This window comes from Bordetella sp. 15P40C-2, from assembly GCF_009763235.1.
GTDB lineage: Bacteria > Pseudomonadota > Gammaproteobacteria > Burkholderiales > Burkholderiaceae_B > Bordetella_A.
The window spans coordinates 1-112,411 of the sequence record NZ_WSJA01000012.1 but is presented as its reverse complement, the minus strand read 5'-3'; the positions used below and the strand labels follow the sequence as shown (position 1 = coordinate 112,411).

The 112,411-nt window shown below is 61.5% G+C and carries 111 protein-coding genes and 6 tRNA genes (1 of these 117 cut by a window edge); 62 read left to right on the top strand and 55 right to left on the bottom strand.

Translation table 11 applies throughout. From position 1 onward, the window contains the following. Positions 1 to 169, bottom strand: the 5' portion of a protein-coding gene (sodC, locus tag GOQ25_RS05155; protein ID WP_160349369.1) for a superoxide dismutase family protein. The gene continues 359 nt to the left of window position 1, outside the view; the window shows 169 of its 528 coding nt (coding positions 1-169); its start codon is at positions 167 to 169; its stop codon lies off the left edge, out of view. Between the two features lie 300 nt (positions 170 to 469). Here sodC and GOQ25_RS05150 point away from each other — a divergent pair, with 300 nt between their 5' ends. The 7 genes from GOQ25_RS05150 (at position 470) to GOQ25_RS05120 (ending at position 6,792) form a co-directional block, all read left to right on the top strand. Beyond that, positions 470 to 1,399 (top strand): ankyrin repeat domain-containing protein, encoded by a 930-nt coding sequence (locus GOQ25_RS05150; RefSeq protein WP_160349368.1) that lies wholly within the window; start codon positions 470 to 472, stop codon positions 1,397 to 1,399. A 60-nt stretch (positions 1,400 to 1,459) separates the two neighbouring features. Beyond that, positions 1,460 to 2,125: a thiopurine S-methyltransferase gene (locus GOQ25_RS05145; protein ID WP_160349367.1), complete on the top strand. Its 666-nt coding sequence runs from the start codon at positions 1,460 to 1,462 to the stop codon at positions 2,123 to 2,125. Positions 2,126 to 2,288: 163 nt separating this feature from the next. Next, positions 2,289 to 3,047 carry a GntR family transcriptional regulator gene (locus tag GOQ25_RS05140; RefSeq protein WP_160349366.1) on the top strand — a complete coding sequence of 253 codons (759 nt, stop codon included), beginning with the start codon at positions 2,289 to 2,291 and terminating at the stop codon, positions 3,045 to 3,047. A gap of 153 nt (positions 3,048 to 3,200) precedes the next feature. After that, complete coding sequence (locus tag GOQ25_RS05135) at positions 3,201 to 4,124, top strand: NAD(P)-dependent oxidoreductase (protein WP_160349365.1); 924 nt, start codon at positions 3,201 to 3,203, stop codon at positions 4,122 to 4,124. Beyond that, positions 4,121 to 4,474 (top strand): RidA family protein, encoded by a 354-nt coding sequence (locus GOQ25_RS05130; RefSeq protein WP_160349364.1) that lies wholly within the window; start codon positions 4,121 to 4,123, stop codon positions 4,472 to 4,474. Before GOQ25_RS05135 ends, GOQ25_RS05130 begins: the two co-directional genes overlap by 4 nt. 62 nt (positions 4,475 to 4,536) lie before the next feature. Further along, positions 4,537 to 5,757 carry a pyridoxal phosphate-dependent aminotransferase gene (locus tag GOQ25_RS05125; protein ID WP_160349363.1) on the top strand — a complete coding sequence of 407 codons (1,221 nt, stop codon included), beginning with the start codon at positions 4,537 to 4,539 and terminating at the stop codon, positions 5,755 to 5,757. A 42-nt stretch (positions 5,758 to 5,799) separates the two neighbouring features. Continuing rightward, positions 5,800 to 6,792 (top strand): tripartite tricarboxylate transporter substrate binding protein, encoded by a 993-nt coding sequence (locus tag GOQ25_RS05120; RefSeq protein WP_160349362.1) that lies wholly within the window; start codon positions 5,800 to 5,802, stop codon positions 6,790 to 6,792. A 64-nt stretch (positions 6,793 to 6,856) separates the two neighbouring features. On the opposite strand, the gene GOQ25_RS05115 is transcribed toward GOQ25_RS05120, so the two are convergent. After that, on the bottom strand, positions 6,857 to 7,324 hold the full coding sequence (locus tag GOQ25_RS05115) for a CopD family protein (protein ID WP_160349361.1): 468 nt from the start codon (positions 7,322 to 7,324) through the stop codon (positions 6,857 to 6,859). 153 nt (positions 7,325 to 7,477) lie between these two features. Between GOQ25_RS05115 and GOQ25_RS05110 the strand changes: the two genes are divergently transcribed. Then, complete coding sequence (locus tag GOQ25_RS05110) at positions 7,478 to 7,960, top strand: YajQ family cyclic di-GMP-binding protein (RefSeq protein WP_160349360.1); 483 nt, start codon at positions 7,478 to 7,480, stop codon at positions 7,958 to 7,960. Between the two features lie 44 nt (positions 7,961 to 8,004). Here the strand turns inward: GOQ25_RS05110 and rhtA are convergent, their stop codons facing one another. Next, complete coding sequence (gene rhtA / locus GOQ25_RS05105; RefSeq protein WP_160349359.1) at positions 8,005 to 8,907, bottom strand: threonine/homoserine exporter RhtA; 903 nt, start codon at positions 8,905 to 8,907, stop codon at positions 8,005 to 8,007. A gap of 245 nt (positions 8,908 to 9,152) precedes the next feature. Between rhtA and GOQ25_RS05100 the strand changes: the two genes are divergently transcribed. Both GOQ25_RS05100 and GOQ25_RS05095 read left to right on the top strand, forming a co-directional pair. Continuing rightward, the gene (locus tag GOQ25_RS05100; RefSeq protein ID WP_160349358.1) at positions 9,153 to 9,728 is read left to right on the top strand and encodes a chromate transporter; all 576 of its coding nucleotides are present in this window, start codon (positions 9,153 to 9,155) and stop codon (positions 9,726 to 9,728) included. After that, a complete protein-coding gene (locus tag GOQ25_RS05095) occupies positions 9,725 to 10,255 on the top strand; it encodes a chromate transporter (RefSeq protein WP_160349357.1) in 531 nt (176 codons plus the stop codon). Before GOQ25_RS05100 ends, GOQ25_RS05095 begins: the two co-directional genes overlap by 4 nt. Before the next feature lie 79 nt (positions 10,256 to 10,334). On the opposite strand, the gene GOQ25_RS05090 is transcribed toward GOQ25_RS05095, so the two are convergent. Further along, positions 10,335 to 10,688: a hypothetical protein gene (locus GOQ25_RS05090; protein ID WP_336603768.1), complete on the bottom strand. Its 354-nt coding sequence runs from the start codon at positions 10,686 to 10,688 to the stop codon at positions 10,335 to 10,337. A 204-nt stretch (positions 10,689 to 10,892) separates the two neighbouring features. On the opposite strand from GOQ25_RS05090, the gene GOQ25_RS05085 reads away from it, so the two are divergent. After that, positions 10,893 to 12,017, top strand: coding sequence for a class I SAM-dependent methyltransferase (locus GOQ25_RS05085; protein ID WP_160349356.1), 1,125 nt, complete (start codon positions 10,893 to 10,895; stop codon positions 12,015 to 12,017). 28 nt (positions 12,018 to 12,045) lie between these two features. Here the strand turns inward: GOQ25_RS05085 and GOQ25_RS05080 are convergent, their stop codons facing one another. From GOQ25_RS05080 to GOQ25_RS05060, 5 genes are read right to left on the bottom strand one after another with little or no spacing between them, the layout of a single operon-like run. After that, on the bottom strand, positions 12,046 to 12,300 hold the full coding sequence (locus GOQ25_RS05080) for a formate dehydrogenase subunit delta (RefSeq protein WP_160349355.1): 255 nt from the start codon (positions 12,298 to 12,300) through the stop codon (positions 12,046 to 12,048). Positions 12,301 to 12,306: 6 nt separating this feature from the next. Beyond that, a complete protein-coding gene (fdhD, locus tag GOQ25_RS05075; RefSeq protein ID WP_160349354.1) occupies positions 12,307 to 13,137 on the bottom strand; it encodes a formate dehydrogenase accessory sulfurtransferase FdhD in 831 nt (276 codons plus the stop codon). A 20-nt stretch (positions 13,138 to 13,157) separates the two neighbouring features. Then, a complete protein-coding gene (gene fdhF / locus GOQ25_RS05070; protein ID WP_160349353.1) occupies positions 13,158 to 16,043 on the bottom strand; it encodes a formate dehydrogenase subunit alpha in 2,886 nt (961 codons plus the stop codon). Between the two features lie 17 nt (positions 16,044 to 16,060). Further along, a complete protein-coding gene (locus GOQ25_RS05065; protein ID WP_160349352.1) occupies positions 16,061 to 17,683 on the bottom strand; it encodes an NADH-quinone oxidoreductase subunit NuoF in 1,623 nt (540 codons plus the stop codon). Next, positions 17,680 to 18,249 carry a formate dehydrogenase subunit gamma gene (locus GOQ25_RS05060; protein WP_160349351.1) on the bottom strand — a complete coding sequence of 190 codons (570 nt, stop codon included), beginning with the start codon at positions 18,247 to 18,249 and terminating at the stop codon, positions 17,680 to 17,682. Before GOQ25_RS05060 ends, GOQ25_RS05065 begins: the two co-directional genes overlap by 4 nt. A 147-nt stretch (positions 18,250 to 18,396) precedes the next feature. On the opposite strand from GOQ25_RS05060, the gene GOQ25_RS05055 reads away from it, so the two are divergent. Next, complete coding sequence (locus GOQ25_RS05055) at positions 18,397 to 19,479, top strand: substrate-binding domain-containing protein (RefSeq protein ID WP_160349350.1); 1,083 nt, start codon at positions 18,397 to 18,399, stop codon at positions 19,477 to 19,479. 34 nt (positions 19,480 to 19,513) lie between these two features. After that, positions 19,514 to 20,626: a GTP 3',8-cyclase MoaA gene (gene moaA, locus GOQ25_RS05050; RefSeq protein WP_160349349.1), complete on the top strand. Its 1,113-nt coding sequence runs from the start codon at positions 19,514 to 19,516 to the stop codon at positions 20,624 to 20,626. 84 nt (positions 20,627 to 20,710) lie between these two features. Here moaA and glp read toward each other — a convergent pair whose 3' ends face one another. The 4 genes from glp to moaC are packed head-to-tail and all read right to left on the bottom strand — an operon-like array spanning position 20,711 to position 23,154. Next, positions 20,711 to 21,916, bottom strand: coding sequence for a gephyrin-like molybdotransferase Glp (glp, locus tag GOQ25_RS05045; protein WP_160349419.1), 1,206 nt, complete (start codon positions 21,914 to 21,916; stop codon positions 20,711 to 20,713). Between the two features lie 32 nt (positions 21,917 to 21,948). Next, positions 21,949 to 22,431 carry a molybdenum cofactor biosynthesis protein MoaE gene (locus GOQ25_RS05040; RefSeq protein WP_160349348.1) on the bottom strand — a complete coding sequence of 161 codons (483 nt, stop codon included), beginning with the start codon at positions 22,429 to 22,431 and terminating at the stop codon, positions 21,949 to 21,951. A gap of 2 nt (positions 22,432 to 22,433) precedes the next feature. Beyond that, a complete protein-coding gene (locus GOQ25_RS05035) occupies positions 22,434 to 22,685 on the bottom strand; it encodes a MoaD/ThiS family protein (protein ID WP_160349347.1) in 252 nt (83 codons plus the stop codon). Further along, a complete protein-coding gene (gene moaC, locus GOQ25_RS05030; RefSeq protein WP_160349346.1) occupies positions 22,666 to 23,154 on the bottom strand; it encodes a cyclic pyranopterin monophosphate synthase MoaC in 489 nt (162 codons plus the stop codon). The genes GOQ25_RS05035 and moaC overlap by 20 nt, the downstream gene beginning before the upstream one ends. Before the next feature lie 276 nt (positions 23,155 to 23,430). On the opposite strand from moaC, the gene GOQ25_RS05025 reads away from it, so the two are divergent. Beyond that, the gene (locus GOQ25_RS05025; protein WP_160349345.1) at positions 23,431 to 23,934 is read left to right on the top strand and encodes a peroxiredoxin; all 504 of its coding nucleotides are present in this window, start codon (positions 23,431 to 23,433) and stop codon (positions 23,932 to 23,934) included. A gap of 62 nt (positions 23,935 to 23,996) precedes the next feature. Continuing rightward, positions 23,997 to 25,400 (top strand): MFS transporter, encoded by a 1,404-nt coding sequence (locus tag GOQ25_RS05020; RefSeq protein WP_160349344.1) that lies wholly within the window; start codon positions 23,997 to 23,999, stop codon positions 25,398 to 25,400. A gap of 13 nt (positions 25,401 to 25,413) precedes the next feature. Here the strand turns inward: GOQ25_RS05020 and GOQ25_RS05015 are convergent, their stop codons facing one another. The 3 genes from GOQ25_RS05015 to GOQ25_RS05005 form a co-directional block, all read right to left on the bottom strand. Further along, complete coding sequence (locus tag GOQ25_RS05015; RefSeq protein WP_160349343.1) at positions 25,414 to 26,289, bottom strand: CoA ester lyase; 876 nt, start codon at positions 26,287 to 26,289, stop codon at positions 25,414 to 25,416. 99 nt (positions 26,290 to 26,388) lie between these two features. Beyond that, a complete protein-coding gene (locus GOQ25_RS05010; RefSeq protein WP_160349342.1) occupies positions 26,389 to 27,576 on the bottom strand; it encodes a CaiB/BaiF CoA-transferase family protein in 1,188 nt (395 codons plus the stop codon). Positions 27,577 to 27,677: 101 nt separating this feature from the next. Continuing rightward, positions 27,678 to 28,649, bottom strand: a complete 972-nt coding sequence (locus GOQ25_RS05005) for a tripartite tricarboxylate transporter substrate binding protein (RefSeq protein WP_160349341.1) — start codon at positions 28,647 to 28,649, stop codon at positions 27,678 to 27,680. 118 nt (positions 28,650 to 28,767) lie between these two features. Here GOQ25_RS05005 and GOQ25_RS05000 point away from each other — a divergent pair, with 118 nt between their 5' ends. The 4 genes from GOQ25_RS05000 (at position 28,768) to GOQ25_RS04985 (ending at position 31,904) form a co-directional block, all read left to right on the top strand. Continuing rightward, positions 28,768 to 29,658, top strand: coding sequence for a LysR family transcriptional regulator (locus GOQ25_RS05000; RefSeq protein WP_160349340.1), 891 nt, complete (start codon positions 28,768 to 28,770; stop codon positions 29,656 to 29,658). Between the two features lie 106 nt (positions 29,659 to 29,764). Next, positions 29,765 to 30,127, top strand: a complete 363-nt coding sequence (locus GOQ25_RS04995) for a cupin domain-containing protein (RefSeq protein WP_160349339.1) — start codon at positions 29,765 to 29,767, stop codon at positions 30,125 to 30,127. 153 nt (positions 30,128 to 30,280) lie between these two features. Beyond that, positions 30,281 to 31,282 (top strand): tripartite tricarboxylate transporter substrate binding protein BugE, encoded by a 1,002-nt coding sequence (locus GOQ25_RS04990; protein ID WP_160349338.1) that lies wholly within the window; start codon positions 30,281 to 30,283, stop codon positions 31,280 to 31,282. A 19-nt stretch (positions 31,283 to 31,301) separates the two neighbouring features. Then, positions 31,302 to 31,904: a cupin domain-containing protein gene (locus GOQ25_RS04985; protein WP_160349337.1), complete on the top strand. Its 603-nt coding sequence runs from the start codon at positions 31,302 to 31,304 to the stop codon at positions 31,902 to 31,904. An 88-nt stretch (positions 31,905 to 31,992) separates the two neighbouring features. Here the strand turns inward: GOQ25_RS04985 and GOQ25_RS04980 are convergent, their stop codons facing one another. The 12 genes from GOQ25_RS04980 to miaB all read right to left on the bottom strand — a co-directional run bounded on the left by GOQ25_RS04980 (position 31,993) and on the right by miaB (position 39,558). Next, positions 31,993 to 32,952, bottom strand: a complete 960-nt coding sequence (locus tag GOQ25_RS04980) for an alpha/beta hydrolase (RefSeq protein ID WP_160349336.1) — start codon at positions 32,950 to 32,952, stop codon at positions 31,993 to 31,995. Positions 32,953 to 33,110: 158 nt separating this feature from the next. Beyond that, positions 33,111 to 33,187: transfer RNA gene (locus tag GOQ25_RS04975), tRNA-Asp, on the bottom strand. 36 nt (positions 33,188 to 33,223) lie between these two features. Beyond that, a tRNA-Glu gene (locus GOQ25_RS04970) sits at positions 33,224 to 33,299 on the bottom strand. A gap of 14 nt (positions 33,300 to 33,313) precedes the next feature. After that, positions 33,314 to 33,389: transfer RNA gene (locus tag GOQ25_RS04965), tRNA-Ala, on the bottom strand. Positions 33,390 to 33,443: 54 nt separating this feature from the next. Further along, positions 33,444 to 33,520: transfer RNA gene (locus GOQ25_RS04960), tRNA-Asp, on the bottom strand. 37 nt (positions 33,521 to 33,557) lie between these two features. Then, positions 33,558 to 33,633: transfer RNA gene (locus GOQ25_RS04955), tRNA-Glu, on the bottom strand. Positions 33,634 to 33,666: 33 nt separating this feature from the next. Further along, positions 33,667 to 33,742 (bottom strand) — tRNA-Ala (locus tag GOQ25_RS04950). A gap of 129 nt (positions 33,743 to 33,871) precedes the next feature. After that, positions 33,872 to 35,509 carry an apolipoprotein N-acyltransferase gene (gene lnt, locus GOQ25_RS04945; RefSeq protein ID WP_370519890.1) on the bottom strand — a complete coding sequence of 546 codons (1,638 nt, stop codon included), beginning with the start codon at positions 35,507 to 35,509 and terminating at the stop codon, positions 33,872 to 33,874. Between the two features lie 37 nt (positions 35,510 to 35,546). Next, positions 35,547 to 36,449, bottom strand: coding sequence for an HlyC/CorC family transporter (locus tag GOQ25_RS04940; protein ID WP_160349334.1), 903 nt, complete (start codon positions 36,447 to 36,449; stop codon positions 35,547 to 35,549). A 69-nt stretch (positions 36,450 to 36,518) separates the two neighbouring features. Further along, positions 36,519 to 37,001, bottom strand: coding sequence for an rRNA maturation RNase YbeY (gene ybeY, locus GOQ25_RS04935; RefSeq protein WP_160349333.1), 483 nt, complete (start codon positions 36,999 to 37,001; stop codon positions 36,519 to 36,521). A 41-nt stretch (positions 37,002 to 37,042) separates the two neighbouring features. Beyond that, the gene (locus tag GOQ25_RS04930; protein WP_160349332.1) at positions 37,043 to 38,062 is read right to left on the bottom strand and encodes a PhoH family protein; all 1,020 of its coding nucleotides are present in this window, start codon (positions 38,060 to 38,062) and stop codon (positions 37,043 to 37,045) included. Next, entirely contained in the window at positions 38,059 to 39,558 is a 1,500-nt protein-coding gene (gene miaB / locus GOQ25_RS04925; RefSeq protein ID WP_160349331.1) for a tRNA (N6-isopentenyl adenosine(37)-C2)-methylthiotransferase MiaB, read from the bottom strand. The genes GOQ25_RS04930 and miaB overlap by 4 nt, the downstream gene beginning before the upstream one ends. Positions 39,559 to 39,708: 150 nt before the next feature. Here miaB and GOQ25_RS04920 point away from each other — a divergent pair, with 150 nt between their 5' ends. Next, complete coding sequence (locus GOQ25_RS04920; protein ID WP_160349330.1) at positions 39,709 to 40,485, top strand: phosphatase PAP2 family protein; 777 nt, start codon at positions 39,709 to 39,711, stop codon at positions 40,483 to 40,485. Between the two features lie 146 nt (positions 40,486 to 40,631). Continuing rightward, a complete protein-coding gene (locus GOQ25_RS04915; RefSeq protein WP_160349329.1) occupies positions 40,632 to 42,788 on the top strand; it encodes a hypothetical protein in 2,157 nt (718 codons plus the stop codon). A 74-nt stretch (positions 42,789 to 42,862) separates the two neighbouring features. Here the strand turns inward: GOQ25_RS04915 and secF are convergent, their stop codons facing one another. The 5 genes from secF to queA all read right to left on the bottom strand — a co-directional run bounded on the left by secF (position 42,863) and on the right by queA (position 48,448). Next, positions 42,863 to 43,795: a protein translocase subunit SecF gene (gene secF / locus GOQ25_RS04910; RefSeq protein WP_160349328.1), complete on the bottom strand. Its 933-nt coding sequence runs from the start codon at positions 43,793 to 43,795 to the stop codon at positions 42,863 to 42,865. A gap of 51 nt (positions 43,796 to 43,846) precedes the next feature. After that, positions 43,847 to 45,730 (bottom strand): protein translocase subunit SecD, encoded by a 1,884-nt coding sequence (secD, locus tag GOQ25_RS04905; RefSeq protein ID WP_160349327.1) that lies wholly within the window; start codon positions 45,728 to 45,730, stop codon positions 43,847 to 43,849. Positions 45,731 to 45,796: 66 nt separating this feature from the next. After that, a complete protein-coding gene (gene yajC / locus GOQ25_RS04900) occupies positions 45,797 to 46,141 on the bottom strand; it encodes a preprotein translocase subunit YajC (protein ID WP_160349326.1) in 345 nt (114 codons plus the stop codon). Positions 46,142 to 46,254: 113 nt separating this feature from the next. Then, positions 46,255 to 47,391, bottom strand: coding sequence for a tRNA guanosine(34) transglycosylase Tgt (tgt, locus tag GOQ25_RS04895; RefSeq protein ID WP_160349325.1), 1,137 nt, complete (start codon positions 47,389 to 47,391; stop codon positions 46,255 to 46,257). 4 nt (positions 47,392 to 47,395) lie between these two features. Next, entirely contained in the window at positions 47,396 to 48,448 is a 1,053-nt protein-coding gene (gene queA, locus GOQ25_RS04890; protein ID WP_160349324.1) for a tRNA preQ1(34) S-adenosylmethionine ribosyltransferase-isomerase QueA, read from the bottom strand. Between the two features lie 250 nt (positions 48,449 to 48,698). Here queA and dacB point away from each other — a divergent pair, with 250 nt between their 5' ends. Together dacB and upp are read left to right on the top strand one after the other, a co-directional pair. Then, a complete protein-coding gene (dacB, locus tag GOQ25_RS04885) occupies positions 48,699 to 50,045 on the top strand; it encodes a D-alanyl-D-alanine carboxypeptidase/D-alanyl-D-alanine-endopeptidase (protein WP_236844489.1) in 1,347 nt (448 codons plus the stop codon). 140 nt (positions 50,046 to 50,185) lie between these two features. Continuing rightward, a complete protein-coding gene (gene upp, locus GOQ25_RS04880; protein ID WP_160349323.1) occupies positions 50,186 to 50,824 on the top strand; it encodes a uracil phosphoribosyltransferase in 639 nt (212 codons plus the stop codon). A 27-nt stretch (positions 50,825 to 50,851) separates the two neighbouring features. On the opposite strand, the gene cysG is transcribed toward upp, so the two are convergent. Next, positions 50,852 to 52,267, bottom strand: a complete 1,416-nt coding sequence (gene cysG, locus GOQ25_RS04875; RefSeq protein ID WP_160349322.1) for a siroheme synthase CysG — start codon at positions 52,265 to 52,267, stop codon at positions 50,852 to 50,854. A 339-nt stretch (positions 52,268 to 52,606) separates the two neighbouring features. Between cysG and GOQ25_RS04870 the strand changes: the two genes are divergently transcribed. The 4 genes from GOQ25_RS04870 (at position 52,607) to GOQ25_RS04855 (ending at position 54,592) form a co-directional block, all read left to right on the top strand. Next, positions 52,607 to 53,272: a hypothetical protein gene (locus GOQ25_RS04870; RefSeq protein WP_160349417.1), complete on the top strand. Its 666-nt coding sequence runs from the start codon at positions 52,607 to 52,609 to the stop codon at positions 53,270 to 53,272. A 120-nt stretch (positions 53,273 to 53,392) separates the two neighbouring features. After that, positions 53,393 to 53,710, top strand: coding sequence for a YqjD family protein (locus tag GOQ25_RS04865; RefSeq protein ID WP_160349321.1), 318 nt, complete (start codon positions 53,393 to 53,395; stop codon positions 53,708 to 53,710). A gap of 39 nt (positions 53,711 to 53,749) precedes the next feature. After that, the gene (locus GOQ25_RS04860) at positions 53,750 to 54,232 is read left to right on the top strand and encodes a phage holin family protein (RefSeq protein WP_160349320.1); all 483 of its coding nucleotides are present in this window, start codon (positions 53,750 to 53,752) and stop codon (positions 54,230 to 54,232) included. Positions 54,233 to 54,235: 3 nt separating this feature from the next. Next, positions 54,236 to 54,592 carry a hypothetical protein gene (locus tag GOQ25_RS04855; RefSeq protein WP_160349319.1) on the top strand — a complete coding sequence of 119 codons (357 nt, stop codon included), beginning with the start codon at positions 54,236 to 54,238 and terminating at the stop codon, positions 54,590 to 54,592. A gap of 136 nt (positions 54,593 to 54,728) precedes the next feature. Here the strand turns inward: GOQ25_RS04855 and ubiD are convergent, their stop codons facing one another. Beyond that, positions 54,729 to 56,273 carry a 4-hydroxy-3-polyprenylbenzoate decarboxylase gene (gene ubiD, locus GOQ25_RS04850; protein WP_160349318.1) on the bottom strand — a complete coding sequence of 515 codons (1,545 nt, stop codon included), beginning with the start codon at positions 56,271 to 56,273 and terminating at the stop codon, positions 54,729 to 54,731. A gap of 89 nt (positions 56,274 to 56,362) precedes the next feature. Between ubiD and GOQ25_RS04845 the strand changes: the two genes are divergently transcribed. Further along, entirely contained in the window at positions 56,363 to 57,193 is an 831-nt protein-coding gene (locus GOQ25_RS04845; protein WP_160349317.1) for a transglycosylase SLT domain-containing protein, read from the top strand. A gap of 70 nt (positions 57,194 to 57,263) precedes the next feature. On the opposite strand, the gene GOQ25_RS04840 is transcribed toward GOQ25_RS04845, so the two are convergent. Next, positions 57,264 to 58,418, bottom strand: coding sequence for a pyridoxal phosphate-dependent aminotransferase (locus GOQ25_RS04840; RefSeq protein WP_160349316.1), 1,155 nt, complete (start codon positions 58,416 to 58,418; stop codon positions 57,264 to 57,266). A 31-nt stretch (positions 58,419 to 58,449) separates the two neighbouring features. Between GOQ25_RS04840 and GOQ25_RS04835 the strand changes: the two genes are divergently transcribed. The 4 genes from GOQ25_RS04835 (at position 58,450) to GOQ25_RS04820 (ending at position 63,577) form a co-directional block, all read left to right on the top strand. Then, positions 58,450 to 59,457, top strand: coding sequence for a hypothetical protein (locus GOQ25_RS04835; protein WP_160349315.1), 1,008 nt, complete (start codon positions 58,450 to 58,452; stop codon positions 59,455 to 59,457). A 160-nt stretch (positions 59,458 to 59,617) separates the two neighbouring features. After that, entirely contained in the window at positions 59,618 to 61,906 is a 2,289-nt protein-coding gene (locus GOQ25_RS04830; protein WP_160349314.1) for an NADP-dependent malic enzyme, read from the top strand. 46 nt (positions 61,907 to 61,952) lie between these two features. Further along, positions 61,953 to 63,116, top strand: coding sequence for a patatin-like phospholipase family protein (locus GOQ25_RS04825; RefSeq protein ID WP_160349416.1), 1,164 nt, complete (start codon positions 61,953 to 61,955; stop codon positions 63,114 to 63,116). Then, positions 63,113 to 63,577, top strand: coding sequence for a barstar family protein (locus tag GOQ25_RS04820; RefSeq protein ID WP_160349313.1), 465 nt, complete (start codon positions 63,113 to 63,115; stop codon positions 63,575 to 63,577). The genes GOQ25_RS04825 and GOQ25_RS04820 overlap by 4 nt, the downstream gene beginning before the upstream one ends. Before the next feature lie 217 nt (positions 63,578 to 63,794). Here the strand turns inward: GOQ25_RS04820 and GOQ25_RS04815 are convergent, their stop codons facing one another. The 7 genes from GOQ25_RS04815 to GOQ25_RS04785 all read right to left on the bottom strand — a co-directional run bounded on the left by GOQ25_RS04815 (position 63,795) and on the right by GOQ25_RS04785 (position 71,915). Further along, positions 63,795 to 64,025, bottom strand: coding sequence for a hypothetical protein (locus tag GOQ25_RS04815; RefSeq protein ID WP_160349312.1), 231 nt, complete (start codon positions 64,023 to 64,025; stop codon positions 63,795 to 63,797). Between the two features lie 10 nt (positions 64,026 to 64,035). Beyond that, on the bottom strand, positions 64,036 to 65,169 hold the full coding sequence (cydB, locus tag GOQ25_RS04810; protein ID WP_160349311.1) for a cytochrome d ubiquinol oxidase subunit II: 1,134 nt from the start codon (positions 65,167 to 65,169) through the stop codon (positions 64,036 to 64,038). Between the two features lie 4 nt (positions 65,170 to 65,173). Further along, positions 65,174 to 66,760, bottom strand: coding sequence for a cytochrome ubiquinol oxidase subunit I (locus GOQ25_RS04805; RefSeq protein WP_160349310.1), 1,587 nt, complete (start codon positions 66,758 to 66,760; stop codon positions 65,174 to 65,176). A gap of 106 nt (positions 66,761 to 66,866) precedes the next feature. Next, a complete protein-coding gene (locus tag GOQ25_RS04800; RefSeq protein ID WP_160349309.1) occupies positions 66,867 to 67,052 on the bottom strand; it encodes a hypothetical protein in 186 nt (61 codons plus the stop codon). An 80-nt stretch (positions 67,053 to 67,132) separates the two neighbouring features. Beyond that, positions 67,133 to 68,431 (bottom strand): cytochrome c, encoded by a 1,299-nt coding sequence (locus GOQ25_RS04795; protein ID WP_236844316.1) that lies wholly within the window; start codon positions 68,429 to 68,431, stop codon positions 67,133 to 67,135. Positions 68,432 to 68,439: 8 nt separating this feature from the next. After that, positions 68,440 to 68,985 carry a (2Fe-2S)-binding protein gene (locus GOQ25_RS04790; RefSeq protein ID WP_160349308.1) on the bottom strand — a complete coding sequence of 182 codons (546 nt, stop codon included), beginning with the start codon at positions 68,983 to 68,985 and terminating at the stop codon, positions 68,440 to 68,442. After that, a complete protein-coding gene (locus GOQ25_RS04785) occupies positions 68,982 to 71,915 on the bottom strand; it encodes a xanthine dehydrogenase family protein molybdopterin-binding subunit (RefSeq protein ID WP_160349307.1) in 2,934 nt (977 codons plus the stop codon). The genes GOQ25_RS04790 and GOQ25_RS04785 overlap by 4 nt, the downstream gene beginning before the upstream one ends. A 308-nt stretch (positions 71,916 to 72,223) precedes the next feature. On the opposite strand from GOQ25_RS04785, the gene GOQ25_RS04780 reads away from it, so the two are divergent. After that, positions 72,224 to 72,523: a hypothetical protein gene (locus tag GOQ25_RS04780; RefSeq protein ID WP_160349306.1), complete on the top strand. Its 300-nt coding sequence runs from the start codon at positions 72,224 to 72,226 to the stop codon at positions 72,521 to 72,523. A gap of 31 nt (positions 72,524 to 72,554) precedes the next feature. Here GOQ25_RS04780 and GOQ25_RS04775 read toward each other — a convergent pair whose 3' ends face one another. Next, positions 72,555 to 73,295, bottom strand: a complete 741-nt coding sequence (locus tag GOQ25_RS04775; protein WP_160349305.1) for a 16S rRNA (uracil(1498)-N(3))-methyltransferase — start codon at positions 73,293 to 73,295, stop codon at positions 72,555 to 72,557. Positions 73,296 to 73,562: 267 nt separating this feature from the next. Here GOQ25_RS04775 and tkt point away from each other — a divergent pair, with 267 nt between their 5' ends. The 3 genes from tkt to GOQ25_RS04760 are packed head-to-tail and all read left to right on the top strand — an operon-like array spanning position 73,563 to position 77,824. Continuing rightward, positions 73,563 to 75,599 carry a transketolase gene (gene tkt / locus GOQ25_RS04770; RefSeq protein ID WP_160349304.1) on the top strand — a complete coding sequence of 679 codons (2,037 nt, stop codon included), beginning with the start codon at positions 73,563 to 73,565 and terminating at the stop codon, positions 75,597 to 75,599. A gap of 14 nt (positions 75,600 to 75,613) precedes the next feature. Then, positions 75,614 to 76,624 carry a type I glyceraldehyde-3-phosphate dehydrogenase gene (gap, locus tag GOQ25_RS04765; RefSeq protein WP_160349303.1) on the top strand — a complete coding sequence of 337 codons (1,011 nt, stop codon included), beginning with the start codon at positions 75,614 to 75,616 and terminating at the stop codon, positions 76,622 to 76,624. A gap of 6 nt (positions 76,625 to 76,630) precedes the next feature. Further along, complete coding sequence (locus tag GOQ25_RS04760; protein ID WP_160349302.1) at positions 76,631 to 77,824, top strand: phosphoglycerate kinase; 1,194 nt, start codon at positions 76,631 to 76,633, stop codon at positions 77,822 to 77,824. An 81-nt stretch (positions 77,825 to 77,905) separates the two neighbouring features. Here the strand turns inward: GOQ25_RS04760 and GOQ25_RS04755 are convergent, their stop codons facing one another. From GOQ25_RS04755 to GOQ25_RS04740, 4 genes are all read right to left on the bottom strand, one after another. Further along, positions 77,906 to 80,296, bottom strand: coding sequence for a DUF3141 domain-containing protein (locus GOQ25_RS04755; RefSeq protein WP_160349301.1), 2,391 nt, complete (start codon positions 80,294 to 80,296; stop codon positions 77,906 to 77,908). A 211-nt stretch (positions 80,297 to 80,507) separates the two neighbouring features. Next, positions 80,508 to 81,146, bottom strand: coding sequence for a glutathione transferase (yfcF, locus tag GOQ25_RS04750; RefSeq protein WP_160349414.1), 639 nt, complete (start codon positions 81,144 to 81,146; stop codon positions 80,508 to 80,510). Positions 81,147 to 81,251: 105 nt separating this feature from the next. Then, on the bottom strand, positions 81,252 to 81,581 hold the full coding sequence (locus GOQ25_RS04745) for a DHCW motif cupin fold protein (protein ID WP_160349300.1): 330 nt from the start codon (positions 81,579 to 81,581) through the stop codon (positions 81,252 to 81,254). A 15-nt stretch (positions 81,582 to 81,596) separates the two neighbouring features. Beyond that, on the bottom strand, positions 81,597 to 82,082 hold the full coding sequence (locus GOQ25_RS04740) for a GNAT family N-acetyltransferase (RefSeq protein WP_202109330.1): 486 nt from the start codon (positions 82,080 to 82,082) through the stop codon (positions 81,597 to 81,599). Between the two features lie 249 nt (positions 82,083 to 82,331). On the opposite strand from GOQ25_RS04740, the gene GOQ25_RS04735 reads away from it, so the two are divergent. Continuing rightward, positions 82,332 to 83,051 (top strand): AzlC family ABC transporter permease, encoded by a 720-nt coding sequence (locus GOQ25_RS04735; RefSeq protein WP_160349299.1) that lies wholly within the window; start codon positions 82,332 to 82,334, stop codon positions 83,049 to 83,051. Further along, positions 83,051 to 83,392 carry an AzlD domain-containing protein gene (locus GOQ25_RS04730; protein ID WP_160349412.1) on the top strand — a complete coding sequence of 114 codons (342 nt, stop codon included), beginning with the start codon at positions 83,051 to 83,053 and terminating at the stop codon, positions 83,390 to 83,392. The genes GOQ25_RS04735 and GOQ25_RS04730 overlap by 1 nt, the downstream gene beginning before the upstream one ends. Positions 83,393 to 83,444: 52 nt before the next feature. On the opposite strand, the gene GOQ25_RS04725 is transcribed toward GOQ25_RS04730, so the two are convergent. Continuing rightward, positions 83,445 to 84,923 carry an inorganic phosphate transporter gene (locus tag GOQ25_RS04725; protein ID WP_160349298.1) on the bottom strand — a complete coding sequence of 493 codons (1,479 nt, stop codon included), beginning with the start codon at positions 84,921 to 84,923 and terminating at the stop codon, positions 83,445 to 83,447. A 147-nt stretch (positions 84,924 to 85,070) separates the two neighbouring features. On the opposite strand from GOQ25_RS04725, the gene mog reads away from it, so the two are divergent. From mog to GOQ25_RS04710, 3 genes are all read left to right on the top strand, one after another. Next, positions 85,071 to 85,706 (top strand): molybdopterin adenylyltransferase, encoded by a 636-nt coding sequence (gene mog / locus GOQ25_RS04720; protein WP_160349411.1) that lies wholly within the window; start codon positions 85,071 to 85,073, stop codon positions 85,704 to 85,706. Between the two features lie 113 nt (positions 85,707 to 85,819). Continuing rightward, entirely contained in the window at positions 85,820 to 86,158 is a 339-nt protein-coding gene (locus GOQ25_RS04715) for a hypothetical protein (protein WP_160349297.1), read from the top strand. 5 nt (positions 86,159 to 86,163) lie between these two features. Further along, a complete protein-coding gene (locus tag GOQ25_RS04710; RefSeq protein ID WP_160349410.1) occupies positions 86,164 to 87,033 on the top strand; it encodes a peptidoglycan DD-metalloendopeptidase family protein in 870 nt (289 codons plus the stop codon). Between the two features lie 71 nt (positions 87,034 to 87,104). On the opposite strand, the gene infA is transcribed toward GOQ25_RS04710, so the two are convergent. Beyond that, positions 87,105 to 87,374 (bottom strand): translation initiation factor IF-1, encoded by a 270-nt coding sequence (gene infA, locus GOQ25_RS04705; protein ID WP_160349296.1) that lies wholly within the window; start codon positions 87,372 to 87,374, stop codon positions 87,105 to 87,107. A gap of 525 nt (positions 87,375 to 87,899) precedes the next feature. Here infA and phnC point away from each other — a divergent pair. The 3 genes from phnC to phnE are packed head-to-tail and all read left to right on the top strand — an operon-like array spanning position 87,900 to position 90,584. Then, on the top strand, positions 87,900 to 88,742 hold the full coding sequence (phnC, locus tag GOQ25_RS04700) for a phosphonate ABC transporter ATP-binding protein (protein ID WP_160349409.1): 843 nt from the start codon (positions 87,900 to 87,902) through the stop codon (positions 88,740 to 88,742). A gap of 27 nt (positions 88,743 to 88,769) precedes the next feature. After that, on the top strand, positions 88,770 to 89,747 hold the full coding sequence (phnD, locus tag GOQ25_RS04695) for a phosphonate ABC transporter substrate-binding protein (RefSeq protein WP_160349295.1): 978 nt from the start codon (positions 88,770 to 88,772) through the stop codon (positions 89,745 to 89,747). A 42-nt stretch (positions 89,748 to 89,789) separates the two neighbouring features. Beyond that, positions 89,790 to 90,584, top strand: a complete 795-nt coding sequence (gene phnE / locus GOQ25_RS04690; protein WP_160349294.1) for a phosphonate ABC transporter, permease protein PhnE — start codon at positions 89,790 to 89,792, stop codon at positions 90,582 to 90,584. Between the two features lie 49 nt (positions 90,585 to 90,633). Here phnE and phnN read toward each other — a convergent pair whose 3' ends face one another. Then, entirely contained in the window at positions 90,634 to 91,245 is a 612-nt protein-coding gene (gene phnN / locus GOQ25_RS04685; RefSeq protein WP_160349293.1) for a phosphonate metabolism protein/1,5-bisphosphokinase (PRPP-forming) PhnN, read from the bottom strand. 2 nt (positions 91,246 to 91,247) lie between these two features. Further along, positions 91,248 to 91,985 (bottom strand): DUF1045 domain-containing protein, encoded by a 738-nt coding sequence (locus tag GOQ25_RS04680; RefSeq protein WP_160349292.1) that lies wholly within the window; start codon positions 91,983 to 91,985, stop codon positions 91,248 to 91,250. A 194-nt stretch (positions 91,986 to 92,179) separates the two neighbouring features. Between GOQ25_RS04680 and phnG the strand changes: the two genes are divergently transcribed. From phnG to GOQ25_RS04600, 16 genes are all read left to right on the top strand, one after another. Further along, on the top strand, positions 92,180 to 92,659 hold the full coding sequence (gene phnG, locus GOQ25_RS04675; protein WP_160349408.1) for a phosphonate C-P lyase system protein PhnG: 480 nt from the start codon (positions 92,180 to 92,182) through the stop codon (positions 92,657 to 92,659). A gap of 1 nt (position 92,660) precedes the next feature. Beyond that, on the top strand, positions 92,661 to 93,275 hold the full coding sequence (gene phnH, locus GOQ25_RS04670; protein ID WP_160349291.1) for a phosphonate C-P lyase system protein PhnH: 615 nt from the start codon (positions 92,661 to 92,663) through the stop codon (positions 93,273 to 93,275). Position 93,276: 1 nt separating this feature from the next. Next, the gene (locus GOQ25_RS04665) at positions 93,277 to 94,404 is read left to right on the top strand and encodes a carbon-phosphorus lyase complex subunit PhnI (protein ID WP_160349290.1); all 1,128 of its coding nucleotides are present in this window, start codon (positions 93,277 to 93,279) and stop codon (positions 94,402 to 94,404) included. Beyond that, positions 94,401 to 95,294: an alpha-D-ribose 1-methylphosphonate 5-phosphate C-P-lyase PhnJ gene (locus GOQ25_RS04660; RefSeq protein WP_160349289.1), complete on the top strand. Its 894-nt coding sequence runs from the start codon at positions 94,401 to 94,403 to the stop codon at positions 95,292 to 95,294. Before GOQ25_RS04665 ends, GOQ25_RS04660 begins: the two co-directional genes overlap by 4 nt. Next, a complete protein-coding gene (gene phnK / locus GOQ25_RS04655) occupies positions 95,291 to 96,067 on the top strand; it encodes a phosphonate C-P lyase system protein PhnK (protein WP_160349288.1) in 777 nt (258 codons plus the stop codon). The genes GOQ25_RS04660 and phnK overlap by 4 nt, the downstream gene beginning before the upstream one ends. Before the next feature lie 84 nt (positions 96,068 to 96,151). Further along, a complete protein-coding gene (phnL, locus tag GOQ25_RS04650; RefSeq protein WP_160349407.1) occupies positions 96,152 to 96,868 on the top strand; it encodes a phosphonate C-P lyase system protein PhnL in 717 nt (238 codons plus the stop codon). 3 nt (positions 96,869 to 96,871) lie between these two features. Beyond that, entirely contained in the window at positions 96,872 to 98,059 is a 1,188-nt protein-coding gene (locus tag GOQ25_RS04645) for an alpha-D-ribose 1-methylphosphonate 5-triphosphate diphosphatase (protein ID WP_160349287.1), read from the top strand. Positions 98,060 to 98,179: 120 nt separating this feature from the next. Beyond that, positions 98,180 to 99,244 (top strand): class II fructose-bisphosphate aldolase, encoded by a 1,065-nt coding sequence (gene fba, locus GOQ25_RS04640; protein WP_160349286.1) that lies wholly within the window; start codon positions 98,180 to 98,182, stop codon positions 99,242 to 99,244. A gap of 88 nt (positions 99,245 to 99,332) precedes the next feature. Further along, positions 99,333 to 100,214: a phosphoribosylaminoimidazolesuccinocarboxamide synthase gene (locus GOQ25_RS04635; protein WP_160349285.1), complete on the top strand. Its 882-nt coding sequence runs from the start codon at positions 99,333 to 99,335 to the stop codon at positions 100,212 to 100,214. Between the two features lie 264 nt (positions 100,215 to 100,478). Then, positions 100,479 to 101,000 (top strand): 5-(carboxyamino)imidazole ribonucleotide mutase, encoded by a 522-nt coding sequence (gene purE / locus GOQ25_RS04630; RefSeq protein ID WP_160349284.1) that lies wholly within the window; start codon positions 100,479 to 100,481, stop codon positions 100,998 to 101,000. A 35-nt stretch (positions 101,001 to 101,035) separates the two neighbouring features. Beyond that, the gene (locus tag GOQ25_RS04625; protein WP_160349283.1) at positions 101,036 to 102,229 is read left to right on the top strand and encodes a 5-(carboxyamino)imidazole ribonucleotide synthase; all 1,194 of its coding nucleotides are present in this window, start codon (positions 101,036 to 101,038) and stop codon (positions 102,227 to 102,229) included. Between the two features lie 5 nt (positions 102,230 to 102,234). Continuing rightward, positions 102,235 to 103,296 carry an L-threonylcarbamoyladenylate synthase gene (locus tag GOQ25_RS04620; RefSeq protein WP_160349282.1) on the top strand — a complete coding sequence of 354 codons (1,062 nt, stop codon included), beginning with the start codon at positions 102,235 to 102,237 and terminating at the stop codon, positions 103,294 to 103,296. Positions 103,297 to 103,339: 43 nt separating this feature from the next. Beyond that, positions 103,340 to 104,248 (top strand): LysR family transcriptional regulator, encoded by a 909-nt coding sequence (locus tag GOQ25_RS04615; protein WP_160349281.1) that lies wholly within the window; start codon positions 103,340 to 103,342, stop codon positions 104,246 to 104,248. A gap of 131 nt (positions 104,249 to 104,379) precedes the next feature. Continuing rightward, positions 104,380 to 105,486, top strand: coding sequence for an isocitrate/isopropylmalate dehydrogenase family protein (locus GOQ25_RS04610; RefSeq protein ID WP_160349280.1), 1,107 nt, complete (start codon positions 104,380 to 104,382; stop codon positions 105,484 to 105,486). Then, entirely contained in the window at positions 105,479 to 106,408 is a 930-nt protein-coding gene (locus GOQ25_RS04605; RefSeq protein ID WP_160349279.1) for a ketopantoate reductase family protein, read from the top strand. Before GOQ25_RS04610 ends, GOQ25_RS04605 begins: the two co-directional genes overlap by 8 nt. A 63-nt stretch (positions 106,409 to 106,471) precedes the next feature. Beyond that, entirely contained in the window at positions 106,472 to 107,449 is a 978-nt protein-coding gene (locus tag GOQ25_RS04600) for a tripartite tricarboxylate transporter substrate binding protein (protein WP_160349278.1), read from the top strand. A 206-nt stretch (positions 107,450 to 107,655) separates the two neighbouring features. Here GOQ25_RS04600 and GOQ25_RS04595 read toward each other — a convergent pair whose 3' ends face one another. After that, positions 107,656 to 108,150: a hypothetical protein gene (locus tag GOQ25_RS04595; protein ID WP_160349406.1), complete on the bottom strand. Its 495-nt coding sequence runs from the start codon at positions 108,148 to 108,150 to the stop codon at positions 107,656 to 107,658. Positions 108,151 to 108,399: 249 nt separating this feature from the next. Here GOQ25_RS04595 and GOQ25_RS04590 point away from each other — a divergent pair, with 249 nt between their 5' ends. Next, positions 108,400 to 108,846 (top strand): MaoC family dehydratase, encoded by a 447-nt coding sequence (locus GOQ25_RS04590; protein WP_160349277.1) that lies wholly within the window; start codon positions 108,400 to 108,402, stop codon positions 108,844 to 108,846. A 130-nt stretch (positions 108,847 to 108,976) separates the two neighbouring features. Then, complete coding sequence (locus GOQ25_RS04585; RefSeq protein ID WP_160349276.1) at positions 108,977 to 110,059, top strand: ankyrin repeat domain-containing protein; 1,083 nt, start codon at positions 108,977 to 108,979, stop codon at positions 110,057 to 110,059. A 124-nt stretch (positions 110,060 to 110,183) separates the two neighbouring features. Here the strand turns inward: GOQ25_RS04585 and GOQ25_RS04580 are convergent, their stop codons facing one another. Beyond that, on the bottom strand, positions 110,184 to 111,377 hold the full coding sequence (locus GOQ25_RS04580) for an acyl-CoA dehydrogenase (RefSeq protein ID WP_160349275.1): 1,194 nt from the start codon (positions 111,375 to 111,377) through the stop codon (positions 110,184 to 110,186). 70 nt (positions 111,378 to 111,447) lie between these two features. Then, the coding region (locus GOQ25_RS04575; protein ID WP_236844488.1) for a thiamine pyrophosphate-dependent enzyme at positions 111,448 to 112,411 on the bottom strand (964 nt) is incomplete at its 5' end.

Below are 112,411 nucleotides of genomic sequence, written 5' to 3'. Positions count from 1 at the left end.
GATCGGGCGTGACCACCAGCCCATACTTGCTATCGGCCAACGTGACCGAGCCAATCTGCGGGCCGACACCGTCAGCCGATACCGCGTGCACGGGAACACTCACGTCGGCGTGAGCATATGCGCTGACCGCGAGCAGCCCTGTGAACAGAGTGATGCGCAAACCTTGCATGACTGTCTCCTATGAGTTCTGTGGAGCCCTGACATCGCCGGCCGCGATGCTGGGCTGGCTATACCGGGTCGTGAATGACCAGCGTACACGCGGATGGCATGACACGACAAGCTGTCGTGCACCCGTCGAGCGGATAAGTCGGGCTACCGACCCGCATGGGTGAAATCTATGGTTTCAGCTGAAAAATTCCTTGAGACATAGCGGGAACGGTCGCACAGGCGAGCGTTACTCAGAGGGCGCTCATTTGGCTGAGCTCGTCCTCCGAGGACGCATACCAACTCTACATTCAGGATTTCACCCATGGAAATTAGAAATCGACTTAGTCCCGCTCTTGCCGGCTTGGTGCAAGATATCCATGAGCCGTCGGACCGGCTCGTTAACCACGTGCGCTCGGCGATTCTCGATTTGAATGTACAGTCACTCGAGTACTGGTTGTCGCGTTGTACTGAGGACGTACTAAAAGCACTGGCCGCGGACGACCGCATCCGCACGTGCAGAGCGTTCAACGTAGTGGGTGCGAAGCAGCGGCAGGAAGAGGTGTGGGAGGTGGCGTACTACTATATGCCCGCGCTGTTGGAATCTCGAACCGAGGGATTGACACCTCTCATGCACGCAGCGCGGGCGGACACCGTGGAGTCGGCGAACTTCCTGCTCGGCGCTGGCGCCGATCCCACTGCGACCGACGAAAACGGCTGGACTGCGCTGTTCTGGGCGGTATGGTCGCGATCGGTGGAAATGGTGAAATCCCTTTTGCATGCCTTGGGCCTGACGGCAACGTCGCCTTCCGACACGTTGGAGTCCCGCGACCATCTCGGAAATACACCGTTGTTGATCGCTGCGGCGGAAGGTTCGCTGGATGTCGTAAAGGAATTGATCAGGCAAGGCGCCGACGTCAATGCGAAGAACAATTCGGGACGAACCGCATTGTCCTATGCGTCTGAAAGAAAATACGTGGATTTGGTGACCGTGCTGCTGGCCAACGGGGCTCGCACCGATGAACGCGACAACGAAGGGCTTACGCCCCTTCTGCATGCGATACAAGCACAGTCTTTAGAGATTATCGACGCACTGATCGACGCGGGTGCTGATCCCGACCTTAAAGATCGCAATGGACGTTCTGCGCGTTCTTATCGTAGCTACGATGATTTTGGGTACGAATTGGGCCAGCTATTATCGAGAGCACGCTCACAAAGCTCCGGCTTTCGGTCACAAACCCAGGCAGCCGACTGATCGGCATGGTAGCGCCATTCTGTACTATTCCTGCTATCGACCGCGAACAGGAAAACAAGGATGGACGCAGAATTCTGGCTGGAACGGTGGCGCGATGGGCGCACCCATTTTCATCAAACGCGGGTGACACCCCCGCTGACGAAGTATTGGCCCACGCTTGAGTTGCCCGCGCACAGCAAGGTACTGGTGCCGCTTTGCGGGAAAACGCTCGACATGCTGTGGCTCGCCGAACAGGGGCATCAGGTGTTGGGCGCCGAACTGTCATCGTTGGCGGTAGAGCAGTTCTACGAGGAAAATGGCCTGACCCCGACCATACGCGAGGCGGACGGCGGGCGCTACTACGCCGCAGGACAAATCGAGATTTACTGCGGCGATATTTTCAACATGCCGACAGAGGTGTTGGGCGCATGCACCGGCGTGTTTGACCGTGCCGCCCTCGTCGCCCTGCCGCAATCCATGCGTGCGCAATACGCCGCCACGGTATATGGGCGACTTGCCCCGGACTACCGGGGCCTGTCGATCACCTTGGATTACGAGCAATCCCAAATGGAAGGGCCGCCGTTCAGCGTTTCCGCCGATGAAGTCCAGCGCCTTTACTCGGCGCATTCGATGGCGACCTTGATCGACCGGCGCGACATCCTCGACAAAGAGCCTAAATTCAAAACACGCGGGGTCGCTCAGTTGGACTCATTGGTGTTCAGGCTCCAGGGCGCCAGGGCAGCGTAGCAGGCCTACATACATCCGCGCTTCATGGGCTCGTCGATCCGACGGGTCGCGCGGGATCGCGCCCAAAAACAAAGTGTATACAAAAAATTATTCAGATGGTGTAGACAACTTGGTGTGCACTCGGGCAAGATAGTGGCTATCCACTTTTCTACGTGCGTAAGCCATGGAAGTTGTCTCCGAACCACACGTTGTGACGAGTCCTCACGGCGCCGTCTATGACCGTATCAAGGCCATGGCCACGACGTTCCGGCTTCGGCCCGGGGAAAAGGTCAACGAACTGGAATTGGCGCGCCAACTGGGCGTCAGCCGCACTCCCGTGCGCGAGGCGCTCAATCGCATCGCGGCTGAGGGCTTCCTGATCGCGACGCCAAACCGTGGCTATTCCGTGCGTCCGCTTGACGCCAAACAGCTCATGGCGCTGTACGAATACCGCGCCACCGTAGAGCTGGGTGTCGTGCGGCTGGTCTGCGAGCGCGCGACTGACGAGGAACTGGCCGATCTGGCCCGAATGGTCGAAGGCAGCCGCGACGAGGTAGAAAGCGACGCGCAGGCGCTACGCCTGTTATCGCTGGACGAAGCCTTTCACGAGCGTCTCGCCGCGCTGGCGGGCAATCCCGAATTCCTGCGTTCGGTGCGGTCCATTAATGAACGCTTGCGCTTTCCGCGCTGGATCGATTTGAAAGTGCGGCGGTCGCAGACGCGTAACGATCACCCCGATATCGTTCGCGCGCTGCAAGCGCGCGATCAGGCTACGGTGCAGGCGCTGATGAGCCAGCACATCGAAAAGCATTTGGATCAAGTTATCGAATTGACGCGCGCGGGTTATGCCGAGATCTATACCGGCAACGCCTTGGCCGACTATGCGGAATCGCGATTTGTCGAAGGCGCGAAAGAGCTGGCCTCCGCGGAGCAGGGAGGGTAAGCCGGGTCACTTACTTTCCTACCGGAACCGCCGGACGCGAGCGTTCATCCATCGCCGCTTTGTTTCGGCTTTTTCATAACCCATCTCCGCAAAAACGCACCGACATTCATCTGCCGTTTTGTTTTCCGAAGCACTCTTACCGAGGAAGATTTCATGAAAGCTGTTTTCATTGACGCCAACCCCACTTTGGCGGCCGTTGCAGAGCGCCTGCATCGCCCCGATGATCTGGAGTTGATCATCAATCGCCAACCGGACATTACGTCCGAGCAAGTGCCGGCCGCGCTGGGCGATGCCGAGATTGTCATCATCGACCATACGCATCTGCCGACCGACATCGCGCGTCAATGCCAGAACTTGAAGCACGTCGTCTTCCTCGGCACGGGCCCGCGTTCCTACATGAACCCGGAAGAGCTCGCCGAAATCGGCATCGAAGTGCACATCATCAAGGGCTATGGCGATACGGCCGTGGCCGAATGCGCGTTTGCCTTGATGTGGGCCTCGGCCAAGAACTTCGGCCGTATGGACCGTGAAATGCGCGCTGGCAACTGGCTGCGCAGCGACGCGGTGCAACTGACGGGCAAGACGCTCGGCTTGGTCGGCTTTGGCGGTATCGCCGCTGAACTCGCGCGCCTGGCCACGGGCGCGGGCATGAAAGTTATCGCCTGGAACCGCAGCCCCAAAACGCACCCCGGCGTGACCTTCGTCGAACTGGACGAACTGCTGGCCACGAGCGATGTCGTGTCCCTGCACCTGCTCTTGACCGACGAAACGCGCGGCATGATCACGCGCGAGCGCATTCAATCCATGCGCGACGGCGCGATCCTGATCAACACCGCGCGCGGCGCGCTGGTCGACGAGGACGCGATGATCGAGGCGTTGAAGTCCGGCAAGCTCCTGCATGCCGGTCTGGATGTGTTCGTGACGGAACCGATGCCCAAGGATCATCCGTTGACCAAGCTGGAAAATGTGACCTTGTCCGCGCACTCGGCCTTCCGTACGCCCGAGGCCAGCGACAACCTGTTCCAGGCCGCGCTGAACCACTGCCGCCGTATCTCGGGCCAAGGAGTTCAACAATGAGCGCGCCCATCACCCGTCTGGATCAGAATACCCGCCGTTCGCGCGCCGTGATTCATAACGGCACGGTTTATCTCGCCGGCCATACCGCCGATGACCGCAGCCTGGATGCCGCTGGTCAAACCCGTCAGGTGCTGGCCAAGATCGACGAGATGCTGGCCGCCGCGGGCACGGATAAATCCAAGCTGCTCAACGTCACGATCTGGCTGCAGCACATGAGCGACTTCAACGCCATGAATGAAGTCTACGACGCTTGGATCGTGCAAGGGCAAGCGCCTGCGCGCTGCTGCGGCTCGGTGGAGTTGGCCGCGCCCGATATCCTGGTCGAAATCATGGTGACCGCCGCGTTGTAAGAGGCGTTTTTTACCCAGCTGCGCCGCGGTCGGCGCAGCTTTGCAGAGTGATAGGTTAAGCAATGTCTATGGATTCCCCCGCGTTTCGCCGTGCCAGCCGCATCTCCAAGATTGCGGTATCCGAGATCCTGCGCATTGGCGCGCGCGCCGCGCAGCTCAAGCGCGAAGGGCGTGACGTGATTGTCTTGGGTGCGGGCGAGCCCGATTTCGACACTCCCGACAATGTCAAAGAAGCCGCTATCCGTGCGATTCATGCCGGTGAAACCAAATACACGCTGCTCGATGGTACGCTGGCTTTGAAAGCCGCGATCGCCCGCAAGTTCGAGCGCGAAAATGGCCTGACCTACGGGCTGGACGAAATCAATGTCGGCGCCGGTGCCAAGCAAGTGCTGCACAACGCCTTGATGGCGACGCTGGACGAAGGCGATGAAGTCATCGTGGGCGTGCCGTATTGGACGTCCTATGCCGACATGATCGCGATCGCGGGCGGCAAGACTGTCGAAGTCGCTTGCCGCGAAGAAAACGGCTTTCGCATGCAGCCCCAGGACCTCGAGCGCGCCATCACGCCGCGCACGCGCTGGGTCATGCTGAACTCGCCGTCGAACCCGACAGGCGCCGCCTATGGCGAAGCCGATCTGCGCGCGTTGGCGGACGTGTTGTTGCGCCACCCGCATGTGTGGATTCTGGCCGACGATATTTACGAACATCTGATTTACGGCGACTTTGCGTTCAAGACCATGGCGCAGGTCGAGCCGCGCCTGAAGTCGCGCACCCTGACGGTAAACGGCCTGTCCAAGGCCTATGCCATGACGGGCTGGCGCTTGGGTTACGCGGGCGGGCCCAAGGAACTCATCGCCGCCATGGCCGTGGTGCAAAGTCAGAGCACGTCGAACCCGTGCTCGATCAGTCAGGCCGCCGCCATCGAGGCGCTGGATGGTCCACAGGAGGTGCTGGCCGAACGCCGTGCGTCTTTCCAGAAACGTCGTGACTTGGTGGTCGATGGCTTGAACGCGATCGAGGGTCTCAGTTGTCGCCGCCCCGAGGGCGCCTTCTACACCTACGCAAGCTGCGCGGGCGTACTGGGCCGTGTCACACCCAAGGGCAAACGTCTGGAGACCGATGCCGACTTCTGCGAATACCTGTTGTTGGATCACGATGTGGCCGTCGTGCCCGGCACGATCTTTGGCTTGGCGCCGTATTTCCGTATCAGCTACGCCACCTCGGAGGCGCAGTTGAAGACGGCCTTGCAACGCATCGCGCAGGCCGTCAAGCAGTTGACCTAAACCATGTAGTCAGTAGTAAGCACATCACCAAGGGGAACTACTATGTTGCGTCGATTCAAATTAGCCGCTGTCGCGGCTCTCACGCTGGCCTCGCTCGCGCCCGCCATGGCGCAGGACACCAAGTGGCCCACTCGTCCTATCACCATCGTTGGCGGGTTTCCCGTAGGTGCCGGTACGGACCTGTACACGCGTAAACTCGGCCAAGGATTATCGGAAAAACTCGGCGTGCCCATCGTGGCCGAGAGCCGCACCGGCGCGGGTGGCAACGTTGCTTCTGACGTCGTGGCGCGTTCGGCGCCCGATGGCTATACGTTCCTGTTCGGCACGGCCGGGACGCACGCGATCAACGCGTCGCTGTACAAGACGCTGCCGTTCGATGTGTGGAACGACTTCACCCATATCGCGTTGTTGGGCGATGTGCCCAACGTGCTGCTCGTGAATCCGCAGAAACATCCCGATATCAAGACCTGCAAGGACTTGATCGAGCTGGCACGCAAGAATCCCGGCAAGATGAACTACGCCTCGACCGGCAACGGCGCTTCGGGCCATCTGGCTGGCGCATTGTTTACCAAGATGGCCGATGTGGATATCGTGCATGTGCCGTATCGGGGCCAAGGTCCCGCGATGACGGCGCTGCTATCGGGCGAGGTAGATTTCTTCTTTAACCAGAGCGCGGCGTCCATCGCCGCGGTGAAATCTGGCCAGGCGCGCGCGTTGGGTGTGACCGTTTCCAAACCCATGGAGGCGTTGCCGGATGTGCCCACCGTGGCCGAAGGTTGTGGCTTGCCGGGCTATGAAAGCAGCACTTGGTATGGTCTGTTCGGGCCGGCCAAGTTGTCCGCCGACATTCAGAAGCGCATGAGCGAAGCCGTGATCGAAGAGATCAGCAAGCCTGAGTTTCAGCGTTGGCTGATCGAAACCCAAGGCATTACGCCGCCGTCGGATCCGAGCCAGGCCGCGTTCGAGAAAGTGCACAAAGCAGATATCGAGCGCTGGGCTGAAATCGTGAAGATGTCGGGTGCGACCGTGGATTGATTCTGACTCGCCTGTCGCGCGGCCCGCTTGGATGATTCCGGCGGGCCGCGTCACTACCGGCGCGTCAACCGAGCATGATGACCGCAATGGTCAACACGCCCAGCGCCAGGTTCACGGTGACCCATTTCCGGATCGCGGCCATGGCGTTCGCGCCGTCGGACCATTGCGCGGCCTGTACCGCACGATCCAGGCGCGGATAGAGCGCAAAACGAATATGGCCAAAGATTGCCGCCATGACCACGCCCAGAATCGCCATCGTGATCCAGGCATGCGGCATCTGAAAGCTGCCACCCGTTTCCGCGACCTGACGCGCCGTGCGTCCTATCATCCAGGCGCCGCTGGCCAGCACCACAATTACGGCGCCGAGTACCGCACTGAAGAAGCGGCCTAAGACATCCTGCATCAGGCGCAGTCGGTGCGGGGCTTCCAATGCGCCCAACGACGGACGCAGAAAACAGTGCGCGAAAATCATGCCGCCTACCCAAAGCACGATGGCGAGCAGATGCGCGAGCTTCAGAATGCTATAAAACATCGTAGTTCGTCCTCATTATGGCGGCTTCGGGGATAAGGCGTGCCGCGCCTGGGGCATCATAGCTGCTCGAAAGGTCTTACACTTGCATTCTGTGTGAAAAGTGTCGCCGGTTTGGCGGCACTGGTTTTGAATCATTTTTCGTAGGATGCATCCATGCCCAGTTTTGACGTGGTGTCCGAAGTAGATAAACACGAACTCAGCAACGCGGTCGATCAGGCCAATCGCGAGCTGGCCACGCGCTTTGACTTCAAGGGAACCGACGCCAAATTCGAACTCGAAGGTTTTGTCGTCACGCAAAGCGCACCCAGCGCGTTTCAGCTCAAGCAGATGATAGATATCCTGCGCGGCCGTCTGTCGGCGCGCGGGATCGATGTGCGGTGCCTGGAGGTCGACGCTCCGTTGGAGAACCTGGGTGGCGCGCGGCAGAAAATCACGGTGCGCCAAGGGATAGAACAACCCGTGGCCAAAAAGCTGATCGCCGCCATCAAGGGCGCCAAGCTCAAGGTCGAAAGCCAGATCAACGGCGACAAGCTGCGCGTGACCGGCAAGAAACGCGATGACTTGCAGCAAGCGATCGCCTTGCTGCGCAAGACGGACGTGGATCTGCCTCTGCAGTTTCAGAACTTCCGCGACTGATCGGGTAATCGCAGAGGCAGCTGGTCTGCTGCCTCTGGATCCTACTAGCGACGGCACCTGCGCTTAGATGTTGATGCTTTCTCCGAGGCGCGCCGATTGCCGAGCGTGATGCCGGCCGAGGCCGTGACGATGGCCAGGATCGCCATCCATTGCATGAAGGTCAAGGTTTCCTTCAGGAACATCAAGCCGCACAATGCGCCCAGAACGGGTTCCAGACTCAGCAGTGTGCCAAACACACGTACCGGCAATTTCGGCAATACATTGATTTCCAGGGCATAGGGCAGGGCGCTCGAGAGCAGCGCCACGGCGAGCGCCCAAGGCAGAATATCGGGGGCAAACAGCGCGGATCCGGCGTGCAGCAGCCCGATGGGCAGCAGGCATAGCGCGGCCACCGTGGAGGCCAGCGCGACTGTCTGCGCGCCGTGGGCTTGGCCCGCCCGTCTGCCCACCACAATATAAGCCGCCCAGCACAGCCCCGCCGCCAGCGCATACATCATCCCGGCGGGGTCCAGCGGCTGCGATGCAAACCCGCGCGGAATCAACAGCGAGATCCCCACGGCCGCCAACGCGATCCATAGAAAGTCCATGCGTTTGCGCGAGGTCAAGAGCGCCACGGCCAGCGGCCCGGTGAATTCCAGCGCCACCGCGATCCCTAGCGGTATCGTGCGCAACGACATATAGAACAGCAGGTTCATGCCGCCTAGCGACAGGCCATACGCCACGATCAGCGCCCAGCCGCGCGCGTTCATCCGTACCCGCCACGGCCGGAAATAGAGCTGCAGCATCAAGGCGGAGAACAACAAACGCAATGCGGACGTACCCTCCGCACCGATCACGGGAAAGAGCGTCTTGGCCAGCGCCGCACCGCCCTGAAGCGAAGCCATGGCCAGGATGAGCAGGAGGATGGGAGTGAGCGACGACGGCGTCTGAGAGCTAGGGCTGGACATTGCGCATGCGCTGGGCGCGATAAGGGGCTGTCATTCTAAGTCAATGCACGAGAGGGTTCGCGCGCGGGCGCGGTTTGCCACGAGCCGACGATGTTGGCGTCGGCTTAGACGGGACAGCCCCGGCGCCCGCGTTGCGGTCTTTTCCACTCAGGAGTAGGCTTCGTGCCGTTTCCGGTGCTCATGCTGACACTGTTTTCGCGCCAATGCGGGGGCCGGTCATTTTCTAGACATTGCAGGACCCTTCGATGCCTTCATCCCCTCCTACCTTCGATGCCACCGGTGTCACTAGCTCGCCGCCTACCTGCTGGGCGCTATTCAAAAACTTTTTCTTGCTGGGCGTGATGGCATTTGGCGGCGCATTGCCGTTGGCGCGACACATGGTGGTGGAGAAGAACCGCTGGCTCTCGCCCGACGCGTTTACGGAATTGCTGGGTCTGTGCCAGTTTCTGCCCGGCGGAAATATGATCAATATGTCCGTTGCTTTAGGCCTGAAATTTCGTGGGGTCAAAGGTGGCTTCGTCGCGCTGATGGGCCTGATTCTGGCGCCATCGCTCATCATCATCTCACTGGGCATGGTGTACGACCGCTACGCGAACGATCCGCATATTCAGCATCTGTTCGCCGGTCTGGCCGCCGCCGCCGCGGGCTTGCTGATCTCGATGGCGGTCAAAATTGCCCGCCCATTGCGCGGGCAGTGGTTTGGCATTGCCGTGGCCGGGATCTGTTTCGTGTGCATCGCGGTGCTGCGTTTTCCCTTGGTGTCCACCATGTTGGTGTTGACGCCTATCAGTATCCTGGTCAGCTGGAGGCTGCGTCGATGACTTCCGTATTGATTGCCCTCTTTATTATTTTCACGCAGCTTTCGGTACTGGCGTTTGGCGGCGGCAATACGATCCTGCCGGAGATGCAGCGGGAAGTCGTCGAGGTCCATGGCTGGATGACGGCCGCCGAATTCAGCGCGCTCTTCGCGTTAAGCCAGGCCGCGCCCGGGCCGAACATGATGATCGTGACGCTGGTCGGATGGCAGGTCGCGGGATGGCAGGGGGCGCTGGTAGCAACGATCGCCAAGTTCGGTCCCTCTTCGATACTGACTGGCATCGCGTTGGGATTATGGGAACGGTTCAAGGACAAGCCATGGCGCGGTATCGTGCAGACCGGGATTTTCCCCGTAACCGTGGGCCTCGTTGCAGCTAGCGCCTCGCTCATTACCGAGGCATCGGTGCATACCTGGTTGCTGGGCGCGATTACGGCCATTGTCGCGGTGGTGGCGACGTTTTCACGCGTGCATCCTTTGTGGTTGCTTGCGTTGGGCGGCTTGGTCGGGCTGACGGGGATCGGGCAGCCTTAGTGGACGGCCACGCCTGCGACCCAGCAGGTCGCGCGTGGCCGGGTGGCGCAGCTACGGCACGCTGGTTCCGCGAGCGCGTTCAAGCGCTCAGGAAGCGGATGACTTCGGCCCAGTCGTTAGTCGACAGAGCGACGTCTTCGTAGTCGCCCTCTTCCTCGTCGTAGCGCGAAACGCAGAAGCGCTCGCTCCGGCCGGATTCGCGGTCGTCATAGTTGGCGTAGTCGACATACACTTTCAAACCGCGCTCCGCGTTCTCGAATGAGGGCGCTGCATCGATGTAGGCCGACGTGTCGACGTACCCCTCGGGTAGGGAGGGCAGGGTGGTTATGTCGAAGTCGGGAAATTCACGACGCAGGCGGTCAAGGTTCATCAGGGGAGCATGTGGAAGCAGGAAGCCCGACATTTTACGTTGTTCAGTGTCGTCAGTCGTCACGCTGTCCCCAAAAATAGAGTTGGGAAGTGCCAGGCGACGTGGCCACCGCGATGGGTTTCGGGTTGCGGTTGCTGCAAGGGTTCGATGTCTAAGCGGGGGAGCTGTGCTACGGCTGCGCCGTCTACGCCGACGGTCTGCGCGATGGCGCGACCCTACCAACGGGAAACTGCTACATTGCCGGGGACTCCTTTCTTGTCTATCGCCATGTCCGCATTGCCCCTCGTTGAATGGACCGAATCCGGTCAGCCCCAATCCGCATTCTGGCGTTCCGAATCGGGTGCGCCCGTGCCGGCGCGTATCCAGATCGCCGATGACACACTGTCAGCCGATGCCGCTTATCGACTGGTGTGCGAGGGGACGCAGCTACTCTGGCGTGGGGATTTTCACAATGCACGGCAGCTGGTGCAGGCGCTGGCCCGGCGTATCGATAAAAAACCGCGCAAGCCGGCCGCAACCCCGTTGGATGCGTTTAACCGCCACCGTCAGGCGCAATCGCAGCGGGCGCGGATACTGGGCAGTGTGTTGTTGCCCTTTGATGCCGATCACACGGTGATGCTGCGCCGCGCGCCCGATGTCAGGCCAGCGTGCCTGGAAGCCTTCGGTCCCGCGCCAGGGCCTTATTTGGCGTCGTTGCGTGAATTGCAGGGCATCATCGGCGCCCATGAGTGGCGAAAAAAAGGCGTGCCTATTCCAGCGCTCAATGCGCGCATTCATCCGCACTATGGGGTTTTTTCCCCAGTGCGCGGCGAATATATCGATCTGGTCGCGCGCGCGCCGCTGCCGGCCGATCACGCGCGAGCCTTCGACATCGGAACGGGGACGGGCGTGCTGGCCGCCGTCCTGGCGCAGCGTGGCGTGATCGAGGTGATCGCGACCGATCAGGACCCGCGGGCCTTGGCTTGCGCGCGTGAGAACCTGGCTCGCCTACGCTTGGATAAACACGTCACCTTGTTGCAGGCCGATATGTTCCCCGAGGGCGAGGCGCCGTTAATCGTGTGCAACCCGCCCTGGTTGCCCGCGCGGCCTAGCGCGCCGGTGGAATATGCGATTTATGACCCGGACAGCAGGATGTTGCGCGAGTATCTGAAACGGTTGCCACAGCATCTAAGCGCGAATGGCGAGGGCTGGCTCATCTTGTCGGATCTGGCCGAGCATCTGGGGCTGCGTCAACCGGGCGAGCTATTGTCGCTTATCGAAGACGCGGGCCTGTCTGTCGTGGATCGATTGGATGCACGCCCCACGCATGGCCGCGCGTCCGATCCCAGCGACCCCTTGCACAGCGCGCGGGCGGCGGAGATTACCTCCTTATGGCGTTTGTCTCGGGCGTGAATCCTACCTCGTGCCGCGATATTTATCGTCAAACAGCCCGGGCGGGCGTCAGGCGCGCCTGGTACTTGACCACGGCATCACGCATCAGCGCATGCAGTTGGATGTCATCGCTCTGACCATCCTCATGCGCCGCGAGAAAATCCAATAATGCCACGCGCATACGCGGTTCCCAGAACTTCTGGATATGGGTGGCCGCGCCCTCCATGGCCTCCTCGCGATCAGGATAGGCGGCGAAGTAATCGCCAATGCGGTTGGCCATGCGGATCAAGTTGGCGATGTCCATGATGCGTCAGTTCTGAATGCGTTCAGCGTGGGTATAAAGGGTAGCGTCGGCATTGCGGACAAAGCCCAGCAATGCCACGTTGGCGTTGTGCGCAACGCGGATCGCCAGCGCGGTAGGCGCCGAGACGGCAGCCAGCACGCCTATGCCAGCGGATGCGCATTTCTGCACCATCTCAAAGCTCGCGCGGCTAGATACCAGGACCATGCCGTGCGATGAGGAAACGTCGTTGCGCGACAGGGCGCCGATCAACTTGTCCAAGGCATTGTGGCGGCCCACGTCCTCGCGCGCCAGCCGTATCTGGCCCTCCGAATCCGCCCAGGCAGCCACGTGCGTGGCGCCCGTCAGGTCGTGCAGGGGCTGGTGCGCGCGCAGGCTGCGCATCGCATGCAATACCGACGCGATGCTGATGGGTGCAGTGTCGGCGACCGGCTGAACTGGACGTAGTACTTCCGGCAAGGTTTCCACCCCACACAACCCGCAACCCGTTCGTCCGGCCATGGCGCGGCGTCGTTCTTTCAGCCGGACTTCGCATGCGCTCGATATTTCGATCTGCACGATCATCCCGTCAGGGCGCGCCACGACATCGATGCCGCGCACATCGCTGGCGCGCCCGATGATGCCCTCGGTCAAGGAGAAACCCAGCGCGAAGTCTTCCAGATCGGCAGGCGAAGCCAGCATCGTCGCATGACTGATGCCGTTGTACTCCAACGCGATCGGTGTTTCCTCGGCAACGCGCTCGGTTTGCGTGGCCGCCTCGATCTCGCCCGCGCGGATACGGCGCACAGAGGTCTGTGCAAAGTCGATGCGCGACTGAGAGCTAGGCGGGTGGTGGTCCATGGCGCGGGGCGTGTGAGAGGTTATTTGGTCACCATCGCCAGTTCGGATCCGCGCTCGCGACTGTGTAGCAGCTGTTGCTGCGTATCGGTAAAGCGCGACCACTCGCGTTGCCACTCGGATGGCTGGGAGACTTTCAACACCTGAACCGCGGTGACCTTGTATTCAGGGCAGTTAGTGGCCCAATCCGAATTGTCCGTGGTCACGACATTCGCGCCCGATTCTGGGAAATGGAAGGTGGTATATACCACACCCGGTTGTACCCGATCGGTGATCGTCGCGCGCAGCACCGTTTCGCCCGAGCGGCTTTGTATGCCAACCCAATCGCCTTCTGTGACACCACGGTCCTCGGCGTCCTGTGGATGCATCTCCAGCACGTCCTCGCTATGCCAGGCCACGTTAGGCGTGCGCCGCGTTTGCGCACCCACGTTGTACTGCGACAGGATGCGTCCCGTAGTCAGCAGGAGCGGGTACTTGCGCGTGCTGCGTTCTTCCGTGGGGATGTATTGGGTAATCATGAATTTGCCCTTGCCACGCACGAACGCGTCGATGTGCATGATGGGCGTGCCTTCGGGGGCTTCGTCATTGCAGGGCCATTGCAGGCTACCCATGCGATCAAGTTTGGCGTAGCTAACGCCCGAGAACGTGGGTGTCAGGCGCGCGATCTCGTCCATGATCTCGCTGGGATGACGATAATTCATGGGATAGCCCAGCGCGTTGGCCAGCGCCATGGTGATTTCCCAGTCCGCCATGCCGTTGCGCGGTTCCATTACTTTGCGCACGCGCGAGATGCGGCGCTCGGCGTTGGTAAAGGTGCCATCTTTTTCCAGGAACGAAGAGCCCGGCAGGAAGACATGCGCGTACTTTGCCGTCTCGTTCAAGAACAGGTCTTGAACCACGATGCATTCCATCTCGGACAGCGCGGCGGCGACGTGCTGCGTGTTGGGATCCGACTGCACGATGTCTTCGCCCTGGCAGTACAGGCCCTTGAACGATCCTGCCAGCGCTGCCTCGAACATATTGGGAATACGCAAGCCGGGCTCGGGCTGGATCGTCACGCCCCAGTCAGCCTCGAAGAGCGCACGCGCAGCGTCATCCGACACATGGCGGTAGCCAGGCAACTCATGCGGGAACGAACCCATATCGCAGGAACCCTGCACATTGTTCTGACCGCGCATCGGATTCACACCCACGCCTTCGCGGCCGATGTTGCCCGTGGCCATCGCGAGGTTGGCAATCGCCATCACTGCGGTAGAGCCCTGACTGTGTTCCGTCACGCCCAGACCGTAGTAGAACGATCCGTTGCCGCCCGTCGCGTACAGGCGCGCCGCACCACGCACATCGGCGGCGGGTACACCCGTGACCTCTGCCGTCGCTTCGGGCGAGTTATCGGGGCGCGCCACGAATTCGCGCCATTCGTTAAAGGCCTTGGCTTCGCAGCGTTGGGCGACGAAATCCTCGGCGACCAGGCCCTCGGTGACGATCACATGCGCCATCGCCGTCAACAGCGCGACGTTCGTGCCGGGGCGAACGGGCAGGTGATAGTCCGCCTTGATGTGCGGGGAATCCACCAGCTCGATACGACGCGGGTCGATGACGATCAACCGCGCGCCTTGGCGCAGGCGGCGTTTCAGGCGCGACGCAAAAACTGGGTGTGCGCTGCTGGGGTTCGAGCCCATCAACACCACCACGTCCGTATGCATGACGGAATCAAACGTCTGCGTGCCGGCCGATTCGCCCAGCGTCTGCTTCAATCCATAACCTGTCGGCGAGTGACATACGCGCGCGCAGGTATCCACGTTGTTGGTGCCGAAGGCCGCACGCACGAGCTTTTGCACGAGCCAGGTTTCTTCATTGGTGCAACGCGAGGACGTGATGCCACCCACCGAGTCACGGCCATACTTGTTCTGAATGCGGCGAAACTCCGATGCGGTGTAGGCCAGCGCCTCTTCCCAGGAAACTTCGCGCCAGGGGTCAGTGATACGCTCGCGGATCATGGGCTTGAGCACGCGTTCCTTATGCGTCGTGTAGCCCCAGGCAAACCGGCCTTTCACGCAGGCGTGGCCCCGGTTGGCCTTGCCGTCTTTCCACGGCACCATGCGCACGACTTCCTGCCCCTTCATCTCGGCCTTGAAGCCGCAGCCCACGCCACAATACGCGCAGGTCGTGATGACGGAATGCTCGGCCTGGCCCATCATGATGACGGACTTTTCTTGCAGGGTAGAGGTGGGGCAAGCCTGCACACAGGCGCCACAGGACACGCAATCGCTTTCCAGGAACGATTGATTCTGGCCCGCTGTCACGCGTGATGCGAAACCCTTGCCGGAGATGGTCAGCGCAAACGTGCCCTGGGTTTCCTCGCAAGCGCGCACGCAGCGATTGCAGACAATGCACTTGGACGGGTCGTAGGAGAAATACGGGTTCGAGGCATCCGTCTCGGCTTTCAGATGGTTTTCGCCCTCATAGCCATAGCGCACCGCGCGCAGACCCACGACGCCCGCCATGTCCTGCAGTTCGCAGTCGCCATTGGCGGGACAGGTCAGGCAGTCGAGCGGGTGATCGGAGATATAAAGCTCCATCACACCACGGCGCAGGTCGTGCAGCTTCGGCGTTTCGGTGTAGACCACCATGCCGTCTTCGACCGGCGTGGTGCACGATGCGGGATAGCCTCGACGTCCGTCGATCTGCACCAGGCACAGCCGGCAGGAGCCGAACGGCTCCAGGCTGTCGGTCGCGCAGAGTTTAGGAATATTGATCCCGGCCTCGGCGGCCGCGCGCATCACCGACGTGCCTTCCGGTACGGAGATTTCCTGGCCGTCGATCGTCAGGGTGATCAGGCGCGCGTCCGGGTTCAAGTCCCGGGCGGGCGTGCCCATATCGCGTTCGCGTTTGATAACGGTTTCGAGCATGGCGGTTCTCGTTCGGATCAGGCCTGCTGAGAGGCGGTTTGATGGGCGGACGGCGAGTCTTGGACGATGCCGAAGTCCTGCGGGAAATGATTTAGCGCGGACAACACGGGGTAGGGTGTCATGCCGCCTAGCGCGCATAAGGAGCCACCCAGCATGGTGTCGCACAAATCGCGCAGCAGATGGATATGTTGCTCGCGCTGCGGACCGCCCGCGCGAATCTTGTCCACGGTCTCTTTGCCGCGCACCGCGCCGATGCGGCAGGGCGTGCATTTGCCACAGGACTCCACCGCGCAGAACTCCATCGCATAACGCGCCATATGGCTCATATCGACGGTATCGTCGAACGCGACGATACCGCCATGGCCCACCATGGCGGAGATATTGATGTAGGCCTCATAGTCCAACGGCACATCCCATTGCGATTCCGGCAGATACGCACCCAACGGGCCGCCCACCTGCACCGCGCGCAGTGGCCGTCCCGAGGCGCTGCCGCCGCCGAAGTCGACCAGCAAATCGCGCAAAGTCACGCCAAACGCCAACTCCACCAGCCCGCCGTGCTTGAGATTGCCGGCCAGTTGGAAAGGCAGGGTACCGCGCGAGCGGCCCATGCCATAGTCGCGGTAGTACTGCGCGCCACGGGCCAGGATAATAGGCACCGATGCCAGCGAGATTACGTTGTTGATGACAGTCGGCTTGCCAAACAGACCCGCAATGGCGGGCAGCGGCGGTTTAGCGCGCACCACGCCGCGTTTGCCCTCCAGGCTTTCCAAGAGCGAGGTCTCTTCGCCGCAGATATAGGCGCCCGCGCCGGTGCGGACTTCCAGGTCGAAGCGCTTGCCCGTGCCTTGGATATCATCGCCTAGCCATCCCTCCGCGCGCGCCCGGGCGATCGCCTCGCGTAGCGTGGCAATCGCATGCGGATATTCCGAACGCACATAGATATAGCCATAGGCGGCGCCCACGGCCAGCCCGGCGATGGCCATGCCTTCGATCAGGGTGAAAGGATCGCCTTCCATCAACAAGCGATCCGAAAACGTGCCGGAGTCGCCTTCGTCCGCGTTGCAAACGATGTATTTCTGTTCGGCCGGTGTCGTCAGCACCGTTTTCCATTTGATGCCGGTGGGAAAAGCCGCGCCGCCGCGCCCGCGCAGGCCCGAGTCTGTCACTTCGGTGACGATCTGCTCGGGCGACAGGTTTAAAGCACGGCGCAGGCCCTGCATGCCCTCGTGCGATACATAGTCGTCTAGCGACAATGGATCGATCACGCCCACGCGCGCGAAGGTCAGGCGCTGCTGCTTTTTCAGATACGGAATTTCTTCAGTCAGACCGAGATGCAGGCGATGGTCGCCGCCTTGTAACCAGCCTGCGTCGAAGAGCTCAGCCACGTCTTCAACCTGCACAGGACCATAAGCGGCACGACCCGCCGGAGTGACGACTTCTGCTAAGGGCTCCAGCCACAACAGACCGCGCGAACCGTTGCGCACCAGCCGGACGGGCACGCCGCGACGTTGTGCTTCGGCTTCGATAGCGTGCGCGACGGCATCGGCATCCATCGCCAGGGCAGCGGCGTCGCGCGGTAAATAGATCGTGACGGCGTCCTGGGTATCCGTCGCATTCGAATGGAGAACACCGGTGCTCATGCCTGCACCTCCGCTTTGCTTTGCCGCGCTTGATTCAGCAGGCGCACCAGTTTCTCCGCGCTCACGCGTGCATGCGGCTGACCATCCAACATGACCGCGGGCGACTGTGCACACAGTCCCAGACAGTAGACGGGTTCAAGGGTAAATTCGCCGTCGGCCGTGGTTTGATGAAAGTCGCAGCCCAGATGCTGCTTTGCATGCGCGATCAGGCGATCCGCGCCCATGGACTGACAGGCTTCAGCGCGGCAGACCTCCAGCATGTGACGGCCTGCCGGCTCGGTGCGGAAATGCGGATAAAACGTGATGACGCCATGCACTTCGGCGCGAGACAGATTCAAGGCCTCGGCGATGACAGGCACCGCGTCGGCCGGAATACAGCCCAGCGCATGCTGTATTTCATGCAGGATGGGCAACAGCGCGCCGGGCTGTTCGCGCCAGCGCGAGGCCACTTCCGCTGCCGTGACAACGGCGGGCGAGGCGGACGCGCGCGCTGCCGCGAGCGTCGATTCGCCCCCATGGGCGCCGGCGCTGCCGGGGGAATGGGGGTGTGCCTGCGCACTGAGCATGCTGGTCTCCTGGGACAGTCTCAAGCAAATCAATTCAATCGCACGCCCGCGTTTTGATAATATGCTTTTAAAATCACATTAATTCGAGCGGGACCGCGTATTTCGCGTACTCTAACCGGCCGATCGGCGTAGTTCAATAGGAAATGTATGACATATAAGTTCCGGGTTGCCCTGCGGCCGTCGTGGGTCCTGGAAAGCGGGCCCGACGAGGCACCGCAATCGCTGCAGGATCTATTGCGATTGCTATCGGCCATCGACGCCAGTGGCAACATCGCCGGCGCGTGCAAGGAATGCGAGCTGTCATACCGCCACGCCTGGGGTGTGCTGCGGCGATTCGAGGGGCTTTTTGGTACGGCGTTGCTCATCACGAATCGCCGGCAGGGCACCAAGCTATCCGCTTTTGCCCAGCGCTTGCTGTGGGCCAATCGCCGCATCGAGGCCAGGCTCATGCCCACGCTGGACAGCCTCGCCTCTGAACTGCAAAAAGAACTGGAGAAGCTGCTACCCGAAACTGTGCCGTATCTGCGGCTGCACGCCAGCCATGGCTTTGCCGTCCAGACGCTGATGCAGCACATGAACGCGCGCGAACCGGGCCTGGAGCTACGGTATCGCACCGCCATCGAAGCCCTGGCCGCGCTCGAGCGTCACGAATGCGATCTGGCGGGCTTTCAGATTCCGATGGGCGAATTCGAGCGGCCTATTCTTACGCGTTATGCGCAATGGCTGTCCTCTGATGACTATCTGCTGATCCACTTGGCCATACGCGATACTGGTCTCTTCGTGATGCCGGGCAACCCGAAACAGATTCACGGCATGGCCGATCTCGCACGCCCGGACGTGCGTTTTGTGAACCGCCAGATCGGTTCGAGTACGCGCCTGTTGGTGGAACTGATGTTGGAACGCGCGGGAATCTCGACCAGCGCGGTGCAGGGTTACGAGACCAATGAGTTCACCCATATGGCGATTGCCGCGCATATTGCCAGTGGCATGGCCGATACGGGTGTGGGCGTGCAGACGGCTGCGGGGCGGTTTGGGCTGGATTTTGTGCCGCTGGTGCGAGAACGGTATTTCTTCGCGATTCGCCGTACGTCTTTGGACACGCCGGCCATGCAGGATCTGTTGAAAATCCTGCGCGGCGAAGAATACCTCGCCTATGTCGGCCAGTTGCCGGGTTATGACACCGGCGATACGGGGCGTATCGTCACCTTGAAAGAGGCATTTGGCGTCTGATGGCCCACCGGCCATTGCGCGATATGATAGTTACATGAGCAAAGTGATTTTCCTCGCCGACCATACTGCGCTTCGTACTGCGACTGTGCCGCAGGGGACGCTGCCCGCCGCCGGGCAACCGGTGCTGGACCGGCTCGCGCGTCCGATGCGCGATCTGCGTATTTCCGTCACGGACCGCTGTAACTTTCGCTGTACCTACTGCATGCCGCGCGAGGTGTTCGACGGGAACTACACCTTCATGCCGCACTCGGCCTTGCTATCGTTCGAGGAAATCACGCGTGTGGCAGGGTTGGCCGCGCAACTGGGCGTAGAGAAAATCCGGCTCACCGGCGGCGAGCCGCTGCTGCGCAAGAATATTGAAGTGTTGATCGGTATGTTGGCCGAGCTGCGTACGCCTGCCGGCAAGCCGCTAGAGCTGACATTGACCACCAATGGCATTTTGCTGCGTCGTAAAGCCGCCGCGCTCAAGGCCGCGGGGTTGAACCGGGTCACCGTCAGCCTGGATGCACTGGACGCCGAGATGTTCGCGCGCCTGAGCGACAGCAAATACACGCCCGTGGATGTGCTGGACGGTATCGCGGCCGCATCCGAGGCGGGCTTGCAGCCGGTCAAGGTCAATATGGTCGTGCGTCGTGGTCTGAACGACGATCAGATCGTGCCCATGGCGCGTCATTTCCGTCATACCGGGCAGGTGCTGCGTTTCATCGAATATATGGACGTGGGCAACACGAACGGCTGGAACATGAAGGAAGTCGTGCCCAGCAGCGAGGTGCTGCAGCGCATCGGCCAGGAATTTCCGTTGACCGCCTTGGAAGCCGACGTGATGGGCCGTGTGGCCGAGCGCTGGGCCTATACCGATGGTGGCGGTGAGATCGGCGTCATTTCTAGCGTCACGCAGGCGTTCTGCAGCGGCTGTACCCGTGCGCGCCTGTCGCCGGAGGGCAAGATTTTTCTCTGCCTGTTTGGCTCGGAGGGGCATGATCTGCGCGGTCTGTTGCGTAGCGGCGCCGACGATGAGGAAGTTGCCCGCGCGATGGCTGGCATCTGGAGCCAGCGCGAGGACCGTTATTCAGAGCTGCGTTCGGAAGGCGCTCCGGTCCTGCCCGTAGGCGAGCGCAAGGTCGAAATGAGCTATATCGGCGGCTAACGTGGAGGCCGCGGCGCCGCGCTGACCGGGGGCGGATAACATTGACGTCACGCACCCCGGTCTAACGCGCCCCGGTCGAGGACATTACGCCAGCCAGTGCGCGACGTCGTAATACCGCACGATATCCCCATCGTTGACGGTTTCGCCCGCCGGGGTGCGAGCCAGACCCGTGGCCCATGGCATAGAACTGATGACCGAGGAATCCTGATTCGGATACGGGATCAGCTCGGTAGTGCCTTGCGCGGTCTGACGGCATTGCACGCGCAGAAATTCCTCGCGGCTGTCCTTATGCGGGCGCGCCAGCCGGATCGGTGCTTGCGTGACCTGAGGAAACAGGTTGGCGCGCCCCTGCATGCGCCGCACCAGCGGTGATACCAGCATGGTGTAGACGGCATACACCGACACCGGATTGCCGGGCAGGCACACAATGGGTTTGCCGTCGATATGCGCGAGCGCGACGGGCTTGCCCGGTTTCATGCGCACTTTCCACAGCGACAGCTGGCCGCCCAGCGATTCCAGCACGGGCTTGACCAAGTCCTTCTCGCCCACGGATACGCCGCCGATGCTCAACAACAGATCGCAGTCGGCGAGTATGGTTTGAATCGCCGTGCGTAGGTCTGCTTCGTTATCGCGTGCGTGCAGCACGTGTATGACTTGCGCCCCGGTCTTTTGCACCAAGGCAGCGAGCATGGGCCCATTGCAGTTGTAGATCTGTTGCGCCGCGCGCGCTTCACCGGGGTTCACCAATTCGTCGCCCGTGGTCAACACGCCGACGCGTACCGGTTTGAACACGGGCACCTCGGTCAGACCTTGCGAGGCCAGTAACGCGATATGCGCGGCCTCCAGCAGGATGCCGCTGGTGAGCAAGGTCTTGCCCGCGGTCGTATCCATGCCGCGCTTGCGCACGAATTCGCCTTGCGTGGGCGCTTGCAGGATCTCCACGTGACCGTCGGCCTCGCGGGTGATTTCCTGAATAACCACGGTATCGGCGCCCGGCGGAATCAGGCTGCCGGTGAACAAACGCGTGGCTTGGCCCGCCTCCAATGGCGCAGGCATTTCACCGGCAAAAACGCGTTGTTGAACGGGTAGCCGTGCGCCGGGCTGATAGTCGGCGAATCGGATGGCATAGCCGTCCATCGCGCTGTTGTCGGCCGGCGGCAAATCCAGGGTGGCCGTCACGTCTTGTGCCAGCACGCGTCCCACGGCTTGCATCAGGGTCACGGTTTCTTGCCCGCCGAGGGGCGATGCCGCCTGCGCCAACAGCGCCTGGGCACGTTCGAAATCGAGCAGATCGTTATTCATGCGTCTTACGTATTAAAGGCTCACTGGTTTGCACGCGGCGCGGCGGCAGGCGATTCCCAGGATTCGGTGCGTTCATGGTCGGCCGCGCGCTGCTCCACCCAAAAGCTCTTGCCATCGGCCAGCGTCTCGCGTTTCCAGAAAGGCGCGCGCGTCTTGAGCGCATCGATCATGTATTCGCATCCGCGAAACGCATCGCCTCGATGCGCGCTCGCCGCCGCGACAAACACGATTTGCGCGCTTCGGGTCAGCGCACCCACACGATGTGCGATCACCGTGCCGGCGAGCTGCCAACGCTCGCGCGCCGTGGCCGCGATGGTTTCCAGCTCGCGTTCGCACATGCCGGGATAGTGTTCCAGGAACAAAGTGTCGGTTTCCTGGCCCGGCGCGAAATCGCGCACATAGCCGGTAAAGGTCACGATGGCGCCAGCCTGCCCACCCACCTGCTCACGCAGTCCGGCCAGCAAGGCCGCGCTATCGAAATCGGCTTCTTGAACAATGACCATGGTCAACCTCCGGTCACGGGTTCGAAAATCGCGACTTCGTCTCCTGGAGCGATGGTCGCGTTTGCCTTCGCGTGCATTTGATTGATCGCGAGTTTCAAGCGTGCAGCAGGGGCGAGATCTGGATAGCGTTCCTGCAAGGCCTCCAGCAGCTGCGCGCCTGTCGTGGGCGTAGCAAGCGGCCAGCTCTCGCCGCGCTTACCGACTAACTCCGCGACGCGGGCGAAATACAGAAGATTAACCGTTGCGCCATTCACCGCTTTTTCCTCCGGCTTTGTATTCCAAATGGACGTTTTCGATCACGATGCCCTTATCGGCCGCCTTGCACATATCGTAGATCGTCAGCGCCGCGACGCTGCATGCGGTCATCGCTTCCATCTCCACACCAGTCTTGTAACGGGTGCGGCAAGTGGCGCGGACCTCGACGGTGTGGCTCTCGTCATCCAGCGCGAAATCCACCCCGACGAAAGCCAGTGGCAAGCTGTGGCACAGCGGGATCAGCTCGGCGCAGCGTTTTGCGGCAAGCACGGCGGCCACCCGCGCGGTATTGAGGACTTCGCCCTTGCCCTGGCCGGGCTGGGTCAGCAGCCCGTAGGCGACGGCGTTCATCCGGACCCGGCCGGCGGCAATGGCGACGCGATCGGTTTCGGTCTTGGCGCCGACGTCGACCATGCGGATTTGACCGGACTCGTCCAGATGACTAAGCGTAGGGGATTCAGAGGACATGGACAGCAACATGACATTAAAAATTGAACGCGGAAGCGCCTGGATTTCGCCTTGCGCATGCGCCCTATGATAGTCGAGGCGCGCGAGCCGGGGGCGCGGCGCGATAACCCTTCACCATTCAGGGTCATGATGCGGCGTCCTGAAAGGTGTTGCGTAGGGATCTCGCCGTTGGGCTGAAATTGTCCCAGGATCCCTCAAGCTCTTGGGTTAGCACTATGATGAGGGCTGGCGGAGCGATGGTCGCTCCGCATTTTTGCGTCCACCTGGAGAGAATGTATGACGATCAAAGTCGGCGATCGCGTGCCCGATGGCACCCTGACCGAGTTTTTTGAAACCGAGGGCAATGGCTGTTCCGTGGGCCCCAATGCGTTTCAGGTCGCAGACCTGGTCAAGGGCAAGACGATTGCCGTGTTCGCCGTGCCTGGCGCCTTTACCCCGACTTGCTCGGCCAAGCATCTGCCCGGCTATGTCGAGCAGGCGCAAGCCCTCAAAGACAAGGGCGTGGATGAAATCTGGTGCGTGGCCGTCAATGATGCGTTCGTAATGGGCGCCTGGGGCCGCGAGCAAAAGACCGCCGGTAAAGTGCGCATGATGGCCGATGGTTCCGCGCTATGGACGCGTGCCCTGGGCCTGGAGCTGGATCTGATCGCGCGCGGTATGGGCGTGCGTTCGCAGCGCTATTCGGCGCTCTTGAAAGACGGCGTCGTTACCCAATTGAATATCGAAGAAGCCGGCAAATTCGAAGTCAGCGACGCAGCCACCCTGCTGTCGCAGATTTAATGCCGTGATAGTCAACGGCGTGGCGCCACAAGCGCCGCGCCGTATGCGTTTGGTTTGTTCTCATGTTGACCACCATCTCCTCCTTTTCGTCGCTCTATGTGGCGACGCTGCTGATGCTCATCGGCACCGGCCTGTTCAATACTTATATGGGCCTGAAGCTGACTGCCGAGTCCGTCAGCGAAATCTGGGTCGGCGCGCTGATTGCCGGCTATTACCTGGGGCTGGTGTGCGGTGCCCGGATGGGGCACAAACTTATCATCCGCGTGGGCCATATCCGCGCGTTCGTCGCGTGCGCGGCGATATCCACCTGCATGATTCTCGCGCAGATGGTGGTCGATTCGATGCCGGTCTGGCTGTTGTTTCGCCTGGTGTCCGGAATCGTGATGGTGACCGAGCTGATGGTCATCGAAAGCTGGCTGAACGAACAAACCGAAAACCACCAGCGCGGGCGTGTGTTTTCCGTCTACATGGTGGTGTCGGGCCTGGGCACGGTGCTGGGCCAGTTGATTCTGAGCGCGTATACGACCCTGGACCAGCAGCCGCTGGTGGTCGTGGCGGCATGCCTGACCTTGTGCCTCGTGCCCATCGCGCTGACGGCCCGTTCTCACCCGCCCACGCCCGTGCCGGCACCGCTGGATATCCGATTCTTTCGCCAGCGCGTACCGTTGTCTTTGACCGTGATCTTCATTGCGGGGAATTTGTCCGGCGCCTTCTATGGTCTGGCGCCCGTGTTCGCTTCCAAATACGGCATGAGCACGGCCGAATCGGCGCTCTTTGTCGCGGCGGGCGTCACCGCCGGGTTGTTATCGCAATGGCCCATGGGCTGGTTGTCCGATCGGATCAACCGCGCGGGCCTGATTCGTTTCAACGCCATGATCCTGGTGGTGCTGCCCGCTTTGCTATGGGGGTGGCTTGAGCTGCCGTTCTGGGCGTTGGTGTTGTTGTCCTGCGTGTTTGGCGTCTTGCAGTTCACTTTGTATCCGCTGGGCGCGGCATTCGCCAATGACCACGTGGAATCCGAACGGCGCGTGAGCCTGAGCGCGATTTTGCTGATGACCTATGGCGTGGGCGCATGTTTGGGGCCGATGATCGCCGGCATCCTGATGTCTGCGGTCAGCCCCAACATGTATTACATCTTTGTCTCGGTATGCGCGCTGGTGCTGGTGGCCTTCGTCCGTCCGGCCAAGGTGACGGGGGCGCATCAGGTGGACGAGGCGCCCACGCATTTCGTTCCCATGCCGGACAGCTTGCAGAGTTCTCCTGCGGCGGTGACGCTGGATCCGCGGGTCGATATCGAAGCTGATGCCGGGATGGAAATGGTATCGCCAGAGCCCGATGTGGTGCAGGCGCCGGTGTCCGTGGACGATGGCCATGCCGGCGGCGAAGTCGCCATGGTCGAAGACGTCGCCGCGCTGGGCGAGGAACAGAGCCTGGAAGAGGAGCAGCAGCGCGCCGCCAGCGTTTAACTCAACGCAACGCTCAGAGCCCGAACGCCTCGCCTTTTTCCACCACGCGCTGCGCCTGTTTCACCACGGGCGCGTCGACCATGCGGCCTTCGAACGTGCAGGCCCAGCGGCCCCGGGCTTTTTCTTCCTCGAACACTTTGATCAGTCGGCGCGCGCGATCCACGGCCTCGGCGGAAGGTGCGAACGCCGCATTGGCGGCTGGCACTTGGCTGGGATGGATGCAGAACGCGCCCTCGAAACCCAGTGCGGCGGCCCGCTCGACGGTTTTCTGAAACGCCTCGCGGTCGGCGAAATCCGCGACCGAGCCCACGAATCCGACAGGCGCAATGCCCGCGCGACGGCACGCGGCAACCGCCATGACGTTGGGGACGTACAGCGAATCCGGCGTCACCGCCATCTGCAGCGACACCGCCAGATCCTCGGCGCCGATGATCATGGCGCAGACACGAGGATGCGCGGCCGCGATCTCGTTCATATTGTGCAGGCCCTCGGCGTCTTCGACCATGACGATCAGCCGCGTATGGCCGGGCGTCATGCCGCGTTCGATTTCGACTTCCTCGATGATCTCTGCCACCGAGCGCACGAAACCCGCGTCGGGCACCTTGGGCAAGGTCAGCGCATGCACATGAGGGCCTACGCTGGCTTCGATGTCGCGCACCAGATGGCGCCACGGGCGATTCACGCGCACGATGACGTCCTTGCCCTGCTCGTGACACTGTTTAGAGACTTCCGCCACGCGCGCGCGCGCTTGGGCTTTCAGGTCCAGCGCGACGCTGTCTTCCAAGTCGAGCTGGATGGCGTCGGCTGGCTGCTTCAGCCCGCTTTGAATGAAGCGATCGTTGGTGATGGGAACAAACAGCATGGATCGCCATGCAAAGACCTGCTTCATGGTGCGTCTTCCTTAGAAAGAGAGGATTGAGTTTACGTGAGCCGGACGGCGGGCAGACCTGCGCCACCTGTCTGGAAAGCGCCGCCCGCGCGTATTCGTTCAGTCCAGCGACACGCTTTCCAATTCGGCCAGAATGTCCGCCGTATGCTCGCCCAAGGCCGGAGCAGGGCGGCGCAGCGCGCCTGGGCTGCCCGACAGGCGCGGAATAATATTGTGCATGGGCACACTGCCCATATCCGCATCAGGCACATGCACGATTGCTTCGCGTCCGGTCACATACGGGTGATCGATCAGGTCAGCCACCGAATACACCGGGCCCGCCGTCACACCGGCACGCTCGAACAACGCAAGGTTTTCTTCTTGCGTGCGCTGTGCCACGAATGACTGGATGATCTCATCGAGCTCGTCCTTGTTCTGCACACGCGCATCGTTGTTTTCAAAACGCGGATCGGTTTTGAGCTCGGGGCGGCCGATCGTGTCGAATATGCGCATCGCCATGGATTGCATCGATCCCGACATGGCGATGTGCTGGCCGTCCTTGCACAGGTAGACATTGCGCGGCGCCGTATGGGCCGATTGATTGCCCGAGCGCATCGTGGGCGTACCGGTCGCCTGGAATTTGGCGGCCTCGGAAGAAATCAGCGAGAAAATCGGTTCGAACAACGACAGGTCCACCACTTGGCCTACACCGGTTTTCTCGGCGGAACGCAATGCCGTCAGCACGCCCGCCGCACCATAAATGCCGGCCACCATGTCGGCCATGGCCAGCGGAGGCAACGCGGGCGGTTTGTCCGGAAAGCCGTTCAAATGGGCGTAGCCCGACATCGCTTCCACCAAGGTGCCAAAGCCGGGTTTGTGGCTATACGGTCCGGTCTGGCCCCAGCCCGAGACGCGTGTGATGACCAGCGCCGGGTTCAACTTGTGCAGCTCGTCGGGCGACAGGCCCATTTTTTCCAGGCCGCCGGGGACGAAGTTTTCGATCAATATGTGCGAGCACTTGATCAGCTTTTTCAGCTGAGTCATCCCCGTGTCCGACTTGATGTCCAAGGTCAAAGACCGTTTGTTGCGGCCATAGACCTTCCAGTAAACCGCCTGCCCACCTTCGCGCCAGTGGCGCAGGTCATCTCCGCGCTCGGGGCGTTCCACCTTGATGACATCCGCGCCAAAGTCGGCCAGATATAAGGACAGCATATTGCCGGCGACCAGACGCGACAGATCGACGACACGTATGTCTTTCAGCGGACCATCATGTTCGGGAGTGAAGGCGTGGGTAGTAGCAGTGTGCATGCGATTTGCAGATGTAGCAGGGGGGAATGTCGCGCGCCGGATTCCAGCCAATGTGGAAAGAAGGGGACGCGCGACGGTGTTGCGGAATGGAGAATACGGACTCAGTTCAACTGCGCGCCCGTGGACTTGACAATGTTGCCCCACAGCTCCAGATCGGCTTGCTGGCGCTTCGCGAGCTGCTCCGGATTATCGTTGAGCATCTCAACGCCCAGCTCGGCGTATTTCTTCTTCACGTCCGGGTCGGCCAGTACATCCTGAGTAGCCTTGTACAGGGTGTCGATGACGTCTTTAGGGGTGTTCTTGGGCACATACATGGCGATCCATAGTTCGCCGGCAAAGCCCGGGATTTGTTCGCCGATCGCGGGCACATCGGGCAGCGCGGGGTTGCGATCCTTGGTGCTCACACCCAATGCGCGCAGCTTGCCGGATTTGATCGTACCGATCGAGGAAGGCAGGCTGGCAAAGATCATCGGCACCTGACCGCCCAGCACATCGGTCATCGCCGGCGCCACCCCACGATAGGGAATATGCTGAAGCTTCAAGCCGCCTTTTTCATCCAGCATCGCGCCTAGCAGATGGTTCAGCGTGCCGTTGCCGGCCGAGGCATACTGATATTTGCCGGGATTGGCCTTTATGACCTTGATGAACTCTTCCAGCGTATTGGCGGGAAACGAGGGGTGAACAATCAACACGTTTGGTACGGTACCCACTGCCGCCACCGGTGCAAAGTCCTTGACGGGATCAAAGCCCGGATCCTTGTACAGCGCCGGGTTAATCGCCTGCGCGCTGCTAACCGTGAACAGCACGGTATAACCATCAGGCGCCTCACGCGCCGTCTGAGCAGTACCAATATTGCCGCCCGCGCCTGGCTTGTTCTGCACCACGAAGGGCTGGCCGAGCTTTTGTGCCAGTTTGTCGGATATCAGGCGCGCCACGATATCGTTGGTGCCGCCCGGTGATTGCGGCACGATCACGGTGACGGGCTTGTCAGGATAAGCAGCATGGGCGCCTGCGCCCCCCAGACTGAAAGTTGCTGCGGCAACGGCCGAAATGGCCAGACGTTTGATAAACATGGTGGTTGTCCCCTCTAAAGTTATCCGGCTATTTTTGGACCGATTTTGTTATAGGTAAAATAGTATAAAAATATGGGTTGTATATATCTTTATATATGGCCGGGCGAGGGGACGATGCATGACATTGACGCAGTTGCGCTATTTCTTGGCCGTCATTCGTTGCGGCAGCATATCGGGCGCCGCGGCGCAGATTCATGTCGCGCAGCCGGCGATCTCGCAACGGCTGCGTCAGCTCGAGGATGAGCTCGGCCAAGTACTCTTTCACCGCCTGCCACGCGGTATTGAGCTAACGGCCGCCGGTCATCATCTCAAAGCCCACGCGGTGGAAATATTGCGCCGCGTCGATTCCGTCCACGATGATTTCAAATCCTCGGATGTCAATCCCAGAGGCCGCGTAACGTTGGCGATGTCCACGGCGGTCAATACCAAATTCTGCGTCGCGGTCCTGGAACAAGCAGCCAGTCTGTATCCCCATATTCGCCTGACGCTGACCGAACATATGAGCGGCACGCTGCTCGAATGGGCACAAAGCGGCCGCGTCGATCTGGCCGTGGTCTACGACGTACCGGGCAATACACCACTGGCAGTGCATCATCTGGGCGAGGAAGATTTATATCTGGTCTCCGACCCCGCGTTTAAACACACGCTATCGGACACCGTGTCGCTGGCGGATATCGCCGATCTGCCATTACTGTTGCCGGCGTTTCCCCAGACGCTGCGTCTGATGGTCGAGCGTACGTTCTCGGAAAATCTGGGCCGCGCGCCCACGGTCATGTTGGATGTGGATTCCACATACGCCATCAAAAAGCTCGTGTCCGCGGGTAAAGGTCAGAGCATCCTGTCGGCGCATTCCGTGGGCGATGAAATCGCTCATGGTGAGCTGGCGATCACACCAATCGTCGATCCCCCCATCACGCGCACAATCAATCTGGTGACCTATCCGCCACGCGCGGAGGATGCGGCGGTGCGCGCGGTACACCGGGTGGTGGAGGCGGTCCTGGCGTCATAGCTCACCTTTTCCACCGTTTTGACCTGCACGCATATCTCGAAGTCGGTAATAATCGGCGCGGCCAGTATCCAGCTAACCCGCGCTGGTCGCCACTCATGGAGTTTCTATGGCTGTTATACACGTTGCACAAACCGCTGACATCTCGGATATCGAGCCGATTGGCCCGGTTGGAAAACCGCTATCCGAACCGGCCTGCCAATTGCGCCTGCGCGAGTTCGATATCGCGGGCGCGTCATCACTGGGGCAGGGCATCTGGGAATGCTCACCCGGTAAGTTCCGCCGCGAGGTGAAATCGGCCGAGGTGATGCATATCTTGTCTGGCAAAGGCGTCTTTACATCCGACAGCGGCGAAGCCACCGCGTTCCAAGCCGGAGACACCATCATGATGTCGCCGCTGACCCAAGGCGTCTGGGAAATCCAGGAGACGGTACGCAAGGTCTACGTGCTACTGCCTGCCGCCGAGGCCTGATCGACAGGCGCGGCGGATTCGCCTCTTGCGTGTGACCACGAGGGCAACAAGCTGGGGCTATCCCGAATAGCGTGAAGTTTCGAAATTGGCGAAGGTTCGTTTTACGATTTTTCGATATATAGAAAAATTCCTTCACCCACTACGAGAAACCACATGCTCCGCTCCTTGTCTACCCGGTTTGCCCGCGCGCTCGCGCGCGTTGTACCTGCCGCGCTGGTATGCGTCAGCGCCACCGCATACGCTGATTATCCGGACCGTCCGGTGACTCTGGTCGTGCCTTTCCCCACCGGCGGAAATTCCGACATCGTGGGGCGTCAGATCGCCGAGAAAATCTCCACCAAGCTTGGTCAGCCGGTCATCGTCGAAAACCGTACTGGCGCGGGCGGCATGGTGGGTAATCAGGCCGTGGCGCGCGCCAAGCCCGACGGTTACACGATGCTGTTAGGCGGCATGTCGACCCAGGTGCTATTGGCCGGCACCGCGCCAGAGCTGCCCTACGATCCGGTCAATAGCTTTTCTTCGGTCGCACTGATCTCGAAAGTGCCGCTGGTGTTGGTGGTGCCCGCGACGTCGCCGGCCACCGATTTGAAGAGCTTTGCCGAATATCTGAAGAAGTCGCCCGGTAAGTACAACTTCAGCTCCGCCGGCACGGGCACGTCGGGCCACATCACGTCGCAATACTTCGCCAACGCCATCGGCGCGGACGTCGTGCACGTCCCTTATCGCGGCAGCTCTCCCGCCTTGGTGGACCTGGTCGAAGGCCGTAACGCCTATCTCGTCGATACGCCGCCCGTGGTCAAAGAACTGGTCAAGGGCGGCAAGATCCGTGCGCTGGCCGTGTTCAGCGAAAACCGCCTCGAGGAACTGCCCGATGTGCCCACCGTCGCCGAAGCCGGAATGGCCGATGTCGTCAAGCATATGCTGCAGCCCTGGCAAGGCATCTTTGTGCCTGCGGGCACACCTCCGGAAGTCGAGGCCAAGATTCACGATGCGGTGAACTCTGCCGTGACGGACCCGGAGTTCCAGGCCAAACTGCGCCAGCTGGGCCTGATCCCGATGCCCGGTACGCTGGCCGATGCCAAGCAACTCTTCGAAGTAGACTATGCGAACTGGTTGCCCATTCTCGACAACATGGGCTTGAAGCCCAAATCCTGAACCAGGCCACATCGCGCATATGACACAGGACGACACCGGCTCCATCGGACAGGCCATCCGTCGCATACGGAAGAACAAGCATATTTCGTTGCAGGCCTTGTCGTCCGCATCCGGGGTCGCCATAGGCATGTTGAGCCAGATCGAACGCGACCTGGGAAATCCTTCGTTAAAAACCCTGATGCGCATCCAGCAGGCGCTGGATGTGCCGTTGAGCGCATTGTTCGATGCGGATGGCGAGGCCGATGCCAAGATTTCGCAGGATGATCTGGCCCATCACGTGCGCCATGCAACATCCCGGCGTGCCGTGCAGTTTGGCACGCCGCTGATGACCAAAGAGATGCTCTCGCCGCCTGCCGGCCAGCGGTTGCAGTTCATGGTGTTGAACATCCAACCCGGTGGCACCTCCGGGCCTTCGCCCTTGAGCTATCCGGCAGAAAAGGGCGGCTTGGTGCTAGAAGGCGCGTTCGAATTGACGCTGGCAGGCAAGGTCTTGCAGCTGCGCGCGGGTGATAGCTTTCAATTCGATGGAGCGACACCGCATACCTTCAGTAATCCGTACGAGGAGCCGGCCAGCCTGATGTGGATCATCGCCCACGAGCCGGCCGCCGGCCGGCACCTGTGATCGTGAGCGTGCGACCAGCGCTACGTGAGTAAAGCGAATCGCGAACGAGTTGCCATCGCTGCGCAGGCTCGCAAATTCTGTGAAATCGTCACCAGCGTTGCGCGGGCTCGGGCAGATTCAATGCCTCGCGCAATGCATCGCATAGCGCTTGGAATTCGGATTCTGCGACTTCGCTGAATCGACGTGCACGCAGGAATCCATGGATCATTCCCTTGCCGACACGTGTCTGCGCATCGGTCCCGGCCGCCCTCAGCTTTTCTGCATAACGCAAGCCATCGTCCAGCAAGGGGTCATGATCGGCCAACAGCATAAACGCAGGCGGCAGGCGCGAATGATCCGCCGCACGCATAGGTAGCGCATACCCATCCTGCGTGCTCAAATCGTTTTCCAGGAACGCATTCAACGCGAACGTCATCGCATCCCGCGTCAGGAATGCGTCTTCTGTGTTGTTCAGATAGCTGGGCGTATCCAGGTCGGCATCCAGCGTCGGGTAAATCAACGCTTGCATACGCAGCGCCGGTCCGTTCTTGTCTCGCGCCATCAATGCGCATGCCGCTGCAAGGTTGCCGCCCGCGCTGTCGCCCGCCACCGCGATACGCTCGGGATCGACATTGAGCAGTTCGGCCTCTTCCAGTGCCCAGCACAAAGCATCATAGGCATCCTGTGTGGGCGCGGGGTAGGGGTTCTCGGGTGCGCGCCGGTAATGCACGCTCAACACCTGCGCGCCGGTATTGCATGCCAGGCTCGCGGTGATGAAATCATGTCCCTGCGGGCTTCCGGCGACAAAACTGCCGCCATGCAGATAGACAATCGTGGGCAGCGGGCCGGAGCGCTTCGGGCGGTAGATACGCACCGGGATTTCATAACCCGGTTTAACGATATAGGTGTCCGAAACTTCGAGAAACGCCGGGTAGGGCTCGCGCACCAAGGCGGCATACTGATCCGCTCGCGTGCGGCGTTGGCTGAGCGTGATCTTCAATCCCGCCATGTTGCCCAGCGTCTGCCGTGCTTGTTCTACATATGCCTGAATGCCTGAATCGTATGCCATCGCGCCGCGTCGTCCATTGAGGTAAGGTCCCGGTAACTATAGCGAAAATTTTCTGTTTAAAGAAAAATTTATGGTGGCTACTGGCTACTGAGACAGAAGGCAGACAGCAGGCGAAAAAAAAAGCACTTACGAGGTAAGTGCTTTTTTTCGGAATTATTTGGCGGAGCGGACGGGGCTCGAACCCGCGACCCCCGGCGTGACAGGCCGGTATTCTAACCAACTGAACTACCGCTCCGCAGCGGTATTACATTTACTGCAACCAACTAAAAGTTGGCGTCCCCTAGGGGATTCGAACCCCTGTACTCACCGTGAAAGGGTGATGTCCTAGGCCTCTAGACGAAGGGGACTCGGACTACAAAACTGGTGGAGGTAAGCGGGATCGAACCGCTGACCTCTTGCATGCCATGCAAGCGCTCTCCCAGCTGAGCTATACCCCCAAACTTCCGTTACTGCGAAGGGCCAGCGGCATTAGCGCGCTGGCCCTAGAATTTTGGCGGAGCGGACGGGGCTCGAACCCGCGACCCCCGGCGTGACAGGCCGGTATTCTAACCAACTGAACTACCGCTCCGCAGCGGTACTACATTTACTGCAACCAACTAAAAAGTTGGCGTCCCCTAGGGGATTCGAACCCCTGTACTCACCGTGAAAGGGTGATGTCCTAGGCCTCTAGACGAAGGGGACTTGGACTAACTGTACTGCAACTTCGCTTTCGACTGGTGGAGGTAAGCGGGATCGAACCGCTGACCTCTTGCATGCCATGCAAGCGCTCTCCCAGCTGAGCTATACCCCCGTTTTCGCTAAAACAAGGCTGCAATTTGGAGGTGTTAACTCTGTCGTTGCGGCGTTTGTTTAGTGCCGTTGGCGAAGAAACGAGATTATGCACGAGTTTTTTTTCGTGTGCAAGTCAATGGCGGAAAATTTATAAATTTCTTTGCCTGCGACGTGCGATCCCCGCCACGACGAGGATCAAAGCCAGTATGCCCAGCACCGGTTTGTCGCCCCAATGCGCATAGGGCGTGAGGCCAGTCATGCCTTGCACGGAGACGGGCAGGATACCCGCCTGGTGCGGGGGCAGCTGTGCCGCCACCTGGCCTTGAGCGTCGATGGCGGCGGTAATGCCGGTGTTCGTCGCGGCCAGCATCGGACGTGCCGTTTCCAGCGTACGCAGACGGCCGATCTGCAGATGCTGGCGCAGCGCCCAGGTGTTGCCGAACCAGCCTAGATTGCTCACATTGGCCAGAATCGTGGCTCCGGGCTCGCCATTGTCGCTGGGATGCAGCGCGGGCAGCAGCTCGATGCCGAACAGGTCCTCGTAGCAGATGTTGAACGCCACATATTGATCGCCCACATGAAAGGGCGGCTGGCGCTCGGCACCGCGGTCGAAATCCCCCAAGGGGATATTAAGCATGTCGATAAACCAGCGGAATCCGGGAGGCACGTATTCGCCCCAAGGTACAAGGTGCTGCTTGTCGTAACGCAGCGCGGGCGTGCCCGAACGTAGCTGCTCCAGCGGCGTTTCCGCCGTAAACCCAATCACGCTATTGGTAAAGCTGTCACGCCCATCCGCGCCGCGCGTACGTAATGGCACGCCCATCGCGATAACCGCCGAGTGCCGCTCGGCAATGCTGCGCCAGGCTTGCCAGATCGCGGGATCGAGCCGGTCCTGAAAGATGGGCAGGACGGTTTCAGGCAGGATGATCAGTTGCGCCGCGGGCGTGGGTAGTGCGGCCAATTCCAGGTGGCGCTGAATGCCAGATTCCAACAGCTGGGGATCGAACTTCTGTGATTGTTCGACATTGCCTTGCACCAGGCGTACCCGCAGCGGCTCGCCCGTGGGGCGCGACCACGTGATACTCGCCAGGGGCCAGCCCGCCAACACCAGCAGCAGCGCAAGCGCACAAACCAGATTGCGCGGCACATCGGGGCGGTCTGTTTTCAGACTCTGAGGGCGCCATAACCCGGCCAGTGCCGCCGCGGCAAAGGCTGCAAAAAACGCCATGCCATGCACGCCCAGCACCGGCGCCCATCCTGCAATCGGACTATCGACATGCGCATACCCGATATTCAGCCATGGGAACCCGGTCAGCACCGTGGCCCGCAACCATTCCAGCAATCCCCACGCCGCTGCAAAGCAGAGCGGCGCCATCAACAGGCGAGGCCACGACGAGGGTGCGTCTTCACCACTGGGCAGGGGCGGATTCAGCCATCGCGCGATCGCACATGCGACTGCGGGAAAGAGCGCCAGAAAAGCCGCCAACGCCAACACACCCGCCACCGCCAATGGCGCGGCCAGGCCGCCATAGTGATGCAGGCTGACGAAGATCCAGTACAACCCCAACGAATAGCTGGCGAAATTGAATACCCACCCCCGCAGAAACGCCGTCGCGACACGAGGCGCCTCCAAGGAGGTATACGCCAGACAAGAGAGCGTGAGGATTTCGACGAGCGCGAGCGACCACACCGGCAGCGGTCCCGGCGCAAACGTCATGGCATGCACGGCGCCCGCCGCGACCAAACCCACAAGAGCCCAGCGAGGGGCGCGGCCAAACGTCATCAGAGGCTCCGAACGGCCTCGCCGCAAAGGCGAGTCACGATCAAGTGTTGGAAGATGCGCCGTTATCGGCGCCATTGGCGTGCGCGGCCGGGTTACGCTTGGCGCGCAACCACAAAGCCCGGCGGGCGTCCGCGCGGATGACTTCGATCACGATGTCGCCATGCGTGGCGCTGTCGCCGCGGCGCGGGATGCGCCCGAGTTGGCCACCCACCCATCCGCCAACGCTGTCATATTCGTCGTCGGGCAGATCGGTTTGGAAGGCTTCGTTGAAGTGACTGATCTCTGTGGCAGCCATCAGGCGCCATTGGTTCTCGCCCTCGGGGAAGATGCTTTGTTCGTCTTCCTCGTCGAATTCGTCTTCGATGTCGCCGACGATCTGCTCGAGGACATCTTCCATAGTGACCAGGCCGGAGATGCCACCATGTTCGTCAATCACAATCGCCAGATGGTTGTGGCTGGCGCGGAACTCGCGCAGCAACACGTTCAGGCGCTTGGTTTCAGGAATGAACACGGCCGGGCGTACCAGCGAACGCAGCTCGATGCTCGGATCCAGCATGCTGCGCAGCAGATCCTTGGCGAGCAAAATACCGATGATGTTGTCGCGATCGTCTTCGTAGACGGGAAAGCGGGAGTGGCCGGCGTCGATTATCAGGGCCACCAATTGCGGCACCGACAGCGACACGTCGAGCAAATCCATGCGCGAACGCGGCACCATGATGTCGGCAACGGTACGCTCGGACACGGCCAGCGCGCCCTTGATCATGCCATAGGCTTCAACATCGAGCAGGTGCCGGTCATGCGCGGCATCCAGGACGGCTTTAATGCCTTCGCGGTCCTCGGGCTCGCGTCGTCGCACGAGCGCCAGCATGCGGTCTAACAGGGATTTAGTGGGCTTGGGCGCGCGCGACGCGTGCGCCTCGGTAGTAGGGTAAGGGTCGGACATCGTCCCGTCGGACAAGTTAAAGATGCTTCAGGATAACCGAATTCGGTCGGAAATTTGTATACCTCGCCCTCAGGCGTAGGGATCGGCGATGCGCATGTCGGCCAGAATGGCCGTCTCCAGCGACTCCATGCGCTTCGCGTCGCGGGCGTTGAGGTGGTCGTAGCCCAGCGCGTGAAGCACGCCGTGTATGGTCAGGTGCGCCGCGTGATCGAGCAGCGTTTTGCCTTGCTCGCGCGCCTCGCGTACCAGCACCGGCACGCAGATGACGATGTCGCCGCGCGCCGTTCCGAGCGGGTCGGTGCCGTATTCGAAGGTCAGCACGTTAGTCGCATAGTCTTTTTCGCGATAGGCGCGGTTCAATTTACGGCCTTCGGCTTGCCCGACCAGACGCAGGCTGAATTCAGCGCGCGCACAGTCGATCAGGCCGTCACGAGCAGCGCCGTCCAAGGCGCGGCGTGCCCAGCGGCGCAGCCGCCAGCGAGGCAGGCGTGGCTCGGCGACACCGTACTGCACGGAAAGGGAAAGTTCGGGAAGGGCAGGTTCAGCGTTCATGAATAAAAATGGGCAGGGCGCGGCGGCATGCCGATCCTGACTTAAGACTCTTCAGCCGCGCGGTCGTAGGCATCGACGATACGGGCCACCAAGGGATGGCGCACGACGTCACGGCTGGTAAAGCGCGTGGTCGCGATGCCCTGCACGTCTTCCAGCACACCGACGGCGTGCGCGAGGCCGCTTTGCTGGCCGCGCGGCAAATCCACCTGCGACGGATCGCCGGTAATGACGGCCTTGCTGCCGAAGCCGATACGCGTGAGGAACATCTTCATCTGTTCCGGCGTGGTGTTTTGGGCTTCGTCCAAAATCACGAAAGCGTGGTTCAGCGTACGGCCGCGCATATAGGCCAACGGGGCGATCTCGATGGTTTGTTTCTCGAACAGGCGCTGGACCTTGTCAAAGCCCATCAGGTCGTAGAGCGCGTCGTAAAGCGGACGCAGATACGGGTCGACCTTTTGCGCCAGATCGCCGGGCAGAAAACCCAGGCGTTCACCGGCCTCGACGGCCGGGCGGGTCAACACAAGGCGCTGCACGGAATCGCGTTCCATCGCGTCGATGGCGCAAGCGACGGCCAGCCAGGTTTTGCCGGTGCCGGCCGGGCCGATGCCGAACGTGATGTCGTGCTTGAGGATATTTTCCAGGTATTCGCGCTGGCGCGGCGTGCGGGGACGCAGGTCGCTGCGGCGGGTACGCAGGGCGATGTGGCCTTCTTCGGCCGTCGTCGGCAAGGCGTTGGGTTCAATGCCGCGTGGATCCACGGGAGCGGCTTCGCTGCGGCCCACGCCCATTTCCACCAAACCCAGCTGAATATCATCCACCGACAGCGCGCGATGCACGGCCTGATCGTGAAAACGCTGCAAGGCGCGTCCGGCCAGCTCGGCGCGTTCGCCTTCCAGCGTGATGCGATTGCCGCGGCGCGACAGCGTCACGCCCATGCCGTCGGCCAACTGACGCAGGTTTTCGTCCAACGGGCCACAGAGGTTGGCCAGATGGGTGTTATCGCCCTCGAGATTGACGATGGTCGGCATGGTGCGTCGGGTGCGGCTACGAGGATTCGTCATGCGATGCCTTGTTCAGTGGCGTGCCGGGCGGCAAGCGCCGTGGCATCGAGGTCCACGCCGTCGACATCGGCGACGCGGGCGCGGAGAGAGTTCGGATACGCCTCGGTGATGATGACATCCACCATCTGGCCGATCAGCCGTGACGGCGCCGGGAAATTCACGATCCGGTTGTTCTCGGTGCGGCCCATCAGTTCGTTCGGGTCGCGGCGCGACGGGCCTTCGACCAGCAGACGCTGGCGCGTGCCCACCATGGATCGCGCGATCTCGGCGGCTTGCTGGTTGATCAGGGCCTGCAACTGTTGCAGGCGGCGCAATTTCACCTCTTGGGGGGTGTCGTCGTGCAGATCAGCAGCCGGCGTGCCCGGGCGGCGCGAATAGACAAAAGAGAATGAGGTATCGAAGCCGACGTCTTCAATGAGCTTCATCGTTTTCTGGAAATCTTCCTCGGTCTCGCCGGGGAAACCCACGATGAAATCGGAAGACAGGGTCAGCCCGGGCCGCGCGGCGCGCAGGCGGCGCACGACGGACTTGAATTCCAGGGCGGTGTAGCCGCGCTTCATGGCCGCCAGCACACGGTCGCTGCCAGCCTGCACGGGCAGGTGCAGGAACGACACCAATTTAGGCAGACGCGCGTAGGCGTCCACCATGCGTTGCGTCATTTCCTTGGGGTGCGAGGTCGTGTAGCGGATACGCTCGATGCCGGGGATTTCGTGCACATACTCTAGCAGCATGGCGAAATCCGCGATTTCGCCGGTATCGCCCATCGGTCCGCGATAAGCGTTGACGTTCTGGCCTAGCAGCGTGACTTCCTTGACACCCTGGTCGGCCAGATCGGCGACTTCAACCAGCACGTCATCAAACGGGCGGGACACTTCCGCGCCACGCGTATAGGGCACGACACAAAAGCTGCAGTATTTGCTGCAACCTTCCATGATCGAGACAAAGGCCGAAGCGCCATCGACGCGCGGCGGGGGCAGGGCATCGAATTTCTCGATCTCGGGAAAGCTGATGTCCACCTGCGACTTGCCCGAGGCACGGCGGCGCTGGATCAGCTCCGGCAGGCGGTGCAGCGTTTGCGGGCCAAACACCACGTCCACATAGGGCGCGCGCTTGACGATGGCTTCGCCTTCCTGGCTAGCCACACAGCCGCCTACGCCGATGACGAGGTTGGGGTTGATCTTTTTCAGATGCTGGACGCGGCCCAGATCGGAAAACACCTTTTCCTGCGCTTTCTCGCGCACCGAACAGGTATTGAACAAGATGACATCGGCTTGCTCGGGATCGTTCGTGATCTCGAGGCCCTGGTCGCCGCGCAGCACATCGGCCATCTTGTCCGAGTCGTACTCGTTCATCTGACAGCCAAAGGTACGGATGTAGAGCTTGCGTACACCAGAGGATGCGGCGGAATCGGCGTCTTGCGCGGCGGCTGCCGTCGGCGTGGCGGAGAGGGTAGGCGACGCGGGCGCGCCGGCACGTTTGAGTGTGGTTTCTTGCATGATGTGCGCCGTGACGGGTGTAGATCCCGGGGGCGATGAGCGAAGGAAAGCGGGCATTTTACCGCGTAGGGCAAATCCGGTCTTGGTTTCGCCGGAATTGGCGATTACCATGTCGCCCTCGCGCCCGGCTCGCCATTTCCTTTGCCTTTCATGACGTCTCCTCAAGACTTGCTCCCCGATCCTACGCCGCAGGCTTCCGCGGGGGCTTCGGCGGTTCCGGATACCGCTTCGGTTCCTCTGGCCACCGACACCCCTATTGCGCCGCGGCCCTATGGTGGTGCGGTATTAGTGGCGTGCCTCGCGCTCGCATTGCTGATGATGAGCCGATGGATCGATCAGCCGCTGACGCTGGCGATCCAACAGCATGTTTCGGACGGGGTGAATAAGGTCTTCGACAAGATCGGTAACCTGGGCGATAGCGAGTTCTATATCCTCGCGGCGTTGGCGGTTTACGTGGTGTCGCTGATCGGCCTGCGTCGTGGATGGGCGTGTCCGCTGCGCGCGGGCTTTGATCGCATGGCGCGCGGCGCCGTCTTGGTCGTGGGCAGCATGGCTGTCGGCGGCCTCATTACCCTGGTGTTGAAAAAGGTGGTGGCCCGCACGCGCCCCGAGGTGTTGATCGAAGACGGCTGGCACGGCCTGGTCGCGCCATTTACGCGGGGCAATGACTACAACTCCTTTCCGTCGAGCCACACGCTGACGGCCTTCGCGGTTGCCGCGGCGATTGGCGAAATTGCCCCGCGCTGGCGCATTCCGGCGCTTTTGATTGCGGCGCTGGTGGCCATCAGCCGCGTGATAAATCGCGATCATTATCTGTCTGACGTGACAGCCGCGGCAGCCATAGGCATTCTGGTCGCGCATTACCTCGCGCCGTACGTGCTGGACTCGAGCCGGCGTTGGATGATTCTGCCACGCGGCAGACGGTAGGCGTCGCAGCGCCTCAGTTTCGCTCACGCCGGGCGGCGGCACCCGCGCGGCAAGGTGGAACTCGTACGGCTTCAGTGTTACCCAAGATGGCGATCGACAGGCCAGGTGGTCTGTTTATGTCTAACCTACGCACGGGGTGCAGCACTATGAAGCCGATCTCTTCTCTCTCTTCCAACTCGATTTCCGGTGCTGTCATCGAAGGAGTAAGTCCGGATCCAACTGGGTTATCCCGCAATTCGCACGCTGCCCTGGAGCAGGCATTGACGCGGGGCGACTTGACTGAATTCCGAACTATTTCGGCACAGTACCCCGAGGCTTGCGGCAATGCCGTGTTCGACAATGGTCAGAACATGCTGCATCTGGCCATCGCTTCGCAGAATTATGAGATCGCCCACGACATTGTCGACCGCTACCCAGAATGGAAGGCGGATCTCGTTAATGTCCGCGATGACCACGGCCAGACGCCATTGATGTACGTGTGCCAAGGCACCGAGGATGATGACAATCTGGTCGGAAAGTTGATGAGCGTCGGTGTCAGCGAGGATCTGATCGGGCCGGTGACGGCTGCGGCGCGCAAGGGTCACGAGAACATTATTGATGAGCTGCAAATTGCGGGCGCGGATCTCACCTGGGCTTTGCTGGGGTTGTGCGACGCCAGCATTCCTGCGGAAGAAATCGAGCGCGGTATGAATTGCTTGCTCGCCGGCGGCGCCATCATCCAGGACGCCATGAGCGACGTCGCTCTCGCCGGCAACCATCTTTTGACCGCGGCCTTGCAATTACGCGGGGCCAGCGGCTCAGACGCGATCTTGACCTACGCGTCGCATGGCATGCTAGACGAGAAACTGCTCACGACCCTGCTTCGGGCTGGCTCGGACCTCCCGACGGCGTTTATCGAACTGGTGCGGCAGGGCGATTTAGCTCAAGCGCAACAGTTACAAACAGTCGGGCGGCGGGTCATGACTGATGATGCCCACCCGCGCGCCGCGTTGCATTTTGCCGTAGTGCGGCTCCTCGAAAGTGGGGATACGGCCAGCCTACGCAAAATCCAACCATTACTCCTTGGTCAAAAATTCGCTGTCATAGATTGGAAGGACATGGTCCATCGGTTCGACGCCAGCGCTCTGAAAGAACTGCTGTCGCTGGGATTGGAAGTGCCGAAGGACGATTTGAAGACGCTATTGATACTCTCACAGGTTGGGTCCATTAAAAAATTGCTGCAGGCCGGCGTGCCTGCGTCCGATTTCATCAAGGCCGCCGGTCATAAACTGACACCAGATGAGCTCATCATGCTGAAAGCAGCGGGCGTTGATCTGTCAGAGCATGGCTTATCCATCCCCTCGGATCGGTTCGCCAGGAAGGAGCAATTCCAGGCACTCCGTGGTGACGACCAGCTGCAGGTCATAGCTCAATGCGTATCGCGAAATGCGATCGGCCTGATCGCGTACTTGCTTACGGCAGCGAAGGACCCGCAGGACATGTTGAGGCAGGCGGCGAGCCGCCCGGACGGTGCGAATATGTGTTACCACCTGCTTCATTCCGATTTGGTGGAGCCCGGGTCGCTGTTGGTGGAATTCGTCAAGTCAGATCAGGTGGACGCTGCTAAAGCGTTGCTTAGCGGTATGCTGCGTGCCAGCATGCGGTTGGGCGACAGCGGTTGTGCACCTCTGCTGTTCCAGCTTCTGCGCGACGGCGATCATGAGCTGGTCAAAAAATTCATTCCTGCCGTGATAACCGGTGCCGCGGCGCTTGCCGAGGCTGCCAGCAGAAATGCCATGGACGTCGTCGAGGGGCTGATTGCGCAGGGTGCCGACGTCTCGGGTGCGATAGGCGTGCTGATGGCGGCCAAGCAAGCCGAGGCCGCTGGCAGGATCATGAGCCTCGATGTCGCGGTTGACCTCAAGCGCGCGGGAATGTGGATGTTCGACTCCCACATTACGAACGATTTTGCCGAGGTGCTCCGCCTCAATGGCATAGACTTGACAGACGTAATGCTCCTGGCCGCTAAAGAGGAGCACTCCGGAATCACATACAGGATGAATCGCGACCATCCATCGATATTGGTCGAGGCCTTGTCTCGCGTCGCCACGGATCCGGATCTGTCTGTGCGGGGTAAAAAAGACATGGTCCGTGCGTTGAGCAACAACCGGAAGTCGATCGATCACGCCTTGCTGGCGCTGGCGCACGATCCGACGAAAACCGCGGCGCTGGCGCAGTTACTGACTTTAGGCATAGGGAGCGACAGGGCGCGGCAGCAGGCGCTAGCGTTGGCAGCACAGCGATTCGAAGCTTCACGCTCTTAGGGGTGTCGCGCAAAAGTAAAGGCGCCGCGGCTTTGCTGCGGCGCCTTTTTTGTGCGCTATCTAGCCAGATAGAATCAGACGACCTCGACTTCGCCCTCTTTCTTGACCGGCTTGACCAGATCCTCGCGCTTGACGCCCATCCACATTGCCAATGCGGCTGCCACGAAGACCGAGGAGTAAATACCAAACCAAATCCCGATCGTCAGCGCCAGTGCGAAGTAGTGCAGCGACGGGCCGCCGAAAAACAGCATGGCCAGCACCATCATCTGCGTCGAACCGTGGGTGATGATGGTTCGCGAAATGGTTTGCGTAATGGCGCTGTTGATCACTTCTTGCACGCTGGCCTTGCGATACTTGCGGAAGTTCTCGCGGATCCGGTCCATGATCACGACCGATTCGTTGACCGAGTAGCCCAGCACTGCCAAGACGCCCGCCAGCACCGACAGGGAAAATTCCCACTGGAAGAAGGCGAAAAAGCCCAGAATGATGACCACGTCGTGCAGGTTGGCAATCACACCGGCGACCGCGAACTTCCATTCGAATCGGAAGCCCAGATAGACCATGATGCCGATCACCACGAACAGCAACGCCATCAGGCCGTTGTGCAGCAGCTCCTGACCGACTTGCGGGCCTACGAATTCGACGCGCCGCAGCTCGGCTGAGGGATCAGCTGCCTTGAGCGCGCCCATGACAGCCTCGCTCTGCGTGGCCGAGGTCTGGCCTTCGGTCACCGGCAAGCGGATCATCACGTCGCGCGAGGTGCCAAAGTTCTGCACCTGAAAATCGCTATAGCCCAGTTCCGACACCGCCGAGCGCACATTGTCGAGCTGCGCGGTTTGCGCGTAGCTGACCTCCATCACCGTACCGCCGGTGAATTCGATCGACAGGTGAAAGCCGCGAGTAATGATGAAAAACACCGCCGCGATGAACGTCACCAGACTGATGATGTTCAGCACCAGCGCATGGCGCATGAACGGGATGGTGCGATGGATACGGAAAAATTCCATGTTTCGCCTTGATTCTTATCGATGTCGGGCGGCCTGAGCCGCCCGCACAGGTCAGTGTTTCTGCTCGGGTTTCCAGACAGTGCCGATCGACAGGCTGGTGAGCTTTTTCTTGCGGCCGTACCACAAGTTAGCCAGCGCGCGCACGCCGACCACCGATGAGAACATCGAAGTCAGAATACCCAGGCAGTGCACCACGGCGAAGCCGCGAATCGGACCGGAACCAAACGCCAGCAGCGCCACGCCCACGATCAGGGTGGTGAGATTCGAGTCCAGAATCGTGCCCCACGCCCGTTCGAAACCGTGATGAATCGCCTGCTGCGGCGTGGCGCCGTTGCGCAGTTCTTCACGAATCCGCTCGTTGATGAGCACGTTCGAGTCAATCGCCATACCGAGCGTCAGCGCGATAGCGGCGATACCCGGCAGCGTCAGCGTCGCCTGCAGCATCGACAACAGCGCCAATAGCAGCAACACGTTCATCGTCAGGCCGATGGCCGAGAAAACCCCGAACAAGTGGTAGTACAGAACGATGAACACGACGATGGCCAGGAAGCCATACAGCGTGGAGTCAAAGCCCTTTTCGATGTTTTCCGCGCCCAGGCTGGGGCCGATGGTGCGCTCTTCGATGATGGACATCGGGGCGGCCAAGGCGCCCGCGCGCAGCAGTAGCGCCGTGTCGGCGGCTTGCTCGGCCGTCATGCTGCCGGAAATCTGCACTTGGCCACCGGCGATCTCGCTGCGGATGACCGGGGCCGTGACGACTTCGCCCTTGCCGTTTTCGAACAGCAAGATGGCCATGCGCTTGCCCACGTTATCGCGCGTGATGTCGCGGAAAATACGCGCGCCCTTGCCATCCAGGGTCAGGTGCACGGCGGCTTGCTGGGTTTGCGAGTCGCGGCCCGGCTGGGCGTCCTGCAGGTTTTCACCCGTGAGCACGACCTGGCGGCGCACCAGAATGGGACGGCCATCGCGGTCGTTGTAACGCTCCAGGCCAAACGGCACGGTGCCGCCCATCAATGCCGATTGCGCCGCGGGCGAGTCGTCCACCATGCGGATTTCCAGGGTGGCGGTCCGGCCCAGCAGTTCCTTGGCCTTGGCCACGTCTTGCACGCCCGGCAACTGGACAATGATGCGATCCGAGCCTTGCTGCTGGATCACCGGTTCAGCCACGCCCAGCTCGTTGATCCGGTTGTGCAAGGTGTTGATGTTCTGCTTGAGCGCCGATTCTTGCACGCGGGCCACGGCGGTGGGGCTCAGCATGCCGGTCAGCGTAAAGCGATTGTTTTCCTCGCCGGTCGTGAACTCCAGGTCAACGAGCCGGCCGCGCAATGCGCTCTCGGCACGATCACGCTCGCCGGCGGTGGCAAACGTGGCAACGACGGAGTCGCCCACGCGCTCGACGCCTTGCGCCGGTATTTTTTGATCCCGCAGCGTGGTGCGCACGTCGGCGGCCAGCGAGTCGTAGCGGGCTTGCAGCGCGCCCTGCATATCGACTTGCAGTAGGAAGTGCACGCCGCCACGCAAATCCAGACCCAGGTACATCGGCTTGGGCTCGAACCACCCCAGCGCGCGCATCCACGGCGGCGAAGCGGGCAGCAGGTTAAGCGCCACGGTGTATTGCGGGTCGTCCTGATTCGGGTTCAACGACCGATCGAGCAGGTCACGCGCCTGGAGCTGAATATCGGTCGACGCGAAGCGGGCGCGTATCGTGCCCAGCGTGCCGTTTTGTTCGTAATAGACGCTCTCGGGCGCAATATGGCCGGCAGTCAGAATCTGGTCGATCCGGCCGAGCATGGCTTCGTCGACTTTGATCGTGGCCTTGGCGCTCGACACCTGCACGGCGGGAGACTCGCCGTAGAAATTGGGCAGGGTATAAAGCAGGCCGATAATGACCGCGACCAGCACCGTGATGTACTTCCAGAGAGGATAGCGGTTCATTGGCAGCTAGTTCATGCGAGGTAACGGAAAACGGCCCCCTGGAACACAGGGGGCCGGGTCAGACACTTACAGGGACTTGATAGTTCCCTTGGGCAGCACGGTCGAGACCGAGGTTTTCTGCACCAGGATTTCCACGGGCTTGTCGGCCAGTTCGGCGACTTCCAGCGTGAGGTAGGTGTCGGTCACCTTGGAGACTTTGCCCAACAGGCCGCCAGCGGTGAGGACTTCGTCGCCCTTGGCCAGGTTGGCAACCAGGTTGCGGTGTTCTTTCTGACGCTTCATCTGCGGACGGATCATCAAGAAATAGAGGATCACGAACATCAGCACGATGGGCAGCATGCCCATCAGCGCGCCACCCCCTTCGGGGGCAGCCTGGGCCAGAATGACGCCGGCGGTATCGAGAACGGACATGGAAAATCTCCTGATTGAATGGTTCGGGTCGAATTATGAAAGGTTGTTGTAGGCGCCCGTCCCCCGCGCGAGCCTTGGACCGGGCAAGCCGACTATTGTAGCGAGGTTATTCGCTAATCGATCCCACGTGCCCGGTCAGCCGCAAATTTGGCACGCCAGGCATCGAACGTCCCACTGGCGATGGCTTCGCGCATCTCGCCCATGATGGTCAAATAGAAGTGCAAATTGTGCAGCGTGTTCAGACGCGCGCCAGTGATTTCATTGGCGCGCTGCAGGTGATGCAAATAGGCCCGCGAGAAATGCTGGCAGGTGTGGCAGCTGCAGCTGGGGTCCAGCGGCCGCGTGTCGTCGCGGTATTTGGCGTTGCGAATCTTCACGTCGCCGTAGCGGGTGAATAGCCAGCCGTTACGGGCGTTGCGGGTCGGCATGACGCAGTCGAACATGTCCACGCCACGCGAGACACCTTCGACCAGATCCTCGGGTGTGCCCACGCCCATCAGATAACGCGGGGCGTGCTGGGGCAGACGCGGCGTGACATGCGCCAGGATACGCATCATGTCTTCCTTGGGTTCGCCCACCGACAGGCCGCCGATCGCGTAGCCATGAAAGCCGATATCCGTCAGACCCGCCAGCGATTCGTCACGCAGGGACTCGTACATGCCGCCCTGCACGATGCCAAACAGCGCGTTCGGGTTTTCCAGCCGGTCGAATTCATCGCGCGAGCGGCGGGCCCAGCGCAGCGACATACGCATTGAACGCGCGGCCTCCTCGGTCGTGGCCGGGCGGCCTTCGATCTGATAGGGCGTGCATTCATCGAACACCATGACGATGTCCGAGTTCAGCGAGCGCTGAATGCGCATGGATTCCTCGGGCGTCAGAAACAACTTGGCACCGTCAATGGGCGAGGCGAATTTCACGCCTTCCTCGGTGATCTTGCGCATGCCTTGCAGGCTAAAGACCTGGAACCCGCCCGAGTCGGTCAGAATCGGCTTGTCCCACTGCATAAAGCCATGCAGGCCGCCATGGCGCTCCATGATCTCGGTGCCCGGGCGCAGCCACAGATGGAACGTGTTACCCAGTACGATTTGCGAGCCGACTTCTTTCAGCTCGTGCGGCAGCATGGCCTTGACGCTGCCATAGGTGCCTACCGGCATGAAGATGGGTGTTTCGACCACGCCATGGTTCAGCGTTATGCGGCCGCGGCGCGCCTGGCCGTCGGTGGCCAGCAGTTCAAAATTCAGTCCAGTCATGAGATCAGGCAGCAGGGGATTCGATAAACATCGCATCGCCGTAGCTAAAGAAGCGATAGCGTTCGGCGACTGCGTGCGCATAGGCGCGGCGGATCGGTTCGATACCCGCCAGCGCCGACACCAGCATCAAGAGCGTCGATTGCGGCAGGTGGAAGTTGGTGACCAGGGCATCCACCACGCGGTACTGATAGCCGGGCGTGATGAACAGCCGGGTGTCTCCTTGAATCGGCGTCAGGGGCGCATCCGGGCCGGCGGGATTCTGCGCGGCCGCCGATTCCAGCGCGCGCACGCTGGTCGTGCCGACCGCGATGATGCGGCCGCCACGGGCGCGCGTCCGGGCGATGGCGTCGATCACCGGTTGACTGACGGTGTACCACTCCGCGTGCATGATGTGGTCGGAAATGTTCTCGACCCGCACCGGCTGGAACGTGCCCGCGCCTACGTGCAGGGTGACGAATGCGCGCTCCACGCCCAGCTGGGCCAGGCGTTCCAGCATGGGTTCATCAAAATGCAGGCCGGCGGTCGGCGCCGCTACCGCGCCCGGCTCGCGGGCGTAAACCGTTTGGTAGCGATCTTCGTCCGTGGCGTCGGCCGCGTGTGTGATGTAAGGCGGCAGGGGTGTCGCGCCGTGGGCGTCGAGTAAATTCAGGACCGGTTCGGGAAAGCGTAGATCGAACAACTCTCCCGCACGGCCCAGCACCGTGACGTCAAACGCATCGGCCAGGCGCAGCGTCGTGCCGGGCCCAGGTGATTTGCTCGCCCGCACGTGCGCGAGCGCTCGGTTCGGTTCCACGATGCGTTCGACCAGGACTTCTATCTTGCCGCCAGTGGCTTTCTGCCCGGTCAATCGGGCCTTGATCACGCGGGTATCGTTAAACACCAGCAGATCGCCGGCGCGCAGCAAACTGGCCAGATCCGGGAACTGGCGGTCATGCAGCGCGCCTTGCGGATCCAGATGCAAGAGACGGCTGCCGGCGCGCTGCGCCGCGGGCGTCTGAGCGATCAGCTCGGGCGGCAGGTGGTAATCAAAGTCGGAAACGGTAAAAGTGGTGGACACGCGAGGACATTCAGGTAAGGCGCCAGGACGCCGCCCGACTAAGCAGGGCGGAGGGCGCGGATTGGGGCATATTGTATCGGCAGGTTGAGTATGCTTGCGGTTTCGATCTTATTCGTATCGCGGCGGGCAAAGCATGACAAGTTGGATCAGCCAGAGCAGAAAGCGCATCACCCGATGGATGGGGGCGGGCGTAGTGCTATTCGCGAGTTTCGCGGCGATAGTTCCAGGGTTTGCGCGCGCCCAGGATGCGATGCCCGCCGAGCTCGCCAGCACCTGGAAGGCATCAGGCTTGCCCGACTCCGCGCTATCGGTCGTCGTGCAGGAACTCGGTGGCCCGCGCCTGATGGCAATCAACGCCGACGAGCCGCGCAATCCGGCCTCGGTCATGAAACTGGTCACCACCTGGGCGGCGCTGTCTGAGCTGGGCCCGAATTACATCTGGCGCACCGACTTTCTGATCGAGCCCGGCGACCGCTATAACACCGATGGCGTGCTCAAAGGGCCGCTTTACCTGCGTGCGGGCGGCGATCCGTATTTGATGATGAAAGACCTGTGGGTCCTTTTACGCGAGCTGCGTTTGCGCGGCGTGAAGACGATCAACGATCTGGTGGTCGATCGCAGTATTTTTGGCGACGTGGCCATCGATCCCGGCGCTTTCGATGGCGCGGGGGATCGCGCCTATAACGCCAGCCCGGACGCGTTCATGGTGGGCTTTGGCGCGCTGCGCTTGCTCTTCGCCCCGGACCCTGTCGCGCAAAAATGGATTCCCGTCATCGATCCTCCCTTGCCGGGGTTGCGGCTGGAAGGACAGGTGAATTGGAGTACCGCACGCTGCCCGGGGCCCCCTGCGGTCACGACCGAGCCGGTGTTGACCCAGCAGGGCGTCACGATCCGTTTAGGAGGCACCGTCGCGGGATCCTGTGGCGAATTCAGCCTGTATCGCCTGGCGCTGTCGCAACCCGAACTCGCCGAAGCGCTGTTTCGCCTGCTGTGGCGCGAACTGGGTGGCTCGTTCACCGGCAAGGTCCGCGCGGGCAAGGTGCCGGCCGATGCGGTCGTGCTCGCCTCGCATGAATCCCCGCCTCTGACCGAAGCGATCCGCCAGATCAACAAGCAAAGCAACAATGTTATGGCGCGCACGGTGCTGCTCACGCTGGGCGCCGAGCGCGGCGCTCGACCCGCCACGCCGCAGACCAGCGAAATCGTCGCCAAGTCGGTGCTGGCGTCGCAGGGCTTAAGCATGCCGGAACTGATTCTGGATAATGGTTCCGGCCTGTCGCGCAATGGCCAGGTGTCGGCGCAAAGTCTGGCCTCGATGCTGACGGCCGCATGGCAGTCTCCGTTGATGCCCGAATTCATGTCCTCGCTCGCAATCGCCGGGATCGACGGCACGATGCGCCGCCGCCTGCGCGACGATGGAACCTTGGGCATGGCGCATTTGAAAACGGGTTCGCTGCGCGACGTGCGAGCGGTAGCCGGCTATGTACAGGGCGCCAGTGGCAAGCGCTACGTCGTGGTCAGCATGGTCAATGATCCCAAGGCAGCGGCGGTCCGGGCGTTTAACGATGCGCTGATCGGTTGGTTGACGTCGAAATAGCCGACACAGTGGCTGTACTTGCCGCTGCCCGCGAATCGTACCGTGCGCGCGGCATCGGTCGTATCCGTTGCGGGCGCGCTAAAATTCCACGGAATTGCCCTGGCCGCTACGCCACCCCCTGTTTTTGGAGACCTTCGCACATGCCCGTGCATGAAATTCGTCACCCGCTGATTCGCCACAAGCTTGGCATCATGCGTCGCGCTGACCTCAGCACCAAGAGTTTTCGCGAGTTGTCCCAGGAAGTCGGCGCGCTGCTGACCTATGAGGCTTCCAAGGACCTGCCGCTGGCGCCTGCCACCATCGAAGGCTGGTGTGGCAGTGTCGAGGTCGAAAAAATCGCCGGTAAAAAAGTTACCGTCGTGCCGATTTTGCGCGCCGGTATCGGCATGCTCGATGGCGTACTGAGCCTGATTCCCGGCGCGAAGGTGAGCGTGGTCGGTGTGGCCCGTAATGAGGAAACCCTGCAGGCCCATACCTATCTGGAACGTCTGGTTGGCGAACTCGATCAGCGTCTGGCGCTCATCGTTGACCCGATGCTGGCCACTGGCGGATCGATGCTCGCCACGATCGATATGCTCAAACGCGCCGGCTGCCGCGAGATCCGCGCACTGGTGCTGGTCGCAGCGCCCGTTGGCATCAAGGCCGTGCTGGATCGTCACCCCGACGTCAATATCTACACCGCGTCGATCGATGAGGGCCTCAATGAAGACGGCTACATCGTGCCGGGCCTGGGCGATGCCGGCGACCGTATTTTTGGCACCACGCAGAAGCAGGTATAACGGGTTCGGCGCGCGTCATGGCGCGCCTTAAGCCGCCAGCGCCACGCGGCGACCTTCCTCGTATTGGCCGAACCAATGCAGCTCGCGCGCAAGCGCCGCGACTTCACCTACAACGAGCAAAGCCGGCGCCTTGACGTCGTGGCTACGCGCCACGGCGGCCAGCTCGTCTAGCCGGCCAGCGATGACACGCTGCTGTGGCCGGCTGCCGTTTTCGATCAACGCGAAAGGCGTGGCTGGCGAGCGGCCGTGACCGATCAGCCGCGCAGTCAAATTCTCGAGTTGTCCCACGCCCATATAGAACGCTAGCGTCTGATGGGCGCGGGCCAGGCCTGTCCAATCCAGGTTGTCTTCCTCGTCACGGCAATGTGCGGTCACCAGACGCACCGACTGCGCATGATCGCGATGGGTGAGCGGAATCCCCGCGTAGGCCGCGCAGGCCAGCGCGGCGGTGATCCCGGGCACGACCTCGTAATGCACGCCGTGCGCGCGCAGATGCTCCAGCTCTTCGCCACCCCGGCCAAAGATAAAAGCGTCACCGCCCTTCAAACGCACAACGCGCTGTCCAGCCTGGGCATGTTCGACCAATAACGCGTGTATCCGCGCTTGCGTGGCGTTGTGATCCTCACCGGGCAGCTTGCCTACGGCGATACGCACCGCATCGCGACGCGCCAGCGACATGACGGCGGGGCTGACGAGCCGGTCGTACAAAATAACGTCGGCCTCGTTCAATGCGCGCAGTGCCTTGAGCGTCAGTAACCCCGGATCGCCCGGGCCCGCACCGACCAGAACCACGCTGCCCTGACTGCGCGCTTGCGGCTGATCCAATTCCGCCTGCAGCAGCCGCTCGGCCTCGGCGGGTTGCTGTTGCCGCAGCGCCGTGGCGACCGGCCCATCCATGAGCCAGTCGTAGAAACGGCGGCGCTGCTTTAAGTCAGGGCGGCGCTCGCGGATCCGGGCGCGATGGCGCGCGGCCAGCGTAGCGAGTGTGCCCAACGAATGATCGAACAGCGACTCGATGCGTTCGCGTAAACGCCGGGCCAGCACGGGCGCGGCGCCCGATGACGAAATCGCGACGATCAGCGGCGAGCGATCCACAATGGCCGGCACCTGGAACGCAGACAGTTCCGCATCGTCCACGACATTGCTGAAGATTCGCCTTGCCTCGGCAGCGGCGGACACAGCGGCATTCACGGAGCGGTCATCCGTGGCCGCGATGACCAACCAGGCATCGTCCAGCCATTCCGGCTCAAACGCACCCACGACCAGGCGGATGCGGCCCTCGGCGGCGAGTTCGGCCAGCTCGGGGATGAACTGCGGCGCGCCGACCAGCACATTGGCAGACGCTTCCAGTAATACCTGTACCTTGCGCGCCGCGACCTCGCCGCCGCCCACAACAAGCACGCGACGGCCCTGCAAATCGGCAAATAGGGGGAAAAGCTTCATGAGTGATCAGCCTGGCGGGACGAGCCCGCATACAGGTTCGATCATAGGGAGGCGGTATCCTGCCTACAACGTCCGATTTTTTGGATTGATATAGCTGTGAGTGATTAAGGGATAAAGGCGCTCCCGGTGGGGACTCCGACGGCCGAGGCAGTAGCCCAGGTGCGCGCCGTGTCGTAACCTACCTTGCAACCCGCTCGAAATACACACGGCTTGAAACGCGGCGTCTCGGGAAACCGGTGTAGCATCCTTTATCTCTTTCTTTAGTCTGGAGCCCCGGTGTCGGCGAAATCCTTTTCTTTCTGGCTGCTGGCAGCCTGTGCCGGCGTGACGACCAACGCCATGGCCGGAGTGTGTGATGCCCCATTCATGCACAATGGCGGCGCCGTGCAATTGACCGGCACGGGCAATCTCAAACTCGGCACCGATCTGAGCTTTTCGGACGTTTCGAAAACCGATGCCACCAACTGCCGCGCCCGTGTGCGGGGCGACGCGACGTTCAGCTACGCGGGATTGCCACCCAGCAAGTCCAAATTGGACTACCTGATGACAATCAAGCAGGGCCAAGCCAGCTTTGTCCGGTACGCCGATGCGGGAGAGCGTCCTTCCAGCGAAGGGCAGTTCGATCTGCGCATGCTCGGGTTATTCGCCTATGACGGCAAAACGCTCAAAACCGGTCAGCGCATGCCGGGGGCGACATATCGTCTCAATATCGGCAAGGCTGCGCCGGTAGGCGGGCAGCCGAGCACTGTGGTGCGCATTGGCGAGAAGACCGTGGGTTCGCGCGAGTCGATCGACACTGCGCTGGGTCGCAAGGCCTGCTGGCCGATCCGCTACACGCGCGACACGGATCCGACCATGGCGACCTTTAAAGGCCTGAGCTTGCCGATTCCTGGCATGAATACCACGGTGACCGACTGGTTCTGCCCCGAGGTGGACCTGGTCATGCGCCAAGACATCGATCAGGGTGGCTTGAAATCCGCGGTGGAAATCACCAGTATCAAGTGACGGCTTGCGCTACAAACCACCGTTCATATTTAGTTGCCAGCCAGTTGGCGCCGCTGCTGCGGTTTTTGTAACAGGCTGGTATGATCAACTTGTCATCGACTTACTTCATAAGGAGCTCTTATGCTGACACGACGTTCGGACGACGCTGCGAAAGAAAAACTCATCGACAGCGTGAAAAGCAGCTTGAACGATGCGGAAGAACTCCTGCGCGAGGCGGCCGCTAGTTCGGGTGATAAAGCCTCGGAATTGCGCGATCGCGCGATGGCTTCCCTGCGACGCACCCGCGAGGCACTCTACGACGCGCAGGATGCAGTCATGGAGCGCGGCCGCAAGGCTGCGCGCGCCACCGACGACTATGTGCATGACAATCCGTGGCAGGCCATCGGGCTGGCTGGCGTGGCCGGTCTGCTCCTGGGTCTTTTGATCTCGCGTCGTTAATAGCCGGGGCCGGCTTCGACAGCCGGCCGGCTCTCGATTATGGGATTACGTACATCCGTCACCGGCGTGGCCAGCAGTCTTATCGGGCTGCTGCGCACGCGTCTGGAATTGCTCGCGCTGGAAGCAGCCGAGGAAAAAACGCGCCTGGTCAAAGTACTGGGGATGGCCTTCGCGGCGTTGCTGTTCGTGACGCTCGCCGTGCTGGTGTTCACCGTAATGGTCGCCGTGGCGTTCTGGCCGACCGAGAACCGCTATATGGCCCTGGGTGTGTTGGCGGCGGTATACGCGGTCCTGGGCATCGGCTTGCTACTCGCGTTACGCCGTCAATTGCTTTTCGGCCCGGTGCCATTCGCGGCAACGATCGAAGAGCTGGGCCGCGACGCCGATTTGCTGGCTCGCGTACGTGCCGCGCGTGAAGAGGGTGACGAGGATTCGGACGACGCCTCTGATGAAGACGTTGCACACAGTGCGCAAAGCGCGCGCGCCCGCCGTGTCGCGGCAGCGCGTCAGGTGGGGAGCTGATCTATGTCCAAATCACCTGCAATCGAACGCGCCGTACGGATCGAGTTGCTGCGCGCACGCGCAGCCCTCGAACGCGAGTCGCTTGCTTACGATATCGCGGCGACCACGCGCTCGTTGTCTCCGGGCAATCTCGTCAAACGCTGGATACCCAGCGTCGGGCGCAGCAATGTGACGGGGCTGCTCTGGCAGGGCGTGTCCCTGGCGCGGCGCTATCCCGTGATCAGCTCCACCGTGTCCGCTTTTTTGATGAAACGGGGCAAAAAGCTTGGCCTGCTCAAACTGGCCGGCGGTGCGTTCTTGGGCTGGCAAGCGTTCCGGGCCTGGCGGCACGCGAGCGACGCTGCGTCTCGGGACGTCTGACAGGAACGTGTGCCTGGGCCGGGAAAGTTAGCCTCAGGGCTCACGATCTTGTGGCGGCGGGGGATATCCCCTTCCGAGAGGCGTTCGACGAATGGTCTGGGGGAGGCGCGCCGGCCGCCCCCGTGTTCTTTAGGGCTTATAGCCCCAACTCTCCCCACATCGCATCAACGCGGCGCTTGACCTCATCGTCCATGGTGATCGGACGGCCCCATTCGCGGTCGGTTTCACCGGGCCACTTGTTGGTCGCATCCATGCCCATTTTGCCGCCCAGTCCTGATACCGGCGAGGCAAAATCGAGGTAGTCGATCGGGGTGCGTTCCACCATGACCGTATCGCGCACCGGATCCATGCGGGTGGTGATGGCCCACACGACTTCTTTCCAGTCACGCGGGTTGATATCCTCGTCCACCACGACAATGAATTTCGTGTACATGAACTGGCGCAACACGCTCCACAGGCCGAACATCACGCGTTTGGCGTGGCCGGGATACTGCTTGCGGATTGAGACGACGGCCAGACGGTAGCTGCACCCCTCGGGCGGCAGGTAGAAATCGACGATTTCCGGAAGCTGACGACGCAACAAGGGGACAAAGACCTCGTTGAGCGCGACCCCGAGCACGGCCGGTTCATCTGGCGGTTTGCCCGTGTAGGTGGAGTGATAAATCGGGTCGCGCCGCATCGTGATGCGGTCGACGGTAAAGACGGGGAACCAGTCCTGCTCGTTGTAGTAGCCCGTGTGATCGCCGTAGGGGCCTTCGAGGGCCATCTCGTAACCCGTATCGGGGCAGGGGGGAGCGCCATCGGGCGGCGTAGGCGCCACGGCCCGCGGATCGCTGGCGGGCAGCAGATGGCCTTCCAGCACGATCTCGGCGAAGGCAGGCACCGACAGGTCGCTGCCAATCGCCTGCGCGACCTCGGTACGAGAGCCGCGCAAGAGTCCGGCGAACTGGTATTCGGACAAGCTATCCGGGACAGGCGTTACGGCGCCCAGAATCGTCGCCGGGTCGGCGCCCAACGCTACCGCGATGGGAAAAGGTTTGCCGGGATACGCCTTGGCATGTTCGCGAAAATCCAGCGCGCCGCCGCGGTGCGACAGCCAACGCATGATCAGCTTGTTGCGCGCAATGGGCTGCTGGCGATAGATGCCCAGGTTCTGCCGTTTGGCATTCGGGCCACGCGTGACGACCAGGCCCCAGGTCAAGAGCGGCGCGACATCGCCCGGCCAGCAAGTCTGGATGGGCAGGCGGCTGAGGTCCACGTCATCGCCTTCCCAAACGATTTCCTGGCAGGCAGGGCTGCGCACGCGCTTGGGCGCCATGTCCCACAGAGCCGACTTCAGCATGGCGACCTTGCCAAAGGCGTCGCGCAGGCTGCGCGGGGCTTCCGGTTCGCGCAGGGACGCCAGCAGTTCGCCGGTATCGCGCAGGGCGCTCACGTCTTCCGCGCCCATGCCCCAGGCCACTCGCTTGGGCGTGCCGAACAGGTTGGCCAAGACAGGCATCGTCGCCGGGGCGCCGTTGTGCGTGGCCCGCTCGAACAGCAGTGCCGGACCCTCCGCACGCAGCACTCGGTCGGCAATCTCGGTCATTTCGAGGTTCGTCGACACGGGCGTAGCAATGCGCTTGAGCTCGCCGCGCTGCTCCAGCTGCTGCAGAAAATCTCTCAGGTCACGGTATTTCACGACAGATCCACGTAATTTCGTTACAGATTCAACTCAAAAGAGAGGTTAACATCTAAGGCTTGTCTTTTTTACCCACGCAGGAGGTCTCCATGCCCGATGCGTCAGTGGCAGGGTTGTTGCGACAGTCCGCCCAAGGAGTGCATCACCGTCTTGCAGAATGGTCTCGCATCTGCTGTACCTACCTCGGTATCGCAGTAATCGTCACCATCAGCATGAGTCTTGCTTTGCCTGGTTTGCGCGACCAGGCCCTGCACGTGCACAAAGCCTTGTTGACCGCCTTAGCGCCTTCCTCCGTCACCTCCGGCCCACTGGCCGAAGTCGGTGACCTTTTCTATGAAACCCCTCCATCGGCTGTAGCGATGGCCATCCCCGCTGCGCCGACGAGCCACGCCACAGGTTTTCTGGGGCCCTTGCGCAGCGAACTGCCTCCGGCCCCCAAGAAGGGTTCGTCCAAGCTGATGTCGAACTCCCAGGCCGAGGCCTTGCGCAACTATATCTCGCGCAAGTACCGCGTGGCCTATGACGCCACCGGCGTGCTGGTGAATGCCGTGTACAAGGTGGCGCGCGAGAAAGATCTGGACCCGCTGCTGTTGCTGGCCGTCATCGCGATCGAATCCCGCTACAACCCGTTCGCGGAAAGTTCGGTGGGCGCACAAGGCCTGATGCAGGTCATGACGCGCGTGCATAAGGACAAATTTGAAAAACTTGGCGACGGCGCGCACGCGTTGGACCCGGTTTCCAATATCCGCGTGGGCAGCACTATCCTGAAGGACTGCATCAACCGTCGAGGCTCGCTCGAGGGTGGCTTGGCTTGCTATGTTGGGGCGACTGGCCCCAGCGATGGTGGGTACGGCGCCAAGGTGCAGGCAGAGCGCCGGCGCCTGGCGTTGGCGGCAGGTATCGCGTTGGCACGCGACTAATACCCCAGGGTTTCCGCCGTGCTGGCCATGGCTCATGGCCAGCGCGTGCTCCGTTACGTTCCCGATTCGGTCACACCACTTGCGCAATGCGCCGCACGGCCTCTTCCAGGCGGTCCAAACCGGTCGCGTAGGAAAAACGCATGGTGCGATCGCCATGCGCGGGGCCGAAGTCCAGGCCGGGCACGGCGGCTACGCCCGCCTCGTGCAACAGTCGGTGCGCAAACGTCATGCTGTCGACGCCCTGCGCCGAAATATCCGCGTAGATGTAAAAAGCACCATCCGGTTTTACCGGCACGTGCAGTCCCAGGCGCTCGAATTCGGGCAGCAGGTAGTCGCGCCGTTGTTTGAAGGCCTCGCGACGGTGTTCATAGACCTTGAGCGTATCGGGCTCGAAGCAGGCCAAGGCGGCATGCTGACCCGGCGTCGGGGCGCAGATCTGCAGGCTGGCGGCGATTTTCTCGATCTCGCCGGCCAGGTGCGCCGGTGCGATCATCCAGCCCAGGCGCCAGCCGGTCATATGAAAGTACTTCGAAAAGCTGTTGATCACGATGACGTTGTCATCAAGCGTCAACGCCGAGCGCGGGTCCTGTTCGTAGCTGAGTCCGAGATAAATTTCATCCACGATGGCGAAGCCTTGGCGTTCGCGCACCGCGTCCAGCAGAGTCGCCATTTCCTCGCGGGTGACACTGGTACCCGTGGGGTTGCTGGGAGAGGCAATCAGCACGCCGCGCGTCTGGGCGGTCCAATGCTGGCGCACATCGTCGGCGGACAGCTGAAACCGTTTTTCGGCCGTGCTGGGGATCAATCGCGGACGTCCCCCGGCGGCCAGGATGAAATTGCTGTTGGCGGGGTACGATGGATCGGGCATCAACACCTCCGCACCGGCATCCACCAAGACGGAGCACGCCAGCGATAAGGCCCCCGAGGCGCCGGAGGTGACGATCACGCGCGCCGGGTCGATCTCGGCGCCGAATTTGGTCGCGTAAAACCTGGCGATGGCTTCGCGCAGGCTCCATAGCCCGGCCGGGGCGCTATAGCCGCTTAAACCGGCGCGCGCGGCGCGGTCCAGGGCTTCCACGACTTTCGGGGGCGCGGTAAAGTCCGGCTCACCGATGCCCAGACTGACGATGTCCCGGCCAGCCGCCTGCAGTGCCTGCGCCTCCTTGAACACCTCGACGGCATGAAACGTGAGGAAGTCTTGTGAACGGTGGGCAAGGCGTGGCATGGTGATTCTCAAAGCAAAAAAGGAATTGTAGATGCAGCCATCGCGGCGCGCGTTTCTGTTCGGCCGCCAGCGCCCTCGTACGCGTTGGGAAGCTTTTATCCAGGGACTGGAGCGCGGGGTCGAGGGGCGTGTGCGCCACGACGCCAATCAGCCGGGCCGCGCGACCTTGATCCCCGCGCATCGCGCGGACGCCCGTCACGCGCGCGCACTGTGCGCCGAGTTCGGTGTGCGGCTGAGGCTAATGTCCTGGGCAGACGATCGGCTCAACAAAAGGGGAGCGCTTTCCGACCATGAGGATGGCGCTTTTAACAAGACAGGCGCCGGAGCCTTTGATTTGAATCCGGTCGAGTCCGAAAGGCTTTCCCAACAAATCGACGGGCCCGTGCTCAGCATGGATACACGTCTATTGACAGGTTTGTCGCCCGGCGCCATTGCGGGTCATGTGATCGCCGAGCCCGGGTGTCGTTTGGGTGATCTCGTTGCTGCGGGATTGAATCAGTTTCGCGATGCGCCGCCCGATTGCTCCGTGGGGGTGTGGCTCGCCACGGCCCATGACTGGCGGCCGGGAGCAACGGCAGAAAGCGGGGTGGTAGCCATCGACGTGTTGTTATCAGACGGCACGATGGAAACGCTCGGGCCGTTCGGTGAATGCGACTCCCGACCGCTGCGGTCCGCCACGGTGCAGAAGCTGATCCCGTTTCTGTTTCAACTGGCCGCTGGCGCTGACGCACGCGCCTGCCGTAGCGCCGATGTCTGGCCATGTCGATACCGGCTGGACGCGATGCTGCCCGCCGCGCCGGCCGAGGTTAATCTGGCGCATCTCTTGCTTGGCCATCACGGTGAGCTGGCTTGGGTGGAGGCGGTGACGCTGGTTGTGTCCGAAGAGGTTTGGTCCAGCGTGTCGTCGCACACAGATGCTGTGCCATCCGCCCATCGGGAGGCACCTGAGACCATCGCGATGGCGCAACGGCTGCAAAGGCAAATCAAGGATGCATTCGACCCTTCGGGTTTGTTTCTGGATTTGGGTGCCGGGGTTTGATCCAGGGGGCGCAAGCGCTGCGACTTTCAGGCCCATCCGATCGCAGCTGCGATGACAATGTATCGTCCGGCCATCCCCGGCTGCCCCACCGCCAGGAGTAAGATATTCCAAGCTGTAAGCTAGAATTCCCCCTTCGTGGATCAACTACATAGCCCGCAAAATGGACGCTAACCTTCGCCAAGCCGCACTTGCTTATCATGAGTCCGGCCGCCCCGGCAAAATCTCGGTCACGCCGACCAAGCAACTGTCTAACCAGCGCGATCTGGCGCTGGCGTATTCCCCCGGCGTGGCGGCGGCATGCGAAGAAATCGTTAACGATCCGGTCAACGCCGTGCGCTACACGGCGCGCGGCAACCTGGTGGGCGTGATCACCAACGGCACGGCGGTGTTGGGTCTGGGCAATATCGGCGCGCTCGCCTCCAAACCCGTGATGGAAGGCAAGGCGGTTCTATTCAAGAAGTTCGCCGGCCTGGACGTGTTCGATATCGAGATCAATGAAACCGACCCCGACAAGTTGGTGGAAATCATTGCCGGCCTGGAACCGACGTTCGGTGGCATCAACCTCGAGGACATCAAGGCCCCCGAGTGCTTTACCGTGGAACGCAAGCTGCGCGAGCGGATGAAAATCCCCGTCTTTCACGACGATCAGCATGGCACCGCCATCTGTGTGTCGGCCGCCTTCATCAATGGCCTGAAGGTCGTTGGCAAGGACATCGACAAGGTCAAGATCGTGACCTCCGGCGCGGGCGCGGCGGCGCTGGCCTGTCTGGATTTGATCGTGGATCTGGGCGTGCCCGTGGAAAATATCTGGGTCACTGACATCGAGGGCGTGGTCTACGAGGGCCGTGTCGCGTTGATGGACCCGGACAAGGCCCGCTTCGCGCAAAAAACCGAGCACCGTAAACTCGCCGACGTGATTGACGGCGCGGATGTGTTCCTGGGCCTGTCGGCCGGTGGCGTGCTCAAGCCCGAAATGGTCGCCAAGATGGCGCCGCGTCCGGTCATCCTGGCGCTGGCCAACCCCAACCCGGAAATCCTGCCCGAAGACGCCTACGCCGTGCGCGACGATATCGTCATGGCGACCGGCCGTTCGGACTACCCGAACCAGGTCAACAACGTCCTGTGCTTCCCCTACATTTTCCGTGGCGCGCTGGATGTCGGGGCGACGACCATTACGCGCGAAATGGAGCTGGCCGCGGTACACGCCATCGCCAAACTCGCGCAGGAAGAGCAAAACGAAGTGGTGGCGGCGGCTTACGGCACCTACGACATCAGCTTCGGGCCGCAGTACCTGATTCCCAAGCCCTTCGACCCGCGCCTGATCACGCGCATTGCGCCCGCCGTCGCCAAGGCCGCCATGGAGTGCGGCGTGGCCACGCGTCCGCTCAATGATCTGGAAGCCTACGTCGAACAGCTGCAGCAATTCGTCTACCACTCGGGCGCATTCATGAAGCCCCTGTACTCGACTGCCAAGAGCTTCGTGCGCGATGGCGGCAAGGCGCGCATCGTCTTCACCGAGGGCGAAGACGAACGCGTGTTGCGTGCGGTGCAAGTGGTGGTGGACGAAGGTCTGGCCAAGCCCGTGCTGGTGGGCCGCCCCGCCGTGCTGGCCGCGCGTATCGAGAAGTACGGCCTGCGCCTGCGCCTGGGCGAGGACGTCGAAGTCACCAACCCCGAATACGACGAGCGTTTCCACCAGTACTGGACGACCTACTGGGAAATGATGTGCCGTCGCGGCATCACCAAGGAAATGGCCCGCGTGGAAATGCGCCGCCGCCTGACCTTGATCGGCGCAATGATGCTGCATCGTGGCGAAGCCGACGGCATGATCTGCGGCGTGGTCAGCTCCTATGCCGAGCACCTGCGTTTCATCGATGAAGTCATCGGCAAGCGCCCTGGCACGAACGTCTATGCGGCCATGAATGTGCTGCTGCTGGACGAGCGCGTGGTTGCCTTGGTCGATACGCACGTGAATGACAATCCGACCGCCGAGCAGATTGCCGAGATCACGTTGCTGGCCGCCGAGCAAATGCGCCGCCTGAACCTGGCGCCCAAGGTCGCGTTGCTGTCGCGTTCAAACTTCGGCACGGGCAGCTCATCGTCGGGCACCAAGATGCGCGAAGCCCTGGCGCTGGTACGCGAAGCCGACCCTGAATTGGAGATCGACGGCGAAATGCACGGCGACTGCGCGTTGGACGAAGCGCTGCGCACGCGCATTCTGCCGTCGTCGACGCTCAAGGGCGCCGCGAACCTGCTGGTTTGCCCGAACGTGGACTCCGGCAATATCGCCTACAACCTGCTGAAGACCGCAGCGGGCGGCAACGTGGCCGTGGGGCCGTTCCTGCTGGGCGCGAATGCACCGGTGCACATTTTGACTTCCAGTGCGACCGTGCGCCGTATCGTCAACATGACCGCTTTGGTCGTTGTGGATGCCAACGTTCCCAAGTAATTTGGAGTCCGCTTCCGACCCGCCCCGTGCCCAGACGGGGCTGGTCATGACAGGCGGTGGCGCGCGCGCCGCGTATCAGGTCGGCGTGCTGCGCGCCATCATGGACATCCTGAACCCCGTCAGGGACCCGGGGTTTCCTAACCCGTTTCCTATCATCTGCGGGACCTCTGCGGGCTCGATTAATGCGGCGGCCTTTGCCTGCCGCGCCGATCAGCCTCATGCTGCCGTCGAGCGCATGCAGCAACTCTGGGAAACGTTGCATACCGGCATGGTGTATCGCGCCGATGCACCCGGTCTGATTAAGACCGGGGTGCGCTGGCTGGGGCTCATGGCCTTGGGATGGATGTTTGCTGGCTTCGGACGAGAGCGGCCGCGTTCGTTGCTGGACAATGGACCCCTGGCCGAACTTCTGACTGGGGCCCTGGATTTCGAGCATTTACAGACGAATCTGGACCAAGGCGCGCTCAATGCACTGGCGATCACGGCGCTCGGGTTCAATAGCGGCGAACATCTGACCTTCTACCAGGCAAAACGCACGATCGATCCATGGCGTCGTTCGCTGCGGCGGGCGTTGCCGGTGCGGCTCGGCGTAGAACACCTGCTCGCGTCATCGTCCATTCCCTTTATTTTTCCCGCCCAGGCCGTCGATGTGCAAGGCCAGCGTGAATGGTGTGGCGATGGTTCCATCCGCCAGCTTGCGCCGATCAGTCCGGCGATCCATTTGGGTGCCACGCGCGTATTGGTCATAGGCACCAATTTTCTCGACGAGACCCATCCGGAAAACCGCGACGCTGCGCCGCCGTATCCTAGCCTCGCGCAGGTGGGTGGCCATGTGCTTTCGACGATTTTCCTGGATGGTCTGTCGATGGACGTGGAGCGGCTCGAGCGCATTAATGAGCTAGTCGGCTATATCGGCCATGACCCTGCCGTGGGCGGCGGCGTCCGCCGGGTGAACGTGCTGACCCTGACGCCCAGCCAGTCGCTTGACCTGCTGGCGCTCGATTATTTGTCCGATATGCCCATCGAACCCCGTACCCTTTTCCGCGTACTCGGTGTATCGTCCGACCCTGACCATGCAAGCGGTGGTGCCCTAATGTCCTATTTGCTGTTCGAAGGCACGTACACGCGGCGATTGATCGAATTGGGCTATGCCGATACGATGCGGCGTAGCGAAGATGTCTTAGGTTTTTTCAGGGAGGGCCAGGCATGACGCAAAATGGCCAGTCTACGTTGCAGCGCCAGTTGACTAGCGGTGGCGCTATTGAACAGGGCGATCTGCAAAAAGAGGCCGTGGATCATGCCGCGCGCGAGTTGGGCTTGGCGTTCATGGTGGCCGAGTGCGATCGCGCTCGTAGCCGATCCGCGGTGCTGCGGGCCATTGCCAAAGCCGTGGATTTTCCCGAGTATTTCGGCGGGAATTTCGACGCGCTGTACGATTGTTTGTGCGACACGGTGCTGGATCAGAAGACCGGTGTCGTTCTCTGGCTATCAAAGCTGCATTCGGGCGATCCGACGCTGACTGACGATGCGGCGCAAATTGCTTCGGTGTGCGCGGACGTGGTCACGTTCGCGGCCGAAAATGGCCGCAGCTTCGGTTACATCATCGAGCACGCTGGCAAACATCCGGACCCCGAGCCCGGCGTTGCAGCGGCTCGCTATGGCGAGAGTTGATCTCAGATAGAGCGGCTCTCGGTGGTGGTGCCAGGCGACCCTGGCACGTGGCGCCCGCAGGAGGCAACTTCAGGACGCACGCGATGAAGGCGCCAGGCGGAGCGGCCCGTGGGCGGCACTGGCAAGAGGCGTGCTTGGGGCGCGATCGTTAGGCATAAAAAAGCGCGGACAGTGTGAACTGCCCGCGCTTTTTGTTGTGAGGCGCTTTGGTGTGCGATCAGCGAGAGCCGCTGGCCCCGAAGCCGCCACCCGAAGATTTTGGCTGTTGAGCCTGCTCGTCTTCTTGCGCCTCAAAAAGCACGCCGCCGACGGCCGCGACCAGAATCATCAGCCCGGTACCCAGCACCCAGGACAGATACCAGGGACCATAATCGCCCAGCAACACCCCCAGCACAATCGCGACCACGGCCAATACGAAGCTCAGACCGAATTTAAAAAGTAGCTTCATCGTTGTTTCCTCAATACGCGTGTTCGTTGGATTCGACGCTCTTGGAGTCGACCTTGCCACGCATCACCCAGAAAGCCCAGCTGGTGTAGGTGAGGATCAGCGGGATATAGATGATGGTAAAGCCCAGCATCCAGCCTTGCGTGAGCGTGCTGGCGCCCGAATTCCATACCGTCAAGCTATGCGACGGGTTGGTCACCGACGGCATGATGAAGGGGAACATCGCCGCGCCCGCGGTAGCCAGCACGCCGATCCAGGTCAGCGCACCGAGCCACCAGGCGGCCAGACGACGATTCAAGCGCGTGGCGATCAGACCCAGCACCATGGCGGCCAAGGCGATGATGGGCAGGGCCCACAGCACCGGATGCGCCGCAAAGTTATCGAGCAAGCCGCCGGCCGTGCGTTCCACCACCTGATGCAACGGGGTCTGTGGCACGCCGTCGCCGGGATGCTTGACCAGACGATAACCGTCCAGCTGAGATGCCCAGAATCCACCCACCACAAAAAGCACCAGGAACACGATGCCGCCCAGCGTCGAGGCGTTGCGCGCGCGATGCGCCAAGCCCCATTCGCCGCTACGCATCAGGATATTGCCGCCCATATAGATCGACAGCGACAGCGAGGTCAGGCCACACAGGATCGCAAACGGGTTCAACAGTTCCCAGAAGCTACCGGTGTAGTAGGACGTCATTCTCCAGTCGAAATGGAACGGCACGCCCTGCAGCACGTTACCGATCGCCGCGCCGTAGATGATCATTGGCACGCAGCCCGAGACAAACAGCGTCCAGTCCCAGGCATTGCGCCAGCGGGCGACCGAGATCTTGCTGCGATACTCGAAACCCAGCGGCCGCACGATCATGCTCCATAGCAGCACGAGCATGACGATGTAAAAGCCGGAGAAGGCCGTGGCGTAGACCAGCGGCCACGCGGCAAAGATCGCGCCGCCACCCAGGATGAACCACACCTGATTGCCGTCCCAGTGTGGGCCAATGATGTTGAGCGCCACGCGGCGGTCTTCGTCGGTGCGACCGACGAATCGCAGCAGCGTGCCCACGCCCATATCCATACCGACCATGATGGCCAGCCCCATCAGCAGCACGCCAAGCAGCAGCCACCAGATCAGCGTAAAGACCAATGAAAGTTCCATGTGTTTAGCTCCGGACAGTCGTAGTGGCAGGGCCAAAGGCGGGGGCGGGCGTGTGATGGCCGTCCTCGGAGTCATCGGGACCCTTGCGGATGGCACGCAGCATCAGGAACATCTCGATCACGATGAAAATCGTATAGAGCAGCACAAAGCCTACGATCGAGAACACCATGTAGCTCACGCTATGCGTGGAGGCGGACAGCCAGGTCGGCAGCACCTCGTACACGGTCCACGGCTGACGGCCGACTTCCGCCACGATCCAGCCCGCCTCGCAGGCGATGAAGGGCACAGGGATCATCCATACGCAGAACTTCAGGAAACGCTTGCGATCCTGCACCTTGTTGGTCAGCGTATAGACCGTGGCCAACACAAAGAACGCGAGCATCAGCAGACCCGCGGCCACCATGATGCGGAACGACCAGAACACCAGCCAGACTTCCGGAATCGTGTCTTTGGCCGCGCGCGCGATATCGGCGTCCGTGACGCGCGTCACGTCGCCTTCGGGGGCATAGCGTTGCACGAGGAACCCGTAGCCGATATCGGCCTTGTGTTTCTCGAACTGAGCCAGGGCCTCTTGATCGTGCGGATTGGCGCTCAGGCGTTCCATCGCTTGAACGGCGGGGATGCCGTTACGGATGCGCACCTTGGCCTGCTCTTGCAGCACATCGGCGGCCGGCAGCGTGCCATCCAGCGAGTGGGTAACCAGGATCGACAGCGCCGCCGGCACCTGGATTTCGAAGATGTTGCGCTCTTCGCTTTGCGACGGAATCGCGATGGCGTTAAAGGCCATCGGCGCTTTTTCCGAGGTCCACAGGGCTTCCATCGCGACCAGCTTGGTCGGTTGAGTATGCGCACCCACATAACCCAGCGCATCGCCCAGCGTCAGCACGCCGGCCGTGCCCAGCACGCCAAACAGCGCCGCGACACGGAACGAGCGGCGCGCCAGTTGCACGTGACGGTTGCGCAGCATGTAGAAGGCGCTCACGCCACACACAAAGATCGCGGCGGTCACGTAACCGGCCAGCACGGTGTGCACGAACTTGGCCTGCGCGTCGGGGTTGAAGAACAGCGCGCCAAAGTTATCCAGCTCCATGCGCATCGTGATGGGGTTGAACTCAGCGCCCTGAGGATGCTGCATGAACGAGTTGGCCACCAGAATCCACAGCGCCGACAAGTTGCTGCCGATCGCCACGAGGAAGGTCACCACCAAATGCTGCACCTTGCTCAGACGATCCCAGCCGAACACCATCAGCCCGACAAACGTCGATTCCATGAAGAACGCCATCAGGCCTTCCACGGCGAGCAGCGTACCGAAGGTATCGCCCACAAAGCTGGAATAGAACGACCAGTTCATCCCGAACTGGAATTCCATGGTCAGACCCGTGGCCACGCCGAGCGCGAAGTTGATCAGCAGCAGCTTGCCCCAGAACTGGGCCATCTGCTTGTAGATCAGCTTGCCGGTGGTCACGTAGACCGTCTCCATCGTGGCGATGATGAAAGACAGGCCCAACGTCAATGGTACGAACAGAAAATGGTAGAGCGCCGTCGCCGCGAATTGGTAACGCGATAAATCGACGACTAAATCATCAACCATGGCAGTTTCCTAGTGATATGAGAGAAATCGGAATCGTTGGGGAAGTGTTGGTCCGCAGGCGCGAGCCGGCGCTGCGGCAGGCCGCTTTGGCGCGGTGTGCAGGTGATCAACGACCGGGTGAAGCGGTGTCTTTTAGACTATCCGGTCCGCAATGTCGTTGACCATTGTCAAATGTGCAGGTCACGCCGGGCATATTCTCGAGATCTTTTGCCAGTTGTTCGTCGCGGGCGGTGCAGCCGGCCGCAGCCGTCACCAGCATCGCGCCGGATAGCAGAGTCGGGATGAATTTCATAAAGTTCTCGTTACGCGTTTGTAGGTGTTATGGTTTCGCGGCGGGGGTGATCACGCCCAATCGATTAAACGGTTTAACCATCATTGCCGGGTTCCCAGCGCTCGCACTTCCTCGGCTTTGACGTCTTTATCCTGGCCGCCCCATTGGGCTCGCATCCAAGTGGCCAGTCCGGCGATTTCCTCGTCGCTCAGGCGCTTTTCGAATCCGGGCATGGCGTACATGCGTTGATTGCCAGAGAATGTCTGCGTCTCTATGCCGTGCAGCACGACGGTCAATAGATTCGCCGGGCTATCCATCATTACCGTGGCATTGCCCTTCATTGGCGGCGCGACGTTCGGAATGCCTTCGCCCTGCATGCCATGGCAACCCGCGCAGGCGGAAATATACGCGTGACGGCCTGGTTGCAGCGCGGCGTCCGAGGCGCGCGGCAGCGGCTCAGGCCCCGGGGCGGGCGTCAGCAGCTTGCCTTGCCTGTCGGTCATCAGATACGTCGCAATGGCGTCTACATCCGCGGTTTGCATAGCGCTGGTCGAGAAATGCACCACGGTGTACATGCCACCGAACGCGGTACCCTGGGCAGATATCCCGGTTTGTAGATACTGGCTCAGCGATTTGGCGTCGAATCCGCGCTGCGCCAGCATCTCGGCCGTAATGTTGGGAACGACCAGCCCATCGATGACGTTGCCGCCTTCCAGAGACCGGGAGAAATCGTTGCCCATCGTCTCCGTAAGCGGGGTATGGCATGCGCCGCAATGCCCCAGGCCCTCGACAAGATAGCCGCCGCGCAGCCATTGTTCCGATGCGCCCTCGCGTGCGGGGGGCTGGCGATCCGGGAAATTGATCAAGGTCCAGAAATTCATGAAGGGCCGCACCGGGAATTCGAACACCCCGGTGTTCGGGACGTTCGGCTCTGCGATGGGCGGCAAGCTCATGAAATACGCATACAGCGCATCAATGTCTTCGGGACGCGTCATGTGCGTGAAGACAAACGGCATGGCGGGATAAAGGTTGCGTCCGCCGGGCGCGATACCGTCGCGCAGCACGCGATGGAAATCTGCGCGCGTGTAGTTACCGATCCCGTAGGTGGTGTCGGGGGTGATGTTGGTGGAGTGCAGGGTGCCAAACGGCGTGTCCAGCGGCACGCCGCCCGAGGCTCTGGGCCCTTGCGGCTTGGAGTGGCAACCAAAGCAATCCCCAGCCAGTGCAAGTTCGCGTCCACGTGGCAGCAATTCTCGCTTCTGGTCCTCGGTCAACGGTTGGTCGACCCCTGGCGCCACGCTGGAGGTTCGGAACGCTCCAAGCAAAACGGCCAGCGTCGCTACGATAAGCACCGCCAGAATGATAAGAATCGTATTGCGCAAGCCGCGACGTTTCATCATCGTCTCCCTCAGTCGATGACGCAGCCGGGCGTTTTCAACGCCACGTCCTGCACCGCCTGGTAATAGCGCACGTAGCCGGTGCAGCGGCAGATATGGTCGTTCAAGGCGTCCTCGATGCGGCTTTGCAGGTCGGCGCGTTTGACCGGTTGGCGCTTGAGGGTCTCAATGAACACCGTGGCGGCGGCCACGAACCCCGGCGTGCAGTAGCCGCACTGGAAGGAAAAGTGCTCGATAAAGGCTTGCTGCACGGGCGTGAGCTCGCGCACTTTGCCGTTTTCATCCCGCTTGGCCTGGCCTTCAATGGTGATCAGCGTTTTGCCATTGAAGAAATGGGCGTCGAAAATACAGGTTCGGGATTCGATCGGCGGGCCGTCCGGCTGAATCTCCATGATCGTACAGGCGTGGCAAATGCCCTGACCGCAGCCGAAGCGGGTGCCGGTCAGGTTCAGATGTTCGTGCAGGAAATCGATCATCGGCAGACCGACCGGGACATCCACGGGCCCGACTTTCTGGCCATTGATCGTGAGAGACAGGGGCCGTTTTTCGAGGCTCATAGCGTCATCGCCTTTTTGATTTTGGTGGGCGTCACGGGCAGGTGATAGAACCGCTGCCCGGTCGCGTGGGTGATCGCATTGCCAATGGCCGCGACCACCGGAATCATCACCACCTCAGCCAGCCCTTTGGGCGGCGAAGTCTGCGTGAGCGGCTCCAGATATTCCGCCGTCTGTGTCCACACGGCCACGTCTTTGGCGCGCGGCAGCGTATAGCGGTTGAAGTTCCACGTCCCGTTGCCGGGGCCATCGCCATACAACGGCAGATCTTCCATGAGGGCATGGCCAATACCCATGGCGACGCCGCCTTGCTGCTGGCCCGACACGAGTGCTGGCACCACGACGTTGCCCGGGTCGAGCAAACTGTGGTGGCTCATCACCTCCACGGCGCCCGTGAACGTGTTCACGTTGACTTCCACCAGACAGCCGGCCGGCGTGTAGGTCGTGACGCCCGCGTTATTACGCTGCGCCGGCGGAAAATGCACCGCGCTGCGTTCAATAAAGTCGTAACCGCCGGTTTGCATGCGCGCTTTCAGCGTGGCCGGCGCACCGTCGCCGTAACGCACGGCCAACGCGTCGACCGGCAGTGTTTTCATGCCGATGCCCGGGATGTCGAAGTCCGCGCGCGCCCATTCCCAGCGGCTGAAGCAGTGCACCGCTACGCCCGTGATCAGGCCCATCTCGTGCGCTTTGCGGGCAATGTCTTCGAAAGGGATCGTGGCCATGCCGCCGCCACCGATGCCGCCGGGCACCGCGCGCAGATCTTTGGCCGTCATGTAGCCGCTGGCCAACTGTCCACCGGCCGGGCCGCTGCTCCAGATGGCGCGCGCGGCGGGCCAGATCGTGTTTTCGAGCAGGAACTGGGCCGCCTGGCGGGTGCCGAAGCCAATGAAATAAACGCTATTGGAGGCGCTCATCGCCGGCAGTATGTAGGGCACCCAGTACGGATCGCGCGCCAGTTCGTCCTGCTGTTGCTGCGTGATGGTAAACGGCTCGAAATTGCTCTTGAGCGGCAGCTGTTGGAAATCCGTCTCGCCAAAGATCGCCACGTCTGGCGCTTTGCCGAGGAGGCGTTGCACCATGACTTGTTGGGCCGTGGTCGCCCCGGTGCCGATTTCCTGCACGCAGTGGCGCATCGTCAGTTTGCCGTGGGCATCGAACTCCAGCACCAGGGCCGTCGTGTCGGCGCCGGTGCCATAGTCCTTCTGAACCTGCGCAAAGCCCACGCCATAGCGTCGGCCGGGATTGGCGGCTTCGTATTTGACCTTCGCCTGCGCGCGGTTCAGCCACAGCGGGTGGCGAGCGGCGCGTTCCAGCATCTCCACGTTGCGCGGGTCGCCCAGTTGCACGGCGCCTTGCGTGTTCGCATCGCCGGCCCGCAGGGCATTGCGGCGGCGCAGCTCGATAGGGTCGATGCCCAGTTCGGCCGCCGCTTCATCGACCAGCAGCTCCGTGATCGACATGGCCTGGATCGTGCCATAACCGCGCATCGAGCCGGCCTCGACCGCGGCCGTCGCGATGGCCGCGGTCGCCAGATCGGATTTGGGGAAGTAATAAATCGACTGTGCGGCCGTCGCGGCTACCTGCGCGACCGAGAACGAGAAGTTCGCGCGCCCGCCGCCATTGCAGTTATAGAAGCCTTTCAGAATCTCGAATTTGCCCGTGGCGCGGTCCGCAACCAGCGTGATATCGACCTCGATGCTGTGGCGCTTCATGCCCAGCTGGAACTGCTCGTAGCGATCGTTGGCCAGCCGCACCGGCGCGCCCTCGCCGTAAAAACAGGCGGCGATGGTGTAGAACGGAAAGATCGAGTGGTCCTTGGACCCGTAGCCTACCGTCGTGCCAGACAGGATCTCGATTCGTTCAACCGGAAAGCGGGCATTGTCCTTGACCATGTAGGCGGCCACGCGCGCCACTTCATAGGGCGACTGCGCCGCGATCAGCACGTGCAGCGTGCGCGTGGCGGCGTCGTACCAGGCGTTGCCGTTATCCGGCTCCATGGCACTGGGGTCGATCGACTGCGAAAAGCCTTGGCGATGGAGGACGAGTTTTGACGGGTCTTTCCGGGCGGCCTCGATCTCGGCTTCGATCGCCTTGGCCGCCGCCATGCCGCGTTTCATGGGCTCGTAGGTTTCCCGGGCCACTTGCTCCGCATCGCGTACCGCGCCGCCGCCGCGATGCGGCAGCATGACCGAGCGCGGCACGAACATGCCGCCGGCAGCGGGTTCGGGCCAGGTGGGCGTGTCACCGTCGAAATTGCCCCAGATCACCGCGTCCTGCATCGGCGAGAAGGCGGCGGAGTCATCGGGTGCCGCACCACCCACGCGCACATAGCGCGCCGCCCCGTAGTTTGGCGGGGGTTTCAAGCCGGTGTATTGCCCATACTTGACCGCGCTTTGCTCGAAACGCAAGCGTCGTTTAGCGGCTTCATAGCGGTCCGCGTCGTGGTAGATCAGCAACGCAACGGGATGGCCGTAGAGTGGGGCGGTCTTGCCTCGTGGCAGCAGGAAGTACTCGCCATAAAATCCCTGACCCAGGTCGGCCGGCTGAGGCACGCTGACTTTGTCGCGCTCCATGTCCTCGTAGCGAACGACGCGGTCAGGCTGCAGATCGGGCCCCAAAACGGAAAGGTCGATGTCCTCGAACGCATGCTCGACATCGGTGGCTTTCAGGAAAAAACCGTGAGCCTGTTGCTCCGGCCAGCCTGGCAGATCCCGTGCACGGAAGTCGCGAGCGAAAACCTTGTCGCCAGTGACTTTGCGGACCGCATCCCAACGGTATTTGACACTGCCGTCCGGCGCCAGCCAATCGTCGCTTTCAACGCCCGAATGGACTTCGCGGGCCTGCACGGATGGCAAACGGCCAAACATGACGGTGATCCCGCCGAACGTCCCCAGTTTGATGAACTGTCGCCTGGTGAAACGCGTAGCCATGGTCACCTCCTCTCTGCGCTTTAAAACTGCACTTTCAAACGTCGAATCGACGCCTGTCCTGGCAAGTTCCGCACGGATCCATTCAGGTACAGAGTGGCAAATTTGATCGTGCTTGCCGCAACGCGATCAAAGTGCGACTATGCCCGCGAACCGCAGCATGATCCCGCGAGGTATCGCACATTGCCGGGCTGCCGTTGTGCAACTTCGCCGCGCGACAATTTTTCTTTTTGAATAGTAGCAAAAGATTTCGTTACGTAGAATGGTGTCACACGTTTAACGTCGGCTCATCCCACCTAAAAGGAATATGCATGCTTAAAAAGGCGTTTTTAGCGTTGTTTATCTACACAGTGGCCGGCGGCGCGCATGCGCAGGCGCCCTCGCCGGACGAGGTCAAACAGGCCTTGTACGACCGCTACGCGATCTCGCAAAGCGCCGGCCAGCTGCGTAATGCGTTACAGACCGAGGTGGCGGTGGGGCCCTGTGTGCCACAGGGCAGCCAATACCAGTGTCAAATCGATAACAAGGCACTGGGGACGTCGATTCCGATGATTTTCGACTTTGATCCGTCCACCAAAAAGTGGAAATACGTCAGGGAAATCCGCAACTAAAGCGAGTGGGGGCGTTGACGGGCGGCGAGGGTCACCAGCCGAGTAAAGCAGTAATGGCGGCGATCAGCGCCACGCCCGCAGTCTCGGTGCGCAGCACGCGCGGGCCGTAACGTACGCTACGTACACCGTGGCGGGCGGCCAGCTCAAGCTCGGCGTCCGACCAGCCGCCTTCCGGGCCAATCAGCAGACTGATGGATTCCAATGGCCCCTGTTCGCGCGCTTGCTGCAGCACCTCGGTTAGCGTTCCGGCAGCTTCGGGGTGGCACAAGAGGCGCAGGCCGGGCTCAGGCAGTGCCAGCCATTCCTGTAGCCCCATGGGCGCGTCCACGGGCATCAGTCGATTGCGTCCGCATTGCTCCGCCGCCGCTTGCGCGATGCGTGACCAGTGGGCAACCCGCTTTTCCAATCGCGCGCCGCTTAGCTGCAGCACGCTGCGCTGTGCGGTAATCGGCGTCACCCGGCTGGCCCCCAGTTCGACGGCCTTTTCCACCACCCAATCCATTTTGTCGCCGGAAGGCAATCCTTGCGCCAGCGTAATCCGACCCGCTAGTTCGGCCTCGCGGGGCAAATGCTCACCAAGCTGCGCGTTGGCGGTTTTCCCCTCCACGATCAGCGTCGCCGGATATTCGCCTCCCTGCCCATCGAACAACACGATATCGGCACCGTCGCGTAGTCGTAATACGCGCACGGCATGATGAGCCAACGCGTCCGGCAGGGCGATGCGGGTCCTCGGGGAGAGCGGGGCATCGCAAAAGAATCTCGGTAAAGACATAGTGCGGCAGATCGTACAGCGGTGGAATGAAAGGCGTGCAAAGGGAACAGTCGGCTTGTACGAGGATGGCCCATTGCCGACTGCAAAACGCGTAGCCTACCATTCTGCGCGCCGCGCTCTAGCGCATAGCGATAAGTGGCTGCATCATGCGACCCGTCAGGCAGGGCCGCGATCGCCTGGGGTATCCCCGGATGCTAAAATCATCCGCTTTACAAACCTCTCACCTGGCCACGTTTTCTAGCGGCCGGAGTCTACGAGTCTTTCCGCATGAGCTCATCCACTGCCCAACCCCTGGCCCTGGCCGACGCGATTCGCGTCCTCGCCATGGATGCTGTCCAACAAGCTAATTCGGGGCATCCCGGCGCACCGATGGGAATGGCGGAAATCGCCCAGGCACTGTGGCTGGGTCATCTGCGTCACAATCCCGCCGATCCGGCCTGGGCCAACCGCGACCGTTTCGTGTTGTCCAACGGTCATGGCTCGATGCTGATTTATGCGTTGCTGCATCTGACTGGCTACGATCTGCCGATCGAGGAGCTCAAGCAGTTCCGCCAGCTGCATTCGCGCACGCCGGGTCACCCCGAGGTGGGTATCACCCCCGGGGTCGAAACGACTACCGGCCCCTTGGGCCAAGGCTTGGCCAACGCGGTCGGCATGGCGCTGGCCGAGGCCTTGCTGGCTGCCGAGTTTAACAAGCCCGGCTTGCCCATCGTGGACCATTACACGTATGCGTTCGCGGGCGATGGCTGCCTGATGGAAGGCATCTCGCACGAGGCGTGTTCGCTGGCCGGCACGCTCAAGCTCTCCAAACTCGTCGTGCTGTACGACGACAACGGCATCTCGATCGACGGCCATGTGGAACACTGGTTCGGCGATGACACGGCCAAGCGTTTCGAAGGCTACGGCTGGAATGTGATTCGCGGCGTGGACGGGCATGACGTCGCCGCTGTGGAGGCCGCGATCGCCCAAGCACGCGCGCAATCCGAAAAGCCGACCTTGATCGTCTGCCGCACCATCATCGGCAAGGGCGCGCCCACCATGGCGGGCACGCACAACGTGCACGGCGCTCCGCTGGGCGCGGGCGAAATCGCCGCGACGCGTGCCGCGCTGGGTTGGACTGCCGCCCCGTTTGAAATCCCGCAGGCTGTCACCGAAGGCTGGGATTCGCGCGAAGCCGGCGCGCAGGCGCAAGCCGCCTGGCAGGCCGTTTTCGACGACTACGCCGCGCAATATCCGGCCGAAGCTGCCGAATTCACGCGCCGCATGAAGGGCGATCTGCCCGCCGATGCCGCCGACAAGATCCAAGCCTTCATCCAGGCCACCAACGACAAAGCGGAAACCGTCGCGACCCGCAAGGCCTCGCAGTTCGCCATCACCGCGCTGGCCGAGATCCTGCCCGAAATGCTCGGCGGTTCCGCCGACCTGACCGGCTCGAACTACACCGACTGGAAGGGCGTGGCCCCGGTGCGCGCGGGCAAGGACGGAATCCAATTCGGCCGTCACATCAACTACGGTGTGCGCGAATTCGGCATGGCCGCTGTCATGAACGGCGTCGCGCTGCATGGCGGCTATCTGCCGTTTGGCGGCACGTTCCTGACCTTCTCCGATTACTCGCGTAATGCGATCCGCATGGCCGCGTTGATGAAGCAGCGCGTCGTGCATGTCTTCACGCACGATTCGATCGGCTTGGGCGAAGACGGCCCGACGCACCAATCCATCGAACACGCCGCCAGCCTGCGCCTGATCCCGAATCTGTCTGTCTGGCGTCCGTGCGACACGACCGAAACCGCGGTGGCCTGGGCCTATGCCGTTTCGCGTCCGGCCAGCATCGGCATGGATGTGCACGATGGCGGCCCGACCGCGCTGTTGCTGTCGCGTCAAAACTTGCCGTTCGTGGCGCGCGATGCCGACACCTTGAAAGCAATCGAACGCGGTGGTTACGTTCTGCGTGACGCAAACGATGCGCGTGCCGTTATCATCGCTACCGGTTCCGAAGTCGCCATCGCATTGGCCGCACAGGAGCAGCTCGCCGAGCAGGGCATCGCGGTACGTGTTGTTTCCATGCCGAGCACCGACGTGTTTGATCGTCAGGATGCCGAATGGAAGCGCGCCGTGCTGCCCCCGGGGCTGCCGCGCGTGGCTGTCGAGGCCGGCACGACGGGCCTGTGGCATAAATACGTGGGGCTGGAAGGCGCTGTGGTCGGCATCGACCGTTATGGCGAATCGGCACCCGCGGGAGCCTTGTTCAAGTTCTTCGGTCTGACTGCCGACAAGGTAGCCGAGACTGTCAAGCAAGTTTTGTAAAAGGAGCTCTAGTCATGACCATTCGTGTCGCCATCAACGGGTACGGCCGTATCGGCCGCAACATCCTGCGCGCCCACTACGAGGCCGGTAAGAAGCACGACATCGAGATCGTTGCGATCAACGATCTGGGTGATCCCAAGACCAACGCGCACCTGACGCGCTACGACACCGCCCACGGCAAATTCCCCGGCACCGTCGAAGTCGACGGCGACTACATGGTCGTCAATGGCGACAAGATCCGCGTGCTGGCCAACCGCAATCCCGCCGAGCTGCCCTGGGGCGAGCTGAACGTGGACGTGGTGCTGGAATGCACGGGCTTTTTCACCTCGAAGGAAAAAGCCAGCGCCCACCTCAAGGGCGGCGCCAAGAAAGTCATCATCTCGGCTCCCGGCGGCAAGGACGTGGACGCAACCGTCGTGTACGGCGTGAACCACAACGTGCTCAAGGCTAGCGACACCGTCATCTCCAACGCTTCGTGCACCACCAACTGCCTGGCTCCGCTGGTCAAGCCCTTGCATGACAAGCTCGGCCTGGAAACCGGCCTGATGACCACCGTGCACGCCTACACCAACGATCAGGTGCTGACCGACGTCTACCACGAAGACCTGCGTCGCGCGCGTTCGGCCACGATGAGCATGATCCCGACCAAGACCGGCGCTGCCGCCGCTGTTGGCCTGGTGCTGCCGGAATTGAACGGCAAGCTCGACGGCTTCGCGATTCGCGTTCCGACCATCAACGTGTCGCTCGTCGACCTGTCGTTCGTGGCCAGCCGCGACACCACCGTTGAAGAAGTCAACAGCATCCTGAAGGCCGCTACCGAAGGCGAGCTCAAGGGCATCCTGACCTACAACACCGAGCCTCTCGTTTCAGTGGACTTCAACCACAACCCGGCCTCGAGCAACTTCGACGCTACGCTGACCAAAGTGTCCGGCAAGCTGGTGAAGGTCTCGTCGTGGTACGACAACGAGTGGGGCTTCTCCAACCGTATGCTCGACACCACCGTCGCGCTGATGTCGGCCAAGTAATCCATCATGGCCAAGGTCAATACCCTGTCCGCGCTGGCCAAGTCTGGCGCGTTGCATGGCAAGCGGGTGTTTATCCGCGCCGATCTGAACGTGCCGTTTAACGACGCCGGCCAGATCAGCGAAGACACGCGTATCCGTGCCTCGGTGCCGGGCATCCGCCTGGCGCTTGACAGCGGCGCCGCTGTCATGGTGACCTCGCACCTGGGACGCCCGAAAGAGGGCGTGCTGACCGAAGCCGACTCGCTGGCCCGCGTGGGCCAGCGTCTGTCGCAGTTGCTGGGCATGCCCGTGCAGCTGGTTCAGAACTGGGTCGACGGCGTGACGGTTCATCCGGGCCAGGTCGTGCTGCTGGAAAACTGCCGCGTCAACGCTGGCGAAAAGAAGAACGACGAAGCCTTGTCGCGCAAGATGGCGGGATTGTGCGACGTCTATGTCAACGATGCGTTCGGTACGGCCCATCGCGCCGAGGCCACCACGCACGGTATCGCGCGCTTTGCGCCGATCGCCTGCGCCGGCCCGCTGCTCGAAGCCGAACTCGATGCCCTGGGTCGTGCCCTGCATGAACCCAAGCGTCCGCTGGTTGCCATCGTTGGTGGCTCCAAGGTCTCGACCAAGCTGTCCATTCTTCAGTCCTTGGCCGACAAGGTCGATCAGCTGGTCGTGGGCGGCGGTATCGCCAACACGTTCATGCTGGCGGCTGGCTTGTCGATTGGCAAATCGCTGGCCGAGCCGGATCAGGTCGAAGAGGCTCGCGCCGTCATCGAGATCATGAAAAAGCGCCGCGCCGACGTGCCCATCCCCACGGATGTGGTGTGCGCCAAGTCGTTCGCGGCGGATGCCGAAGCCACCGTCAAGGCGGCCGACGCAGTTGAAGCCGATGACATGATTCTGGATATCGGTCCGCAGACCGCGCAGCGTCTCGCCGAGATTCTGCAACAGGCTGGCACCATCGTCTGGAACGGTCCGGTAGGCGTGTTCGAGTTCGATGCGTTCGCCAATGGCACCAAGGTGCTGGCTCAGGCCATCGCTGAATCGCCCGCGTTTTCGATCGCGGGTGGCGGCGATACGCTGGCTGCCATCGCCAAGTACGAGATCGCCGAGCAAGTGGGCTACATCTCGACCGGCGGCGGGGCTTTCCTCGAATTCCTGGAGGGCAAGTCCTTGCCCGCCGTGGCGATTCTGGAAGAGCGCGCGGATTGATCGCGCACGGGCGCTTCGAGCGTCCGGCAGGCGTTAAAAAACCAGGCACTGTGTGCCTGGTTTTTTATTGCGCGCAACGGCCTAACTTTTCGTACGTTTGCGCACTGTCGTCTTACGTGGGGACGCGGATGCGCGGCGCTTGGACACTGCTGCACCCTCGGCCGTGAGTTCCGGGCTGGGCACGGCTTCGGCGGTCTCGGACCCGAGCGGCGCGTTCTTCGTATGACGTGATGCCCGCTTTTTGCCGGTGGGACTGCCACTCGCCATCTGTTCGCGCGCCAAGGCGCGTTGCGCTGCCTCGCGGAATATCGTCTCGACTTCCTCCAGGCAGGCGCGTGCGCGTTCGCTCAATGGTCCCGTCGCTTCCAGCACATGACGCATCGTGCCAAACGCATGGCGGATCTCGTCAGCCGACGCACCCTCCAACAGCTTGGGCATCGCTTGCAGCGCGCCCTGACGGTCCAGGCGCATCATCAGCGCCTGATCGCGTGCCACGTCTTTGAATTCCTGCAGCGCGAGATTGGCATCGGCGTCAGCGCGCATTTTGCGCAGCATCGCGAAACTGCGTTCGTCGAAGCTGCCCTCCGCGCTGGAGACATAGAGCATCATGCGGATCGCCGCCTCGCGCACGCCACCTTTATCCAACTGCGAGCGCAATTCGGCCGCGCGCTGGTCCATGAATTCACGGTGTTCTGGCGAAACGCCTGGATGCTTGCGTGGTGGGTCATCGCGCTTGGCACCGTTCAAGCCGGCCCAATCCTGCACCAACGGCGAGCCATAGATGCCCATGAACCATTGTTCGCCCGCCGCATCGCGCAGTTCCTGCCAGAAATTAAGGCCCGTCACGATGCTGTTCGACATCATCCGCTCCATGACGACGAACGGGTTGTCGGCTGCCACCGGCCGGCGGTTTTCACGTGCCTGCTGCGCCATCTGGGCGACCGGCGCGACCCACGGGTTGCGATCGGAAATCAGTTCATAGGGCAGACGCAGCGGATGCATGCGCTGCATCCATTCCGCGCTTTGCGGCGTGACCATCGCGCGTACCCACGGTTGAACAAAGCTGCGGTACAGACCCAGGTTGATATCGGAAATCCGCGACACCGCCGCAAAGCGCCGGTCGTCTTCCTCATTCCGATCGACGATGGCACGCACATCGTCGAGCTTGCGCCGCGCGAACGACACCACGTAATCACCCGGCGCCAGATCGGCATTAAGCGTCTCGGGCGTCTTGTCCGCGATTTCGGCCTGATAAATGCCAGGTGGCAACACATCGATCAAATCGATGTTCGCGGTGAATTCGGTATGTTCCTTACGCGCGACCGAGCCGGAAACGAAGATGCCCAGGTGGCCAATGCTTTCGTGAACGGCGTAGACGATGGTCTGCCCATGGGCCACGACTTCCGCATCGTCCTGGTACAGATCGGGGATCCAGCCCAGCGCCTGCGGCGGCGGCGTGATGTTATCGCCCTTGGAGCAAAACACGATGATTGGCGACCGGATATTGCGCAGGTCGATGCGGATGCCGTCAGAGGTCACCAGCCCCGCCGTGGACAGACGGTTACCGATAAACAGGTTGTCGACGATGTACTGAATCTCGGGGCCATTCAGAAACACATGGCCGCCCCACCAGCGCTCGAAGTCCAGGTATCGCGACGCCTCGGTGTCCACTTTGGCGTACAGGTTGTACTGTTTACTCCATAGCGTATTGGCCGGATTGAGATTCTCGAAATTTTGTACAAGCCAGGCGCCATCAAACTGGCCGTTGCCCAGATCGCTGGTCATGGCCGTCAGCCAGCTTCCTCCCAGCAATCCGCCGCTATACCGCATCGGGTTCATGCCGCGCCAACCGGCCCAATACGATAGGGGCGCCCCCGCGACAATAATTGGCCCAAACAGCTCCGGTCGCATCGCCGCGGTCATCATGATTTGCCAGCCGGCCTGGCAATTCCCGACCACGACAGGCTTGCCCTCGGATTCGGGGTGCAGTGCGATGATTTCCTCAAGGAATCGCGCTTCGGCCCGCATGACATCCTCGACCGTCTGGGTTTCGGTGGGCTGCGGCAGAAACGAGGCGAAATAGCAGGGGTGACCTGCTCGCACCGCGACGCCGATTTCGCTTTCCGGTTTGAACCCCCCAATGCCCGGGCCGTGCCCCGCGCGCGGGTCCACCACCAAGAAGGGCCGTTTCAGCGGATCGGCCGGCACGTCATCAGGCGGCACGATGCGCAGAAGTCCATAATTCACCGGTCGCTCGAATTCCCGGGCATCCAGCACCAGCTCGGACTTCATACTCAGCACGTTGGGATGACGCTTGGCCATGTGGCGCTGATACTGATTGCCGCGCTGACGCATGACATCGGCGTACAGCACACTGCGTTGCAGCGTATCTACTGTGTAATCGTAGGCGGCCGTCCAAGGATTGGCGGACGGCGAGGCAGGAGACTGTTGATCGTTGGTGGGTTTGGCCACGGCGATCTCCGATTGGTATAGACGCGGGACGCGGCTATAGGGGGATGGACACTTTACGGACAAACACCATTACAGCGCAATAAATGCTGCGTTGCAACATGGAGGGTGAGGCAGGTATCGCAGCGCGCCATCGGCGTCGCGAAGGGGCGCCGCTCTGAGGCGCGGCGCGCACGCGCTCCCGGGCTTAGCGGGTGGAGGACTGAGCTCCGGCTTACCGGGCTTCCTGATTGAGCTTCAGCCAAGCCTGAACGGGCGGACGCTGCCATTGCTCGTCGGCATAACGCTGCAATGCAGGGGGCAGCTCATCGTCGCCTGCGAGGCGTCGCAGCATAAGGGCGAGTTCGGTATCGGCGATGGTCCACCGATCGAATAACGACGGCTGACCCTTCGGCAACAGCGTCTGGGCCACGCGCAGCAGCTTCGCGGCCGCCGCTTCGGCCGCGGCGCTCAGTGGCTCGACAGCTGCGCCGTGAAACACCACCTCCGTCGGCCGTTCCTCGCGTAGCGCGCCCAGATCGCTGCGCAACCAGGCTTGAATCTGACGCATACGGGCGCGTGCCTGGGCACTGTCCGGGAATAGCGCCGCATATTGCGGAGCCGGGAATACCTCTTCCACGTACTCGATGATCGCGCTCGATTCGGTCAGATGAAACCCCTGGTGCGTCAACGCTGGCACACGCGCCGTCAGGGCGCGGCTCGCATACGGCCGCAGCCGCTGTTCGCCGGCTTGCAGATCGATCATCCGCAGTTCCACGGGCAGTCCTTTTCCGGCCAGCGCGACGTAAGCGCTCATGGCATAAGGACTGAGCAATCGGGCATCCACGTAAAGCGTCAAGGGCGCATCAGACATTTCAGGCAAAGTTACCGTATCGTTCGCGGCGAGGTCCCCTCATGGCCGCGAGACGGCCGCATCCGTCTCGCGCGCTAAGTTAGAGGGTAAACGAAAATGCCTGTGTCAATCTACGATGAATAGACGCGCGCCGATGGGCGTGGACGAACGGTGCGCCTCGGCTTGGTCGGCGACTTGATAGCTCATGCCGGGAACCAGTACAAACCGGCGTCCATCCTCCAGTTCGGTGTGCAGTTCCCCCTCGAGGCAGAACAAAATGTGACCCTTGCTGCACCAGTGATCCGCCAGATAACCGGCCGAATAGTCCACCATGCGCACACGAATATCGCCGAACTGGCACGTGCGCCAGTACGCCATGCCGGTCTGGCCGGGGTGTTCGGTGGGTTCAATCGTGTGCCAGTCCGTCGTGCCGAACGGAATTCCTTGCATTTTCATGTTGCGATTCCAAAGTTATGCGGGAAGTTTCTTTTGCCAGAACATGGCTTGTCCGGTTTCCTCGGCCAAGGCATAGCCCTCAAAACCCGCCTTGCGATACAGCGCTTTGGCGGGTTCATTACCTTGCAGGACTTCCAGTGTGATCTTGCAGCAGCCTCGCGACAGCGCGACTTCGTCCAGTTTTGATAGCAGGGCTTGAGCAATTCCCATGCCCCGGTAGCGGTTCGATACCATGAAGTCATGCAGATTCAACAATGGCCGGCAAGCGAACGTCGAAAACCCCTCAAGATAAATGGCGAGACCCGCGGGCTCGTCGTTGTGCAAGGCAATCAGCGCGCCCGCCGTCGGGCGTTTCGCCAGCTCTGGTATCAGGTTGGCGCGTGCATAATCAGACAGCGGTTCACTGCCGCCCATGGGATCGCGCGCGTACTCGTCGAGCAGCGCCAGCACCATGTCGCCATGGGCGCGAAGGTTGAAATCTGCGTGAATGATAGTGAGCAAGGTGGTATCCGAATGATCAGCCGCGTACGCGAAAATCTGCTAGTGCGGCTCAATGCGTATTATGCCGCCCCTGGCGGGTACACTGGCCCTTGGCTGTGTGTCGGTCTGGGATCAGTACGCAACTCGGGCGGGAAAAGCAGCGCATGCGGTATGGTCGCCATTCGCCATTTCGCCGTGAGTGCAGCTTGTGGCCTGCACGCGCGCGTCGACCCGCCCGTCTATTTGCTTTTGTTGTGCCTGGAGTGTTTCATGTCCCGATCGTCTGCGCCGCAGTCGCAGCCATCCGTACCGATAGCCGGCGCCAGCTGGTCCGGACTTAAAGCCTGCTTGCCGATTATGATCGGTTACTTTCCGGTTGCTGTCACATTCGGCATCGCGGGATCGGCCGCCGGCTTGTCGCCCCTACAGGTGGTGCTGACGTCGGTCTTTGTCTATGCCGGCGCCAGTCAGTTCCTGCTACTGGCCTCAATCAAAGCCGGCACGCCCTGGCTCTGGGTCGTGGCACTGTGTTCGCTGTTGAATGCGCGGCACCTGCTGTACGGGCCTCTGTTGTCGCGGTTCTTGCCGCCCCGGCTAGCCACGCGGCTGCAAGTCGCTTTCCTGCTGACGGATGAGGTCTTCGCTACGGCCTTACACCGTCTCGAGCACGTGACGCCCGCCCATCGTGGCCGCTGGATGATGATGCTCGGGCTTGGCGCATGGCTGACATGGATTAGCGGGACAGCGGTGGGTGTGTATGCGGGAGACGGTTTGGAGCAGCACTTTCCGGTGGTGGCTCAGGTAATGCGCTTTGCCTTGCCGGCTTTGTTCATGGCGCTGGTCTGCCAGACGGTCACGCGCGAGCTGCGCGCCGCAGTGCTCGCGGCGTTGGCGGTGGGCGCGCTATGCGCGTCGCTGGGGTATACCACGCTTGCTATCGTTGCCGCCGCCATCGCGGGCTGCGTCACTTTCCGTTTACAGAACGCATGATGAGCGGCGACACCCTCGAATTCTGGGCGGCCGTGATGGCAATGGCCGTGATCACGTATCTAACCCGCTCGCTGCCTTTCTTGCTGTCGCGCCGGCGCCAGCCACGGCCTGGCGCCGCTGGGCGTTCAATGTTTACCGCGTTAGGCCCGGCCTTGCTGGCGGGCATCGCCACGGCCGTCATCGTGCCGGATATCCTGGCACTTGAAACGCGTGGCGAAATTCTGCCCTATGCCGGGGGTCTGCTCGCCACGGCGGTAGGCGTGAAGCGACTAGGAAACGCCGGATTCGCCGTCATCCTGGGCGTCATCGTGTACGGTGTGCTGGTGGTAATGGCGGGCTGATCGCCGCCCGCCTGTCTTTGTCTTTACCGCATGGTGCGCAGATCGCCGCCCATCAGCCGGCGATCTGCATGCCGATCCAGAACAAGCTGGCCGCCAATATCATGGAAGCAGGCAGCGTCAACACCCAGGCCATCAAGATGGTGCGTATTGTGCTGCCATGCAAGCCGCTTCTATTAGCGACCATGGTGCCCGCCACGCCCGAAGATAAGACGTGCGTGGTTGAAACCGGCAGGCTGAATACGTTGGCCAGTCCAATGGCCCCGACGGCCGTTAACTGGGCCGACATGCCTTGCGCATAGGTCATGCCTTGCTTGCCGATTTTTTCGCCGACGGTCAGCACCACGCGGCGCCAGCCGACCATGGTGCCTGTGCCCAGCGCCAGCGCGACGGCGACGATCACCCAAAACGGCGCGTATTCGGTCGTGGCCGTCAGGTCTGCCCGCAGACGGTTCAGGTCTTCCCGGTCGCGGCTGTCCAGGCCTTCGAGCGAGGCCACTTTCTTCGCCGTGTCATCCAAGCACAGCAGATAGCGGCGCACGGTAATGCGCTTGGCGGCGGGAAGCTCTTGATAGCGCGTCACGCCGGTCAGCTCTTTGCGCAGCGCGTCGATCGTCGCCAATGTGAGCTGCGGATCGCAATGAAACTGCTCCGGCAGATGGCTGCTGTCATGACGGTTGCTCGACAACGCCAGGAAGTGATCGACGGCGTCTTGATTGCGCGTATAGAACGCTTGCAAGTGCGTGGCAGCATCGCGCGTGCGGTCGATCTGATACGACGTACTGTTTTCGTTCAACACGAACTGGGCCGGCACGATACCAATCAGCACCAGCATGATCAGGCCGATGCCTTTCTGGCCATCATTGGAGCCGTGGACGAAGCTGACGCCCATGGCCGACAAAACCAGCACCAGACGGTTCCAGAAAGGCGGGTGTTTTTTCGAATCCATCTGCTTACGCTGCTCTGGCGTCTTGTGCATTTTCGAGCTCGGCCACCAGCGCTTGAACAGCAGCAACAAGCATCCCGCCACCAGGAATCCGGCAATAGGCGAAAAGACCAGCGACAGGGCGATGTCCATGGCTTTACCCCAGTTCACGCCATCTGCCAGCGGCACGTCGGTGATGAGGGCATTCGCCAGGCCCACGCCCAGAATCGAGCCGATCAGCGTGTGCGAGCTGGATGCCGGGATACCGAAATACCAGGTGCCCAGATTCCAGGCGATCGCGGCGGCCAGCATCGCGAACACCATGACCAGACCACGACCCGTGTCCACATTGATGAGCAGTTCCACGGGCAGCAGATGCACAATCGCATACGCGACGCCCACGCCGCCCAACAGCACGCCGAGAAAGTTGAATATCCCCGACATCACGACTGCCAGATGCGGCGGCATTGCCTTGGTGTAAATCACGGTAGCCACAGCATTCGCCGTGTCATGAAAACCATTGATGAATTCGAAGGCCAGGACGAAAGTAAGGGCTAGGACCAGGCTGACGCCAATCCAGAACTCTAAGCCGGAGAAAAGATGAAACATAGGGGAGGGGGATGATTGGGCGGTGAGCGTAGGCTGAATTATTGCAGATTTATGGCAGTCACTTACGGTTTCCTGACTCAGAACGAGCCGCTGACCCGCTGCCCGGATAATGCGCTAGCATTTCGTTTTCGATTCTTTACGCTGGCTATGTCATTGACCACACAACCGTTAGTCCGCCGCCATCCCGACGATCTTCTGGTGGGGCTGGTCTCGATTTCCGATCGTGCCACATCAGGCGTGTATCAAGATGAGGGCATTCCAGCCTTGAAATCGTGGCTCGAAAATTCCCTGTCGTCGTCCTGGCAGGCCAGCGAACGTCTGGTGCCTGACGAGGCCTCGGCCATTTCGGCGGCCCTGATCGAGCTGGTCGATGTGGTGGGCTGCGACCTGGTGCTGACCACTGGGGGCACCGGCCCCGCGCGCCGCGACGTGACGCCCGAGGCGACGCTGGCGGTTGCAACCAAAGAAATGCCGGGGTTTGGCGAACAGATGCGGCAAGTCAGCCTGCAATTTGTCCCCACCGCCATTTTGTCGCGGCAGGTGGCCGTGATACGTGAGACGGCCGATCATGCTGCCCTGATCATCAATTTGCCTGGCCAACCCAAGGCCATCCGCGAGACGCTAGAGGGTCTGCGTGATGCCGAAGGCAATGTGCTGGTGCAGGGTGTGTTCGCCGCGGTGCCATACTGTATTGATCTGATCGGCGGGCCTTATTCGGAAACGCATGACGCTGTGGTCAAGGCCTTCCGCCCGAAGTCCGCGCGTCGTCCGCCGGCGCAGTGATCCGCTCCCGTGCCCGGCCGGCTGACCGGCGTGGGGCACGTCCCGCGTGCGCTATAGTTGGCTGGGATGGCCGTTTGCGACCGCCCCGTCATATCCATTGGGAAGACTGCTTTATGAATTTCAGAGCCCCTGTCGCCATCGCCGGCTTGCTGATCCTGGCCGGTTGCGCTTCGGTCAAAGACGTCGCCAAACGCGAACCTGTATTTTTTGGCTCCACCACGCGGACTGCTGCCGACTATGTGCAGTGCGTGGATTCCGCTTGGAAGGGGCTGGATACTCAGGCCATACGCCAGCCTATCCATAATGGTTACCAGCTTGTCGTGGAAGGCATGGCGGGCGTCGAGGTTGTGTTGAAGGCCGAGACATGGAAGGGCAAGACCGAGGCCAAGATGTACACCCGCGTTCCGCGTCTGAGCACGGCCTTGGCCGAGGCGGCAAACCTGTGTCTGTGAGCCGAATGCGCGCGACAACGGTCAGTAAACGATTCGCTTGGCTGGCGCGGGCGCTGGTGGGATTGACGCTGCTGACGTCTACGACAGCGGCGCTGGCCGAAGGCTATATCAGCCGCAAGCTCAATACGCCGGTGCCTGGGGGCGTGGCCGTCGTGCCGTTGGGCGCGGCGCCGCAAGCGCCGACCGTCAACTATGACGGCCGCCGCGTGATGGTGCTGCGCGATAGCGACGAGCAATGGATCGCGGTCGTTGGCATTCCATTAAGCGTGCGCCCGGGACGGCAGACTGTGCAGGTTCAGGGCGGCAGCGCATTGCCCTTCGACGTGCGCGCCAAGGAATATGTCGCGCAGCACATCAAACTAAAGAATAAGCGGCAGGTCTCGCCCGATCCCGAGGATCTCAAGCGTATTGAACGCGAACTCCAGGCGCAGTTGGCCGCGTATCGCACCTTCAGGGACGGGGTCACGCCTAGCAACGTGATATTGGACCGGCCCGTGGAGGGTGGACGGCTGTCGAGCCCGTTCGGGCTACGGCGGTTTTTCAACGGCGAGGAACGCAATCCTCATTCAGGGCTGGACTTCGCCGTGCCCACCGGTACGCCCGTCAAAGCGCCCGCGGCCGGGCGGGTCGTGCTGGTCGGCGATTATTTCTTCAACGGGAAAACCGTTTTCGTCGACCATGGCCAGGGCTTTATCAGCATGTTCTGCCACTTGTCCGCGATCGACGTGAGGGTCGGCGACGAGGTCGCTCGCGGGCAGACCATAGCGAAAGTCGGCGCCACCGGTCGCGCGACCGGGCCGCATTTGCATTGGAACGTGAGCTTGAATGACGCGCGGGTGGATCCCGCGATTTTCATCGGCGCGTGGAAACCCTAGCAGGGCGCTTGAGCCTCGCCGATGTGTGAGGTGCGCCCGCGTCGCCGGGCCACCGTCACGACGCCCCGAGATTAACGGTGGGGGCGGTGGTGCGCGGGACGCGGGGTGCTGGGCGCGCGCTCGTCTTTGTGACGGAAGTTAATGCGGCCCTTGGTCAAATCGTAGGGCGACATTTCCAGCGTGACGCGATCGCCAGCCAGGATGCGGATACGGTGTTTACGGATACGGCCCGAAGCATAAGCGCCGACTTCGATGCCATTGTCCAGCGTCACGCGGTAGCGGCTATCCGGCAAAACTTCGTCCACGATGCCGTCAAGTTCGATCAGTTCTTCTTTTGCCATGTATGAATCTCCTTGGTCTATACGCGCGTAGGCCGCGTAGTCGGCTGTGAACGCGTGGGCCCGAACAAGCTCGGGCTAAATGGGACAGCTATCGTCCCGGCAGGTCGGGTACGGGCCGGAATTCCTGGCGGAACCCGGGGCGGGTACACACGCCCGTATAGGGCGAAACGCGCGAAATGCGCGGCTTGGTCGCGATGGCGCTAAAGGGGCGCGTCATCGGAAGAAGCGGGTTCGAACGCCCTGTGTGGTACCCATACCGCCATTCGCGGGGCTGAAAATCCAGCCGGGACGCTCTCACACAGAACACTGGTAATGATACCGCGATCCTGGCTGTTTGACCAGGGTTTTCCCGTATTTGCTGCCTGTCTGTCGTATTTATGGCGGGGTGAGTTTGCCCCGACTGTGACAGTGGTGTGGCGCCCGAGGTGGCAAGCAGCTAATTTTGCCCTGCCGGCCGCATGCGTCGGTCATCACCCTGTCATGCCGGCTGAACAGAATGCCGCCATGGTTCAAACGGGGGTTCATATGATCGATGCGATCGAGGTGCGCGGCCTCAGCAAGTCTTTCCGCGCCGGGCACAAGGCTTTGGACGAGGTGGATCTGAACGTAGCGCCCGGAGAAATGGTGGCCCTGCTCGGCGCCTCGGGTTCTGGCAAGTCGACCTTGCTGCGGCATCTGGCCGGTTTTGTGGCGGCCGACCGGGGTGACAGCTACGTGCGGGTCAATGGTCGCGAGGTACAACGAAACGGCCGGATCCACCCGAAGGTGCGTCAAGTCCGCGCGGGGATCGGGTTTGTCTTTCAACAATTCAATCTGGTGGGACGCCTGCCGGTCATCACCAATGTGTTGGTAGGCATGCTGCCACGCGTGCCGCTGAGGCGCAGCCTGTTGCGCCATTTCCGCCACGACGAGGTGCGGGTCGGAATGGAAGCGCTCGCTCAAGTCGGCATCGATTACTACGCCCGCCAACGCGCCTCAACCCTATCGGGCGGACAACAGCAGCGCGCGGCGATCGCGCGCACTTTGGTGCAAAACGCGGGCGTCATTTTGGCCGATGAGCCGATTGCTTCGCTCGACCCAGAGTCGTCTCGCAAAGTGATGGACACGCTCGCGCATATCAATCGCACCCGCAAGGTGGCCGTGGTGGTGTCGCTGCATCAAGTGGATGTCGCGCTGCGATATTGCCCCCGTGTGGTCGCGCTGCGCCACGGCCGTGTGGTGTACGACGGCCCGGCAGCTGCGCTGACCGAATCGATGCTGCGTCAACTGTATGGCGCAGATGTCGCCGAGTTGTTGCCCGTGGAAGGCGGGCGGCTCACGGCGTCTCCTCCGTCTCTGGCCGCGCAGCCGATGGCTGCTGCGGCGTGAACGTCAATTTTTTCGGAGCTCAATTCCATGCTACGCAGGACTTTCCTCGCCCTGACCGCGGCCGCCACGTTCTCGTCGGCCGCGTGGTCGGCGGACATCAAACCCTTGAATTTCGGCTTCATTTCCACCGAGTCGTCGACCAATTTGAAATCGGCATGGCAACCTTTGCTCGACGATTTGAGCCAAGCGTTGGGTGTGTCGGTGGTTCCATTCTTCGCCTCCGACTATGCCGGGATCATCGAGGGCATGCGATTCAACAAGGTGCAGCTGGCTTGGTTTGGCAACAAGTCGGCGATGGAAGCGGTCGACCGTGCCCAGGGCGATGTCATTGCCTCAGTGATCGACGGGGATGGCAACCCGGGATACTGGTCGCTGCTGCTGGTGCATCAGGACAGTGATCTGCACACCTTGGAAGATGTGCTCAAGAAGGGCGGGCAACTGAGCTACGGCGCGGGCGATCCGAATTCCACCTCTGGCTCGCTGGTGCCGGGCTATTTCCTGTGGGCCGCCAATGGCATTGATCCAAAGAAATTCTTTAAATCCGTGCGCGCGGCCAATCACGAGGCGAACTTGCTTTCCGTCGTCAACAAGCAGGTGGATGTCGCTGTCAACAATTCGGAGATGCTGGAGCGATATCACCGCAGCACCGGCAAAGATGCGCGCGACAGCGTGCGGGTGTTGTGGAAGTCCCCTCTGATTCCGGCCGACCCCATCGTGATACGCCGCGACGTCCCAACTGAGCTGAAAAATCGGATTCAGACGTTTCTCGTCAACTATGGAAAGGGCGCCAACGCCCAGCACGAACAGCAAGTTCTCGCCAAGCTCACGTATCAGGGCTTTCGCGAATCGAGCAATACGCAGTTGATCCCCATTCGTCAGATGGAACTGGCAAAGCTAAAGCTGGGTATAGAAAACGACACCACCTTGAGCGCGTCGGACAAGCAAGCTCGCCTGGCTGAGCTGGATCAACGGCTGGCTGCGTTGAATCAGACGGCCGCGCCGTAGCGGCCGGTGGTGTACATGTAACTCTTCCTACGGATATCTTCTATGAGCGTTGTTCTGACTCCCCCGCCGTCGCCAGGCGGCGCGCGGTCTTCTCTGCCGAGCTTACTGGTGTGGGCAGTGGTGCTGGGGCTGTTGATGCTGTCCTGGCGCGGCGCGGATATGCGGCCGATGGACCTGGTAGCGGAATCCGGCAACATGGCGGCATATGCGGCGGATTTCTTTCCGCCGAATTTTCGCGATTGGCATATGTACATGAGCGAAATGCTGGTGACCGTGCAGATCGCACTGTGGGGGACTTTTCTCGCGATTGTCGTGGCTGTTCCATTGGGGCTGCTGTGCTCGGCCAATATCGTGCCCGCCTGGATCTATCAGCCGGTGCGTCGCCTGATGGATGCTTGTCGCGCCATCAACGAAATGGTGTTCGCGATGCTGTTTATCGTGGCGGTGGGCCTGGGGCCATTCGCCGGCGTGCTTGCGCTGTGGGTGCACACGACAGGCGTGCTGGCCAAGCTCTTTGCGGAAGCCGTGGAAGCCATTGATCCGCGTCCGGTCGAGGGTGTGCGCGCGACCGGGGCGAACGCGCTGGAGGAAATCGTCTACGGTGTCATTCCTCAAGTGCTGCCGTTGTGGACCTCTTTCGCGCTGTACCGATTTGAATCCAACGTGCGATCGGCCTCTGTCGTCGGCATTGTGGGTGCGGGCGGCATAGGCACCGTCTTATGGGAAATCATACGCAGCTTTCAGTATGCCGAAACCTGCGCAGTGATGATCATCATTATCGCGTTTGTCGTGGCGATTGACCTTTTGTCAGCGCAGATCCGCAAAGCGTTGATATAAACGCCATGCGCGCAGGCGGATGTCTGCGCGCATGGCAAAACGTTTTCGCTCAGGCGGCGATCACGTGACGGACGGCCGCCAGCAGACGTTCCGCGGCCTCTTGTGGCGAGCCCTCATTCGCCAGCCGGCTGATCCGGCAGCCCTCGGGCACTTGATACGAATGGGTCGCCTGCCGCAGACGCGCGGCGATCTGTTCGGGGTTTTCGCGCGCGCGTTGTGCGAGGCGCGAGGCGAGTATTTCTGGGCTCGCGGTGATCTCGATGGCGTTGAGGTCGGGGTAGCGCGCGTGCGCGACCGGCAAATGACGGCGAGATCCGTTGACGATCACCAAGGCTTCGCTTGCCAGCCACGCATCGATTTCAATGCCTATGCCGTAGTGCAGTCCATGGCTTTGCCAATGCAGGGCGAAACAGCCTAGCTCCATACGGCGTTGAAACTCCGAGGGAGTGAGCGCGACAGACGATTCATCGTTGCTGCTGGCACGCGTGATGTAGCGATGCGCGGCCAGCACGGGTTCTTCGGGTTGCAGCATGCTGCGCATCAGACGCAGCAGCGTATCTTTGCCGCTACCGGATGGACCCATGAGGTAAATCAGACGCTTGCCGAGAGCGGCCTGTGAACGCACTGGCGTATGCGCCACGGCGAAATCGGAAACCGCCATTTCTAAACGTCCTCCATAAAACGCGCGCCCGCGCCGTCGCTGATCGACCCATCGAATCCATAGTGCCGGGCGACGATGAAATCGGCCCCGGGTTCAGGTTCCACATAGACACTGATCGCGTTGACCCGCATGGGTGTGTGCAAGGTGGAACCGCCTAGTGCGGCTAATTGCGTCTGCGCTGAGTGCATCGACCTGTCGTCCAGGGGATCGGTAAGCGTGATGTGAAAGGTAAACGTATCGAAGACGTACGGATATCCCCAGCGCTCCAGCATCTGGCGTTGTTGGGGGTTGAGCGTCAGGCGATCGCGTCGGGTCAGTTCATTGGCATCGGCTGGCGCACGGAAGTCATCCAGCTCGGCGACCACGGTTTGCGCCAGTGCGTTGACGCGACAACGACCTCGCGCATCGGCGCAGCACCATGCGAGAAAGCCGCGCAAAGCTTGAAGTTGCAAAGGCAGGCCAAAGGGTGCTTGTCGTCGTGCGAGCGCTCTGACAGCACTGTCTAGCGCGGCCGGTGTTTGATCCTCGCGCAGCCGGAAAGGGGGCTTGAGCGTGGCATGCAAGCCATAGCGGCGCGGCGTGCGTGTCCAACTGTCGATGCGAGGGTCGGCTTCAACCATGCGAGAAAGGACTGTGCCGGTTTCTTCGCAACGGCCGAGCCATCGGCGCCCCAGGTCCCGCCATGCTCCCGTTGGAGCCAAATAGACGGCATAGCGATATGCGGATAGAGGTGTATTCATGTGCGCCACCATATCGCTGTCGTATGACAGCGGGATGTCCGAATGACGGTTATGCCACGCACGGCACGGCATCGCTCTGAATCGATGTCATGAAAGCTTCACGTCGCGGTGATGTACTAAGCGCCGTTCGTCATTGTTCGGCACTCATCATCACCGCGATGATGCAAGCCGACTTCACAGAGGAAGCACCTGTCATGCATCCGTCGACCGGCCACACCGCCGTTTCCGATCCATCGCACACCGCGCGCGCATCCTGGATGCGCGTGCTCGCCCTGGCTGATTCCCACGCGCTGAACCACGCCATGCAGTCCCTGGGGGCTTTGCCCACGCATCACACATTGCGCGCGCCGGAGGCGGGCATGGTGATGGTGCGGGCCCGCGCGGGCGGGACGGGGGCGCAATTCAATCTTGGCGAGATGAGCGTGACGCGCTGCGCGATCAAGCTCGAGGACGACACCATGGGTGTGGCCTACGTACAAGGACGAGGGCAACGGCATGCCGAACAGGCCGCCGTATTGGATGCGTTGTTGCAGCGCGCGGATTGGCATGATCGTGTACGGGCGCTGGTCGTCGAACCGCTGGCGCGCGCGCATCAAGATCGCCAGATTCATCGTGGCCGTCTGGCCGCACAAACCCAGGTGGAGTTCTTCACCATGGTTCGAGGAGAGGATTGATATGTTGAGCACTCAGACCTCGGTGGCGCCGCCGCCCGTGGCGGGTTTTGTCGATACCGTGGCGCAGTCACAGCAGACCTTTCGGTCGGCGTTGCAGGCGCTGGCTTATCCCGGGCGCGTTGTCGATATCGCTTCGCCACCCGCTGTGCCGCCGGGCCTCTCGCTCGCGATGGCGGCGCTATTGTTGACCTTGGCCGACGCCGATACCCCGGTCTGGCTGCCTGCTGGCATCAGCGAGTCGGTACATCAGTATCTGCGTTTTCATTGCGGCTGCCCGCTGGTCAGCGAACCGTTACAAGCGCGCTTCGTCGCGGTGCCCTCTGGGTATGAGATGCCCGAGTTGGCACATTGCTATCCCGGCGTTGCAGCCTATCCGGATACCTCCGCAACCGTGCTACTGGATGTCGAGTCGTTCAGCGCGACAGATGGGGCGATGGTCTCGCTTAAAGGGCCTGGGATCGAGAGCTGTCAGCGTCTTGCCGTACGCGGGCTTCCCGTTGATTTTTGGGATCAATGGCAAGACAACCGGCGTCTGTTTCCCATGGGCGTGGATATTTTCCTGACCCAAGGCGACTGTCTATGCGGCCTGCCGCGAACCGTCAGCGTGGAGGCTTGATATGTACGTTGCCGTAAAAGGGGGTGAACGGGCGATCCTCAACTCCTACCGTCTGCTCGATGCCTATCGTCGGGGCGATACTGATGTGCCCGAACTCAGCGTGACGCAGATTCAGGAGCAAATGCCCTTGGCTGTCTCGCGTGTGATGTCGGAGGGCGCACTCTACGACCCCGAGCTGGCTGCATTGGCCATCAAACAGGCCGCAGGCGATTTAATAGAAGCCGTGTTTTTGCTGCGCGCCTATCGCACGACGTTGCCCAGATTTGGCTACTCGCAAGCGATAGACACGGCACGCATGTGCTTGTCTCGTCGGATCTCTTCGACATTCAAGGATGTGCCGGGTGGGCAGATCCTTGGGCCCACTTATGACTATACGCAGCGACTGTTGGACTTCACGCTGCTTGCCAACGGCAACGAGACATCCGCCAGCGCGTTGCCGCCGGCCACTCAGCCCGTGGCGGCTTCGATGCCCAGGGTCACGGATCTACTGCAGCACGAAGCGCTGATCGATCAAGAGTCTCGACCAGTGAACGACGCGGAACCTTTTGATCTGACCCGACAGCCGCTGAGCTTTCCCGCCGGGCGCGATGCCCGTTTGCAAAATCTGGCGCGCGCCGACGAAGGTTTCCTGCTGTCCATGGGCTATTCCACACAGCGTGGCTATGGCAACACGCATCCTTTCGCAGCCGAGATTCGCTATGGATCCCTTGAAGTGGAGCTCTTTGTCGAAGAACTCGGGTTTACGGTCACGATTAGCCAGATTGAAGTGACCGAATGCCAGATGGTCAGTCAGTTCAGCGGCAATCATCAAGAGGCGCCAAAGTTCACACGGGGGTATGGATTGACGTTTGGCTATGGCGAGCGCAAAGCCATGTCCATGGCACTGATGGACCGTGCGCTCAAAGCGGCTGACTTGGGCGAGGCGGCCGACTCACCCGCTAACGATCACGAATTCGTGCTCTATCACAGCGATAACGTCGAAGCGTCTGGGTTCGTGCAGCACTTGAAACTGCCGCACTACGTGGACTTCCAGGCCAACCTCGAATTGCTGCGCCGATTGCGCGCCGAGCATACCTCGGCGCAGGCATCGGCCACGCCCAACGTTCTAGTCGATGAGGTTTCAACATGAACACTGTCAGCACGCCGGTGGCGCGCGATCCCCATTACAACTTCGCCTATCTGGATGAATCGACCAAGCGCATGCTGCGCCGGGCGCTGTTGAAGGCGGTGGCGATCCCCGGCTATCAAGTGCCCTTTGGCAGTCGTGAAATGCCGCTGCCCTATGGTTGGGGCACAGGTGGCATTCAGGTCACAGCCGCGATCATAGGCGCGGATGATGTGTTGAAAGTCATTGACCAAGGGTCCGACGACACGACGAACGCCATCAACATACGACGCTTTTTTGGTCGTGTGACGGGCGTGCGCACCACTGAGTCCACCCGTGACGCCACGATTGTGCAGACGCGTCATCGGATTCCCGAAGCTCCGCTGCGCGAAGGGCAGATCATGGTGTATCAGGTGCCTATCCCCGAGCCGCTGCGTTGGCTCGAGCCCAGTGAGAGCGAGACGCGCACCATGCACGCGCTGGCGGAATACGGGGGCATGAATGTCAAGCTGTACGAGGATATCGCTCAGTACGGACACATCGCCACGACTTACGACTATCCCGTCATCGTCAATGGCCGCTACATGATGCGGCCGTCGCCCATCCCGAAGTTCGATAACCCCAAGCTGCACCGCAACCCGGCCTTGATGCTGTTTGGCGCCGGGCGGGAAAAGCGCGTGTACGCAGTGCCTCCCTACACCGATGTGAAAAGCCTGGACTTCGAAGATCACCCGTTTGACGTCGGGCAATGGGATCAGTGTTGCGATCTTTGCGGCTCGACGCACAGCTTTTTGGACGAAATCATTCTTGACGATCGGGGCGCGCGTCGATTCGTATGTTCGGACACGGAGTATTGTGCGGGACGGCGTGCACAGGGGTATACCGGCGCGCAACAGGCGGAGGTCGCACGATGAACGCACAGCCTTTGCTTTCGGTTCGCGACATGACCTGCACCTGGGATGGGCTACATGGTTGCCACAACATCCATTTTGATCTGCATCCCGGCGAAGTGCTCTGCGTGGTAGGCGAATCCGGATCAGGCAAAAGCACCCTGCTGCAAGCCGTATCCTGGCAGGTGCAGCCCGAATCCGGCAGCGTCTGGTACGACACCCGCGAACGCGGTTTCGTGGATCTGGCGTCTCTGTCGGCCGCGCATCTGCGCATGCTGGCACGCACCGACTGGGGATTTGTGCGCCAGAATGCGCGCGACGGCCTGCGCATGCAAGTCAGCGCCGGCGCCAATATCGCAGAACGCCTCATGGCAGTAGGGCAACGCCACTACGGGGGATTGCGCGATACCGCGCGCAGCTGGCTCGAAAAAATGGAGATCGATGCGGCGCGATTGGATGATGCTCCGGGGGCTTTTTCCGGGGGTATGCAGCAGCGTCTGCAGATCGCAAGAAATCTGGTGACCGCGCCTCGCCTGGTCTATATGGACGAGCCTACCGCGTCGCTGGATGTCTCCGTGCAAGCTCGTTTACTCGACCTGTTGCGTCACCTGGTCGCCGATCTGAATTTGGCCGCCATCGTGGTTACGCATGATCTCGCCGTCGCGCGCCTGCTAGCGCATCGCACGCTGGTCATGCAACAGGGGCGCGTAGTCGAAAGCGGGCTCACCGACCAGATTCTGGATGATCCGCAGCACCCCTATACCCAATTGCTCGTGTCTTCGATTCTACAGAGCTGACTCATGACCGAATTCCTTTCCCTATCGAACGGGCCAGCCAATGCCATGGCCACCCCCGGCGAACGAACGCCATGCGCAATGCCGATGACCGCGGCGCGAACGCTGGTGCAAGTCGCGGGGCTGACCAAGATGTTCACCCTGCACAATCAAGGCGCAATCCAGCTTCCCGTATTGAATTCTGTCGACTTCCACGTGGAATCGGGCGAATGTCTGGTGCTGTCCGGCCCGTCTGGCACAGGCAAAAGCACCTTGTTGCGCTGCCTCTACGGCAACTACTTGGCCACTCGAGGCAGCATTCGTGTGCGCGATGGCGACCAGTGGTGCGACCTGACCACCGCGCCTGAACACCAGATATTGCGACTGCGCCGGCACGTCATTGGGTATGTGAGTCAGTTCTTACGCGTCATCCCGCGCGTCACGACTTTGGACATCGTGGCCGAGCCTTTGCGCGATCGTGGCGTGGACGCCGATACGGCCAGGGACGAAGCCGCCGTTTTGCTTCGCCGATTGAATGTGCCTGCCCGTCTGTGGGATTTGCCACCCGCGACGTTTTCCGGGGGGGAACAACAGCGCGTGAATATTGCGCGCGGCTTAGTCGGCGGACACCCCGTTTTGTTGCTCGATGAACCCACAGCTTCATTGGACGCTGATAACCGCGCCGTCGTCGTTTCCCTCCTCCGCGAAGCGGTCGCTGCTGGCCGCTGCCTGATCGGCATCTTTCACGATGAGGCGGTTCGAGACGCGGTCGCGACCCGCGTTCTGCCCATACAGCCCGCCATCGCCGCACCCAACCTGGATTAAGCCATGTCTTCCTTGTATCTGACTCATGCCCGTATCGTTCTGCCCGACAGCGTGCTCGAAGACAGCGCGTTGCTGATCGAAGACGGCTTTATCAAAGCCATCGAGCCGCAAACCGTGCGCGGCGCGACGATGCTCGATATGCGCGGACAGACCCTGTTGCCGGGCCTGATCGATGTGCACTGCGACGCCATCGAGAAAGAGGCCGAACCCCGCTCGAAAGTCCTGTTTCCGCTGGATTTCGCGGTGGCGCAAGTCGACCGCCGCAATGCGGCAGCGGGGATCATGACCCCCTACCATGCGCTGTCTTTTTCCAACAGCGAATGGGGCGTGCGCAATAACGAGACAGCGGCCCGCGTTGTGCGGGCGATACGCGCCTTTCGCGGCCAGGGCCTGGTGGACAACCGCGTGCATTGCCGCTACGAAATTACCGACGCCGCGGCGTTGCCAGTGCTGGAGCGTCTCCTGGAGGAGGGCGCCGTCGATCTGTTGTCTGTCATGGATCATTCTCCCGGGCAGGGGCAGTTCAAATCGCTGGAATCCTATGTGCAGTACATGATGGGCAACCACGCGTACAGCCGCGATGAGGCCGAACAAGTGGCGCGCGAGAAATTGCAATCGCGTGACGGGGCAGCGGAGCGCGTCAAGGTTCTGCTGGCGCACGCGCAGGGCCGGGGCGTGCCGACCGCCAGCCATGACGACGATACCGTGCAGCGCGTGGTCGCCATGCGCAGTCTGGGCGTATCAATGAGCGAATTTCCCATCAACCTGGATACCGCCAAAGCCGCCGTCTCTTGCGGCCTGCCCACGATCCTGGGCGCGCCCAATATCTTGCGCGGCCAGAGCCAGAGCGGCTCCATGCGGGCGATCGATGCGGTCCGCGCTGGCGTAGCCGGCATTCTGTGCTCGGATTATCAGCCTTCGACCCTCATTGCCGCGGCCTTTCTGGTCGCCGCGCACACCGACCTGACACTGCCGCAGGCGGTCGCCCTGGTTACGGCCAATCCAGCCGACGCCTGCAGACTCAACGATCGTGGCCGGGTGGCGGTCGGGTTGCGCGCCGATCTGGTGGCTGTGACGCTGCTACGGGATCTGCCGATGGTGACGCACGCCTGGTCAGCCGGGCGGCTGGTGTTTTCCTCGCACTACCGTGTGCCGGTGCGCCAAATGGCCCCGGAGCTGGTCCCGGCCTGACAATTTTCCAGATTTGACACCTCCAGTGACACGCGGTCTGCCGTGGACGACGCAATCCCAGCTAAAATCCCGGTATTCCGCAAGGCTTCCCACTTATTTTTATCACTCAGGAGGACCACAATGGCCCTAGTCTCCATGCGCCAGCTGCTCGATCACGCTGCTGAGCACGGTTATGGCATTCCCGCTTTCAACGTCAATAACCTGGAACAAGTTCAGGCCATTATGGAAGCGGCTGCCGAGACCGACAGCCCGGTGATCATGCAGGCTTCCGCCGGCGCGCGTAAGTACGCGGGTGAAGGCTTCCTGAAGTACCTGATCCAGGCCGCCGTGGAATCGTATCCGCACATCCCCGTGGTGATGCACCAGGATCACGGCCAGTCGCCCAAAATCTGTCAGGGTGCCATTGACCTGGGGTTCTCCAGCGTCATGATGGACGGTTCGTTGAAAGAAGACGGCAAAACCATCGCCGACTACGACTACAACGTTGACGTGACCAAGCAGGTCGTCGATATGGCGCACAAGCTGGGCGTGACGGTCGAAGGCGAACTGGGCTGCCTGGGCTCGCTCGAAACCATGATGGGCGACAAGGAAGACGGCCACGGCGCCGAGGGCACCATGACCCGCGAACAGCTGCTGACCGACCCCGAGCAAGCCGCCGATTTCGTGCGCAAGACGCAACTGGACGCGCTGGCCATCGCCATCGGTACCAGCCACGGCGCCTACAAGTTCACCCGCAAGCCCACCGGCGACATCCTGTCGATCGCTCGCATCAAGGAGATCCACAAGCGCCTGCCGAACACCCACTTGGTGATGCACGGCAGCTCCAGCGTGCCGCAAGAGCTGCTGGCCGAGATCCGTGAATTTGGCGGCGACATGAAGGAAACCTACGGCGTGCCGGTCGAGGAAATCCAAGAAGCCATCAAATACGGTGTGCGCAAGGTCAATATCGATACCGATATCCGCCTGGCCATGACCGGCGCGATCCGTCGCTTCTTTGCCGAGAACCCCAGCAAGTTCGATCCGCGCGAATACCTCAAGCCCGCCCGCGCCGCCGCCAAGGCGATCTGCGTGCAGCGTTACACGCAGTTCGGCACCGCCGGCAACGCCAGCAAGATCAAGGCCAAGCCCTTGACCGAGATGGCCGAGTTGTACGCGGCAGGCAAGTTGGCGCAGGTCGTACAATAAGCCCGTAGCTGTTCGTCGCAGACGCCGCCCAGCTGGGCGGCGTCTGCGTTTACAGTAATCTATGCTTCTTTCGCCATAGGCCCGATCCGTGACTTCCGCTTTGCACCAATCCAGCATCAAATCCCTGCCGCTCCTGGGTCGCGGCAAGGTCCGCGATATGTACGCCGTGGGCGACGACAAACTGTTGATCGTTGCTTCCGACCGTATTTCGGCGTTCGATGTGATTCTCGACGACCCGATTCCCGGAAAGGGCCAGGTTCTGACCGAGCTGACCGACTTCTGGCTCGGCAAGCTCGCGCATATCCTGCCGAACCATTCGACCGGTGTGAAACCGGAGGACGTGGTGGCCGCCGATGAGCTGGACCAGGTGCGTGGTCGTGCGGTGGTGGTCAAGCGTCTGAAGCCGATCCTGGTCGAGGCCGTGGCGCGCGGTTACCTGATCGGCTCCGGCTGGAAAGACTACCAAGCCACGGGCGCGGTGTGCGGCATCAAGCTGCCGGCAGGTTTGCAGCAGGCCAGCAAGCTGCCCGAGCCCATCTTCACGCCCGCCGCCAAGGCTGAGTTTGGCCTGCATGACGAGAACGTCGACTTCGCGCACGTGGTCAACGAAGTTGGCCAGGAAATGGCCGAACGTATCCGTGATGTCACGCTGCGCTTGTACACCGAGGCCGCCGAGTTCGCCGCGACCAAGGGCATCATCATCGCCGACACGAAGTTCGAATTCGGTCTGGATGAGGATGGCACGCTGCACCTGATGGACGAAGTGCTCACGCCGGATTCGTCGCGTTTCTGGCCGGCCGACGGCTATCGTGAAGGCATCAGCCCCCCGTCGTTCGACAAGCAGTTCGTGCGCGACTGGCTGGAAACCCAACCCTGGGACAAGACCCCGCCCGCACCGCGCCTGCCGCAGGACGTGATGGAAAAAACCGCCGCGAAATACCGCGAGGCGCTGGATCGTCTGGTGGCCTGACGGGGCAGTGGAGGGCGGCTGACGTTCCTTCCGTTTGAACGCACAAAAACAGGGCTGCGCGCCCTGTTTTTATTGGTGGCGGTCAGAGGGTGAAAAAATCTCTGACTGGCTGCTGCGCACGCACACGGCATGCCGCACTATGGCGTCCCTCGGCCGAGGTTTATTGCCGGCGCGCATGGTCGCTCCGCATTGGCGGGTAAAATACGCGGTTTCCCGCCGCATCGCGCTTTCGCGCGGCATCTTCTGGCTCTGCCACTTTCAGCTATGACGACGACTTCTTCTGCCTCCGCACCCGCGACGCCTGTGGTGGGCGTGATCATGGGTTCCTCCAGTGATTGGGACATCATGAAAAACGCCGTGGACATGCTCGAGGCTTTTGGCGTGCCTCATGAAACGCGCGTGATTTCCGCGCACCGCATGCCCGAGGATATGGCGCAGTACGGCGCGGCCGCGCGATCGCGTGGCCTGCGCGGCATTATCGCTGGCGCCGGCGGCGCGGCACACTTGCCCGGCATGATGGCGGCACTGACCGAAGTGCCCGTGTTCGGCGTACCCGTGCCGTCGCGCTATCTGCGCGGCGAGGATTCCCTCTTGTCCATCGTGCAGATGCCTAAAGGCGTTCCGGTTGCCACCTTCGCCATCGGCGAAGCGGGCGCTGCCAACGCGGCTTTGCACCTGATCGCGACCCTGGCAACCACCGATGATGAGCTGCATCGCAAACTGGTCGCCTTCCGCGCCCGCCAGACCGAGGCCGCCCGTAACATGGTGGTTCCACCTCAGCCCTGACCTTGCCACTGCCCGTATCTGGGCGAGCTACGTGTATGACGACTTCTACTGAAACTTTTTCGATTGCTCCCGGTGACTGGCTGGGAATGCTGGGTGGCGGCCAACTCGGACGCATGTTCTGCCATGCGGCGCAAGCCATGGGTTACCGCGTCGTGGTGCTGGACCCGGCCGCTGACGGCCCGGCCGCTGTCGTGGCGGATCGCCATATTCAGGCCGCCTATGACGATCCCGAGGGGCTGGCTGAACTGGCGCGCTCGTGCCGCGCGGTGACCACCGAGTTCGAGAATGTGCCGGCCGACAGCCTGCGTGCGCTAGCCGCCGCTGGCTGCCGCGTGAGCCCCAAGGGCGATGCGGTAGCAGTCGTGCAGGATCGTATCGCCGAAAAAACCTTTATCGCCTCGCAGGGCATCCGGGTCGCTCCGCATGCCGCGATCCGTGCCGAGCAAGATCTGATCGACGCGCCGGACAGCCTGTTCCCCGGTATCTTGAAGGTTGCTCGTCTGGGCTATGACGGCAAAGGCCAAGCGCGCGTTGCCAGTCGTGCCGAGGCACAAGCCGCATTCGCTCAGTTCGAAGGCGTGCCGTGCGTGCTCGAAGCCCTGATGCCGCTGGACTACGAAATCTCCGTGGTGCTGGCACGTGGTTTCGATGGCCAGGACGTGGTGTTCCCGGTGGCGCGTAACCTGCATCGTGACGGCATCCTGGCGGTTTCTACCGTGGCTGCCGTGGACCACGATCCCGCTCATCTGCAACGTCAGGCGCAGGCGACCGAGGCCGCCCGCGCTATCGCGCAGGGTCTGGGTTACCACGGCGTGCTCTGTGTGGAATTCTTTGTCCTGACCGACGGTAGCCTCGTCGTCAATGAAATCGCGCCGCGTCCGCATAACAGCGGTCACTACACGATCGATGCCTGCGTGAGCAGCCAGTTCGAACAACAAGCCCGTGTCATGGCCGGCTTGCCGCTGGGTAGCACTGATCTGCTGGCGCCGGCGGTCATGCTCAATATCCTGGGCGATATCTGGTTCGAACCCGGCTCGAACACGCCGCGCGAGCCCAACTGGGCCGCTGCGCTGGCCGTACCGAATGCAAAGCTGCATTTGTACGCCAAGCACGAAGCCCGCCGCGCACGCAAGATGGGCCATATCACCGTGGTCGGCGCGACGCTGGAACAGGCGCGCGCCGATGCGGCTCGCGTGGCCGCAGCGCTGGGTATGGTTGCTCCCGAGTAAACACGATGACGACACCCGCCACGCCCCTATCTGGTGACGCGCATATTACCGATAACGAATCGGTGATCGAGGCAGCGGCTGCGCGTCTGCTGGCGGGTGAACTCATTGCATTTCCGACCGAAACCGTCTATGGGCTCGGCGCGGACGCAGATAACGCCGACGCCGTGGCGCGTATTTATGCAGCCAAGGGACGCCCCGCCAACCACCCGGTGATTGTGCATGTCGCGCCCGGCGCGGACCTGCATTATTGGGCGAGCGAGGTGCCGCCGCATGCGCTGCGGCTGATCGATGCTTTCTGGCCGGGTCCGCTCACGCTGATCCTGCCGCGTAGGCCTGGGCGGGGCGAAGCCGTCAGCGGAGGGCAAGACAGCATAGGGCTGCGTTGCCCGTCTCACCCCGTCGCGCAGGCGCTGTTGCGTGCCTTCGCTGCCGGTAAACCCGGCGGCCACGGTGGCGTTGCCGCGCCTTCGGCGAACAAATTCGGACAAGTGTCGCCTACGCATGCCGACCATGTGCGTAGCGAGTTTCCCGACGAAGTGGCACGGGGCATGCCGGTTCTCGATGGCGGCCCCTCGGAGGTTGGCATTGAGTCCACGATTCTGGACTTGTCCCGCCTGTCGCAAGGGCTGGGACCGGTGCTGCTGCGTCCAGGGCATATCACGCCCGCGCAGATCGAGGCCGTGCTTGGCGAACCTGTTGGCTCGCCAGACGCGGCCGCGCCACGTGCATCGGGCACCTTAAAAGCGCACTACGCGCCGCATACGCCGCTAGAGCTGGTGTCCGAGCAACGCCTCAATGACCTGATCCAGGGTGTGGATCTGCCTCAGGGCCACATCGCCATCGTGGCTTTCGACGCAGCGCCCGACCAGCTGGACCCGCGAGTGGACTGGCATACGGTGGGCAATGACGCGGCGCGCTATGCCCGATCGCTCTATGCCATGCTGCGTGATCTGGACCGCCGCGGTTACGCACGCATTTTGGTGCAAGCGCCGCCCACTGACGCGGCCTGGCGCGCGGTGAATGATCGGATTGGCCGCGCGGCGGCGGCGTTTTCGTCAGCCACATAGAACGTAATCCGAAGCAGATTGTGCGCCCCGGGGGAGTCGGTGCATGAAGCTTGACCCAACGTCATTGAGACTGTTCATCGCAGTGGTCGAGGAGGGCAGCATTGCCCAGGCAGCGCGCAGAGAGCATCTGGTCGCCGCCGCCGTCAGTAAGCGGGTGGCCGAGCTGGAAGCGATCTTGCGGGCGCCTTTGTTAAAGCGCAGCCATCGCGGCGTGGTTCCCACCGAGGCGGGCCTGACCTTGCTAAGACTCGCGCGGCACGTGGTGCATACCCTGGAAGACACCTACGCGCAAATGGTCGATTATGCGGTCGGGGTGCGCGGTCAGGTTCGGGTATTTGCGAACATCTCCGCGATCACGCAGTTTTTGCCCGAAGATCTGGCCACGTTCAGCCGCTTGCACCCTCAGGTCCAGATCGCGCTCGAGGAGCGTAACAGCGCGGATATTCTCAAGGCCGTGGCGCAAAACGAGGCCGATGTGGGCATCTACACTGCCTTGGCGCATAACGAAGACGTTGAAACGCTGGACTATGAGCATGACGACCTTGTGCTTGTCGTCCGCAAAGACCATCCGCTGGCCCGGCGTAGCAACGTCAAATTCGATGAGCTGCTGGATTGGGATTTGGTCGGATTGAGAGAAGGCAGCGCCATAAACAAGGCGCTGGAAGAAGGTGCCGCCCGACTGGGCAAGTCGTTGCGAATCAAAGTGCACGTCACCGGCTACGATGCGTTGTGCCTGATGGTCGGAGCAGGAATGGGTATTGCTGTCGCCCCGCGACACTGCGCGCGGTTCTATGCCGCTGAATTGAATCTGCTCGAAGTTGCGCTTGACGATCCCTGGTCGCGTCGCAAGCTGAGCATATGCGTGCGTGCTCTGGCCAGCTTGCCGCCGGTGGCCAGACTGCTGGTGGATCATCTTCAGGATTGCTCCGCAGCCAGGAGAGGTTCGCTCTAGGCCGCCTGGCCGATACGTGGAGGCCATCACGTTTGGTGATGCCCCCTCGAACGAAGTATTGCTTTTCAGATTCCTGTGCGGATCCGATGATTTCGATGGGCCACACAAGGGGTGTGGCATCGGAGAATCGGATGAGCAAGACAAGCTACAAGATCGTGCTGTTGCCGGGAGACGGTATTGGCCCCGAAGTGACCCACGCGGCCGTCAAGGTCCTGGATCGCGCATCGGCGCTGCATGGCATTAAGCTGGACTACACGACCTATCGCGCCGGCGCGGATTACTATCGCGAGACCGGCAAATCGATGGATGAAACCGAGATGGCGGCCCTGGCCGATGCGCACGCCATTCTGCTCGGTGCCATGGGGCTGCCGAGCATTCGCAAACCCGACGGTACCGAGATCGCCCCGCAGATCGATATCCGTGAAAAATATGGCTTGGTGGCGAGCCTGCGCCCCTGCAAGTATTTCCCCGGCGTGCCGTCACGCATACAAGCCGACAAGGTCGACATGCTGGTGATCCGCGAGCTGACCGAAGGCTTGTTCGCCGGTCGGCATGATCCGATACCCGAGAGTAACGAGTCGATGAGCGACCGGCTCGTGATCACGCGACAAGGGTGCGAGAAATTATTCAAAGTCGCCTTTGAGCAGGCCCGATTCCGTCGCAAGACCTACGGCACGCCTGGACATGTGACCCTATTGGATAAGGCGAATGTGCTGCGTAGCAATGCCTTCATGCGCAAGGTATTCGATGAAGTGGCGCAACGTTATCCGGATGTGCAGACGGATCGCATCTACATCGATGCGGGCTCGATGATGTTCGTCACGCAACCCGAGCGGTTCGATGTGGTCGTGACCGAAAACGTGTTCGGCGATATCACCTCCGAGATAGGCGCGGGCGTGGTCGGTGGCCTCGGCGTGGCGCCCTCGGCCGATGTGAATGACGAGATGGCGGTGTTCCAGCCTAGCCATGGCACGGCTCCCGACATTGCGGGTCAAGGCCTCGCGAATCCGGTCGCGATGATCCTGTCAGCGGTGATGATGCTGGACTGGCTTTCCGGCAAACATGATGACGTGCGCTGCGCGCAGGCGGCCGCATCGTTGCGCGAGGCGGTGGCACAGGTGCTGAAATCGGGTCCTAAAACGCGTGACATCGGCGGACAGGCCTCGACGGAGGAAGTCACGGCCGCCATCGTAGAACAACTCGGCGCTGCCTCGAATCAAGGAGCTCAACATGGCTAAAGTCGCGATCGTAGGGTGTGGCGCAATGGGCTCGGTCTACGCCGGGCTCATGGTAGATGCGGGTCATGAGGTCTACGCGGTGACCTTGTGGGAAGACCATGTCAAGGCGATGAACGAAAACGGCTTGCGCGTGGAGGGCGCGAGCGGCGACCGCACGGTAAAGATCAAGGCAAGCACGACCACGGAGGGCATAGGTGTCTGCGACCTGGTCATCATCGCCACGAAGTCTTTCGACGTGGAGTCGGCGGCTATGGCGAGCCGGTCTTTGGTGGGGCCCGAGACGGTCATCCAGACGATACAAAACGGGCTCGGATCGCCAGAAATCGCGGCATCGATTTTGCCCAAGGACCGTATCGCCGTGGGTGTCGTGGGAGGCTTTGGCGCGTCGATCAAGGCTTCGGGTCACGCCCATCACAACGGCATGGAGATGATTCGCTTTGGCGCTTACGCGGGCCTGCCACGGCAAGACCTTGAGCGTTCAGCCGATGTCTGGCGTACCTCTGGCTTTGAAGTGAAACTGTTTGATGACGTCAATCAGATGGTCTGGGAAAAGCTCATCATGAATGTCGCGTTTTCAGGCACCACCTGCGCGACGGGACTGACGATCGGACAGGTCATGGCGAATGCGGATGCCTGGCGCATCGCCGAGGCGTGTTCCCGCGAGGCCATCGCCGTGGCGCGCGCCATGAATATTCGCCTGGACGTGGGCCATGATCCCATCGAGCATGTGAAGGCGCTGGGAAGCAAGATCCCCAACGCGCGTCCGTCCATGCTGCTCGATCACCTCGCGCATCGCAAATCCGAGATCGACGCGATTAACGGCTATATCCCCGTGCTGGGCGCCAGGGTCGGTGTCCCCACGCCTACCAACGAAACGCTGGTCGCCATTATCCGGGCGCGAGAAAGCGGTTTTGCTGCTTAAACATACGAAGTGAATAAGAAGGGCCAAATTTATTTGGCCTTTTGCTATTAACAAGGAGACAGTATGTTCAAATTTAAGAAGACCCTCACGGCGGCATTCGCCGTTCTCGCTATCAGCGTAGTCGGCTCATCCGCTGCCGCCACTTATCCCGATAAGCCGATACGTATCGTCGTGGGCTTCGCGCCGGGCGGCTTTACCGATGTCGCGGCTCGTCTCGTGGCAGAGGGTTTGCAAAAGGAGCTGGGGCAGCCCGTCATTGTCGAAAACCGGCCTGGCGCCACGGGCACGATAGGCGCCGACGCCGTGGCCAGAGCCGCCCCGGATGGATATACCTTGCTCCTCGCCCACCAAAACTCCAACGCCGTGGCACCAGCGATGTACCCAAAGCTGTCCTATGACGTGGTCAAGGACTTCACGCCCATCGCGCGCGTCGCGAGCACTGCCTTGTTATTGGTCGTGGGTCCCGCGATCAAGGCGCAAACGGTGGAAGAACTCGTGCAAGTCGCCAAGCAACAACCCGGCGGATTACGGCATGGCTCTTCCGGTGTGGGCAGCTCGCAGCATTTTGGCGCCGCGATGTTCTCGCAAGCCGTAGGCGTGCCGATGCTACACGTTCCCTATAAGGGCAGCGCGCAGGCAGTCACCGATCTCTTGTCTGGTCAGATCGACATCAATTTCGATTCCCCGCCTCCGACGCTTAGCTTTATCCAAGCTGGCAAGCTTCGCGCGCTGGCCATCACGAGCGATGAGCGTTCGCCCTTGCTGCCTGACGTTCCCACGATGGCGGAAGTCGGCGTGCCCGGCTTCGAATTCACGCAGTGGTTCGGACTGGTGGGACCGGCCGGGCTGCCCGATAACATCGTCCAGACGCTTAACAAGGCTTTGAATGCAGCGTTGACCACGCCAGAAGTGCGTGAAAAGCTGATTTCGCTGGGCGCGACTCCGCTGGGAGGGACGTCGGAACAGTTCGCCACGGTGATCAAAAACGACACCAAAAGGTTTGCCGAGCTGGTCAAACAACTGAATATCTCTGTGGAGTAGCTGCTACGGTTTGTCCCGAGTGGGCTGTGCGCGGCGCTGGCGCGGTTGTCGGCACCGAGGCGGGTGGCATTGCGAGCAGCCCATACTGGTCGCACCCATAAAGGGAGCTAGAGGCGACGGGCATGGCTAGATCGATATCGACTAGGCTCGGACATTGGCGTCTGGCTTGTTGCAGACGCCCGGGCTGCCAAGGCAGCGTCCGACCGTCAGCGCGGCTTGCGAAAGCCACCGGCCGCCCATTCCGAAGCGCTCTGGACATTGAGTTTGTACGTAGGGGGGACCTGAACCTGCGCCAGTTGTTCTCCCAATTCGTCGTAAGCGCTGAGCACCGCATAGGGCTCGTATTCGTCCGGCACGATATCCAGCTTGACGGTGAGCCGGCCGTCCGCCGCGTCGATTTTCACACTCTTGTGCAGCGAGGCGTGTAGCTGTTGCTCGTGACGGCGCAGCACTTCGGTGGCGGTCTTTACCAGTGTGAAAAAAGCGGGCGGGTCCAGCGGCTTCGGATTTTTCTTGTCACGTCCCATCGTCCAGGGGCCCACCAGTGCGGGCTCGCTTTGCCCGTCTTGGATCATTTCGACCGCCCAGCCATCGTCGTCCTCGTTTTTGATCACGCGGGCGGTCCAGCCGTCATCGCACCAGAGCCGTGGCTCGTGGATCTTGCGGTCTTCCTCGACGTCATGTTGCGTTGTCGCTTTCAATTCTTTCACTGCTGGTTTCTCCAGGCGCCACTAGGTTTAGGCACCGTCCCCCATCATACCTACAGTGCAATTGAGGATAGAGTCGTCTATCCTAGCTGCATAGATTGAGTCGGGGGACAGTTTGGGGCAAGCGGCTGCGGTCTAGCACTCTATGCCGGTTTTGCCGAGTCGTCGTAGCTCAGTGCGGGCGCGCCATTTGCCGTACTTTACCGTCCAGCGCGCATTGGCTGGTTTTATGAAGGACCGATCATGAAGTTCGCAGAATTCAAGGAAGGCATGGTGATCAAAGGCGGACCGGTCACCGTTACCGAAGAGGAAATTCTCACGTTTGCCCGCCAATACGATCCTCAGTGGTTCCATACCGATCCCGAAAGGGCAACGCAGGGCCGGTGGGGCGGGCTGATTGCCAGTGGCTGGCACACCTGTGCGCTGGCCATGCGGATGGCGGTCGATTCGATGCTGCATGATTCCGAATCGTTTGGCTCGCCCGGTCTAGGCGCAGTGCGCTGGCGGGTGCCCGTACGGCCGGCCGACACTTTGCGGCTGGACGCACGTGTGCAGGGCGTGCGGCGGTCCACTTCGCGCCACAATTTGGGCATCATCACCTGGAGCTGGAATGTCTTGAATCAGCACGACGAAATCGTGCTGGAACTTGATGCAACCAGTTTGTTTGAATTGAATTCGGTGACGGAATAGGCGGTATCTGCAGCGAAGATTCGACTGGGGGGATTAAAGGGGGAACGTAGGACTACCCGGCGTTGCTTCGTGGCTGAGGGCTGAAGGGCCTCGGGTCAATGGAACTCAGAGGAGACGGATTGGTACTGGTATGGATCGCCATCCATTTCCCAGAGCTACCATGACCATTATTTCTGCGGGTACGCAACTTCTGTATTACACCTGGAATTACTTATCCGGCAATCTGGCCGAGTCTCGCAAACAGTTATTTCCAGCACTCAACGACGCCGACGCCATCCGGCGCCTCGCCGCCGAACGGCCCGGCTTTGATTTCAGCATCTGGGACGAGGAAGGACGATCGGCCTATCATGTGGCGGTATTGAACAATAATGCCGATGTGATCAGGGCACTCAAAGAAGTCGCTCCGTACCTCGATATCAATAGGATTGACGCCGAGGGGATCACTGCATTAATGCGGGCCATACAAAGCGCGGACGTCGAGGTGATCAACGCCTTGATCGATGCCAAGGCCAACGTTGACGCTCCTGTTTACTCTCAAACCCCCTTGTTTCACGCAATCACCAGGGGCCGTCTTGATGCCGTCACGGCCCTGTTGGGGGCCGGCGCGAAGCCGGATACTAAATGCGCCTACGGCAGGACTGCGCTTATGGAAGCCGGCTGGAACGGCTATACCCATATCGCGCGAGCGCTGCTCGACCACGGGGCTGATGTCAATGCGCGCGATGACATGGGGATGACCGCATTGGCCTACGCATGCAGTCCCAGACATACTGAGACATTTATCCTGCTGTTAGACCGAGGGGCAGATATCGAAATCGCGGACAACGCTGGCCATACGGTCCTGATGGAGGCGGCGTCGGAAAATGCACTGGAAATCGTGATGCAACTGATCGCACGCGGCGTCGATGTGAATCGCGAGAGCGATGGGCGGCGTGCCCTCATGGCGGCAGTCGAGGAGCAGCATGTCGAGATTGCCGCCGCGCTTTGTGAGAATGGCGCGGAAGTGAACTTCGCGCGAGGAGATGGCATGACCCCCTTAATGGTGGCCGGCCGTCGCGGAAATATCGGGTTGTTGGCATTGCTCATGACGCGGCCCGTGGACGTATATGCCACGGACAACGACGGGCGCGACTTTTGGGCTCACGTGGCGGAATCGGAGCGAGCCGAGGAGGTCATCGCCTGGTTGCGCACGCAAAAGAGTAACGCGGGGTAATGCCACCAACCACGCTGGCTGAAATAATTAAAAGCCCTCCGCTCAAAAAAGCGGAGGGCTTTATGCTGGATGAATCACTGAGCAGGCAGTGAATTCATCCGAATGCCATGACAGACGACTACGATTAGCAGAACGCCTGAAGGCCCGTTTGTGCACGACCCAGAATCAGGGCGTGAACATCATGGGTGCCTTCGTAGGTGTTGACGACTTCGAGGTTGACCAGGTGACGGGCCACGCCGAATTCGTCGGAGATGCCGTTGCCGCCCAGCATGTCACGCGCCAGTCGCGCGATGTCCAGCGCCTTGCCGCAGGAGTTGCGCTTCATGATCGAGGTGATTTCGACGGCGGCGGTGCCTTCGTCCTTCATGCGGCCCAGACGCAGGCAGCCTTGCAGGCCGAGCGTGATCTCGGTTTGCATGTCGGCCAGCTTCTTCTGGATCAGCTGATTGGCAGCCAGCGGGCGGCCGAACTGCTTGCGATCCAGGGTGTATTGGCGGGCGGTATGCCAGCAGGCTTCCGCGGCGCCCAGGGCACCCCAGGCGATACCGTAGCGAGCCGAGTTCAGGCAGGTGAAGGGACCGCGCAGGCCGGACACGCCCGGCATCATTTGGTCGACGGACACTTCGACTTCGTCCATCACGATTTCGCCGGTGATCGAGGCACGCAGACCCACCTTGCCGTGGATCGCGGGGGCGGACAGACCCTTCATGCCTTTTTCGAGGATGAAGCCGCGGATCTTGCCGTCGAACTCACCGCCCACGGCCTTGGCCCACACCACGAACACGTCAGCGATCGGCGAGTTGGTGATCCACATCTTGTTGCCGGTCAGCTTGTAGCTGTCGCCGGTGAACACGGCGCGGGTTTCCATGCCGTTGGGATCGGAACCATGGTTCGGCTCGGTCAAGCCAAAGCAGCCGATCCATTCGCCAGCGGCCAGCTTGGGCAGGTATTTCTGCTTTTGGGCTTCGCTGCCGAATTCATTGATCGGCACCATCACCAGCGACGATTGCACGCTCATCATCGAACGATAGCCCGAGTCCACGCGCTCGACTTCGCGGGCGATCAGACCGTAGCTGACGTAGTTCAGGCCAGCGCCGCCGTATTCGGTCGGGATGGTCACGCCGAGCAGGCCGAGTTCGCCCATTTCAGCGAAGATCGCCGGGTCGGTCTTTTCGTGACGGAAGGCTTCGAGCACGCGCGGAGCCAGCTTGTCTTGCGCATAGGCCAGGGCGGCGTCGCGCACCATGCGCTCTTCGTCGGTCAGTTGCTGATCCAGCAACAGAGGGTCTTGCCAGTGAAAAGAAGGATTCGAGGACATAAGGGTCTCCGGTATGTAGCGCGATACGGAATTCGTAAGCTGGGTTAATACGTCAATGCGAAGACGACGTTCAGGCTTTCGCCTTGAGCGCGGCGTCGCGAATATTGTCCAAAGTGGTCGAAGGCGTAATCGTTTGCGGATCGATCAGGCAGTGCAGTATCGCCGGCTTGCCGCTGGCGACTGCGCGTTCGAACGCTGGCCCGAATTGTTCGGTCGTCTCGACACGCTCGCCATAGCCGCCAAAGGCCTGCGCATAGGCGGCGAAATCGGGGTTCTTCAACTGCGTTGCGGAGATGCGGCCTGGATAATGCTTTTCCTGGTGCATGCGGATCGTGCCATACATGCCGTTGTCGATCAGAACGACGATGATGGGCAGGTCGTACTGAACCGCCGTTGCGAACTCCTGACCGTGCATCATGAAGCAACCATCGCCAGCGAAGCACACCACGGTCTTTTCAGGCTGTACGCGCTTGGCGCCGACTGCCGCCGGCAAGCCATAGCCCATCGAGCCCGAGGTTGGGGCCAATTGCGTGCCATAGCGGGTAAAGCGGTGGAAGCGATGCAGCCAGGTGGCATAGTTGCCCGCGCCGTTGGTCATGATCGCGTCGGCCGGCAACGCCTTTTCCAGATACGCCATCACGCCGCCGAGTTGCAGCTGACCCGGGGTTTGAATCGTCGTCGGATCGCTCCAACGCAGATACGATTCGCGCGCGGCGGGCGTATCGGCGGCCCAGGCGGGCTGCGACGGGCCTTTCACATTGGCCAATGCCTCGGCGAACGAGGCCGGCGAGGTATTGATCGCCAGCGTCGGGCGATAGACGCGGCCCAGCTCGGCGCTGTCGGGGTGGACGTGCACCAGTTTCTGACGCGGCACGGGAATGTCGAGCAGGGTGTAGGCTTGGCTCGGGTTCTCCGACATACGGCCGCCGACGAGCAAAACCAGATCCGCATCGGCCACGCGCTTGAGCAGCGCGGGATTGATGCCCAGGCCCACGTCACCGATAAAGCAGGGGTGATCGGCCGGGAACAGCATC

Coding starts and splice junctions, on each gene's coding strand:
- GOQ25_RS05150 (WP_160349368.1), top strand. CDS start 470: ATGGAAATTAGAAATCGACTTAGTCCCGCTCTTGCCGGCTTGGTGCAA.
- GOQ25_RS05145 (WP_160349367.1), top strand. CDS start 1,460: ATGGACGCAGAATTCTGGCTGGAACGGTGGCGCGATGGGCGCACCCAT.
- GOQ25_RS05140 (WP_160349366.1), top strand. CDS start 2,289: ATGGAAGTTGTCTCCGAACCACACGTTGTGACGAGTCCTCACGGCGCC.
- GOQ25_RS05135 (WP_160349365.1), top strand. CDS start 3,201: ATGAAAGCTGTTTTCATTGACGCCAACCCCACTTTGGCGGCCGTTGCA.
- GOQ25_RS05130 (WP_160349364.1), top strand. CDS start 4,121: ATGAGCGCGCCCATCACCCGTCTGGATCAGAATACCCGCCGTTCGCGC.
- GOQ25_RS05125 (WP_160349363.1), top strand. CDS start 4,537: ATGTCTATGGATTCCCCCGCGTTTCGCCGTGCCAGCCGCATCTCCAAG.
- GOQ25_RS05120 (WP_160349362.1), top strand. CDS start 5,800: ATGTTGCGTCGATTCAAATTAGCCGCTGTCGCGGCTCTCACGCTGGCC.
- GOQ25_RS05115 (WP_160349361.1), bottom strand. CDS start 7,324: ATGTTTTATAGCATTCTGAAGCTCGCGCATCTGCTCGCCATCGTGCTT.
- GOQ25_RS05110 (WP_160349360.1), top strand. CDS start 7,478: ATGCCCAGTTTTGACGTGGTGTCCGAAGTAGATAAACACGAACTCAGC.
- rhtA (WP_160349359.1), bottom strand. CDS start 8,907: ATGTCCAGCCCTAGCTCTCAGACGCCGTCGTCGCTCACTCCCATCCTC.
- GOQ25_RS05100 (WP_160349358.1), top strand. CDS start 9,153: ATGCCTTCATCCCCTCCTACCTTCGATGCCACCGGTGTCACTAGCTCG.
- GOQ25_RS05095 (WP_160349357.1), top strand. CDS start 9,725: ATGACTTCCGTATTGATTGCCCTCTTTATTATTTTCACGCAGCTTTCG.
- GOQ25_RS05085 (WP_160349356.1), top strand. CDS start 10,893: ATGTCCGCATTGCCCCTCGTTGAATGGACCGAATCCGGTCAGCCCCAA.
- GOQ25_RS05080 (WP_160349355.1), bottom strand. CDS start 12,300: ATGGACATCGCCAACTTGATCCGCATGGCCAACCGCATTGGCGATTAC.
- fdhD (WP_160349354.1), bottom strand. CDS start 13,137: ATGGACCACCACCCGCCTAGCTCTCAGTCGCGCATCGACTTTGCACAG.
- fdhF (WP_160349353.1), bottom strand. CDS start 16,043: ATGCTCGAAACCGTTATCAAACGCGAACGCGATATGGGCACGCCCGCC.
- GOQ25_RS05065 (WP_160349352.1), bottom strand. CDS start 17,683: ATGAGCACCGGTGTTCTCCATTCGAATGCGACGGATACCCAGGACGCC.
- GOQ25_RS05060 (WP_160349351.1), bottom strand. CDS start 18,249: ATGCTCAGTGCGCAGGCACACCCCCATTCCCCCGGCAGCGCCGGCGCC.
- GOQ25_RS05055 (WP_160349350.1), top strand. CDS start 18,397: ATGACATATAAGTTCCGGGTTGCCCTGCGGCCGTCGTGGGTCCTGGAA.
- moaA (WP_160349349.1), top strand. CDS start 19,514: ATGAGCAAAGTGATTTTCCTCGCCGACCATACTGCGCTTCGTACTGCG.
- GOQ25_RS05040 (WP_160349348.1), bottom strand. CDS start 22,431: ATGGTCATTGTTCAAGAAGCCGATTTCGATAGCGCGGCCTTGCTGGCC.
- moaC (WP_160349346.1), bottom strand. CDS start 23,154: ATGTCCTCTGAATCCCCTACGCTTAGTCATCTGGACGAGTCCGGTCAA.
- GOQ25_RS05025 (WP_160349345.1), top strand. CDS start 23,431: ATGACGATCAAAGTCGGCGATCGCGTGCCCGATGGCACCCTGACCGAG.
- GOQ25_RS05020 (WP_160349344.1), top strand. CDS start 23,997: ATGTTGACCACCATCTCCTCCTTTTCGTCGCTCTATGTGGCGACGCTG.
- GOQ25_RS05015 (WP_160349343.1), bottom strand. CDS start 26,289: ATGAAGCAGGTCTTTGCATGGCGATCCATGCTGTTTGTTCCCATCACC.
- GOQ25_RS05010 (WP_160349342.1), bottom strand. CDS start 27,576: ATGCACACTGCTACTACCCACGCCTTCACTCCCGAACATGATGGTCCG.
- GOQ25_RS05005 (WP_160349341.1), bottom strand. CDS start 28,649: ATGTTTATCAAACGTCTGGCCATTTCGGCCGTTGCCGCAGCAACTTTC.
- GOQ25_RS05000 (WP_160349340.1), top strand. CDS start 28,768: ATGACATTGACGCAGTTGCGCTATTTCTTGGCCGTCATTCGTTGCGGC.
- GOQ25_RS04995 (WP_160349339.1), top strand. CDS start 29,765: ATGGCTGTTATACACGTTGCACAAACCGCTGACATCTCGGATATCGAG.
- GOQ25_RS04990 (WP_160349338.1), top strand. CDS start 30,281: ATGCTCCGCTCCTTGTCTACCCGGTTTGCCCGCGCGCTCGCGCGCGTT.
- GOQ25_RS04985 (WP_160349337.1), top strand. CDS start 31,302: ATGACACAGGACGACACCGGCTCCATCGGACAGGCCATCCGTCGCATA.
- GOQ25_RS04980 (WP_160349336.1), bottom strand. CDS start 32,952: ATGGCATACGATTCAGGCATTCAGGCATATGTAGAACAAGCACGGCAG.
- GOQ25_RS04940 (WP_160349334.1), bottom strand. CDS start 36,449: ATGTCCGACCCTTACCCTACTACCGAGGCGCACGCGTCGCGCGCGCCC.
- ybeY (WP_160349333.1), bottom strand. CDS start 37,001: ATGAACGCTGAACCTGCCCTTCCCGAACTTTCCCTTTCCGTGCAGTAC.
- GOQ25_RS04930 (WP_160349332.1), bottom strand. CDS start 38,062: ATGACGAATCCTCGTAGCCGCACCCGACGCACCATGCCGACCATCGTC.
- miaB (WP_160349331.1), bottom strand. CDS start 39,558: ATGCAAGAAACCACACTCAAACGTGCCGGCGCGCCCGCGTCGCCTACC.
- GOQ25_RS04920 (WP_160349330.1), top strand. CDS start 39,709: ATGACGTCTCCTCAAGACTTGCTCCCCGATCCTACGCCGCAGGCTTCC.
- GOQ25_RS04915 (WP_160349329.1), top strand. CDS start 40,632: ATGAAGCCGATCTCTTCTCTCTCTTCCAACTCGATTTCCGGTGCTGTC.
- secF (WP_160349328.1), bottom strand. CDS start 43,795: ATGGAATTTTTCCGTATCCATCGCACCATCCCGTTCATGCGCCATGCG.
- secD (WP_160349327.1), bottom strand. CDS start 45,730: ATGAACCGCTATCCTCTCTGGAAGTACATCACGGTGCTGGTCGCGGTC.
- yajC (WP_160349326.1), bottom strand. CDS start 46,141: ATGTCCGTTCTCGATACCGCCGGCGTCATTCTGGCCCAGGCTGCCCCC.
- tgt (WP_160349325.1), bottom strand. CDS start 47,391: ATGACTGGACTGAATTTTGAACTGCTGGCCACCGACGGCCAGGCGCGC.
- dacB (WP_236844489.1), top strand. CDS start 48,699: ATGCCCGCCGAGCTCGCCAGCACCTGGAAGGCATCAGGCTTGCCCGAC.
- upp (WP_160349323.1), top strand. CDS start 50,186: ATGCCCGTGCATGAAATTCGTCACCCGCTGATTCGCCACAAGCTTGGC.
- cysG (WP_160349322.1), bottom strand. CDS start 52,267: ATGAAGCTTTTCCCCCTATTTGCCGATTTGCAGGGCCGTCGCGTGCTT.
- GOQ25_RS04870 (WP_160349417.1), top strand. CDS start 52,607: ATGGCCGGAGTGTGTGATGCCCCATTCATGCACAATGGCGGCGCCGTG.
- GOQ25_RS04865 (WP_160349321.1), top strand. CDS start 53,393: ATGCTGACACGACGTTCGGACGACGCTGCGAAAGAAAAACTCATCGAC.
- GOQ25_RS04860 (WP_160349320.1), top strand. CDS start 53,750: ATGGGATTACGTACATCCGTCACCGGCGTGGCCAGCAGTCTTATCGGG.
- GOQ25_RS04855 (WP_160349319.1), top strand. CDS start 54,236: ATGTCCAAATCACCTGCAATCGAACGCGCCGTACGGATCGAGTTGCTG.
- GOQ25_RS04845 (WP_160349317.1), top strand. CDS start 56,363: ATGCCCGATGCGTCAGTGGCAGGGTTGTTGCGACAGTCCGCCCAAGGA.
- GOQ25_RS04840 (WP_160349316.1), bottom strand. CDS start 58,418: ATGCCACGCCTTGCCCACCGTTCACAAGACTTCCTCACGTTTCATGCC.
- GOQ25_RS04835 (WP_160349315.1), top strand. CDS start 58,450: ATGCAGCCATCGCGGCGCGCGTTTCTGTTCGGCCGCCAGCGCCCTCGT.
- GOQ25_RS04830 (WP_160349314.1), top strand. CDS start 59,618: ATGGACGCTAACCTTCGCCAAGCCGCACTTGCTTATCATGAGTCCGGC.
- GOQ25_RS04825 (WP_160349416.1), top strand. CDS start 61,953: ATGACAGGCGGTGGCGCGCGCGCCGCGTATCAGGTCGGCGTGCTGCGC.
- GOQ25_RS04820 (WP_160349313.1), top strand. CDS start 63,113: ATGACGCAAAATGGCCAGTCTACGTTGCAGCGCCAGTTGACTAGCGGT.
- GOQ25_RS04815 (WP_160349312.1), bottom strand. CDS start 64,025: ATGAAGCTACTTTTTAAATTCGGTCTGAGCTTCGTATTGGCCGTGGTC.
- cydB (WP_160349311.1), bottom strand. CDS start 65,169: ATGGAACTTTCATTGGTCTTTACGCTGATCTGGTGGCTGCTGCTTGGC.
- GOQ25_RS04805 (WP_160349310.1), bottom strand. CDS start 66,760: ATGGTTGATGATTTAGTCGTCGATTTATCGCGTTACCAATTCGCGGCG.
- GOQ25_RS04800 (WP_160349309.1), bottom strand. CDS start 67,052: ATGAAATTCATCCCGACTCTGCTATCCGGCGCGATGCTGGTGACGGCT.
- GOQ25_RS04795 (WP_236844316.1), bottom strand. CDS start 68,431: ATGATGAAACGTCGCGGCTTGCGCAATACGATTCTTATCATTCTGGCG.
- GOQ25_RS04790 (WP_160349308.1), bottom strand. CDS start 68,985: ATGAGCCTCGAAAAACGGCCCCTGTCTCTCACGATCAATGGCCAGAAA.
- GOQ25_RS04785 (WP_160349307.1), bottom strand. CDS start 71,915: ATGGCTACGCGTTTCACCAGGCGACAGTTCATCAAACTGGGGACGTTC.
- GOQ25_RS04780 (WP_160349306.1), top strand. CDS start 72,224: ATGCTTAAAAAGGCGTTTTTAGCGTTGTTTATCTACACAGTGGCCGGC.
- GOQ25_RS04775 (WP_160349305.1), bottom strand. CDS start 73,295: ATGTCTTTACCGAGATTCTTTTGCGATGCCCCGCTCTCCCCGAGGACC.
- tkt (WP_160349304.1), top strand. CDS start 73,563: ATGAGCTCATCCACTGCCCAACCCCTGGCCCTGGCCGACGCGATTCGC.
- gap (WP_160349303.1), top strand. CDS start 75,614: ATGACCATTCGTGTCGCCATCAACGGGTACGGCCGTATCGGCCGCAAC.
- GOQ25_RS04760 (WP_160349302.1), top strand. CDS start 76,631: ATGGCCAAGGTCAATACCCTGTCCGCGCTGGCCAAGTCTGGCGCGTTG.
- yfcF (WP_160349414.1), bottom strand. CDS start 81,146: ATGTCTGATGCGCCCTTGACGCTTTACGTGGATGCCCGATTGCTCAGT.
- GOQ25_RS04745 (WP_160349300.1), bottom strand. CDS start 81,581: ATGAAAATGCAAGGAATTCCGTTCGGCACGACGGACTGGCACACGATT.
- GOQ25_RS04735 (WP_160349299.1), top strand. CDS start 82,332: ATGTCCCGATCGTCTGCGCCGCAGTCGCAGCCATCCGTACCGATAGCC.
- GOQ25_RS04730 (WP_160349412.1), top strand. CDS start 83,051: ATGAGCGGCGACACCCTCGAATTCTGGGCGGCCGTGATGGCAATGGCC.
- GOQ25_RS04725 (WP_160349298.1), bottom strand. CDS start 84,923: ATGTTTCATCTTTTCTCCGGCTTAGAGTTCTGGATTGGCGTCAGCCTG.
- mog (WP_160349411.1), top strand. CDS start 85,071: ATGTCATTGACCACACAACCGTTAGTCCGCCGCCATCCCGACGATCTT.
- GOQ25_RS04715 (WP_160349297.1), top strand. CDS start 85,820: ATGAATTTCAGAGCCCCTGTCGCCATCGCCGGCTTGCTGATCCTGGCC.
- GOQ25_RS04710 (WP_160349410.1), top strand. CDS start 86,164: ATGCGCGCGACAACGGTCAGTAAACGATTCGCTTGGCTGGCGCGGGCG.
- infA (WP_160349296.1), bottom strand. CDS start 87,374: ATGGCAAAAGAAGAACTGATCGAACTTGACGGCATCGTGGACGAAGTT.
- phnC (WP_160349409.1), top strand. CDS start 87,900: ATGATCGATGCGATCGAGGTGCGCGGCCTCAGCAAGTCTTTCCGCGCC.
- phnD (WP_160349295.1), top strand. CDS start 88,770: ATGCTACGCAGGACTTTCCTCGCCCTGACCGCGGCCGCCACGTTCTCG.
- phnE (WP_160349294.1), top strand. CDS start 89,790: ATGAGCGTTGTTCTGACTCCCCCGCCGTCGCCAGGCGGCGCGCGGTCT.
- phnN (WP_160349293.1), bottom strand. CDS start 91,245: ATGGCGGTTTCCGATTTCGCCGTGGCGCATACGCCAGTGCGTTCACAG.
- GOQ25_RS04680 (WP_160349292.1), bottom strand. CDS start 91,985: ATGAATACACCTCTATCCGCATATCGCTATGCCGTCTATTTGGCTCCA.
- phnG (WP_160349408.1), top strand. CDS start 92,180: ATGCATCCGTCGACCGGCCACACCGCCGTTTCCGATCCATCGCACACC.
- phnH (WP_160349291.1), top strand. CDS start 92,661: ATGTTGAGCACTCAGACCTCGGTGGCGCCGCCGCCCGTGGCGGGTTTT.
- GOQ25_RS04665 (WP_160349290.1), top strand. CDS start 93,277: ATGTACGTTGCCGTAAAAGGGGGTGAACGGGCGATCCTCAACTCCTAC.
- GOQ25_RS04660 (WP_160349289.1), top strand. CDS start 94,401: ATGAACACTGTCAGCACGCCGGTGGCGCGCGATCCCCATTACAACTTC.
- phnK (WP_160349288.1), top strand. CDS start 95,291: ATGAACGCACAGCCTTTGCTTTCGGTTCGCGACATGACCTGCACCTGG.
- phnL (WP_160349407.1), top strand. CDS start 96,152: ATGACCGCGGCGCGAACGCTGGTGCAAGTCGCGGGGCTGACCAAGATG.
- GOQ25_RS04645 (WP_160349287.1), top strand. CDS start 96,872: ATGTCTTCCTTGTATCTGACTCATGCCCGTATCGTTCTGCCCGACAGC.
- fba (WP_160349286.1), top strand. CDS start 98,180: ATGGCCCTAGTCTCCATGCGCCAGCTGCTCGATCACGCTGCTGAGCAC.
- purE (WP_160349284.1), top strand. CDS start 100,479: ATGACGACGACTTCTTCTGCCTCCGCACCCGCGACGCCTGTGGTGGGC.
- GOQ25_RS04625 (WP_160349283.1), top strand. CDS start 101,036: ATGACGACTTCTACTGAAACTTTTTCGATTGCTCCCGGTGACTGGCTG.
- GOQ25_RS04620 (WP_160349282.1), top strand. CDS start 102,235: ATGACGACACCCGCCACGCCCCTATCTGGTGACGCGCATATTACCGAT.
- GOQ25_RS04615 (WP_160349281.1), top strand. CDS start 103,340: ATGAAGCTTGACCCAACGTCATTGAGACTGTTCATCGCAGTGGTCGAG.
- GOQ25_RS04610 (WP_160349280.1), top strand. CDS start 104,380: ATGAGCAAGACAAGCTACAAGATCGTGCTGTTGCCGGGAGACGGTATT.
- GOQ25_RS04605 (WP_160349279.1), top strand. CDS start 105,479: ATGGCTAAAGTCGCGATCGTAGGGTGTGGCGCAATGGGCTCGGTCTAC.
- GOQ25_RS04600 (WP_160349278.1), top strand. CDS start 106,472: ATGTTCAAATTTAAGAAGACCCTCACGGCGGCATTCGCCGTTCTCGCT.
- GOQ25_RS04590 (WP_160349277.1), top strand. CDS start 108,400: ATGAAGTTCGCAGAATTCAAGGAAGGCATGGTGATCAAAGGCGGACCG.
- GOQ25_RS04585 (WP_160349276.1), top strand. CDS start 108,977: ATGGATCGCCATCCATTTCCCAGAGCTACCATGACCATTATTTCTGCG.
- GOQ25_RS04580 (WP_160349275.1), bottom strand. CDS start 111,377: ATGTCCTCGAATCCTTCTTTTCACTGGCAAGACCCTCTGTTGCTGGAT.